Source organism: Alloacidobacterium dinghuense (assembly GCF_014274465.1).
Classification (GTDB): Bacteria; Acidobacteriota; Terriglobia; order Terriglobales; family Acidobacteriaceae; genus Alloacidobacterium; species Alloacidobacterium dinghuense.
In genome coordinates this window covers 3,685,969-3,801,311 of the sequence record NZ_CP060394.1, presented here as the reverse complement: position 1 = coordinate 3,801,311, position 115,343 = coordinate 3,685,969, and the positions used below count along the sequence as shown (strand labels likewise).

General features: G+C 55.9%; 83 protein-coding genes, 2 tRNA genes and 2 pseudogenes (2 of these 87 only partly in view). 50 read left to right on the top strand and 37 right to left on the bottom strand.

The features are described 5' to 3' along the window. From H7849_RS15615 to H7849_RS15590, 6 genes are all read right to left on the bottom strand, one after another. Positions 1–1,649 carry the 5' portion of an ArnT family glycosyltransferase gene (locus H7849_RS15615; protein WP_251106296.1) on the bottom strand. The gene continues 97 nt to the left of window position 1, outside the view, so 1,649 of the gene's 1,746 nt are visible here — the first part of the coding sequence; it begins with the start codon at positions 1,647–1,649; its stop codon lies beyond the left edge, outside the window. A gap of 47 nt (positions 1,650–1,696) precedes the next feature. Continuing rightward, entirely contained in the window at positions 1,697–2,683 is a 987-nt protein-coding gene (locus tag H7849_RS15610; RefSeq protein ID WP_186740527.1) for a DHH family phosphoesterase, read from the bottom strand. Positions 2,684–2,778: 95 nt separating this feature from the next. Further along, the gene (rbfA, locus tag H7849_RS15605; RefSeq protein ID WP_186740525.1) at positions 2,779–3,156 is read right to left on the bottom strand and encodes a 30S ribosome-binding factor RbfA; all 378 of its coding nucleotides are present in this window, start codon (positions 3,154–3,156) and stop codon (positions 2,779–2,781) included. Between the two features lie 490 nt (positions 3,157–3,646). After that, entirely contained in the window at positions 3,647–3,943 is a 297-nt protein-coding gene (locus H7849_RS15600; RefSeq protein WP_186740523.1) for a DUF503 domain-containing protein, read from the bottom strand. 371 nt (positions 3,944–4,314) lie between these two features. Further along, positions 4,315–5,757 (bottom strand): sodium:solute symporter family protein, encoded by a 1,443-nt coding sequence (locus tag H7849_RS15595; RefSeq protein WP_186740521.1) that lies wholly within the window; start codon positions 5,755–5,757, stop codon positions 4,315–4,317. Between the two features lie 461 nt (positions 5,758–6,218). Continuing rightward, positions 6,219–6,971 (bottom strand): YggS family pyridoxal phosphate-dependent enzyme, encoded by a 753-nt coding sequence (locus H7849_RS15590; protein WP_186740519.1) that lies wholly within the window; start codon positions 6,969–6,971, stop codon positions 6,219–6,221. A gap of 281 nt (positions 6,972–7,252) precedes the next feature. Here H7849_RS15590 and H7849_RS15585 point away from each other — a divergent pair, with 281 nt between their 5' ends. Both H7849_RS15585 and H7849_RS15580 read left to right on the top strand, forming a co-directional pair. Then, positions 7,253–10,786 (top strand): TonB-dependent receptor, encoded by a 3,534-nt coding sequence (locus H7849_RS15585; protein ID WP_186740517.1) that lies wholly within the window; start codon positions 7,253–7,255, stop codon positions 10,784–10,786. Between the two features lie 337 nt (positions 10,787–11,123). Then, positions 11,124–14,447 (top strand): TonB-dependent receptor, encoded by a 3,324-nt coding sequence (locus tag H7849_RS15580; RefSeq protein WP_186740515.1) that lies wholly within the window; start codon positions 11,124–11,126, stop codon positions 14,445–14,447. 120 nt (positions 14,448–14,567) lie between these two features. Here the strand turns inward: H7849_RS15580 and trxB are convergent, their stop codons facing one another. Then, positions 14,568–15,503, bottom strand: coding sequence for a thioredoxin-disulfide reductase (trxB, locus tag H7849_RS15575; protein ID WP_186740513.1), 936 nt, complete (start codon positions 15,501–15,503; stop codon positions 14,568–14,570). A 114-nt stretch (positions 15,504–15,617) separates the two neighbouring features. Between trxB and H7849_RS15570 the strand changes: the two genes are divergently transcribed. The 4 genes from H7849_RS15570 to H7849_RS15555 all read left to right on the top strand — a co-directional run bounded on the left by H7849_RS15570 (position 15,618) and on the right by H7849_RS15555 (position 21,543). Further along, a complete protein-coding gene (locus H7849_RS15570; protein ID WP_186740511.1) occupies positions 15,618–15,818 on the top strand; it encodes an allantoinase in 201 nt (66 codons plus the stop codon). Between the two features lie 147 nt (positions 15,819–15,965). Then, complete coding sequence (locus H7849_RS15565; protein ID WP_186740509.1) at positions 15,966–18,863, top strand: IPT/TIG domain-containing protein; 2,898 nt, start codon at positions 15,966–15,968, stop codon at positions 18,861–18,863. A 66-nt stretch (positions 18,864–18,929) separates the two neighbouring features. Further along, positions 18,930–20,003 carry a purine nucleoside permease gene (locus tag H7849_RS15560; RefSeq protein ID WP_186740507.1) on the top strand — a complete coding sequence of 358 codons (1,074 nt, stop codon included), beginning with the start codon at positions 18,930–18,932 and terminating at the stop codon, positions 20,001–20,003. A gap of 94 nt (positions 20,004–20,097) precedes the next feature. After that, positions 20,098–21,543, top strand: coding sequence for an NAD(P)/FAD-dependent oxidoreductase (locus H7849_RS15555; protein ID WP_186740505.1), 1,446 nt, complete (start codon positions 20,098–20,100; stop codon positions 21,541–21,543). 5 nt (positions 21,544–21,548) lie between these two features. Here the strand turns inward: H7849_RS15555 and H7849_RS15550 are convergent, their stop codons facing one another. Beyond that, positions 21,549–21,995 (bottom strand): nucleoside deaminase, encoded by a 447-nt coding sequence (locus H7849_RS15550; protein ID WP_186740503.1) that lies wholly within the window; start codon positions 21,993–21,995, stop codon positions 21,549–21,551. A gap of 102 nt (positions 21,996–22,097) precedes the next feature. On the opposite strand from H7849_RS15550, the gene H7849_RS15545 reads away from it, so the two are divergent. Then, positions 22,098–23,492 (top strand): APC family permease, encoded by a 1,395-nt coding sequence (locus H7849_RS15545; RefSeq protein WP_251106295.1) that lies wholly within the window; start codon positions 22,098–22,100, stop codon positions 23,490–23,492. A gap of 56 nt (positions 23,493–23,548) precedes the next feature. Here H7849_RS15545 and H7849_RS15540 read toward each other — a convergent pair whose 3' ends face one another. Next, positions 23,549–25,981 carry an ABC transporter permease gene (locus H7849_RS15540; protein WP_186740502.1) on the bottom strand — a complete coding sequence of 811 codons (2,433 nt, stop codon included), beginning with the start codon at positions 25,979–25,981 and terminating at the stop codon, positions 23,549–23,551. Positions 25,982–26,148: 167 nt separating this feature from the next. Next, entirely contained in the window at positions 26,149–27,633 is a 1,485-nt protein-coding gene (pdxR, locus tag H7849_RS15535; RefSeq protein WP_285288894.1) for a MocR-like pyridoxine biosynthesis transcription factor PdxR, read from the bottom strand. Between the two features lie 217 nt (positions 27,634–27,850). On the opposite strand from pdxR, the gene H7849_RS15530 reads away from it, so the two are divergent. From H7849_RS15530 to H7849_RS15495, 8 genes are all read left to right on the top strand, one after another. After that, positions 27,851–29,575, top strand: coding sequence for an amidohydrolase (locus H7849_RS15530; protein ID WP_251106294.1), 1,725 nt, complete (start codon positions 27,851–27,853; stop codon positions 29,573–29,575). 26 nt (positions 29,576–29,601) lie between these two features. Continuing rightward, positions 29,602–30,237, top strand: a complete 636-nt coding sequence (locus H7849_RS15525; protein WP_186740500.1) for an FMN-binding negative transcriptional regulator — start codon at positions 29,602–29,604, stop codon at positions 30,235–30,237. A 77-nt stretch (positions 30,238–30,314) separates the two neighbouring features. Next, positions 30,315–33,554, top strand: coding sequence for a TonB-dependent receptor (locus H7849_RS15520; RefSeq protein ID WP_186740499.1), 3,240 nt, complete (start codon positions 30,315–30,317; stop codon positions 33,552–33,554). 26 nt (positions 33,555–33,580) lie between these two features. After that, the gene (locus tag H7849_RS15515; protein WP_186740498.1) at positions 33,581–35,764 is read left to right on the top strand and encodes a prolyl oligopeptidase family serine peptidase; all 2,184 of its coding nucleotides are present in this window, start codon (positions 33,581–33,583) and stop codon (positions 35,762–35,764) included. 49 nt (positions 35,765–35,813) lie between these two features. Continuing rightward, a complete protein-coding gene (locus H7849_RS15510; RefSeq protein ID WP_186740497.1) occupies positions 35,814–37,028 on the top strand; it encodes a PepSY-associated TM helix domain-containing protein in 1,215 nt (404 codons plus the stop codon). 42 nt (positions 37,029–37,070) lie between these two features. Next, positions 37,071–39,125 (top strand): S9 family peptidase, encoded by a 2,055-nt coding sequence (locus tag H7849_RS15505; RefSeq protein ID WP_186740496.1) that lies wholly within the window; start codon positions 37,071–37,073, stop codon positions 39,123–39,125. A 150-nt stretch (positions 39,126–39,275) separates the two neighbouring features. Next, positions 39,276–40,238 (top strand): VTT domain-containing protein, encoded by a 963-nt coding sequence (locus H7849_RS15500; protein ID WP_186740495.1) that lies wholly within the window; start codon positions 39,276–39,278, stop codon positions 40,236–40,238. An 86-nt stretch (positions 40,239–40,324) separates the two neighbouring features. Continuing rightward, positions 40,325–40,570: a hypothetical protein gene (locus H7849_RS15495; RefSeq protein WP_186740493.1), complete on the top strand. Its 246-nt coding sequence runs from the start codon at positions 40,325–40,327 to the stop codon at positions 40,568–40,570. Here the strand turns inward: H7849_RS15495 and zwf are convergent. Continuing rightward, positions 40,567–41,934: a glucose-6-phosphate dehydrogenase gene (zwf, locus tag H7849_RS15490; RefSeq protein ID WP_186740492.1), complete on the bottom strand. Its 1,368-nt coding sequence runs from the start codon at positions 41,932–41,934 to the stop codon at positions 40,567–40,569. The two genes, H7849_RS15495 and zwf, sit on opposite strands and share 4 nt — an antisense overlap. Before the next feature lie 236 nt (positions 41,935–42,170). Here zwf and H7849_RS15485 point away from each other — a divergent pair, with 236 nt between their 5' ends. Then, a complete protein-coding gene (locus H7849_RS15485) occupies positions 42,171–42,569 on the top strand; it encodes a hypothetical protein (protein ID WP_186740491.1) in 399 nt (132 codons plus the stop codon). Positions 42,570–43,291: 722 nt separating this feature from the next. Continuing rightward, complete coding sequence (locus H7849_RS15480; protein WP_186740490.1) at positions 43,292–43,582, top strand: YciI family protein; 291 nt, start codon at positions 43,292–43,294, stop codon at positions 43,580–43,582. A gap of 277 nt (positions 43,583–43,859) precedes the next feature. Here H7849_RS15480 and H7849_RS15475 read toward each other — a convergent pair whose 3' ends face one another. Then, a complete protein-coding gene (locus H7849_RS15475; protein ID WP_186740489.1) occupies positions 43,860–44,357 on the bottom strand; it encodes a hypothetical protein in 498 nt (165 codons plus the stop codon). 172 nt (positions 44,358–44,529) lie between these two features. Between H7849_RS15475 and H7849_RS15470 the strand changes: the two genes are divergently transcribed. Continuing rightward, positions 44,530–44,877 (top strand): STAS domain-containing protein, encoded by a 348-nt coding sequence (locus H7849_RS15470; RefSeq protein WP_186740488.1) that lies wholly within the window; start codon positions 44,530–44,532, stop codon positions 44,875–44,877. 75 nt (positions 44,878–44,952) lie between these two features. On the opposite strand, the gene H7849_RS15465 is transcribed toward H7849_RS15470, so the two are convergent. Both H7849_RS15465 and H7849_RS15460 read right to left on the bottom strand, forming a co-directional pair. Then, a complete protein-coding gene (locus tag H7849_RS15465) occupies positions 44,953–45,522 on the bottom strand; it encodes a GNAT family N-acetyltransferase (RefSeq protein ID WP_186740487.1) in 570 nt (189 codons plus the stop codon). A 359-nt stretch (positions 45,523–45,881) separates the two neighbouring features. Then, on the bottom strand, positions 45,882–46,160 hold the full coding sequence (locus tag H7849_RS15460) for a hypothetical protein (protein WP_186740486.1): 279 nt from the start codon (positions 46,158–46,160) through the stop codon (positions 45,882–45,884). Between the two features lie 745 nt (positions 46,161–46,905). On the opposite strand from H7849_RS15460, the gene H7849_RS15455 reads away from it, so the two are divergent. The 3 genes from H7849_RS15455 (at position 46,906) to nuoI (ending at position 50,179) form a co-directional block, all read left to right on the top strand. After that, a complete protein-coding gene (locus H7849_RS15455) occupies positions 46,906–47,706 on the top strand; it encodes a hypothetical protein (protein ID WP_186740485.1) in 801 nt (266 codons plus the stop codon). Positions 47,707–48,000: 294 nt separating this feature from the next. Then, the gene (locus tag H7849_RS15450) at positions 48,001–49,563 is read left to right on the top strand and encodes a UbiD family decarboxylase (protein ID WP_186747567.1); all 1,563 of its coding nucleotides are present in this window, start codon (positions 48,001–48,003) and stop codon (positions 49,561–49,563) included. 91 nt (positions 49,564–49,654) lie between these two features. Then, positions 49,655–50,179: an NADH-quinone oxidoreductase subunit NuoI gene (gene nuoI, locus H7849_RS15445; protein ID WP_285288967.1), complete on the top strand. Its 525-nt coding sequence runs from the start codon at positions 49,655–49,657 to the stop codon at positions 50,177–50,179. 78 nt (positions 50,180–50,257) lie between these two features. Here nuoI and H7849_RS15440 read toward each other — a convergent pair whose 3' ends face one another. Next, entirely contained in the window at positions 50,258–50,455 is a 198-nt protein-coding gene (locus H7849_RS15440) for a hypothetical protein (protein WP_186740482.1), read from the bottom strand. 445 nt (positions 50,456–50,900) lie between these two features. Between H7849_RS15440 and H7849_RS15435 the strand changes: the two genes are divergently transcribed. Both H7849_RS15435 and H7849_RS15430 read left to right on the top strand, forming a co-directional pair. Beyond that, positions 50,901–54,119, top strand: coding sequence for a carboxypeptidase-like regulatory domain-containing protein (locus tag H7849_RS15435; protein WP_186740480.1), 3,219 nt, complete (start codon positions 50,901–50,903; stop codon positions 54,117–54,119). A 265-nt stretch (positions 54,120–54,384) separates the two neighbouring features. Beyond that, a complete protein-coding gene (locus H7849_RS15430; RefSeq protein WP_186740478.1) occupies positions 54,385–57,879 on the top strand; it encodes a TonB-dependent receptor in 3,495 nt (1,164 codons plus the stop codon). Between the two features lie 985 nt (positions 57,880–58,864). Here the strand turns inward: H7849_RS15430 and H7849_RS15425 are convergent. From H7849_RS15425 to H7849_RS15405, 5 genes are all read right to left on the bottom strand, one after another. Continuing rightward, positions 58,865–59,935, bottom strand: a complete 1,071-nt coding sequence (locus tag H7849_RS15425) for a tetratricopeptide repeat protein (RefSeq protein ID WP_186740476.1) — start codon at positions 59,933–59,935, stop codon at positions 58,865–58,867. Beyond that, positions 59,932–61,578 carry a CRTAC1 family protein gene (locus H7849_RS15420; protein ID WP_251106293.1) on the bottom strand — a complete coding sequence of 549 codons (1,647 nt, stop codon included), beginning with the start codon at positions 61,576–61,578 and terminating at the stop codon, positions 59,932–59,934. Before H7849_RS15420 ends, H7849_RS15425 begins: the two co-directional genes overlap by 4 nt. A 145-nt stretch (positions 61,579–61,723) precedes the next feature. Next, positions 61,724–65,296 (bottom strand): TonB-dependent receptor, encoded by a 3,573-nt coding sequence (locus tag H7849_RS15415; RefSeq protein ID WP_186740474.1) that lies wholly within the window; start codon positions 65,294–65,296, stop codon positions 61,724–61,726. Between the two features lie 958 nt (positions 65,297–66,254). After that, positions 66,255–66,974, bottom strand: coding sequence for a hypothetical protein (locus tag H7849_RS15410; protein ID WP_186740472.1), 720 nt, complete (start codon positions 66,972–66,974; stop codon positions 66,255–66,257). Between the two features lie 52 nt (positions 66,975–67,026). Beyond that, positions 67,027–67,344 carry a hypothetical protein gene (locus H7849_RS15405; protein WP_186740471.1) on the bottom strand — a complete coding sequence of 106 codons (318 nt, stop codon included), beginning with the start codon at positions 67,342–67,344 and terminating at the stop codon, positions 67,027–67,029. A 171-nt stretch (positions 67,345–67,515) separates the two neighbouring features. Here H7849_RS15405 and H7849_RS15400 point away from each other — a divergent pair, with 171 nt between their 5' ends. After that, positions 67,516–67,995, top strand: a complete 480-nt coding sequence (locus H7849_RS15400) for a hypothetical protein (RefSeq protein WP_186740469.1) — start codon at positions 67,516–67,518, stop codon at positions 67,993–67,995. A gap of 25 nt (positions 67,996–68,020) precedes the next feature. On the opposite strand, the gene H7849_RS15395 is transcribed toward H7849_RS15400, so the two are convergent. Both H7849_RS15395 and H7849_RS15390 read right to left on the bottom strand, forming a co-directional pair. Further along, positions 68,021–68,110, bottom strand: a tRNA-Ser gene (locus H7849_RS15395). A gap of 120 nt (positions 68,111–68,230) precedes the next feature. After that, positions 68,231–70,402, bottom strand: a complete 2,172-nt coding sequence (locus H7849_RS15390; RefSeq protein ID WP_186740467.1) for a S9 family peptidase — start codon at positions 70,400–70,402, stop codon at positions 68,231–68,233. Positions 70,403–70,533: 131 nt separating this feature from the next. On the opposite strand from H7849_RS15390, the gene H7849_RS15385 reads away from it, so the two are divergent. Continuing rightward, positions 70,534–71,859, top strand: a complete 1,326-nt coding sequence (locus H7849_RS15385; protein ID WP_186740466.1) for a DNA polymerase domain-containing protein — start codon at positions 70,534–70,536, stop codon at positions 71,857–71,859. A gap of 13 nt (positions 71,860–71,872) precedes the next feature. Here the strand turns inward: H7849_RS15385 and H7849_RS15380 are convergent, their stop codons facing one another. Then, positions 71,873–72,946, bottom strand: a complete 1,074-nt coding sequence (locus H7849_RS15380) for an ATP-dependent DNA ligase (RefSeq protein ID WP_186740465.1) — start codon at positions 72,944–72,946, stop codon at positions 71,873–71,875. 123 nt (positions 72,947–73,069) lie between these two features. Here H7849_RS15380 and H7849_RS15375 point away from each other — a divergent pair, with 123 nt between their 5' ends. After that, the gene (locus H7849_RS15375; protein ID WP_186740464.1) at positions 73,070–74,431 is read left to right on the top strand and encodes an MATE family efflux transporter; all 1,362 of its coding nucleotides are present in this window, start codon (positions 73,070–73,072) and stop codon (positions 74,429–74,431) included. Here the strand turns inward: H7849_RS15375 and H7849_RS15370 are convergent. Next, positions 74,428–75,669 carry a nucleoside permease gene (locus H7849_RS15370; protein ID WP_251106292.1) on the bottom strand — a complete coding sequence of 414 codons (1,242 nt, stop codon included), beginning with the start codon at positions 75,667–75,669 and terminating at the stop codon, positions 74,428–74,430. The genes H7849_RS15375 and H7849_RS15370 overlap by 4 nt on opposite strands. 339 nt (positions 75,670–76,008) lie before the next feature. Between H7849_RS15370 and H7849_RS15365 the strand changes: the two genes are divergently transcribed. Together H7849_RS15365 and H7849_RS15360 are read left to right on the top strand one after the other, a co-directional pair. Beyond that, the gene (locus tag H7849_RS15365) at positions 76,009–77,013 is read left to right on the top strand and encodes an SMP-30/gluconolactonase/LRE family protein (RefSeq protein WP_186740462.1); all 1,005 of its coding nucleotides are present in this window, start codon (positions 76,009–76,011) and stop codon (positions 77,011–77,013) included. A 15-nt stretch (positions 77,014–77,028) separates the two neighbouring features. Further along, entirely contained in the window at positions 77,029–78,315 is a 1,287-nt protein-coding gene (locus tag H7849_RS15360) for an MFS transporter (RefSeq protein WP_186740461.1), read from the top strand. Positions 78,316–78,359: 44 nt separating this feature from the next. Here H7849_RS15360 and H7849_RS15355 read toward each other — a convergent pair whose 3' ends face one another. Beyond that, positions 78,360–78,722 carry a hypothetical protein gene (locus H7849_RS15355; protein WP_186740460.1) on the bottom strand — a complete coding sequence of 121 codons (363 nt, stop codon included), beginning with the start codon at positions 78,720–78,722 and terminating at the stop codon, positions 78,360–78,362. Between the two features lie 21 nt (positions 78,723–78,743). Next, on the bottom strand, positions 78,744–79,721 hold the full coding sequence (locus H7849_RS15350) for a hypothetical protein (protein WP_186740459.1): 978 nt from the start codon (positions 79,719–79,721) through the stop codon (positions 78,744–78,746). Positions 79,722–79,926: 205 nt separating this feature from the next. Here H7849_RS15350 and H7849_RS15340 point away from each other — a divergent pair. Then, positions 79,927–80,727 (top strand): annotated as a pseudogene (locus H7849_RS15340) (phospholipase effector Tle1 domain-containing protein). A gap of 429 nt (positions 80,728–81,156) precedes the next feature. Then, a tRNA-Asp gene (locus H7849_RS15335) sits at positions 81,157–81,233 on the top strand. Positions 81,234–81,356: 123 nt separating this feature from the next. Here the strand turns inward: H7849_RS15335 and H7849_RS15330 are convergent. Next, a complete protein-coding gene (locus H7849_RS15330; RefSeq protein WP_186740456.1) occupies positions 81,357–82,511 on the bottom strand; it encodes a tyrosine-type recombinase/integrase in 1,155 nt (384 codons plus the stop codon). 584 nt (positions 82,512–83,095) lie between these two features. Between H7849_RS15330 and H7849_RS27515 the strand changes: the two genes are divergently transcribed. The 6 genes and pseudogenes from H7849_RS27515 (at position 83,096) to H7849_RS15305 (ending at position 89,158) form a co-directional block, all read left to right on the top strand. Beyond that, a complete protein-coding gene (locus H7849_RS27515) occupies positions 83,096–83,752 on the top strand; it encodes an RNA polymerase sigma factor (protein WP_186740454.1) in 657 nt (218 codons plus the stop codon). A 33-nt stretch (positions 83,753–83,785) separates the two neighbouring features. Next, positions 83,786–84,957: pseudogene (locus H7849_RS27510) on the top strand (aldehyde dehydrogenase family protein). Continuing rightward, entirely contained in the window at positions 84,942–85,325 is a 384-nt protein-coding gene (locus H7849_RS26505; protein ID WP_222439664.1) for an aldehyde dehydrogenase family protein, read from the top strand. The pseudogene H7849_RS27510 and the gene H7849_RS26505 overlap by 16 nt, the downstream one beginning before the upstream one ends. Before the next feature lie 157 nt (positions 85,326–85,482). Then, on the top strand, positions 85,483–87,768 hold the full coding sequence (locus H7849_RS15315) for a nitric-oxide reductase large subunit (protein ID WP_186740452.1): 2,286 nt from the start codon (positions 85,483–85,485) through the stop codon (positions 87,766–87,768). 50 nt (positions 87,769–87,818) lie between these two features. Beyond that, positions 87,819–88,346, top strand: a complete 528-nt coding sequence (locus tag H7849_RS15310; protein WP_186740451.1) for a hypothetical protein — start codon at positions 87,819–87,821, stop codon at positions 88,344–88,346. A 269-nt stretch (positions 88,347–88,615) separates the two neighbouring features. Next, complete coding sequence (locus tag H7849_RS15305) at positions 88,616–89,158, top strand: beta-class carbonic anhydrase (protein WP_186740449.1); 543 nt, start codon at positions 88,616–88,618, stop codon at positions 89,156–89,158. A 207-nt stretch (positions 89,159–89,365) separates the two neighbouring features. Here H7849_RS15305 and H7849_RS15300 read toward each other — a convergent pair whose 3' ends face one another. The 9 genes from H7849_RS15300 to H7849_RS15265 form a co-directional block, all read right to left on the bottom strand. Continuing rightward, positions 89,366–91,123, bottom strand: a complete 1,758-nt coding sequence (locus tag H7849_RS15300; protein WP_186740447.1) for an MOSC and FAD-binding oxidoreductase domain-containing protein — start codon at positions 91,121–91,123, stop codon at positions 89,366–89,368. Between the two features lie 30 nt (positions 91,124–91,153). Then, positions 91,154–91,573 carry a nuclear transport factor 2 family protein gene (locus H7849_RS15295; protein WP_186740446.1) on the bottom strand — a complete coding sequence of 140 codons (420 nt, stop codon included), beginning with the start codon at positions 91,571–91,573 and terminating at the stop codon, positions 91,154–91,156. Beyond that, the gene (locus H7849_RS26500) at positions 91,570–91,884 is read right to left on the bottom strand and encodes an SDR family oxidoreductase (protein WP_222439663.1); all 315 of its coding nucleotides are present in this window, start codon (positions 91,882–91,884) and stop codon (positions 91,570–91,572) included. The genes H7849_RS15295 and H7849_RS26500 overlap by 4 nt, the downstream gene beginning before the upstream one ends. Next, on the bottom strand, positions 91,881–92,360 hold the full coding sequence (locus tag H7849_RS26495; RefSeq protein WP_222439662.1) for an SDR family NAD(P)-dependent oxidoreductase: 480 nt from the start codon (positions 92,358–92,360) through the stop codon (positions 91,881–91,883). The genes H7849_RS26500 and H7849_RS26495 overlap by 4 nt, the downstream gene beginning before the upstream one ends. Positions 92,361–92,552: 192 nt before the next feature. Next, complete coding sequence (locus tag H7849_RS15285; RefSeq protein WP_186740444.1) at positions 92,553–93,017, bottom strand: ion channel; 465 nt, start codon at positions 93,015–93,017, stop codon at positions 92,553–92,555. Between the two features lie 268 nt (positions 93,018–93,285). Further along, positions 93,286–94,581: a carbohydrate porin gene (locus H7849_RS15280; RefSeq protein ID WP_251106291.1), complete on the bottom strand. Its 1,296-nt coding sequence runs from the start codon at positions 94,579–94,581 to the stop codon at positions 93,286–93,288. Between the two features lie 685 nt (positions 94,582–95,266). Next, on the bottom strand, positions 95,267–96,118 hold the full coding sequence (locus H7849_RS27505) for a universal stress protein (RefSeq protein ID WP_432756551.1): 852 nt from the start codon (positions 96,116–96,118) through the stop codon (positions 95,267–95,269). Between the two features lie 301 nt (positions 96,119–96,419). Continuing rightward, entirely contained in the window at positions 96,420–97,067 is a 648-nt protein-coding gene (locus H7849_RS15270) for a response regulator transcription factor (RefSeq protein WP_186740440.1), read from the bottom strand. A gap of 78 nt (positions 97,068–97,145) precedes the next feature. After that, positions 97,146–97,517 carry a response regulator gene (locus H7849_RS15265; RefSeq protein WP_186740438.1) on the bottom strand — a complete coding sequence of 124 codons (372 nt, stop codon included), beginning with the start codon at positions 97,515–97,517 and terminating at the stop codon, positions 97,146–97,148. Positions 97,518–97,812: 295 nt separating this feature from the next. Between H7849_RS15265 and H7849_RS15260 the strand changes: the two genes are divergently transcribed. From H7849_RS15260 to H7849_RS15245, 4 genes are all read left to right on the top strand, one after another. Then, positions 97,813–97,977 carry a hypothetical protein gene (locus H7849_RS15260; RefSeq protein WP_186740436.1) on the top strand — a complete coding sequence of 55 codons (165 nt, stop codon included), beginning with the start codon at positions 97,813–97,815 and terminating at the stop codon, positions 97,975–97,977. A 504-nt stretch (positions 97,978–98,481) separates the two neighbouring features. Beyond that, on the top strand, positions 98,482–98,700 hold the full coding sequence (locus tag H7849_RS15255) for a hypothetical protein (RefSeq protein ID WP_186740434.1): 219 nt from the start codon (positions 98,482–98,484) through the stop codon (positions 98,698–98,700). 125 nt (positions 98,701–98,825) lie between these two features. Then, on the top strand, positions 98,826–99,398 hold the full coding sequence (locus H7849_RS15250; protein ID WP_186740432.1) for an RNA polymerase sigma factor: 573 nt from the start codon (positions 98,826–98,828) through the stop codon (positions 99,396–99,398). 241 nt (positions 99,399–99,639) lie between these two features. Next, positions 99,640–100,263 carry a response regulator gene (locus H7849_RS15245; RefSeq protein ID WP_186740430.1) on the top strand — a complete coding sequence of 208 codons (624 nt, stop codon included), beginning with the start codon at positions 99,640–99,642 and terminating at the stop codon, positions 100,261–100,263. On the opposite strand, the gene H7849_RS15240 is transcribed toward H7849_RS15245, so the two are convergent. Then, a complete protein-coding gene (locus tag H7849_RS15240; RefSeq protein ID WP_186740428.1) occupies positions 100,237–100,551 on the bottom strand; it encodes a hypothetical protein in 315 nt (104 codons plus the stop codon). The genes H7849_RS15245 and H7849_RS15240 overlap by 27 nt on opposite strands. Before the next feature lie 106 nt (positions 100,552–100,657). Between H7849_RS15240 and H7849_RS15235 the strand changes: the two genes are divergently transcribed. The 10 genes from H7849_RS15235 to H7849_RS15190 form a co-directional block, all read left to right on the top strand. Continuing rightward, positions 100,658–100,837 carry a hypothetical protein gene (locus H7849_RS15235; RefSeq protein WP_186740427.1) on the top strand — a complete coding sequence of 60 codons (180 nt, stop codon included), beginning with the start codon at positions 100,658–100,660 and terminating at the stop codon, positions 100,835–100,837. 121 nt (positions 100,838–100,958) lie between these two features. Further along, positions 100,959–102,452, top strand: coding sequence for a TolC family protein (locus H7849_RS15230; protein WP_186740426.1), 1,494 nt, complete (start codon positions 100,959–100,961; stop codon positions 102,450–102,452). Further along, on the top strand, positions 102,449–103,753 hold the full coding sequence (locus H7849_RS15225) for an HlyD family secretion protein (protein WP_186740425.1): 1,305 nt from the start codon (positions 102,449–102,451) through the stop codon (positions 103,751–103,753). The genes H7849_RS15230 and H7849_RS15225 overlap by 4 nt, the downstream gene beginning before the upstream one ends. Continuing rightward, on the top strand, positions 103,750–105,351 hold the full coding sequence (locus tag H7849_RS15220; RefSeq protein WP_186740424.1) for a DHA2 family efflux MFS transporter permease subunit: 1,602 nt from the start codon (positions 103,750–103,752) through the stop codon (positions 105,349–105,351). The genes H7849_RS15225 and H7849_RS15220 overlap by 4 nt, the downstream gene beginning before the upstream one ends. Before the next feature lie 11 nt (positions 105,352–105,362). Beyond that, positions 105,363–105,992: a cytidylate kinase-like family protein gene (locus H7849_RS15215; protein WP_186740423.1), complete on the top strand. Its 630-nt coding sequence runs from the start codon at positions 105,363–105,365 to the stop codon at positions 105,990–105,992. Between the two features lie 697 nt (positions 105,993–106,689). Further along, a complete protein-coding gene (locus H7849_RS15210) occupies positions 106,690–108,168 on the top strand; it encodes a TolC family protein (RefSeq protein WP_186740422.1) in 1,479 nt (492 codons plus the stop codon). Next, positions 108,165–108,467, top strand: coding sequence for a YtcA family lipoprotein (locus tag H7849_RS27500; protein ID WP_432756496.1), 303 nt, complete (start codon positions 108,165–108,167; stop codon positions 108,465–108,467). The genes H7849_RS15210 and H7849_RS27500 overlap by 4 nt, the downstream gene beginning before the upstream one ends. A gap of 14 nt (positions 108,468–108,481) precedes the next feature. Further along, complete coding sequence (locus H7849_RS15200) at positions 108,482–109,696, top strand: HlyD family efflux transporter periplasmic adaptor subunit (RefSeq protein WP_186740420.1); 1,215 nt, start codon at positions 108,482–108,484, stop codon at positions 109,694–109,696. A gap of 17 nt (positions 109,697–109,713) precedes the next feature. Further along, a complete protein-coding gene (locus tag H7849_RS15195; protein ID WP_186740419.1) occupies positions 109,714–111,876 on the top strand; it encodes an FUSC family protein in 2,163 nt (720 codons plus the stop codon). Positions 111,877–112,357: 481 nt separating this feature from the next. Next, positions 112,358–115,343, top strand: the 5' portion of a protein-coding gene (locus tag H7849_RS15190) for a sigma 54-interacting transcriptional regulator (RefSeq protein ID WP_186740417.1). Its footprint extends 3,143 nt past the window's final position; 2,986 of the gene's 6,129 nt are visible here — the first part of the coding sequence; its start codon is at positions 112,358–112,360; its stop codon lies beyond the right edge, outside the window.

Sequence of the window (115,343 nt, the reverse complement as noted above, 5' to 3'; positions counted from 1 at the left end):
TCGACATAAGATTCGCGAGCTATGAGGATATGTTGCTCCTTCGGAATCCCCTCATGCTCGTAATTCACTACTTTCCGGTTGCGATAGAACGACAGGCCAAATTCCACATCGCGACGAACCCGGAACACCGCAACCGTACCGTCCGGGGGACTGATTTGTTGCAGAATCTTCGATAGCGGGCGCGCCGAATACGTCAGGTCGATCAGCTGCACCGTTCCCTTCGTCGAGGCAATCTGCCCGAAACCGAAGAACGGCCCGATTCCATAAAGAAACAGCAGCAGAATCACAATCGGAATCATGGTTGCAATCCGCAACCGATGAAGACCGAACCGCGCTACCGTGATGAGGATAAAGATGGTTGCGGCAAATCCCGTCGCGCCCGCGGCAATCAGCGCATTCGCAGGGGGCATCTGGTCGGAGTGTTGAATTAACCGCGGCAGCAGCAGGACCAGCGTCGTAAGGCCGCCCGCAAGCACGCCGTGCAGAATCAGCAGCCACGCCTTCAACCCTCGCCCGCGCATGCGGTTCAAATAGTCACCGCTCAAAATCATCAGCGGCGGAACGGAAGGCAACACATAGCCCGGCAGCTTGGACTCCGAGAAGGAAAAGAAGACCACCGGAATCACCGCCCAGAGCACCAGAAACTCAGGGAAGGCGTCGCCCGTCCGCTGAAAGCCCATGTAGTGATACTTCACCCGTCGCGCCCGCCACTCTGCCATCGACCCCTGCACCGCATTCACCAAGGCCGCGATCGCGATCACTGTCCACGGCATCATGCTCAACACAACCACGGGCAGGTAATACCAGAAATGCTGTTCGTGCTCGAAGCGGTTGGTGGCAAAGCGCTCCAGATTGTGTTCGAGAAAGAAGACCCGCAAAAAGTTAGGATTGCGCTTCTGTACCGCGATAAACCACGGCAGCACCATCGCGAAGTAGAGCGCAACCCCCGGCCACCAGATGCTTCGTCGCAGGATCGACCACTCTTTTCGCAACGCCGCAAACGCCGCTATGATGACCAGCGCAAGAAAGGGAGCTACCGGCCCCTTGGCCAGAGTCGCCGCGCCTACAAAGAAGTAAAGATCAAAGAGCCAGAACTTGCTGTTCGTCTCATACCAGGCATACCAGCCCAGCATGCCGATACAGAACGGCGCAGCCATCTGCATGTCCGTTGAAGCCCCGCGCGCAAAGCTCAATATCCCCGCGCAGGAAGCCGTCAGCAGCGCGGCGTCCAGCTGTCCGCCAGGGCGAAATCGCCGCATGTGCAGAAAGATGAGCGTAACCAGCACAAACGCAAAGCTTGCCGAAGGGATTCGCGCCGACCAGTCATGCACGCCGAATTCCCTGAAGGCAAACATCGCTCGCCAGTAATAGAGCGCTGGTTTTTCCAGCCACGGCTTGCCATACAGAATCGGCGTCACGTAATCGTGCCGATTGAGCATCTCTCGCGCTATCTGGGCATAGCGCGGTTCATCCGCCCCCACCAGCCCGATGCCGTCGCCGCCAAAGATAGGCACTAATCCGTAAAACAGGAAGAAGGCAGTAAAGAGAAACAGAGTCAGTGTTTCCAGTGTCGTTCCCAGAAAAGGGAAGCGCGCCATAGCAGTCGTAGGGTTTATGCGTAGCGCCTTGATGCTCTTAGGGATAGCCACGTTCTTTTCTGAAATCCCGGATGGAATTGCTTTCCGAGTCAAGGCTATCAGATTAAACTATGCGACTCATGAACCGCTGCGCTCAGGGTGCGCCGGGCCACCTCGAGAATCATGTCCGTCGCATCCGGTAGCGGCCCATCGATCGTGCAACCGCTGGCATGCTGGTGGCCGCCGCCGCCAAAACGCTCAGCAAGCCGAGCCACATTCACATCGCCCTTGCTGCGCAAAGAGAGCCGCACCCGGTGATTGCTGAGTTCGCGCAGGAAGATCGCCACATCGACTCCGGCAATCGCAATTGCATAATTTACGATTCCCTCGCAGTCTTCCTCCGCTGCGCTCGTGCGAACCATGTCGTCATGCGTCACCCACATCCAGGCAATGCGTCCTTCGCGCCGCAGGTTCGAAAGAGCCGCGCCCAGCAGGAGCATCTTCGAAGTCGGGTGCGAAAAGTAAACATCCTTGGCAATCGTCGCCGACTTCGCCCCGTGCCGCACCAGCTCTGCCGCCAGCTCAAAGGTATGAGCATCGGTTCCGTCGTAGCAGAACGATCCCGTATCCGTCAGCACCGCCGTGTAAAGGCATGTTGCCATCTCTGGCGTAATGCAAACGCCGGCAACCATGGCCAGCTTGTAGACCATCTCCGCGACGGCGCACGCCTCCGTATCGATCCAGTTGATGTTGCCAAAGGTGCGCCCGCTCACATGGTGATCGATATTGATCAGGAAACGTCCATCCAGACCGCGCAGCCGCGAGCGCTCGATCCCGTCGCATTCCAGCAGAATCACCGCGTCGTATTCGCCTTCTACGCGGCTCACCTGGCGTACCACAGAAGCGCAGGGAAGCGACCTGTAGATCAGCGGCACCCGGTCACAGGAAACCATCTCCACCTGCTTGCCCAGCTGCTCCAGAATCATTCCGCACGCCAGCATCGATCCCACGGCATCGCCATCCGGCCGCGCATGTGCGCTGACCAGAAACCGCTGTCCGCGCTCAATCGCGTCCAATACTGCGTGGATAGTGTGCCGATCTCCCATGGGCCCCTGTTGGTTTCATACAAACTCAGGAATTGTTGTCCTGAGTGCAGCGAAGGATCTGCTTTTGCCTTTCTTCACTTAAAAGTTTCCCAGCCTTACTCAGCCACGCTTTTCTGTCTCTTTTGCGCCCGGCCCAGCAGTTCATCAATCCGCGTCTTCATCTTTTCTGACCGGTCGATATGGAACGAAAGATCCGGAACATGCCGCACTCCCATACGCTCCAGCAGTTCATGTCGGATGTAACCCCGCGCCGCCATCAAGCCCTCGATCGTCTGCTTTTCTTCTTCGGGGCCGCCATCGACCGCGACATAAATCAGCGCCGACTTCCCCCCAGGATTCAGCACAACCTGGCTTACATAGGCAAAGCTGATTCGCGGATCCGATAATTCGCCTTCGATCATCGCTCCTATTTCTTCACGCAGCGTCTCCGCCACGCGGTCCTGGTGGTACTTGCGCGCCCGTTGCTCTGGCATCTCAAACTTCCTTTGGTTAAACGATTGAGAATATCAGACCAGACGGCCTGCGTTGCACAAAAGTAAGCAGGTAAATGTAAAAGTTGTGCTGTCGCAATGAATGACGGTTGAAAGGAAACCACTTACGTCGGCGCAACAGGACCCGCAGAGAAAAGAAAAATTACCGTTGCGAAAGGACGAAAAACGCAACGAGGATCGGATATCAAAGTGGCGCCACGGCCTTGCAAGCGCCAGGTTTGCGCCAAAATGTAAAACGCCTGTGGAAGTTATTCCACAGGCGCCACAATTCAGTAGCCCTCCCCCAAGTGCTACTCAATGTTTGAAATGTAAAGTCTCTCGGGGCCTAAGCCAATCCCATCTTAGTTTCACGATGCCAAACAGTCGTAATCAACGATCGGTTACCTAAGTCGACAATAAACTGCAACAGATTTGTTAATCGGACCGTCAATCGGAGCATTACCCAATCCGAGGCGTGCCCAGCCTGGCCAGATCAGTTCTCCAGGTACTCCCACCACGCATCTGCCACCTGCGCGCCCAGATCGTTGCTGATACGCACAGCCGCATCCTCAACCTGCTTCATCAACCCGGCCAGGTAATCCCGCGAGCCTGAGATCGCAGCGACGCCAATCGTCGCCGACTGCCAGGTAACTGCTTCATCCATCTCTGCCACCGAAATATTGAAGCCGTTTTGCAGCTTTTCCTTCAAACTGCGCACCACCTGCCGACGATCTTTGAGCGAATGAGCATTCTCGATACGAATCTCCAGCGTGAGCACCGCAACCGGCATGGGCCTAGCCTAGCAAATGCTCTCTACATCGCGAAGGAATCGGTTCATCGCAGACAGCCCACAGATAATCCCAATTCAGTCGGACACCAAAAAGAATTCCGATACGCTGCCTTCGGCAAGCCAGGAGCTCTAAGGCGAGAGCCGGTCTCCCAGCGAATTGCGTCATCCTGCCCCCGAGGCCGTGGGTGGACAAGGCAACATCAAGCCCATCGCAATGTGCAGCTTGATATCGCTCCTGAAAAAATTTCGGAGCGACATGGAACAAAAACCGGAGATCGCAGTTTTACACGGGTAGAAGCAACTCCGAAACCTGCTTCTCGACCCTGCGAAAGGCAGGCGGCTTAACCCAACCCCAGGCCGCCTGCCTATTTTTATGCCTTCTCGCCAAAGAAAATGGCAACCTGATCCTTGCGTGGCGGCTTGGTCAGCGCGCTCACCACAACCAGGCAAAGCACCGCGACAATCAGTGCGGGAAAAATCGCGTCCCGCTGCGCCAGTACGGCGGGCAAATGATTGTGCACGAAGCTCGAATCCCAGAAGACAGTAATAAATGTACCCGCGAAAATCGCAGTCACCGCGCCGGCCGCATTCACGCGCTTCGAATAAAAAGCCGCCAGAATCACCGGCGTCAGCGCCGCCGAATAAATGGTGTAAGCATACAGCGCCTTTTTCAGCACCGACCCGGTATGCAGCGCCTGATACAGCGCCCAGATCCCCAGCAGCACCACCATCAATCGCGAAACGATCAGAATCCGCTTATTCGAAGCCTCCGGCGCAATGTAGCGCACGAAAATGTCATTCACCAGGTTGGTCGCAGGCGAGAACAGAAAATTATTCGCCGTCGAAATAATCTTCGCGAAGATCGCGCCCATCAGCAGCGCACCCAGCAGTCCTGGCAAACTGTGCAGCGCTGTAAACGCCAGAATCTCCCGCGGAAACGGTGACGCGCCGCTCTTGATCGCCAGCACATGCCCTACCATCGCGAGCAGCACAATCACCGTTTCCAGAACTACCGTGCCGCAGATCCACCCCACTACCGCCACGCGCGCATCTTTCTCTGACTTGGCCGAGAAAAACTTCTGATACATCGCCTGATTCCCCAGCATCAGCAGGCACGTCGGCACAAACAACTCCAACGCCTGCATCAGAGTGTCATCCCCCAGCGGAGTGAAATGCGAAGCAGGCAGCTCCGCATGAAATCCGCTCCATCCGCCCACCGAATGCATCAGCACCGGCAGCGCAATCAGCATTGTTACCGTCGCCAGCAGCCCGATCACCACATCCATATACGCGACCGACGACATCCCGGCAATCGCCGTAAACACAATCACAAACGCCGCCATGATGTATTTGCCGAAATCCGGCGAGATCACCGTGGGAAAAATCAGGCTGAGAATATCTCCGCCGCCAATCAGCTGATAGCTCGTAATCGCCGTGTACGCAAACAGCACCGCAATCACGCCCAGCACGCGCGCCGTCTGGTTATAGCGAGACTCCAGCAAATCGGGAATCGTAAACTTCGCCGACCGCCGCGCCCTTGGCGCAATAAAGTAGATCAGCAGCAGCCCCGCCCATCCGCCGCCGCCCTGCCACAGGGCCACCAGCCCGTGGTTGTAAGCATTCTCCGCGCCGCCCAGCAGCGACCCCGACCCGATCCACGAAGAGAGCAGCGTAAACACCAGCACAAACGCTGGCAGCGACCGCCCCGCAACCAGATAATCAGCCTTGGTCTTGACCTTGCCCAGCCGTGTCAGCGACACCACAAGCAGAGTAAGAACGATAGCGCCGACCACCACGGCGTAGAGATGACTCATGTTCTTCCTTTAGGAGACGTAAACTGTCAGTCTACGGGGAAAGCCTCAAACTGGGAACAACGTTACAAGGTTGTCATCCTGAGCGGAGCGAAGGATCTGCTGTTATTTGAGGTGTAGCACGGAAATGGGTGCCCCACATCTCGGAGAGATGTGGGAAAGCAAGAACCCAAACTAGGGAATCAAACTCCCAATCGATCTCGCACTAACTCGGACGTCACCCCAGTCACCCGAACCACCTTATTCCGCGACGCCACCACCAACAATCTCCACCGAAGATCGCGAAACCGCAAGCAGCTCAGCAAAGAAGGGAATCAATGCCTCATTCGCTCTTACCCTCCACCGGAGGAGCAGCCACGGCAACCTTCAATGCATCGCCAAGCGTCCCGACAATCTCCGTACGCCTCGCCCGAGACTGCATCCGCAACGCAAAGCTCACCCTGCTTCCGATTCCCGTAGCCCCATCATGCCGGTTTAGGCCGAGCCCCAAAGATCGCCGTCCCGATCCGCACCAGCGTCGACCCTTCCTCAACGGCAATCTCAAAATCGCCCGACATCCCCATCGATAGCTCGCCGAAATCCAGTCGCTGGTGCCGTGCCGCCCGCTCATCCCGCAGCAACCGCAGCCGCCGAAAACAAGCCCGTGCTGTCTCCGGATTTTCATCAAGCGGCGCCACTGTCATCAGCCCGCGCATCTCAAGATTGCCAAGATCCGGCAGCCGCTCCAGCAACTCAGCCAGTTCCGGCGACTCAGCACCAAGTCCACTCTTCGCCGCCTCATCGCTCAGCTTGATCTCGACCAGCACCGGCAGCCTGCGCCCAAGTTTCTTTGCCGCCTCATCCAGCCTCTGCGCCAGTCGCAGTGAATCGACCGTGTCAACGCCAGAGAAAATCTCCGCCGCCCGCGCGCTCTTGTTCGACTGCAGATGTCCAATCAAATGAACCGCCGCACTCTCACCAGAAGCCGCCGCAAGTCCTTCGACGTCTAACCCTAAGCCCTTTAAATCGCTGGCCTTTTGCTGAAATTCCTGCACCCTGTTCTCGCCAAACAGCCGCAGCCCCGCCGCAAAGCCGGCCGCAATCGCCTCGGCCGGGTGCGTCTTCGAAACAGCCATCAACTTTACTTGGCTTTCCCTCCGCCCTGAGCGCGCACAGGCCGAATGGATTCTCTCCGCAATACGGACGACATTTTCTTGGATCGCTTCGCTCGTGAACATTTCCAGACGTGATTGTAGCGCCCAGGCCGTTCTACAGGCTCTGGAATTGAGTCTTCTAAAAAATGTATATTTATTAATTGATTAATAAATTAACATTTATATTTAATTTATTAACTAATTGTTAAATAAGCATTTTGCCTCATTTCCTCATATACCCTTCCCAATGGTTAACTAATTGCACAATAGTTACTCCGAGATTAATAGAGGCTCGCCCCAGATAGAAGGCGGCTGGACCCACTCGGAATTGCTAGGTCAGTTGAACGCGTATAGGTGGAGAGGAAATGACCGATAAATTATTGAAATCAAAATTATTGTATGGAACAGTCGCCTTGTTTCTGGTCCTTCTTGGACTCCAGAATCGGGCCTTGGCGCAGGTCACATACGCCACCGTTCACGGCACGGTAACTGATTCCAGTGGTGCTGTCGTTCCCAACGCGACAGTGACGGCAATCAATACCAGCACAGGTATTAAGACAACAGTAACGAGCGATAGCCAGGGCTACTACACCATGCCCCAATTGCAGATCGGTGGCCCCTACACCGTTACGGTCCACGCTGCCGGCTTCGAGGACTTTCAGACCTCCGGCCTCACCCTGCATCTGAATGACAATCGCGACGTTCCGGCCCAACTTCAGATCGGTGCCGCCTCGCAGACCGTCCAAGTGCAGGCTGCAGCCGTCCAGGTTGAAACTGCGGACACGCAGCTCAAGCAGGTCGTCACCAGCCAGCAGATTGAGACCATGCCGCTCCTTGGCCGCGACGCATCCGGTCTTCAGAAGCTCCAGCCGGGTAGTGTCGAATCCAGCGATCGCTTCGGAAACTATTCCGCCAACGGCAGCCAGACGCAGAGCAACTCCTTCCTGCTCGATGGCGCTGATATCAATGATGGCCCACTCCAGACCGAAGGCATCGCCGTCAATCCAGACGCGCTGGCCGAAGAGAACATCGTCACCAGCACCCTGAACCCGGAGTTCGCCCGCAATAGCGGAGCCATCGTCAACCAGACCATCAAGTCAGGCGCCAACCACTTCCACGGCAGCGCCTTCTACTTCTATCGCGATACGTTTCTGAACAATGGAAACTACTTCTCGCAGACACGTCCGCCCTATCACCAGAACCTCTACGGCGCCACAATTGGCGGCCCGGTCATTAAGGACAAGCTCTTCTTCTTCCTTGGCTATCAGGGATATCGCCGCAGAACCGGTTCAACTACGCTGGCTCCGGTCTTCAATACATCGCAGATTGGCGGAGACTTCAGCGGTGACAATAACCTCGCCAGCAGCGGTGCGAACAACGCCACAGGCCTGTCCACAAACCCGATACCTTTTGCGATCAACGGTTGCCCCGCGGGAACTCCCTGGAATACCTGCTTCCCGGGTGGAACGGTGCAGCTCGCGCAATCCCAATACAATTCCATCTCACAGAATCTGCTGAATAAATTTGTCCCCGCGCCCAATGAAGTTCGCAACGGTGTCTCGTACTACAACTTCAACTCTCCAAATACCGGCGCGGCAGATCAGGGTGTCATCCGTCTCGACTACCACCCCACGAACAACGATTCCATCTGGGGATCGAGCGTCTTCCAGTCCAATCCTGATACGAGAACACTGAGCTTTGGTGGATCCGACCTGCCCGGGTTTGGCATGAACAATGCCCGCCACTTCAAGCTCTTCATGGCTTCCTGGACCCATACATTTAGCTCGACAACACTGAATGAACTGCGTGCAGGCTACTTCCGCTTCAACTATGCCGACGTTGAGCCGGCAACGGTTGTCGATCCGGCAACCTACGGCTTCAACATCGTTCCCAACTCTGCGCAATCGAGCCTGCCTCTCATCAGCGTGGCAGGTCTCAACAACAACCCCTTGGGCCTGAGCTTCCTTGGTTTCAGCAATGAAGGTCCTCAGCCGCGCAAGGACACGAATCTTTCTGGGGCCGACAACTTCACCAAAATCGTTGGCAACCACAGCCTGAAGTTCGGTGTGTCGATCGAGCAGTTTGTGGTAAACAACCCTTACTCCGCCAACAACAACGGCAACTACACCTTCAACGGTGCCGGACCATATAGCTCAGGCGACCCGATCCTCGACTTCGTCCTTGGCGTGCCCGACCAATACGCGCAGACCTCTGGCAGTGCCATCGATGCCAGATCGTATGAGTACTATGCCTATGGGCAGGACAGCTGGAAGATCACCAACGATCTCACCCTTAACTACGGCTTGGCATGGGATGTAGAGACTCCGAACAGCAACCACCAGTTCGGTGGTCTTGGTATCAACTGCTGGACTCCGGGATCGGAAACCTCTCAGGCCTTCCCCGGTGGCCCTCCAGGCCTTACCTTCCCGACCGACCCGGGCTGCAACAAAGCAGGCGGCCCCACCACCAGGTGGGATCACTTCGGTCCGCGCCTCGGCTTTGCCTGGTCGCCGTCTTCCGGCCCCGAGAAGCTGATCGGTCCTCAGGGTTCGCATGAGTTCGCCCTGCGCGGCGGCTTCGGTCTCTACTACAACCGCGACGCCGAAGAAGGTCAGTTGCAGAACCTCAGCGATCCGCCGTGGCTCAAGAACTCCTTCGGTGCAGGCGATTTCGGCGGCAGCCCAGGCTTTGCAAATCCCTTCACAGACGTAGCCGGAAATGGTTCCGAGCCTAACCCGTTCCCCTATGTCCGCCCCAGCCCAGGTGCGACGCTGAACTGGCCGAACTATTCCGGACTGGATATCAGCACATATCCGAAAAACTATTCTGTACCGTACGTTTACAACTACAACTTGAACATTCAGCGCGCCATCTCCCCCACCATGGTCATGCAGATCGGCTATGTTGGCTCGATGGGCCGGAAGCTGGTCCGCGCGTATGAGGGCGATCCCATCACCGCGGCTGGCCATGCAGCCTGCCTCGCCGATGCGACATGCACTGCGGGCCGGGCTCGCCTCCACCAAGACTACCCGCAGTACTTTACGCAGCCTGCGACCGTCCCGGGCACGACCATACCTTGGTACTTGAGCGTCGGCCAGCAACACACTGACGGTGCCTCAAGCTACAATTCCCTGCAGGCCAGCCTCACCAAGGGTCCGAGCCATGGATTGGCCTTCACCCTCGCTTACACCTTCAGCCACGGACTGGACAACGGCTCAGGCCTCGAAAGCTCCGGCTTTAACGGCGCGACCGTCAATACATTTCCCGGCTTCCAGTACCTCGCCTATGGCGATTCGGACTACGATGCACGTCATCGTTTCGTAGCTTCTTACGACTACGAAATCCCGATCTTCGCAAGTTGGAAGAACAACCTGATCGCGCGCGAAGCGCTCAGTGGATGGCACTTGACCGGAGTCACAGCTCTGCAAACCGGATTCCCCGTCACCATCACCAACTCCGGCACGTTCAATTCGCTGTATTGCGATCAGTACACCTATTATTCGTGCCCGGATAACGTGGAAACCTCCACCTTCAGCGTCAAGTCGCTCGATGTCCGCAAGACGGGCAATTGGTTCGACAACTCAATCTTTTCCCAGGAGCCCGTAGGCGCCTTCGGCAATGCGAAGCGCAACTTCTTCCATGGCCCCGGCTTCAACTACACCAACCTGGAGCTGGCAAAGAACTTCCCGCTCGGTGCTGAAGGTCAGCGCTACATCCAGTTGCGTCTTGAATCCTTCAACGCCTTCAATCACGCCAACTTCTCCAACCCTGACGCAAACTTCACCGACGGCGCGCAGTTCGGTGCTGTCCAGTCCGTTGTTGGAGCCAGCACCGCTGACGTAAACGCCGATCCGCAACCTGGACGCGCCGTGCAGTTGGCCGCGAAATTCTACTTTTGATCCAATCAGAAATTTCTGGTATCGGGCACCCTTTCACGGGTGCCCATCTTTTTGGTGCAGCCTTCAATGACGAATCCTGCACAGCCAGCCGCATCTCCGCCCGATACGGCCGCGCGCTTCTGCCGTCTACCGAATTCCATAGGGATATTTGCTGATTGTTAAATATCCGACCTCAAATCATTGACTGGATGAATATGTAGTCTTTCGATAAATGTATGAATTCTATGTATTTACCACTTGACTATCAAAAGCCGTCCGTTCGGCACTCAAATTGCCTGTGATGGGTCTGGTTTCACACTTCAATTCTGCTGGATCGGTTTTATCGGGGAGGCTGAATATGCCAAGAGCGACCAAATCTTTGCCTTTGTTATTTCTTCTGCTGTTAATGGCGGGTACTTCCTTGATCGCGCAAACGAGCAAGGGAACACTTGCTGGCGTTGTCCGCGATGCAAGCGGCGCCGTCGTGGCGAACGCAACAGTTACCATCGAGAGCCAGTTGACGGGTGAAGTTCGCACCGCCCAAACAAATGGGGGCGGAGAATACCGGCTCGATGCAATCAATCCCAGCTTGTACACCATCAACACCTCTGCTCAGGGATTTGCCGCGAATCAAATTAAAGACGTAGAAGTGACCCCCTCAGTGGTAACCTCGCGCGACATCATGTTGAGTGTTGGCACGGTCACCGGGACTGTCACCGTTCAGGGCACGACGAACGGCATCAACCTTGAAAACGGACAGCTTTCAGGCACGATTGACACCAGCGATCTGAAAACGCTGCCGATCTTCTCCCTGAATCCAATTGAGCTCGCCACAACCATCCCCGGCGTTCAATATGTCAACCCCATGCTGAACCTCCAAGGCGCTGGCGGCAATTACGAGCAGATTGAAGTGAACGGTTCGCGTCCGCGCGCCAACAACTTCATGATGGACAGCCAGGACATCAATGACGTGAGTCTTGGCGGCCAGGCATTTCAGCCGCAGATTCCCGACATCTTTCAATCCGTCACGGTGCTGACGAATTCTCCGGCGGCTGAGTATGGACGCGCAGGTGGCGCCGTTGTCAACCTGGTGACGAAATCCGGCACCAATCAGTTCCATGGCTCAGCGTTTGAGCTGTATTCCGGATCGGGGCTCAATTCAGTCGATGGCCAGACCCGCCTGATCACGCCCAAGAGTTCTGCCAACAAGGCGCGGTATGACGAGCACCAGTTTGGATTCACCGGAGGTGGCCCCGTATGGAGAAACAAGCTGTTTCTCTTCGGAGCTTCGCAGTGGACCCGCTTCTATGGCAATTCAAACTCATCCCCGATTGAACTGCCCGACCAGAACGGCTACAACGTGCTGACTTCCATTGGCGGACCCAATGTAGCGCTTCTGCAGGGTCTGCTCAACAGCGGCACATACCTGAATCAGTACAACTTCGTCGGCGCGACAGCGCCAATCAATGTCGGCCAGCCCACCACCGGCGCTTCTGGCGCCTGCCCTGCAAGCGGCTGCGTCGTTACCACCGGCCTGTTCGAGCGTCCCCCCGTTCCTCAGCAGGAGCCTGATCTGCAATACATCATTCGCGGCGACTACACTCCGAATCAGAAGGATTCATTTGCCGTCCGCTTCCTGCGCGACAATGCAACCTTTACTCCGGATCTTGGTCTGAACACTTCCGGCTTGCCCGGCTTCGATGGAGAGGTCGGAGGGCCGTCATATCTCAGCTATGTGAACTGGACGCATGTTTTCAGCCCGCGTCTTCTCAACGAATTCCGCGCCTCTATGACGCGCATCGATTTTCTCTTCCAGGCCACGCCCGAGACGAACGCGAATCCGCTGGCAAAGAACTATTCTCTTGAGTTCCAGGACGCGTACAACGGTGGAAGCACTCCGTCCTTTCCAGTTCTAGGCATCTCCCAGAACATTCCTCAGGGTCGTCTGGAAAACTTCTATCAGTTTCAGGACACAGTAAGCTGGAACATCGGCAGACAGTCCATTCGCATGGGAGCCGACATCGGCCGCATCCTGGAAACCGATCTGGTGGCTCAGGAAGCGCTGGGGCAGTTGACAGTCACGAGCAGCGCGGGCTTCACGGGCATGGGCAATTACCTGAATGACAATCTGGGCAAGGGCGGCACAGCCACGCGGACGTTTGGCCCCACACGCTTCGATCCACATATCTGGCGTTCAGCCGGCTTTGTTCAGGATGACGTCAAAGTGATGCCCGATCTCACCCTGAATCTCGGCCTTCGCTATGACTACATCACAGATCCAAGCAACTCCTTGCCATATCCGGGAATTGATGTAGAGGATCCCTTCGCGCCAATTACGAACGTTTACAAGGTCAATACCGGCAACTTGAACTTTGGGCCGCGTTTCGGCTTTGCTTATGCTCCCAGCGGAGGTGGCTGGCTGGGCAGCGGCAAGACTGTCGTGCACGGCGGCGCCGGTATCTTCTACGATACGGACTTCAGCAACATTCCGGTCAATTCCGCTCAGTCTTCGCCCAACGCCGTATCGACAACCTTGATTTCGCAAGATCCGACTGGCTTGGGCAACGCTCTCAGCTTGGTTCCATCCATTACGCCCGCTCCGATCAGCCCGTTCTCAAGTGTGTTGAGCGTCGATAAGAACCTGGTCAATCCGCGCGTATACCAGTGGAACCTGGGAATTGAACGTGCCCTGCCGGCGGACCTGAAGTTTACCTTCAACTACGTCGGCACCCGCGGACGTAAGCTGTATGCCAATCAGCAATACAACTACTTCGACTTCAACACCGGCGAACGGCTGAACCCCGATCGTGGCGCCGTGAATGCACGCGGAAACACCGCCGCTTCGGAATACGACAGCCTCCAGGCAGAGTTGTCGCGGAGGTTCTCGCACGGCCTCACTTTCCGCGCCGCATATACCTACGGTAAGAACCTGGACAACGGTTCCGAAGTCTTCACCCTCTTCAACAGCAGCACTTCGTACAGCGCGAACCTCGCTCCAGGTGGTCGCCGTCAGGACTGGGGCGCTTCCGCCTTTGATTTTCCGCAGTTCTTTTCCGTCGCCTACACTTGGGCGCCGCTCGGCATCCGGTCTGACAACCATACAACAGACATGCTGTTAAGCGGCCTTACCCGGCATTGGTCATTCTCTGGAGTCACGCAACTGCAGGCCGGGCCGCCCAGCACCTTCACTCTTCCCGGCGTCGACACGAACGGCGATGGCAGTGCTACCAACGATCGGCCTATCATTGGAAGCGTTCATGCTCCCATCAACACCGCAGGGATTGACGGTTTCTACATTGGAGGAACTCCGGGTGTCTATTACGACTATGGACAATTCAATTCAACCGGCAATGTGGTTGTCGTAAGCCCAAGCCAGGTCCATTGGCTGATTCCATACGGGCCGCAATTCATGCCCCTTGAGGTCGGTCGCAACAGCTTCCGCAACCCCGGAACAACCATCTGGAACGTGGCTGCCGAGAAGGACATTCCGGCTCCATGGACCCACCTTGAGAGCGCAACATTCCAGCTTCGGGCAGAAGTGCAGAACATCGGCAATCACAACGATGTTGGAGTTCTTGACACCAGCCTGCTGGACATCGGAACCACGAGCTTCATGAATACTACGAATGCTCGCGCCACCACCAACCGGAACTTGCGCTTCTGGCTGAAGTTCAGCTTCTGATTCCCAGTTCAGCTTAATAGTTCAGTGGATTTAAAAAGGGCGCTCAGTGAGAGCGCCCTTTCTTTTTTGATATTCACTTTGCACCGGCACGACTGCGCCAAGGCTAGAAGAAGTACAGCCTCAGTGCCCGTGCTCTTCCAGATATTTCTCCACCTCAAGCGCCGCCATGCAGCCGGTTCCTGCAGCAGTAATCGCCTGGCGATAGCGCCGGTCCTGTACATCGCCGCAGGCATACACACCGGGAACACGGGTCAAGACGTTGTCATGCGTCTTAACATACCCATCCTCGTCGAGGTCGATCTGCCCGTCGAACATCTTCGCATTCGGAATGTGCCCGATGCCGAGAAAGAGCCCGCTGATATTCAGAACCGACTCTGCGCCGGTAACCGTGTCGCGAGTGCGCACCCCGCTCACTTCCTTCTGTTCGACGCCGAGAACTTCCTCGATCACCGTGTTCGCGCGGAACTCAATCTTCGGGTGAGCAATCGCGCGATCCAGCATAATTTTCGAAGCGCGGAACTGATTGCGCCGGTGCAGCAGGCTGACCTTGGTCGCAAACCGAGTGAGAAAGAGAGCCTCTTCCATCGCCGAATCGCCGCCGCCGACCACCGCAATTTCCTTGCCGCTAAAGAAGAAGCCGTCACAGGTCGCGCAGGAGCTGACGCCGTGCCCGATCAGAGCCTGCTCTGAAGGAAGCCCAAGCCACCGCGCCGAAGCGCCGCTGGCAATAATCAGCGTGCGCGTATGAATCGTCTCGTTGCCAACCTTCAGCGTAAACGGCCGCTTCAACAGATCGGCGGACGCCAGATGGCCCATGCGGAACTCCGCGCCAAAGCGCGCCGCCTGCAGCTTCATATTCTCGATCAACTGCGGTCCCTGAATGCCCTCCGGCCAGCCGGGAAAGTTTTCGACAAGAGTCGTAATCGAAAGCTGGCCGCCCGGTTCATGGCCTTCCAGCAGTAGAGGCTTCAGGTTGGCGCGTGCGGTGTAAATGGCGGCGGTAAGCCCGGCGCAGCCGGAGCCAAGAATAACGGTATCGCGTATCGAATCGGACATAATTACAGTGAAACCTTGATTGTACCTTTTGAGGCTGAATTGGTAGATGTTTCACCCCGCGAAAAGATGCGGACCACCCAGGACACGCATGCGGGCAGGCTCTAAGATAGCGTCATGGCAAATCTGACTTTGGTTTATGGCTTACGGCTCCTGCCCGCCGATGAAATCGCGGAAGTTGGCGAGGCGCCCATTCAACTCAAGAATGGAAATGCAGCGCGCGTCACCATGCACATCCTCGAAGGTTCGCGGGAGCAGATCGAGGCGCAGCTTCGGCAAAGCATCGACGCCTTCTTCGATTTCTTTCCCGAGATCTGACGCAGCATCCAGCTTTGTCAAGAGGCAATCACCGAGCGATTCCCATTTCCGAACGCTGTGATTGCGTCCGTTCCGAAGTAAAACCGGCAGCAACACAGAGCAGCGCTTTGACCCTAAAGTCTGCGGGTTCCGTGGCCGAATGGAGACATGTTCTCCCCCAGCCGCAAGTTCTCCGTCGTGGCCGCTACGCTGATCTTCACGCACCTCGCCTTCGCCGGTGGCCCGCGCTGGGTCGCCGGCTCCAGCTACTTCAATGCATCGGTCAAAGGCCAGCCCGTCCACTGGAAGAACGGAGCCATCTCCTACTATCTCGATCAGGGAGCGCTCACACCACTGGCTTTCCATTCGCTGATGACTTCCTTGGTCGCCCAGTCCGCCAGCGTGTGGAACAACGTGCCGACGGCAGCGGTAAGCATCACCAATGGAGGCAGTCTCAACGAAGACGTCAGCGGCGCCAACGTATCAGCCGGACCGAACGGCATCACCATGCCCGCCGACATTCAGCCGACCGCCACATCCAAGCCGCTCGGAATCGTCTACGATGCCGACGGATCGGTCATCAACGCCTTCTTCGGAGCTGGCGCCAGCGCCGCTGATGATTGCCGCGACAATGGCGTGATGACCATCATCGACAACGTCGCAACCGACGGCACAATCCAGCATGCGCTCATGATTCTGAATGGCCTCTGTGCAGGAAACAACGCTCAACTCTCCGTCATGCAATATCAAATGGTGCGCGCGTTTGGCCGCATCCTCGGCCTCGACTGGTCGCAGGCAAATGAGTCGATGTTCGTCGGCGACCAGATCACAGCCGACGGCCTCGCCGGATGGCCCATCATGCATCCCGTCGAATACGTCTGCAGCATCAACGGCATCCCCTGCACACCCAACGGCATGGCCTTGCGCTACGACGACATCGCAGCCGTCAATCGCATGTACCCAATCACGACGGCCAACCAGAGCAGCTTCCCGGGCAAGAAGCTGACCGCAGCAGCAACCATCTCGGTGAAGGGAACCATTCACTTCAGGAACGGCCAAGGCATGCAAGGTGTGAACGTAGTACTGCGCCCGCTGAAACAGGGAACAAACACGCCCGACATTCGCTACACCGTCGCAGCCGTGAGTGGCTCAATCTTTCAGGGAGCGCAGCCAAATCCGGTCAACGGTTCGAGTGACAACCAGGGCAATCCCTTCAACAAATACGGCAGCGACGATCAGGCCGAAGAAGGTTGGTTCGATCTGAGTGGCGTTCCACTGCCCATCGGCACAACTATTGCTGACTACCAACTCACCTTTGAGTCGTTGAATCCGCTGTATGCGCTGGGCTATTCCGTCGGCCCTTATACGCAAGGACAGGTGAGCCCGTCCGGCGCCATGCCCGTGATCACTCTGAACGGCATGACCGCGGGCCTCAGCATCACGCAGGACGTCGTGATTCAGGACTCCGCCGACGAGTCCTACAGTATCAACGACGGCAATCAATCGGAACCTGCTCCCACCCCGCCGAGCGGCGAGTGGACAGGAAGAATCACCGGCTACGGGCACACCGGATGGTTCACCTGGCCCGTGCGTCCGAATCGCGAACTCACCATCGAAACCGTAGCCCTCGACGAGAGCGGCCATCCCAGCTTAAACAAAGCCAGGCCCGTGCTCGGCGCGTGGAGCGGCACTGACGCCAACGGCACTCTGCCCGTCAGCAGCACCGCGCAACCCTTCAACGGTGACCAGGCAGGACTGACAACGCTATCTGTCGCCACCGTGGCGCGAGGTTCGCTCACTCTCGGCGTCGCCGACAGCCGTGGCGATGGGCGCCCCGACTATCTCTATCACGGTCGCTTGCTCTACGCCGACAGCGTCATGCCGACACGCATCTCCTTGAATGGCGGCCCGATTACGATTCGTGGCATCGGCTTCCGGCCCAATTCCGTTGTGACGGTGAATGGAATCTCAGCCGCCGTTACCAGCGTCACACCCACCGAGATCACCGCCATCGCTCCACCCGCGAATGGAGCTAAGGGAGTCGTGCTCCTGACCGTGAGCGACCCTGCAACACTCGGTGTCACCGCAATTCAGGATGGTCTCAGCTACGACGCCCTGGGAGGCGATGCACTCGGCATCGTAACCGCGCCGCTGGGAGCCGTTGCTACCGGAGTTCCAACGCCATTCACCGTCAAAGCTCTTTCTGCCGATGACAAGACTCCAGCCGCCGGAATTACTGTAACTTTCACGGTGACAGAAGGCACCGCAGCGCTTGGTTGCGGTCAATCAACCTGCTCCGTTCTCTCCGGCGGCGATGGTCTCGCGACCATGAATGTCTCCGCAAGCTCCACCACCCTTGCGCAGGTAACTGCATCCCTGAGCGACGGCGCCAGCGTGATTACGGAATTCACCGGAAGCACGCCGCCAGCAATCGCAGCCCTCACCCCAAACCTCTACATCGCCATCGGCGCAACCGCTAAATGGTCGCCCCAGGCAGAAGTCTTGAGTGGCGGTGTTCCTGTGGCCGGGCAAAGCATCAACTGGTCCGCGGCGACAGGTACATCTCCATCCACAGCAACAACAATCACGAGCGCCAATGGAGTCGTATCGCCATCACTCAACATCGGACCACTCCCGGAAGGCGCAGACGCAACCCTCTACGCCTGCCTGCCTGGAAACACGACCTGCGCAACATTCCAGATCTATAGCGTGCACCCGCAGGTAGCGCAGCTTGTTGCCGTGAGCGGTGCCGGGCAGGCACTCAGCGCAAGCGAAACACCCAACCCGGTTGTATTGCGCGTGACCGACGCCGTCGGCCATCCCATGGCAGGCGGTGTCGTCACCTTCTACGAAACACTCAGGCAGTGGACGCCGGATTGCCCCACGCAGGGAAGATGCCCATCGGCTCCCATTCTCGCCATGCAGACGGTGCAGGCAACATCCGGCGCAGATGGATCGGTAACACTCACACCACTCACCGGCAACGGAGTCCCGACACGCCTCGATGTCACCGCAGTGACCGGAAGTGTGGCCTCGCTGAACTTCGAGATCGAACAGCACCCGTAAATCTCCGCAGCGAAGTTGCGTTACCCTGAACGTGGCGCCCTCACTATTCCATTCTCAGGATTGCGTATGCGATTTTGCAGCTTTCGAAGCTGGTCCCTGTCGTGTCTTTTGTTGTGTTTGCTATTTTCATTCTGCGCCACTGCATCTGCGGAAACCCCCATCCTCGTCAAGGTTGTGGTCGTCGCAATGTACGAGCAGGGAGCCGATACCGGCGATGCTCCCGGCGAATTTCAGTTCTGGGTCGAGCGCGAGCACCTCGACAAAGTGATTCCATTTCCAGCTGGCAATCACGATCTGCGCATGAACAGCAACGGCGTTCTCGGCGTGCTCACCGGAGTCGGTACAGCCAAAGCCGCATCCACCATCATGGCCCTTGGCATCGATCCGCGATTCGATCTCACCCACGCGTACTGGATCGTCGCAGGCATCGCCGGAGGAAATCCCGCGAATACGTCGCTCGGCTCTGCAGTATGGGCGCACTGGGTCGTCGATGGCGATCTCGCCCACGAGATCGATGCGCGCGAAATTCCAGCCGATTGGCCCACAGGCTACGTTCCCCTGCGCAAGGCGACTCCATACGAGCAGCCCGTCAACACCGATCTCGGCGAGGTCTACGAATTGAACGCACCGCTGGTTGCGTGGGCCTATCAACTTACCAAAGATGTTCCGCTGCAAGACAATGCAGCAATGGCCGAAAGACGTTCCCACTTCAGTCAGCCGACAGCCAAAAAGCCTCCGTTTGTTTTCATCGGAGACGACCTCTCTTCATCCACCTTCTGGCACGGCGCAAAAATGGACGCATGGGCAAACGCCTGGGTCAGCTACTTCACCGAGGGAAAAGGAAATTTCGCGGTTACCGGCATGGAAGACACCGGCACTTTGCAGTCGCTCAAATTCCTGGCTCACGCAGGCAAAGCCGACTGGAACCGCATCCTGATTCTGCGCACCGTAAGCAACTACGATCAGCCGCCTCCTGGAATGACTGCATGGGAAAGCCTCGCAGGCGAGAAAGCCGGCAAGTATTCGGCATTTTTGCCTGCGCTTGAAAGTGCCTATGCTGTAGGTCACGTAGTAGTTGACAAACTCGTCGAAGATTGGCCGCGTGTGAAAGATCAGGTGCCCCGGAAAGAGAGCAAATAGGCCCAACTCGTAAATGGCCATCGAGGCTATCGTTTGTATCGCTTTACGCTTATGGAGCATCTTTCTTTGTAAGCTGCATTCCTGAGGAGGTGCCATGGGTACGCCCGTAAGGAACACACAAGTTAATATCCCAGCGATAGAGGCTGGACGCAGACCCCGGGTTCTGATCCTTGGCGGAGGCTTCGCCGGGCTCAACGCAGCGCTGGCGTTGGCAAAGCAACCGGTCGACGTCACCATCGTTGACCGTCGCAATCATCACACCTTCCAGCCATTGCTCTATCAGGTAGCCCTGGCCGTCCTGTCGCCCGCCGATATCGCAACACCCATCCGCAGCATTCTGCGTAAGTACAAGAATGTTGAGGTCATTATGGATGAAGTGGTCGGCTTCAACATCACCAGACGTCGCGTCTGCATGAAGAGCGGCGTCGAATTGGACTACGACTACCTCATCCTGGCGACAGGTGCGACGCACTCCTACTTCGGTAATGATGCCTGGGCGCAATACGCTCCCGGACTCAAGACCGTCGAAGACGCGACCGAGATTCGCCGCCGAGTCCTGCTGTCATTTGAACTCGCCGAACGCCAGATGCTGGAAACCGGTTCACATCCTCCGCTGAACTTCGTAGTCATCGGAGGAGGCCCCACCGGAGTCGAACTGGCAGGAGCCATTTGCGACATCGCAAAGCTCTATATGCGCCACGATTTCCGCCACATCGATCCCTCCAAGGCGCGTGTTCTGATTCTCGAAGGCGGCCCGCGCATTCTCTCTGCCTATCCTGAGGATCTTTCGCGCAAGGCAGTCGAGCAGCTCAACGACCTCGGCGTGGAAGTCCATACCGATGCGCAGGTCACAGATGTGAAGCCCGGATACGTGATCGCAGGCGGACAACGCCTCGACGCCGTGGTGACGTTGTGGGCGGCTGGCGTACAAGCATCGCCATTAGGCAAGCTTCTGGGAGTCGAAACCGACAAGCGAGGCTGTGTGCTCGTCAATAAAACGCTCAATCCTCTGGGGCACCCCGAGATCTTCGTCTGCGGCGACCTCGCCTACGTGGAGCAGGATGGCAAGCAGATCCCCGGCGTCGCTCAGCCTGCCATGCAGATGGGTACGCAAGCAGCACGCATGATTGCCGAGGACCTGAAGCATCAGCCGCGCAAGCCCTTCCACTATTTCGATAAGGGAGATATGGCCACCATTGGCCGTCTGGCCGCCATAGCCAAAGTCGAGTGGCCCTTCAAAGCGCATTTGAGCGGCTTCATGGCCTGGCTCACATGGCTCACGGTTCACATCTACTTCCTCATCGGCTTCCGCAATCGCGTTGCCGTGTTCTTTGAATGGGCGTGGACCTACTTCACCTTCACCCACGGCGCGCGCCTCATTACCGGAAGCCAGGTGTTGCCCGGCTGGAGTGAGCAGCCCGGAGTGAGTAGCATGCCCTTAGATCCGACATCACCCGGTTTTCTCGATCACCAGCGCGTCGCAGCCGCGTCGCAAAGCAAGCCCGCTCTCGAAGAAGAGAGGAAACAGGCGATTTCCTGACGTCGCTACTCTTCCCCAATATCTTCGTTCCAGATCTCCGGGTGCGCGCGAATATAGTCGCCAAGCAACGTAACGCAATCCATATTGTCGAGATCGACGATTTCAACTCCATTGGACCGCAACCATTCGACACCGCCCTGAAAGGTTCGGCTTTCGCCCACGACGACAGTTCGAAAACCGAATTGCCGGATCAACCCACTGCAATACCAGCACGGCGCAAGCGTCGTCACCATGATCAAATTGCGATACGACCGCTGACGCCCAGCGTTGCGAAAAGCATCCGTTTCCCCATGTGCCGACGGATCGCCATGCTGCACGCGCCGGTTGTGCCCGGCTCCAATTAATTTGCCGCTCTGATCAAAAATCGCCGCGCCAATAGGGATGCCGCCTTCCGCCAGTCCTTGCCGTGCTTCTTTAATCGCCGCTGCAAGCATCGCTTCGTATTCGCTCATTATTCTCGTCACACTCCGTTACAGAATCTCTTGACTTGCCGTCAGATGCCCCTCAGACTAAACGCTCCGGCTTGAAAATTTGGTGGAAACAGGAGCCTGTAGTTGGCCTCGGATACTGTTTTACCGCAACCCGCCAGCAAACAAACCTACGGCTTGCGGCACGGTGTGCTTTCACCCATGGAGGTGCTGGCGCAATCCGTCTCGACCATCGCTCCCACGACAACTCCGGCGATGACCATTCCACTTGTCTTCGCCCTGGCAGGCAACGGCACATGGCTGGTCTACCTGCTGGCCACAGCGGGCATCGGACTCGTCGCCTTGCTGATCGCCACCTTTGCGCGTCACTCCGCATCACCGGGATCGCTCTACAGCTACGCAACTACGTCCCTTCCAACTCCGCTCGCCAGCCTGGCTGCATGGGCCTTGCTGCTGGCCTATGTCGCCACCGGCTCTTCTGTAGCGGGCGGATTCATCAACTACGCGAACGTGCTCCTGCAAACATTTTCCGGAGACCAGTCTCCTGCGACGCTGCTCGTGGCCACGGCCGTCATCGTCGCCGCGTGGATGGCGTATCGCGATATCAAAGTCTCGGCACAAGCCATGCTCTGGATGGAAGGCGTCTCTGTAGCCTGCATCGCGCTCGTAATGGTGCTGATTCTTTTCCGCCACGGCCTACACGTAGACCGCGAACAGCTCTCACTCAGCGGCGCGCATCCAGCCGGCATTCGTCTCGGCCTCGTACTAGCGATGTTCAGCTTCGTCGGTTTCGAAAGCGCCACAACTCTTGGTGCAGAAGCCAGAGAACCTTTGCGCACGATTCCACGCGCAGTGATGCAATGCGCCGTTGGCGCAGGAATTTTCTTCATGGTTGCCGCCTATACCGAAGTCCTCGGCTTCCGCCCCACCGGCACGACGATCGATAAGAGCCCAGCTCCAATGCACGTCCTCTCCCAGCAGGCAGGCGTATCATTGCTCGGCTTGGTAATCGATGTGGGCGCAATGATCAGCATGTTTGCCTGTACGCTGGCCTGCATCACTGCAGCGGCGCGTCTAGTGCTTCTGATGTCGCACCATGGGCTGGTGCATGGTTCCCTGCGGCGCACTCACGCGCGCAACGAGACGCCACACATTGCCGTGATCATTTCTGCGATTGCCGTTCTCATTCCAGCGCTTGTCCTTGCCGCGCGTGGAGTTTCAAGCGCCGACATCTATGGATGGATGGGCTCGCTCGCAACCTATGGCTTCATCACCGTGTACGGCCTCGTCTGCATCGGATTGCCAATTCGCCTGAAGCGACAGCAATCGCTCACGCAGGGAACACTTTGGATTGCTATTGCAGGCGCCATTGCCATGCTGCTCGCCTTTGTGGGCAATCTGTATCCCATGCCGCAGGCGCCGTACTCGTGGCTTCCCTATATCTACCTCGCATACCTGCTGGTGACACTGGTCGCCAATCAGTTGATGGGAAGCCCGCGCCGTTTCGTCAATGAGCAATGAGGATCAAGCGCAAGGCGAATCTCGATCCACCCGAAAAAAGCCTCTCGAAACAACGGCTATTCCTGACGAAGCGCTCGCGCCGGATCGATCGACGCAGCGCGCAGCGTAGGCAGAGTGCAGGCGATGATCGCGACTACAAGGAGCACAAGAAAAGCCCCCAGCAGCATCCACGGATCGCGGGAACTGCCGGATGCCCACAGAACCATCACGCGATTCAGCGCCAGGCTCAGGCTGATGCCGACCGCAGCCCCGATGAATACCATCAACGCGGTAGTTCGGAAAGCAAGATGCATCACGTCTCCGCGCTGCGCTCCCATCGCCATGCGGATGCCGAATTCACGCGTCCTCTGTGCCACCGTGTAAGAGACCACGCTGTAGAGCCCAGTCGCAGCCAGTGCCAGTGCCAGCAGAGCAAAGCCCACAAAGAGCGACGCAATAAACCGCTCCTTACCCCACGCCTGCGTCCAAAGGAACCAGCTCAGATCATGCACGTCGTGAACCACAAGTTGCGAATTCACCGTGCGCATCTGCTGGCGTATCGCCTCATACGCATTGTCCGTGTTGGTCGAGGTGCGAACCACCAGAAACAGATTGGGAGGCAGCACGAAAGTATAGGGAAGAATGACTGCTGGAATCGTGGGGCGGTCAACGCCTTCATTAATCGCATCGCCAACCACTCCAACAATCTCCAGATAGCCATCCGGATTATTCGTCAGAAGGAGGCGCGGAATATTCAACTTCAGCGCCGCGCTGCGAACGCTCTTCCCGATGGGATTCTGCCCGCCGAAATACTGCCGCACCATTGCCTGGTTCACCACCGCCACGTGCGCGGCGCGAGCCGTCTCCGCATCTGTAAACATCCGTCCCGAGATAAGGCGCAGGCGCAGCACCTGAAGTTCCTGCGGGCTGACCAGCTCCAGCGATGCCATCCTCTGTTGCTCTGCAGGATCGCCAAGAACCTCAATGGGCGCGTCGAAGGCAGGAAACGGCGGCAGATACGTGGTGGATACGCTTGCCGAAACCACTCCGGGCGTGCGCTCAACCGCTTGCCGCACAAACTCCATCTCATTCGCGCGCCCTTGCCACGTCGGATTTTCTTCCTTGGGCAGATTGATATTCACCGCCATCGCGTGGTCGGGATCGTAACCAAGCGGCGAATGGTAAAGCGCAAGGAATGCACGAATCGCCGCGCCCGCGCATGTCAGCAGCAGCATCGTGAGAACCACCTGGCTAAGAATGAGCGCAGAGCGCGTACGCCCGCTGCCCGAACTCCCATCCAGCCGGTTCGAGCCCGACTGCGCCATCATCTGTCCAATCTGTGGACGAGAGAGTTGCAACGCCGGTGCGATGCCGAACAACACTCCAGTCAGAACCGACGTAATCGCAGTGAAGAGAAGCACCGGCAGGTTCACCCCAATCGCCGCTTCATGCGGAAACGATCGCGGAGGCAGCCACGCGCTGATGAGACTTACACCTCCATAAGCAAGGGCAATGCCCAGCCCGGCGCCAATCACCGACAGCAGCATAGACTCCGTCAGCAGTTGCCGAACGATGCGCCCACGCGTCGCGCCAATCGATGCGCGCACTGCGAACTCATGCTGGCGCGCAGTGCCGCGTGCAAGCAGCAGAATCGAGACATTCGCGCAGCCAATCAGCAACAGCAGCGCGACCGCGCTGAACAGCAGAATCAGCGTTCCCTGGAACTGCCCGAGGACCTCTTGGTTCAGGCTCACAACCCGTACGCGGGTATCTTTTGGGTAATAGAAGTTGTCGCTTGATGTCCACCGCCCCACCATGGTTTGCAATTCAGCGCCTGCCTGAGCATACGAAACACCCGGCTTCAGCCGGATGAAAGCAAGCCAGTGTTCCGCCGGATCAGCGCTCGGCACGCCGGGCAGATAAATATCGGAGTCAGTCCAGGTAAAGCGCCGCGGAACAACCCCAATCACGGTGTAGCTCTTCTGGTTTAACTGAATCGTCTTGCCCAGAATGTCCTTTCGTCCCCCGAACTGGCGCTGCCAGAAGAGGTAACTAAGCACAGCAACAGGTTGCGGCACATCGTTGGGAGCATCCGCCGCGGTAAACTCCCTGCCCAGCAACGCAGGCACGCCCATAAAAGTAAAAAGATTGGGAGTGTTATAAGTAGCATTCACGCTCACCGGCAAATCGCTCGTAGTCAGCGTCTGCGAAAAGTACAACACGCCAAACGCATCCTCAATCGACGAGGCTTGCAGCAATTCGCGCCATTCCGTTCGATTTACCTGAATCAGTGAAGTGCCGGTCCGCTCTTTGCTGGTCCTCTCCACATGCACCATGCGATCGGCGTTCTGGTACGGATAGGGATTGATCAGCACCGCATGAATCACGCTGAAGACAGAAGTTGTCGCTCCGATACCAAAGGCCAGTGAAAGCACGGCGACGACCGCATAAGTTGGATTCTTAAAAATCTGGCGGAGCGCAAAGAGTAAGTCCTGACGCAATGCAAGCATGCAAATGCCTCCTGCAAACCCCCGCTCCAGACAAATGACGCAGATAAGTAAAAGATACGCCTGGCCATGCGCTTAGGTTCCAACGGATGTCCTGAGAGTGACGAATGCCGGACTTTTGGTGACAGAACCGATCTTCGGGCCGCACCGTCAACTTCGTCAGATCAGGTTCATGCTTCGGCTCGGTTTCTAGTCGATGTCTTTGCACCTGCAGCCTTCCCAGACACAGGCCATCGTGTCTTGTCGAGCACTCTCGCAAGTTTCTCAACCCCGCGCCGTATCGTTCGCGGATCAAAGGCGGTAAAGCCGAAGAGCAATCCAGGCCGGACATGAAAGATGGCGTACTTGGACAAAGGAGGAATATCGAGTCCTTCGAAGCGAAGCTCATCCGAACACGTGAAGTCGTTCACTTCCGCTGGCAGCAATCCAGCGATATTCATGCCGCCATCCGTGATCGGAAAACGAAGTGGCAGGCTGTGTCGAGCCACCGCATCCAGAAAGCTCTGCTGTCGCTCCGCATAATGCCGTCGGCATCGCCGCAGATGCGTATGGAAAGCGCCGCTATCCATAAACGCAGAAAGCGCAGCCTGGTCGATCAGCGGACCATGATCCTCGGCGATGTGCTTCATGCTGGCAAAGCGATCCACCAGCTCAGGCGGCAGAACCGCATAACCGATGCGCAACGCCGGAAATAAAATCTTGCTGAAGGTGCCCACATAAATCACGCGCCGGTTTTCGTCGAGGTTCTGCAAACTCGGCAGTGGCGGATTCTTGTAGCGGAACTCCGAATCGTAATCATCCTCCACAATCCATGTCTGCAAGCGAATCGCAGTTTGTAACAGCATCAGCCTGCGCCCCAGCGACATGCAGGTTCCCAAAGGAAATTGTCGCGACGGCGTCACGTAGATCAATGACACGGGCTGCGCATCCGATAGAGGAAGGCAGATGCCCTCATCATCAATCGGCGCAGACAGAATTTGAGCCCCCGCTTGCTTCCATGCAAGACGCGCCCCCAGATAACCCGGATCCTCCATGCACACGCGATCCCCCGGTTTGATCAGCAAATGGGCAAGAAGAAAAAGCGCCTGCTGCGATCCGGACGTGATCGCAATCTCGCGCCAGTCGCAGCAAACACCCCGGCTGTCCCGCAGATACTCGGCAATATTATGTCGAAGACTATCCAGGCCAGACGAGAAGACTGACTGGTAATGGAGTATATTTGCGCCGCGCTTCAGCACGCGCGCCCGATGCCGGTTCCATATCTTGATGGGAAAAAGCCGAACATCCGGCTGCGCAGGCCGAAAGGGCAATGGCGCGCGAAATTGGGTATTCGGCTGCGCATTATATGCATTGGCCGCGTTGCTGCGTCCGCCGCGAGTCGTTGGCCGAAGCTGGAAAGCCTGCGCCGCTCTCCCAACGTACACGCCGCTGCGCTGCTCGCTTTCAAGATAGCCCTCGCTCATCAGCACGTCGTAAGCGCCAATCACCGTATTGCGCGAAATATGCAGTGTCGCAGCAAGTTCACGGCTCGAAGGAATCCGCTCCCCTGCGCGCAGTTCGCCACTCTGAACCATCTTCTTCAGTTGCATGGCCAACTCGGACTGCAGTGAAATGCCTCGGTCCTTCCGAAGCTCGATCGTCCCTAAGGTTTTCATCGCCTAAAATCTGGACCCAGTATATCGCCGTTTTCTGGACCTTTACTGGAACCACGATTCACTATACTTTCACACTCATCGAGGGCCCGATTTCTTAAGGGCCGTGCCGTCGCTGTTGTTTTTTCAGCGTTTCTAGGTGGTTACTCTTCAGGTACTACGTTGCCTCATGCAATGCTCGCAAGACATTGCAGGGTGAACTCTATAGAGCGGACAGGCCATGCAAAAACAGCTGCTGCTTCTATGCGGCGCCATTCTGATCTCTATCTCTCCCATCATGGGGGCACAATCGCGCGTGGACATAATTGCAGTCAACGGGAAGATATGGACGGAGAATCCCAGCCAGCCGGAAGCGGAGGCAATTGCCGTCCGCGATCACCGCATCGTGGCCGTCGGCGATTCAGCCGCGATCCGCAAGCTGGCCGACGAAGGAACCAGAGTGATCGATTTGCAAAGTCGCCGCGTCGTGCCCGGATTCAATGACGCGCATGTCCATTTCTTCTGGGGAGGTCAGGGGCTGGCCAGCGTTCAGCTACGCGACGCCACCAGCGAAACCGAGTTCCGCAAGCGCATCGCAGACTTCGCGCGAACCCAGCCGAGGGGCGAATGGATTGTCGTCGGCAACTGGGATGAGGAAAAATGGACACCCGCGCGTCTGCCCACGCACGAACTCATCGATGATGTAACTCCCGACAATCCCGTATGGGTCAATCGCTCCGACGGACACATGATGCTCGCCAACGCGCTCGCCATGAAGCTGGCAGGCATCACGAAGGATACGAAAGATGTTCCCGGCGGCGTCATCGTCCGCGATAAAGACGGCAATCCCACCGGCATTTTCAAGGACGCCGCCAAAGACCTGGTGGAACGCGTCATCCCGCCGCCTTCCGACCAGCAGGTCGATTCGGCCATTCTTGCTGCGCAACAGTACGCGCTCGAAAACGGCGTGACCAGCGTGCAGGACATGGGCTTCACCGGCTCCAAGGCGACTGACATGCAGGCGCTGGTAGTGCGGGGCTATCAGCGCCTGTTTGCGCAGAACAAATTAAAGGTGCGCGTTTCCGCCCGTTTTCCTTTGAGCAAGTATCAACGCCTCGCCGATCTTGGCGTGATGACAAACTTCGGCAATGACCATCTGGTCATCGGATCGGTGAAAGCCTTTGCCGACGGCTCTCTCGGCTCAACAACAGCATGGTTTTTTGAGCCCTTCACCGATGCGCCGGAAACCAGCGGCGGCCCCAGCGATGAGCTTCGCAATCCCGAGCAGATGTACGCCAACATGGTGGGAGCCGATCGCGCCGGGCTGCACATCGCAACCCACGCCATCGGAGACCGCGCCAATAAAACCATCCTTGATCTTTACGAGCGCCTCGAAAAAGAAGATGGCGACGCCGATCGCCGTTTGCGCATCGAGCACGCGCAGCACCTGCGGCCGGAAGACATCCCGCGCTTTGCCCGGCTTCACGTCATTGCTTCCGTCCAGCCCTATCACTGCATAGACGACGGCCGCTGGGCCGAGAAGCGCATCGGACATCAGCGCGCTCTCACAACCTATGCGTTCAAGTCTTTGCTTGACGCAGGAACCACCCTCGCCTTCGGTTCGGACTGGTTTGTCGCGCCCATCGATCCCATGGCTGGCATTTATGCGGCAACCACGCGCCGCACCCTCGATGGCAAGAACCCCGATGGCTGGATTCCGGAACAGAAAATCACGGTGCGCCAGGCGGTCCACGCCTACACCGTCGGCTCAGCTTATGCCGAAAGCCAGGAGAGCGAAAAAGGCTCAATCGAAAGGGGAAAACTGGCAGATTTCGTTGTCCTTTCAGGAGATATTTTCAATCTCGACCCCGTGAAGATCGAAGACGTGAAGGTTGACGTAACGATGTCCGGTGGCGAGATCGTCTACGAACGAGGCAAAGCAGCCACGTCCAAAACCGCTGAATAATTTTTGAGAAACGAGGAGAGACTCGGATGTTTGTTCGGCCATGCTGGAGGCCATCGTCAGAGCAGGACGCGGTCGACCTGATAGAGAAAAACCCCTGGGCACTCCTTGTAAGTAACGGAGCAGACGGACCCATGGCAACAAACCTCCCTTTATTGTTCGACCACAAGCGCTCCGACAAAACCGTGCTGATTGGCCACATCGCAAGAGCGAACGACCATGCAGCCCTGTTAAGTCAGACGAGCGAGCCCATGCTTGCCATTTTCGAAGGACCCTACACCTACGTGACCGCCAGCTGGTACCCAAAACGCGACATGCCGTCGACGTATTACTACACCGCCGTTCACTGCTACGGCAGAGTCGCGCTTCAGGATGAACCTCAGCTCGACGAGTCAGTCGAGCGGCTCACGCAGGTCATGGAAACACCGATCCCCGGTGGCTGGAAGACCAGCGAAATCGAGCGCGAAGCAATCACGCGCCGTTACAAATCGATTCTTGGCTTTGAACTGCACATCGAGCGCCTCGAAGCAAAATTCAAGCTCGGACAGGATGAGCCGCTGAAAGATGCTCTGGCGGTCGCTGACCAATTGGAGCGCCACTCTACCAAGAGCGATCTCGAACTGGCCGCGATGATTCGCAAGCAAAACGCCGGCCGCGAAGACTGAACAGATCGAACAGGAGTTTTTAGAAAGCAAACACCAGGTCATACAAATAACGCAATTATTCCTTGAGGAGGTTCGCCATGAGAAAACGTAACCTGCAACTCGCAATAGGAATATGGGTGATGTGTTTCTTCGCATCGCCATGGCTTCGCGCGCAGAGCGAAAGCGGAAGCATCACAGGTCAAGTCACAGATTCGCAGGGATCAGCCGTTGCAGGCGCCGACGTCACCGTAACCAACATTGGAACTGGCGCTTCCATCCAGGAAAGAACAAACGGCGAGGGCACCTTCGCTTTCTCAACGCTTCATCCCAGCCACTACAAGCTCACCGTCCAGAAAGATGGATTCAAGCTCGAAGTCAACCCAGACGTCGATCTGCACGTACAGGACAAGCTGGCCATCAACTTTACCCTCACCGTCGGTTCGTCGAACGAAACCGTGACAGTCAGCGCATCCTCCGGCGCAAACCTTGAGACCTCCGCCGCCGTCACGACAACAGTCGACCGGCAGTTTATCGAGAACATGCCGTTGAATGGACGCAGCTTCCAGGCGCTCATCGCCTTAACTCCCGGCAACGTGACAGCCAAAACCTACTACACAAATTCAGGCCAGTTCAGCGTCAACGGTCAGCGTACCGACGCAAATTACTTCTCGATCGACGGTGTGAGCGCCAATGTGGGCATCACGCAGGGAAGCAACGTCTATCTCGGTTCCGCAGGCGCTGGCGCATCGCAGGCAACAAGTAACAACGGTGGTTACAATAGCCTCGTCTCCGTCGATGCGATGCAGGAATACAAGATTCAGACGTCATCCTTCGACCCCGAGTACGGGCGCACTCCAGGCGCGCAACTCTCCATCGTCACGCGCTCCGGGACCAACCGCTTCCACGGCACGGCATTCGAGTATCTACGCAACGAAGTCTTCGACGCCAACAACTGGTTTAATAACAACGCCGGCCTTCCACGCGCCGCAGAAAAACAAAATGACTTCGGCGGCGTCATCGGCGGTCCCATCTGGCGTGACAAAGTCTTCTTCTTCTTCTCCTATGAGGGATTGCGTCTCCGCGTGCCCGAATCCCGGCAGGACATCGTGCCCTCGACCGCGCTGCGCGCACGCGCCGACGCAGTCGTTGGCCCGTTGCTTGACGCCTATCCCCTCCCCAGCCACGCACTTCCTGGTTATCCAAACAACGACGCGCCCGATGCCGACACCGCCATCTTTGCCACAACATTCTCCAATCCTTCAACCCTCAACGCAAGCAGCCTACGCCTCGACTACACGATCAGTCCCAAGCTGAATGTATTTGTGCGTGGCGATTACGCTCCTTCCAACGGCGCACAGTACGGAGCCTTTGACTTCTACACGCGGTCAACGCTCAGCCACACCATCGCCAACGTCGATACCGAGACCGCCGGTCTCACCTTCACGCCGACAGGTAGCCTGGTCAATGACTTTCGCTTCAACCTCAGTCATGCCAAAGGCGCCACCGTCGTGACACCTACAAACTTTGGTGGTGCAACCATTCCCACCGATGCATATCTGTTCCAGTCGAATCCGATCTACACGACAGCAACCTCAGTCTTCAGTCTCATTCTCAACGATGGCAGCACAGATTATTACGTCGGCAACGATGCGACCAATCACCAGCGTCAATTGAATTTCATCGACACTGTGAGCTGGGTAAAGGGTCGCCACAATATGAAGTTCGGCGTGGACTACCGCCGTCTGACTCCGAAGAACGGCTACCGCCCATGGGACATAGGCTACAATTTCAACACCTTTGCTGATGTCCTGACGCATGTTCCTATCTCCGCAAGCATAGATACGACAGACACATCAGAGCTGCGCCCAGTCTTTTACGACCTGTCTCTCTACGCCCAGGATTCCTGGCAGGTTTCTCCGCGGCTCACCCTCACCTACGGTGTCCGCTGGGACTATGACCCGCCACCCGGTGAAGACTCCGGCCATCCTTTCTACACCGCGCTCAATCTCAACGATCCGCCGAACGTAGCACTGGCCCCATTGGGAACACCCTTGTGGAACGCCAGCAAGCACAACTTTGCGCCGCGCCTCGGCGTAGCCTACGTGATCAAAACCACGCCCGGAAGAGAGCTTGTCTTCCGCGGCGCAGGCGGCATCTTTTATGGTCTCGGTAATCAGCAGGGAGCGCAGGGAACGCTTGGCTTCCCATATTCCCGCAGCAAGTTTCTGTATGGAACGGACGGCACATACCCTGTGAGCCAGGCTAATGCCGCTCCCGTCCCGTTCACGCTTGATCCGCCATACGGCTTCGTCTTCGCATTCGAGCCGAACCTCAGAGACCCAAAAGTCTACCAGTGGAATGCTTCGCTCGAGCAGGCCCTCGGAGAATCGCGCGCTTTTCAAATCGCCTACGTCGGCAATGTTGGCTCCGATTTGCTCCGGCGCGACATGCTGCAACCCGACATGGGTGGCAATCCTAACTTTCAGTATCTTGATGTCGTCACGAACCAGGCCTGGTCCAACTACAACTCATTGCAGGCGCAGTTCCGGCAACGCATGTGGCAACACCTCCAGATCCTCGCCTCTTACACCTGGGCGCATGCGCTCGACAATGGTTCGAGTGTCGCATTACCCAACCCCTATTACACCGTCTACAATCCTGACCTTGATCGCGGCAATTCTGACTACGACGTGCGCAATTCCTTCTCAGCGGCAATTAGCTACGAACTGCCCGGAACGCGCGGCGGCAATGCCGTCGTCAAGTACATAACCAACGGATGGGCAGCAGACAGCCTGTTGCGAACGAACTCCGCCCAGCCCATTAACATCACCACCGGCCAATACTCCTTCGGGCTGGTGTGGAACCCTGATGCCATCAACCAGCGCCCGAATGTGAATACCGGTGTACCGCTGTTCGTCTCCGGCGCAGAATGCGCTGCGGCAAATGGCGGAGCCAACTGCCCCGGCGGCAGGCGTCTCAATCCCGCGCACTTCTCCGCGCCAACCGGCCTCTTCACGCAAGGCAACCTCGGTCGCAATCAATTGCGCGGGTATGACGCCGTGCAGGAAGACCTCGCCATCAGAAGGTCATTCCCGATCCACGAGACCGTCTCGCTCGAATTCCGCGCCGAGGCCTTCAATATCTTCAACCACCCCATGTTTGGAGACATCGGCACCCAGTCCGACGGTCGCAACCTGCTGAACAACTCGTTGTTTGGCATCTCCGCGCACACTCTTGCAGATAGCCTCGGTTCCGGAGGCGCCGACGGCGGCTTCAGCAGCCTGTATCAAATCGGTTCACCGCGCTCCTTGCAGTTTGCCCTCAAGGTGAAGTTCTAGATCCTTTCCAGGAGGGAGCGCAGCCGATGGAATCTGCGCTCCTGTTTTATTTCGCAGCTGCCAATGGATGGGTGCTCATGCAAGGAATGACTGCAAAATCCAAAGCCTTTAGAACATTGACGCATATAACCGCATGCGTCACGGTACTGGCGACGCATGCCGCCACCGTGGCCTCGGCGCAGTCGGCTCACATTCCTCCGCCGCCGACAACCGCGTCCATCAACACCGTCGAAACAATCCACGGCATTTCCGTGAGCGATCCATATCAGTGGCTCGAAGACTCATCCAGTCCGCAAACGCAAGCCTGGATCAAATCGCAACAGGAGTACGCATCGTCTCTCCTGAGCCAGCGTCCGGAAATGGATGCGTTGCGCAAAGACATCTACGCCCTCACCGACATCGAAGAGGCGCAGCGTGTTATCTACCGTCAGGGACGCTACTTCATCCTGAAGAAACTTCCCAGCCATGAAATCGCCGCTCTCTACGTGCGCGATGCCGAATCGGGTCCGGAAAAACTATTGCTCGATCCCTCCATCTGGAGCAGCGACCACACCGAGACGCTTGATCTGCTGAATGTTTCAGAAGACGGAAAGCTCATCGCCTACGGTGTTCGACGTGGCGGACGAGACCAGCTGAGCATCCACTTCTACGACGTCCCCACAGGCAAAGACCTGCCGGATGTTTTGCCCGAAGCGCGCTACATCTATTGGTCGCTGCCGATGACGCCCGACCGCTCCCGCCTCTACTACGTCAAGTTCGAAGATCAGGGCCCGCGTCTCTACGAACACAAGCTCGGCACAAACCCGCAGCAGGACGCGCTCATTTTCGGGCAGGGAATCGGGCCGCAGATGATCCTCGTGGCCGGCATCTCGCACGACGGCAGCCTCTTGCTGATGCACGTCCTCCACGGCGCATCCGGTTCCACGGATATCTACTTCAAAGACCTGCGCAAGCAGGATGAAATCAAGACTCTGGTAAAAGACATCCCCGCCACCTTCACGGCCGAGGCCGCCGATGACAAGATCTTCATACAGACAAACTGGAAAGCCTCAAATGGAACCATCATGGTTGCCGACGCAGCGCATCCGGAACCCGAGCACTGGCGCACGCTGATCCCCGAAGACAGTTCAACCATTCAAATGTTCAGGCTCGCGGGCGGAAAGCTGCTGGTGAACTACATGAACACCGCGCACTCTGAACTGCGTCTCTTTGACGAAAATGGCAAAGCATCGGGAAACATCGCGCTCCCAGGCATGGGATCGGTCGCTACCATCGACAGCGATTGGAAGTCGCCCATCGTCTGCTTCTCCTACACTTCTTTCCAAACGCCAACAACCTTCTTCTCTTACTCCGTTGCCTCCGGAAAGACGATAGCCATCTCCGCGCCACAAACTCCGGCAGCGCTCGCCGATGTCGTAGTCGATCAAGTCTGGTACAAGTCGAAAGACGGCACGCGCGTTTCCATGTTCCTGGCCCACAAAAAGAATCTCGTGAAAGACGGCAACGCCGCCATCCTTCTCTACGGCTACGGCGGCTTCAACTGGGCGCAGTTGCCCACCTTCTCGCCAGAAACCGGTGTGTGGCTCGAACGCGGTGGCGTCTACGCAGTAGCGAACATCCGTGGCGGCAACGAGTTTGGCGAAGCATGGCACCGCGCCGGTGAACTCGACAAGAAGCAGAATTCCTTCGACGACTTCATCGCCGCAGGGCAATGGCTCGCCGACAACAACTACACAAAGCCCAGCCGCCTCGCGATCCAGGGACTGAGCAACGGCGGCCTGCTGGTGACCGCCTGCATCACCCAAAGGCCCGATCTCTTCGCAGCGGCAATCGGACGCTATCCGCTCATCGACATGGTGCGCTACGAGCGCTTCTCCATCGCCCGCTGGTGGGCAACAGAATACGGCTCCGCCAGCGATCCCGCGCAGTTCCGCAATCTCTACGCCTATTCGCCCTATCATCACGTGCAGAAGGGAACGAAATACCCTGCCGCGCTGCTGATCAGCGGTGAAGGCGACACGCGAGTGGATCCATCGCACGCAAGAAAAATGACAGCCGCGCTTCAGAACGCAACAACGTCCGATCGCCCCGTCCTGCTCCTGTACGATTCGAAATCAGGACATTCCAGTTCGCTTTCGACAGCGGCAGAAGTCGATCAGACCGCGAACGAGGTTGCGTTTCTGCTCTGGCAACTCGGATCACCCGAGTAAAAACATCAAGTCCGAATCGATCGCGAGCCATAACACCAACGGAGGAAGCGTGAGCCTGGCAGTGGATGAAAGAGCACAGAAAACCGAAGGTGCTTTTCCCTGGCTTTCGACCTTCTGGCATCATCCTCGTAAAAGCTGGATTCGCCGCGCGCTCTTTCAGGTTCACCTATGGAGCGGAATCAGCGTCGGCATCATCGCTACGCTCGTCGGCATCAGCGGAAGCGCCATTGTCTATAAGAACGCGCTCGACAAAATTCTGACGCCGAAGTTGTTTCAGACAGCTTCCGCAGAACAGCGCCTGTCCACCGATCAGCTTCTTGCCGCGGCTCACGCAGCCCATCCCGGATGGTCAATCAGCTACGCATCCATCCAGCAAAAATATAACGCGCAGCCACCAGAGCCATGGGTCTTCTATCTCGTTCCTCCCGAACGCAGAACCACTCGTCTCACGCTCGCCTACTTCGATCCCGCAACCGGAAAAGAACTCGGCACAATTGGGGAAGCCTCCGGCATCATGAACTGGCTCGCCGAATTGCACTTCCATCTCCTCGGTGGCCCCACCGGAACAATCGTCAACGGCATCGGCGCTGCGCTTCTATTGTTGCTCTGTATGACCGGCATCGTCCTCTGGTGGCCGGGCCGTCATCGCCTGCACAGTGGATTCAAAATTCAATGGAAGGCGCGCTGGCTTCGTCTCAATTGGGACATCCACAGTGTCTTCGGCTTCTGGTGCAGCATTCCGCTCGCAATCGAAGCCTTCACCGGCGTCTATTATTGCTTCTTTGTTCCCATGGCGGCCGCCATGGTCTTCATCCTCGGCGGGGACGTGCATCAGTGGCATGAAATGTCCATCCCACCCCGATCCACCGTCATAGCTGGACAGGCATCGGTGCCGCTTGAGCCGCTCGTGCAGGAGGCATTGCAGCGCCATCCTGACTGCATCCTGCGCGGACTCGCTCTTCCTCTTTCGCCATCCGATCCACTTTCCGTGCAACTGGATCCGCCGCACGCGGAAGATCGCGGACAGTACGCGCAAGTCGTCTTCGATCGCTACAGCGGCAAAGTGCTCAGCGATGTCGATTCCCGCAACCAATCCCTGGCCATTCGCCTTGTGCTCTTCATCCGGCCGCTGCATTTCGGCACCTTCGCCGGCCACTGGTCGCGCATCGCATGGATACTCGTCGGCCTCATGCCCGGCGTCTTGTTCTTCACCGGATTCGTCATGTGGTGGCGCCGCGTTCCCGCGCGCTTGCTCCGGTCGTGAATGCGAGAACAAATTGTTATCTTTTTTGAGAGGAATGCTGGAATGAAATCTGCCTCGCTGCTCGTTATTCTTTCCGTTGCGTGTACATCGTTCTCGCACGCTCAGACAAAAATCGTCGACCCATCCGACATCGCCAACTTGAAGCGCGTAAGCGATCCCCAAATTTCACCCGACGGAAAGCTGGTAGCCTATGTCGTCAACACGCCCGTCGCCGCTGGCGCGCACAAAGACGCGCACATCTGGATCACGTCATCCGATGAAGCAGGTCACGCGCAGCCTTTCATCATGAGCGCTGGCACCGATACCGACCCTGCATGGTCGCCCGATGGCGAATCCATCGCCTTTCTTTCCGATCGAAAGAACCCGCTTGCTGACCCCAGTCACGCGCCCTTTCAGTTTTCGCTCACAGGCGTCGAAGGCAGAGGCGATCTCGAATGGCCCGATAACAAAAAAGACGGTTCCGATCCCGGCATGCAACTTTGGCTCATCTCGCTCCATGGCGGCGAAGCAGCACCACTCACAAACATCGTCGGAGGAATCAAGACATTTAAATGGTCGAAGGACGGAAAATCCATAGCCTTCATCCGCACCGATCAGGACACTGCTCAGCAGCGCGAGCGCAAGAAGCAGAAAAACGATGAGACCGTTGTCGATCACGACTACAAATTCGATCGCTTGTGGCTTTACGATGTCGCGCAGCATCAAGCGCGGCCTCTCACCAAAGCCGATGTCAACATCGACGCCTTCGACTGGTCGCCCAACGGCTCGCAAATCGTCGCCCGCATCTCACCCACGCCCAGGATCGACGACTACTGGCGCGTCTCAAAAATCCAAATCCTGAACGCATCGACCGGACTCGCCGAGAAGACCATCGAAGAGCACGCAGGCTACATCGAACCACGTTGGTCTTCCGACGGTCACGCCATCGCCTTCTCACAGATGACGGCGAAACAGATCACAGATCAGCACGTGATTTACAACCTGAGCGACGGCAAGCAAATTCTCGTCGAGAATTCTTTCCCCGGCACCGTCGAGCAAATGGAATGGCTGCCCGACAGCAAAGGTCTCCTCGCACAGGCAACAGAACGCGCGCACACCATCGTTCTCAAAATTGACGCCGTCACCGGCAAATCCAGCCCAGTCGAAGGAGTGACCACGTCAGCAGGCGAGATCCATCTGAGCAACGACGGCAAAAAGTTCGCCTTCCTCGGACAGACACCTGTGCAACCTGACGAGGTCTGGGTCTATACCGACGGCCATGCATCTCTGCTCACCGAAACAAATCCGCAGGTAAAAGATTGGAAGCTTGGCGCCGAGCGCGAAATCAGCTGGAAAAGCTCGAAAGATGGCCGCGCCATTCACGGCGTTGTCGATCTGCCTCCCGGATACGAAGAAGGCAAGCATTACAAAACCATCGTCCACATTCATGGAGGCCCCGAAGAGGCTTGGACCATAGGCTGGCACGGCAACTGGTATAACTACGCGGCCATGCTCGCCTCGCACGGCTTCGTCGTGCTCCTGCCCGATCCGCGCGGCTCCGATGGCGCAGGCCCCGCATACACGGAAGCAAATTTTCAGGACTGGGGCGGCGCAGATTTTCAGGATGTGATGGATGGCGTAGACTTCCTCGTCGCCAAAGGCATCGCCGACCCCGATCAGTTAGCCGTCGGCGGCTGGAGCTTCGGCGGATTCATGACCGCATGGACCGTGACCCATACCAATCGCTTTAAAGCCGCAATGGTAGGCGCCGGCGTGACCGACCTCTTCAGCATGGCCACGACCACTGACATCTCTCCCAGCTTTGAAACCGGATACTTCGGCGATTTTCAAACCTACCGCAAGGTATACGACGAGCACTCGCCTGTCCGCTACCTGGACCAATGCCACACGCCCGTCTTGGTTCTGCACGGAGAAGCCGACCCGCGCGTGCCCATCTCGCAAGGCGAAGAGTTCTTCAACGGACTCCGTTTCCTCGGCCGCGACACCGTCATGGTGCGCTATCCCCGCGAACCGCACATTTTCACCGAGCGCGAGCATCAGATCGACTCGCTCTCGCGCATCCTCAACTGGTACGAATCCCGCCTGAACAAGCAATAAGGAGGGATTTTCATACCTTCAAAATAAGTAAGTGCCAACCCTTTCAAATCGTGACCATTACCCCCTTCAGGCGATGGACGCTGGATGGTTTTGCGCCCTCCATTGCCATTCGTGCATCTAAATGTCATCCTTAGTACCGCCGGGAAAACCATGCCAGTCGCGCTCGATTTCTTCATGCATTACGGTTACTTCATCCTCTTCTTCTGGGTGATGACCGAGCAGCTAGGCGTTCCCATTCCCAGCGCTCCGCTCCTGATCACCGCCGGTACACTTACCGCAACCCATCGACTCAGCCTGCCCTTGGTTCTGCTCGCAATCGTTCTCGGCTGCCTCACCAGCGACGTCACCTGGTACTTCATGGGCAAGCGATACGGGGGCGCAGTCGTCCGCCTGCTCTGCCGGCTGTCGATGGAGAGCAACACCTGCGTCAAAAAGACCGAAGGCTACTTCACGCGCAACGGTGAGCGCGCCCTGCTGCTGTCAAAATTCATCCCCGGACTCAACACCGTAGCCGCTCCCATCGCCGGGCAGACCAACATGCGGCTGCACCTCTTCATTGCCTACGACGCGGTCGGCTCGCTGCTCTACGCGCTTGCCTTCACGCTGGGCGGCCGCTTCTTTGGCGATTTCCTCAAGCACTCGAACCTCGTTTCCAGCGTCAGCCACACAGCCGGCGTTCTCTTTATATTGCTCCTCATAGGCTTCCTCATTTATCGCTTCACCCGCCAGCGAGCTTTTATCAAAGAGATGCGCACCGCTCGTCTCGAACCCGACGAGCTCAAAGGGATGATCGATCGCCATCAGGACATCTACATCGTCGACCTGCGCCACCCCCTCGACTACCTGCCCGACCCGCGCACGCTTCCCGGAGCCGTGCTGCTTACACCCGACAAGCTCGTCGCGCACACCGACGAGATCCCGCGTGATCGCGACGTCATTCTCTTCTGTACCTGTCCCAGCGAAGCCACGGCGGCCAAGATGGCCCTTACTCTGCGCAAGAACGGCGTCTATCGCGTGCGTCCGTTGCGCGGCGGCTTCGATGAATGGAAGCGCCTCGGCTATCCCCTCGAAGACATCCCCGAAGCCATTACAGCAGTGCAGGGAGCTTCCTGAAATCCCGATCACACGGCCGTGCGTTGTCGCCGGCCCACGCCTGTGCTACCTTGCTCTGAACAAATCTCAATCGGAGCAAGGAAAGAATGGCGTTTACTGAAACGTTCCGCTGCGAAGTCTGCGGCAAAGCCAAGAGTGGAGAATCGGAAGACTGGTGGCTGGCCTGGGCCGAGCAGTTCTCCCCCACGCCCGATGCGCAGCCGCTGCCGCAGCTCCGGTTCACGCCCTGGGACGTCTTGCTATCCCATCAACCTGACGTTCGCCATCTCTGCGGCGCGCGCTGCGCTCAAACGGTTATGGACCGCTGGATGACCAGCAGCAACGGCGTCTAGGCCGGATTCGACCAGCCGCCAACGTCCTTCGTCAGCTCGTCCGCTGCCGCAGGTCCCCACGATCCCGGCTCATACACATTCACCGAAGGCTTGTCGGCCAGCAGTGGATCAAGAAGGTGCCACGCCATCTCGACATAGTCTTTGCGCGCAAACCACGTCTGGTTGCCGCGCATGGCGTCCTCCAGCAGCTCCTCATAAGGAAGCAGCTCGTCCGTACCGCATTTCTGCTCGGCTTCCAGTTCCACCATGCAGCCCCGCAGGCGTTCTCCCGCTTCCTTCACAGATCCGCCAAAAGCGATCGCCGGCGTCGGGCTCAGCCGGAAGCGCACATAGTTCTGCGGCGGCAGATGTTCTGAAAATACCGGCGGCGTCTGCCGCAATTTGGCGATCACCTCCGTTGCCGTGACCGGCAGCGACTTGCCCGTGCGGATAAAGAAGGGAACATCTCGCCAGCGCCACGAGTTAATATGCAGCTTCAGCGCCGCATAGGTCTCCGTGGGTGAGTCCGGCTTCACTCCCGCTTCCTCGTGATATCCCTTGAACTGCCCCAGCACTACATCTTTTTTCTGGATGACCTGGACGCTCTTGAGGACTTTGAGGCGTTCATCACGCAGGCACTCGCGGGCTGGATTTGGCGGCGGCTCCATAGCGATATTGCTCACCACCTGCAGCAGGTGGTTCTGCACCACATCCCGAATCGCGCCCACTGGATCATAGAAAGCGCCGCGCCCCTGAATGCCGAACTTCTCCGCCATCGTAATCTGCACGGTTTCCACATACTGGCGGTTCCAGATCGGCTCCAGAAACGAATTCGCAAAGCGAAAGAAGATCACGTTCTGAACGGAATTTTTCCCCAGGTAGTGATCGATGCGGAAGATATGATTTTCGTCAAATACGCGGTCAATCTCCGCCGTCAGCGCCCGCGCCGACACCTCATCGTGTCCAAAGGGCTTCTCGATCACCACACTGGCGCCATCCGCCGAGCCCGATGCCTTCAACTGATCAATGACCTTCCCGAACAAAGACGGAGGAATCGCCAGGTAGTGCAGCGGATGCTGCGCCGCCCCAAGCAGTTGGCGGACTTGCTTGAAAGTCTCCGGATCGTTGTAGTCGCCATCCACATAGCGCAGGCTATTGAGCAGCTTCGGCAGTCCTTCCGGATCGGCCCCGCCATGCTTCTCTACGCTGTCTTTCGCGCGCGCCTTGAATTGGTCGAGATTCCAGCCCGCCTTCGCCACTCCAATCACTGGCCCGGGCAGCTTGTCGCGCTTCGCCAGCCGCTGCAGCGAGGGAAAAATCTGTTTGTAGGCAAGATCGCCGGTAGCCCCAAAAAACACTAATGCATCCGATTGTGTCTGATCCATATCACCTCTTTACATACTGGATGTTCCAAACAGGTCCCAGGTAACAGAACAAGTCAGTCTATCGCGGAATGAATAGAGACGAATGAAAGGGCCGTTTCATCTCGCCGTGCAAACCTCCGCGATTCCGGAGAGAAATGACAGACTAAGCCATTTGGCAATAGTGTGCGCTTTGGTTTGGAAGGTAGAATTGCCCGCCCGGGGAACCGCAGCTTGAGCCCCGGCGAAAGGCGAACGAAATGTTAGGAGACAAGATTGGTGAAACCAAAGGTAAGAGACTCGTAAGGCGTGTTCTCTCCGTCGAACCTCCAACGGCGGAGGTGTCCTTTGAAGACAGCGGCACGATGTTGGGTGTTCCCGTCACCGGCATCGGCACCTATCGGTCGGAAGTGCGCGGCGACGGCTCCATTTATGGCACAGGCCAGGGAATAAGTACGACGGAAGAGGGCGAAGCCGTGACCTGGACCGGGACGGGCTTAGGCCATTTCGGAGCTGGCGGCTCAATAAGCTATCGAGGCATGCTGTTTATGCGGACGACCTCACAGAAGCTGGGCCGCCTGAACAACGCCTGCGCAGCCTTCGAATATGAAGTAGATGGCAACGGCAACACTGTTGCACAGACGTGGGAGTGGAAATAGAGCCGAGTCGTCAAGCCTCCCCACTTGACTCCTCAATGTGCGCCCGGCCATACGAGTTTGGCAGTCAGCGAGCGAATCGCTCGAATGCTACGATCGCGACAACAATGCCGAGGCCAATCATCAAAATGATTCCTCGAGCCCTCAAGAGTTTGTCCTGCATGTACATGTAGGGCCTCCTGCTCGGTAAGATTATCGTCACCCTGAAAGGAACCTGTCAAAGATCGAAGTCGGCGGAGAGCCGAGACTGAGCAGTCAGTCTCCGTGTTCGAACGATCCGACAAATGAAGGTTAGCCTGTCAAAGGCCCCGCAATGATAAAAATTAAAAGGTGGCGTCCTCACGGTCCGCCACTGGACGGCAGGGCGACAGTCCACCTGAAGGAGGCTTATGTCATCGCTTAGGGAGTTCCGCTGTGAAATTTGTGGTCGTGTGACCACCAACCCGCAGCGTTGGTTTTTGATCGAGTGCGGCGCGTCCCGGTTAACGGTCGTGCGGTGGGAACCAGACTCGGCCAGTATTCCTGGTACGCGCCATCTCTGCGGAGAAGCAGACGCCCAGGTTTACATCAGCCGCTGGTTCCAGTCACTTTGCTCGCCGCCCCGCCCCGATTACTCGACCATGCCCAGCGGGAATTCGGATGGCTCCGGCGTCTGATTTGGTTCACAGTTGTACTGCGGGCCGCCGGTTCTACCGCGTCGCAAGCGTCAATGAAGGAGACTACTCATGAAAGTTATGGCTATCGGAACACTCGATGCTCCACTGACCCCGGAACAGCGGCAGCAGATTTTGCCGAAGGAAGTATCTCACACGCTCAAGCTATATCTCGATGGCAAGATCGAGCAGTTCTGGTTCCGCCAGGGCACCGGGCCGATCTTCCTTATGAGTGCTGATTCGGTCGAAGAAGCCAAAGCGACAGTCGATGACATGCCGCTCGTAGCCGGCGGCCTGGCGAAATATCAATTCTGGCCAGTCGGCCCTCTCGCTCCGTTGGGCCTATTGATCCAGGGCCAGTAGATGAGGGAAGGTGCCGGCGCCTTCTAGTTTGTGGCGGAAACGAGGTCTCACTTCCGGAAGACCTGCCCATCCTATTTCTTAGGGCTAGTCGGCGGGCCAAACCGCATGCTCGCATTGGGTCGGAGTGAGCTCGCGTCAACTCGCTCACCATTGCGTCGGATAAGCCCCTATAAACGCCCTTCACTCTGCTGATTTCTGGTTGTCGGCAACACGGAGGTAATCAGGTAACATTCCGTATTCCCGGGGACTCCTCAGAAACGAATTCGCCCCCGATCCATTAGGGCAGCCGATTGAGCTTCTTGAGAATCTGTTTGCGGAACGGTGCAAATGGCAGCAGCGGCGGCTTGGTGGCCAGTGACACAAATCCTGTACCTTGCTCGATGACTTCCCGTGTTGAGCTGCTCCACAATGTGAAGCGCAGACTGTCGAAACGAGCACCCCGGGGTAGGGCTTGCCCGGATACATCCTCGTCGGCATTTCGCAGGTACCACAACTGAAGCACCCAGGCGCAATTAAGGCGGTGGACCTCCGGCTCGATCTCCTGTTGCATCAGGGCGGGTAAAACCGTGATCTGGAGTGTGGCGCCGTTTTGCAGTCTTCGCCCAGCAAGTTCTTGGTACATCGCAATCGCGTCGGGTCCGGCAGCGGGTTCGTATTGATCCGAGCTGTGTGACTTCGTATGAACAATACAAAGCGAAAGACTACCCGGCTGAGACCAAGCTGAACAGCCTGTCATGACGATGAAACCGAGCGCTACTGGGACTCGGAGCTTCACGTTGCTCTTCAAGCATAGTTGATGCTGATGGTGAGTCAGCAATACGGACATTTCGGTCGACCAGCCCAAACCCGCCAATGCACAAATTGGTTCCTGCACTTAGGTTCCATATGCGAAAATTCCCAGGTCGACACTAAGCCGAACGGTTCGCCATCTTCCCAGGAGCAACCATATGCCTGAAGAATCCCAAAAGGTTCTGGCCTTTGAAATCGAACGTGACGGGGACACCGCCGTTGTGAAATGTCACGGCCGATTGGTAGCAGGCACCACCGAAGAACTCTACGAGGCAGTGAAAGATTTGCTGCCTCAGACAAAAGTGGTCATTGTTGACTTAGCAGAACTCAGCTATGTGGACAGCATGGGGCTTGGCGCGTTGGTGCGACTGCATGTATCTGCCCGGCGACTGGGATGCGAGTTCAAGTTGCTTCACCTCGGTAAGCAGCTTCGCAATGTGCTGAAGATGACCAACCTTCTTTCGGTTTTCGGCCAGTTGGAGGAGCACGGCATCAATATTCATTGATTTCCGCGATCGGTGCGCCCCCCCTTTGCCGAAGGAAGCCAAGCCTGACCGATATTGCATGATCTCCCGACTTCCCTACCACTGCACGTGAAGATCTGGAAGACTACCGGCGTCTAATAGCGCATAACAATACCTGTCTGCACGCTTTCCGCCGGGTAGAATATTTGCTTCCCGTTGTATGCCCTCGAACTTGAAACCAAGCTTCTCCGCAATACGTCGGCTGATTTCATTGCCATCGGAGTGCGTGAGACCGACACGCCTCATTCCAAGACAGCCGAAGGCATAACGTACCATCGCGTTGGCTGCCTCGGTTGCGATTCCACGCCCCTGTGCACTCTTGCGAACCCAGAATCCGGTGTCGCATTGACGCCCCTGCCAATCGATGTCATGGAGTCCGCACCAGACGACAGCCGTGTTTGTTCCCTTTTCGACGCCGATCAGTTCGATACTCTCACGCAGGATAAAGCTCGCCATCGATTGTCTGTTCCTGACCTCCAACAACTCGGCGGTCAATGCAGCAGGGTGCTCGGCCCAGCGCATCCATTTGTGCAAGTCCTCCCATGTTTCGCTGACCGCAACAGATGCGACTGCACCATCACCGACTTCCTTTGGACGGATGAGCAAGCGCGGCGTGCGAATCGGCATTGGAACATCAATGAGGACAGGACTCCAAGGGACCATAGCTCATCATTTTAGAAAACGCTCGCGTAATTGAATGCTGCTAGTGGACACTGTTCATCGAAAATGAACACCGATTACGATAGCGATGGCTAACAGCTCAGTCCTTGGGATGCGAAGTACTGAACCTTGACCAAGCAATAAACCACCTTCCCTCGTCCGGATCCAACTGGTCGAGTTGAAGAACGAATCCGGTACTGATCCCGACCATGCGAGTCCTGAAATAATAAGTCCCGCCCGGCTCTGCCTTCAATGAGTGCACCGAAACTCTAGGGCCTCCAATCATCTCGTGAGTAAAGGATTGCAGCATCGCGCATACGTGGTGTTCACCGGGGTCGATTGGCACGAAGAAGTACCTTCCACCATTGACGGCGCCCACCCACTTTTTCGTCAAATCCAAAAATTGTCGTGAGGTGGCCGTCCGCGACGACATAGATCAGCGCCTTGCTATCTTCCGGCGCGGGCGTCGGATGTTGCGATTCATCGGACTTCACTTCGTATTTCGCATCCTGCGGTCCGCAGCCTGCTTCCGCTTTAGATATCGCCCTCTTATCTTGGGCGAGCGCACAGCACGACAGTAGAACGATCGCGGCGATAGTCTTCATTGCGTCCAATCAATTGCAGGATCTTACTGTCCACGCCACAAGGCAATCGCGAAACAATTCTATCCTCACGTCAGAGTTGCGTAACATCGCTAGTACACTCACGGCCCAAAGTCCATGGTCGGTGAGTCAGCAATATGGACATTTCGGTCAACCTGGTCCAAACCCTGTGCGTCTCATTGACTGCCATGAGCCGATGAAGGGTCTCGCAGAGAGATGGGATCGCCAAGAAACCTGTCAAGCCCCCCGCGCGAAAGAAATCTTCTAACCGACACATTCCAAAGCGCAAAAACGCGCGCCAAATTGGCGTACTATTACCCTCAAAATTGCTAAACTGGATATAGAGAGAAAAAAGCCCGCCAAAGATGGCGGGCTTTTCGTGTTTAGGGGAAATGGCTTTTTTCAAAGGCGCGAAGCGCAGGGTAGAAGCACCGGGCTTTAGCCCGGTGAAACAAAACTTGCAGTCAAAGGGGCTTTAGCCCCGGGTTTTCCACCGCCTCACGCGAGCCCTAACCCAAACCATCTGAAGAATTTAGCGAAAACATACGGGGGAAGCCACAAGCCACAACCAGGCAAGAACCGGGTGCCCCATCCTGTCTCCTCGCGATGTTCGAGGAGACAGAGCCTGCCCTGAGCGGAGCCGAAGGGGTGGGTCTAAAAAGACCGCGCATAGCGCGCACCGTATATATAAGCCTCTAACCACCAGCAAAAAGAAGAATTTACAAAAAATATAGGGGGACCAAACCCAATGTACAACGAGTGCCGACACATCTTCACCAGCGGGAAAAAGTGCCAGTCACCCGCCCTCAAGGCCGAGGACTTCTGCTACTTCCACCACAAGTCCCGCCGCCGCCCATCACCCCAGAACCAACCCTATGAGCCCTACACCGAACCCAAAGAAACCGCCCTCAACCTCTCGCCACTCGAAGACGCCGACGCCATCCAACTCGCCATATCTGACGTGGTCCTGGCCTTAGCCGCCAACCGCATCGACTCACGCCGCGCCCGCATCCTCATCTACGGACTGCAGGTAGCCTCGCAGAACAACCGCCACCGCGCCGCCATGGCCGTGAAGGAAGCAACTATCGAGCAAACGGTCCGCGAAGCCCATGAGCACGCAGACGGCACCCTGATCGGCCCGGAAAAGCAGAGCCCCGAACCGGAAGAAGCCGCCGCCAGAAAACGCCCACCCAGCCTCGGCGAAATCCTTCTCCGTCAAGCCGAAGAACTGAGCGCCCGCAAAGCAGAAGAGGCCAGGCTCAAAGCGGAACGAGAACGAGCCGGACAACAAGAAGCAGGAGCTGAATCAGCCAACAACAACCTACCGCAAGCCGGGAACTCCGACGCGCTGTCTTCGCAAAGAGGAATCACAATCCACGCCGTCGCCGAAATGCCTTCGGCAAGACCGACCTCACGTTGCCGAAGAGACTGTCATGCATTCAGCCACCTCACTGTGAAAGCAGAGAGGTTTAGCCTGAATAAAAACCGCTGCCACGCGATGACGCGCCTTACTGACGCAGGCCCATGGCTGCCAAGCCCACAGCTCTAGTTGAGCCGTCATTCTGACGACCAACGGGAGGAAGAATCTCAACGATGTTTCGTGAGGCAATACCAGCGATATAGACAGAGAGCCACAGCTCAAAAAACCAGAGCAGAAGAAAACAGAAAGAGGTGCAAAGCACCTCAAGGTAGAAGCAGAGGGCTTTAGCCCTCTGAATAGGCAGCCGTCGAGAGACGGCGTACCTTGCTGCCGCAGGCAAGCATGTCAGACGCGCCCGAATCCCGACTCGCATTTGCATCCACAGCATTCGAGTAACATAGGAGGTTGCCGAAGGGAGACAACGTGGCCTACGACGACCTGCGTGACTGGATCAAAGCGCTCGACAAAGCCGGAGAACTGAAGCGCATCCGCGAGGAGATCGACCCGATCCTCGAAATCGCCGCGATTACCGACCGCGCCTCGAAATCAGTCACCAAAAGCGGCGTAAAAGGCGGCCCCGCGCTCCTCTTTGAGAACGTAAAAGGTCATCCCGGCGCAAAGGTCTTGATCAACCAGTTCGGCAGCGACCGCCGTATGAAGCTGGCGCTCGAAGTCGACTCGCTCGACGAAGTCGCCGGACGCATCCGCGCCCTGCTCGACGTGAAGTCTCCCGAAGGCTTCCTCGAAAAGCTGAAGATGCTGCCCATGCTCGCCGACATCGGCAAATTCTTCCCCAAAACCATCGCCGCAAAAGACGCAGCCTGCAAGGAAGTCATCCTCAGAGAGAACTTCAACGTCCTCGACTTTCCCATCCTCCAATGCTGGCCGCAAGACGGAGGCCGCTTCATCACCCTCCCATGCGTCGTCACCCGCGACCCGAAAACAGGGAAGCGCAACGTCGGCATGTACCGCATGCAGGTCTACGACGGCCAGACCACCGGCATGCACTGGCAGCGCCAGAAGAACGCAGCCGAACATCTGCGTGAACGCCTGCGCGCCGCAGTGGGAGAAACACCTTCATCCCACGTCAGCGCGATGGCCGAAACCGCAGGAGGAACGCAGAACATCACGCTCACCCGGGAAGGGAACGACCGCCTCGAAGTAGCCGTAGCCATCGGGACCGACCCGGCAACGACCTTTGCCGCCATCGTCCCCGCGCCGCCCGAAGTCGAAGAGTTCATGATCGCCGGCTTCCTGCGCCAGAAGCCAGTCGAACTGGTCAAATGCGAAACCGTCGACCTCGAAGTTCCGGCCCACGCCGAGATCGTCCTCGAAGGCTACGTCAAACTCGACGAGCTGCGCCGCGAAGGCCCCTTCGGCGATCACACCGGCTTCTACACCATGGAAGAGGAATACCCCGTCTTCCACATCACATGCATCACCCACCGCAAGAACCCAATCTATGCATCGACCATCGTCGGCAAGCCACCCATGGAAGATGCCTGGATGGGCAAGGCAGTCGAGCGCATCTTCCTCCCGCTCATGCGCCTCACGCTGCCCGAAATCGTCGACGTCAACCTGCCCGTAGAAGCCGTCTTCCACAACCTGATGATCCTCTCGATCCGCAAAAGCTACGCCGGACAAGCGCGCAAAGTCATGAACGGCATCTGGGCGATGGGCCAGGCCATGTTCACCAAGTGCATCATCGTAGTCGACGAAGACTGCGACGTGCAGAATCTCACCGAAGTGACCCTCAGAGTAGCGAACAACATCGACCCCGAGCGCGACATCCAGTTCACGCTAGGCCCCATCGACTCACTCGACCACGCCTCGCGGATGCCGAACTACGGCAGCAAGATGGGCATCGACGCTACGCGCAAATGGGCCGCCGAAGGCTTCACCCGCCTCTGGCCCCCCATGATTGAAATGGGCGCCACGACGAAATCCCGTATCGACGCAGTCTGGAAAAAACTAGCCATCGAGTGAATCGTCAAGAAGTGGAATCACCGAAGAAAAGGCTGTCATCCTGAGCGGAGCGAAGGATCTGCAATACAAAGGCGCCGAAAGGCGCGTTTCGCTGGACGCGAAGTCCTCGTATACTAAAGGCATGTCGATCGTGCGCAACATCGCGGCCATCAGCAAGGGCATGAGCATCACCTTCCGGGAGATCTTTCAGCCGACCGAGGTCGAGAACTACCCTGACGGCCCCGGCCCGACGCGCGGCGCTGTGCTCCAGGAGCGCTTCCGCGGCGCGCACGTTCTACAGCGCGATGAGAACGGACTCGAGAAATGCGTCGCCTGTTTCTTGTGCGCGGCAGCCTGCCCATCGAACTGCATCTATATCGAAGCCGCCGAGAACACCGCCGAGCAGCGGATCTCCAGCTCCGAGCGCTACGCTAAGGTCTACAACATCGATTACAACCGCTGCATCTTCTGCGGATACTGCGTCGAAGCCTGCCCCACCGACGCCATCACCCACGGACACGGCTTCGAACTTGCCACGCTGAACGCGACTAACCTGGTGATGCGCAAGGAAGACATGCTGACGCCAGCCGTCGGTACGCCCGGCGCGGTGGCTACCCAGTCCGACTCAGTGAAGTAACGCACCCGTCAGAGGGGTCGTATCGCGCTCGCCACCTTGTAGGCGAGGTGTCATGTCAGCAGTCGGCACGTGGGTAGTTCAAGACAAATGCCACAGTGCCCATGCAGCAATGATGCCAATCCCGACTACGAGATAGACAGCAAGCACCACAATGAAGGCAAGAGCCGCGCTTCCGTCCGGTTCTTCTTTCTGAATTGTTGACCGAGAAACAATGCTGAGGGGATACGACACACCGAGTACCAAGGCAGGGGAAGAGCTTTCAATCGTGTGAGCCATAGGTTTTTTGATTTGTTGGTTTACAACCTACAAGCCCAGTTACTCGCTTGGCCAGCCATTTTGAATGACGACCAGACATATCTGCCGCACTTTCGTAACATAAAACCGCATCGTCGGTCGCAGGCACATATAGTTTTTAGCTTGACACCGTAAACAAATGGCACAACAGTATGCCGGCCATGGACGCTCGTGGATCCCCTACGTACCCCTTTCGAATCCTCCGTATCGACTAAATGCGATTTATAATAGCGATTTGAATAAATGAAATTCGGTTAGGCTCAGGATTTATGGGCCTGCGATCTCTTCGGCTTGATCAACGTTATCCATCGCGAACTGCGACCGGATGACTGAACAAAACAGGGCCGAATGTTCGTTCCGATTGCGCTGCGACCACGAGCTTAGGTGCGTGGATCTATGAATTCTCCGAATTATTTATGAGGGCGAAATGTCACGACTCGGTTCCCGCTTGTCGGTGTTGATGCTGTGCACATTGAGTATCTTTTTTGCTTCGGCCGGGGCACAAGTGTCAGCGAGCTTGTCAGGAAGAGTTACTGATCCCGCGGGTGCAGCCGTTCCCGGCGCGTCGGTGACAGCAATCGATCTCGACACGGGAAATTCGCGCGTTTCTCTCACCGATCAGGCGGGGCAATATCAGCTGTTCGAACTTCCAGTCGGACGCTATGAGCTTCACGCCAGAAAAGACGGTTTTGCTGAGAAGGTGCGCACCGGCATTCTTCTCGTTGTAGGCCAGGCGGCAATAGCGGACGTAACTCTGCAGGTTGGTGAGGTAAAGCAGCAGGTCACGGTGACGGAAAACGTCCCGATCGTGAATGGATCGACACAGGACATTTCGGGACTCGTTGGCGAGCAGCAAGTGAGAGACCTTCCACTGAACGGCCGCAGTTACGATCTTCTGCTCACGCTCAATCCCGGCATCGTCAATTTCACGTCGCAGAAAACGGGAGGCATCGGAGTCTCGAACTCAACCACAGGTAACAATTTCGCGGTTTCAGGGAATCGCCCTCAGCAGAATCTGTTCCTGCTGAATGGCGTTGAATTTACCGGTGCTGCAGAGAACAATATGCAGCCTGGAGGCCCCAGCCAGCAATTGCTTGGCGTCGACTCAATCAGGGAGTTCAATGTGCTGCGGGATTCCTACGGCGCCGAATACGGCAAGCGTCCGGGTGCACAGGTGATCATCGTTACCCAGTCAGGAACCAACAAAATTCACGGCTCGGCTTATGAATTTCTCCGCAACAACGTGCTGGATGCGCCTAACTATTTTGATCAGGGATCGGCTCCGCCGTTTCAGCGCAATCAGTTTGGAGCCTCGCTGGGCGGGCCTCTTAAAAAGGATAAGGCGTTTCTCTTCGGCAACTACGAAGGCTACCGGCAACATCTGCATCAAACATCAGCCGCATTCGTTCCCGACCTGGCTTCGCGCGCTGCCGCAGTACCCAGCGTGCAGCCTTTGCTGAACCTGTGGCCGACGCCACCAGGCGATGCGCCTGACTTCAACGGAATCGCCCAGGTCTTTAGCAGCCCCCTGCAAACCATCCGGGAGGATTTCGGCACAGTGCGCTTCGACCTGAACATCTCGCCGAAAGACACATTTTCGACTGTCTACACCATTGACGATGGGGCCGATTACACGGAGACGATTGCGAACCCCTACAGTGCAGACATTCTCACTCTGCGCGAGCAGGTCCTGAGCCTTGACGAGACCCATGTTTTCTCACCAGCGCTGCTGAATGTAGCCCGCTTCGGATATTCGCGCGCCGGATACTTCTTCACCGGCGAGCCTACTCCCGGCACGCCGGCTGTCAACGTCCCCGGATTTATTAGTGGACGTCCAGTTGGCGCGGTGGTGGTGGGCGGAAGTGCGGCATCCAATCCGCAGGCCCAGGTTGGTCTAGCAGGAAGCAACAACGGGAGTAGCCTGCCTCTTGCGAGGAATCTATACACCTATGAAGATCGAGTGACGTGGTCGCACGGGCGCAATCAGTGGAGCTTCGGTGCATGGTTTCAAAACTTCCAGTCAAACGAAATCCTGAACCTTAGCCAGTATGGACAGGCCACGTTCGCAAGCCTTCAGACCTTTCTTGCCGGAACAACAAGCAGCTTCCTCTACAGCCCCGCACCAACCAAGATGAACTGGCGCTCGTTTTTCGGTGCGGTTCACGCCCAGGACGTGATTCGGTTGAATCCGAAATTGACCGTCAGCCTGGGATTCCGCGGAGAGTTTTCAACCGGCTGGAACGAAGCCCATGGACGCGCCGCCAATTACACATTCACCGGCTATACAATTTCGAGCCAGCCACGCATTGGCGACCACGCCTTTACCGAAAACAATGCAAAATTCCTGCCTCAGCCACGCATCGGTCTTGCCTGGAACGTGCGGCCCGGCAAGACTGTCGTGCGTGCAGGCTTCGGTATATACAACGAGCTGCTGGACGACCTCGGCTATCGCATGGACCAAAATGCGCCGTTCAATCCCACGTACAGCATCGCTTCATTGCCCGTTTCAAGTCTGCCGCTCGACCCAACGGCTCACAAGCCAGCAAAGGCGCTCCTCGTACCCGGTGGTGTTCAACCAGACGTGAAGATGCCCACCCTGATTTCCTACTCATTGCGAGTAGAGCAGGAGCTGACACCGAACACTTCGTTCACCGTGGGGTATGTCGGTTCTCACGGCTACCATCAACTCATCGGCGTGGATGGCAACCAGCCAGTTCCGACGGTATGTCCTGCATCTCCCTGTCCCGCTGCCTATCCGGCCAATTTCCCGGCGCCGCTCGCCAACTCGGCCGTTCCCGCGGGTAGCTTTTATATTCCTGCCGGAACTCCAAAAGCCAACCCCACACTAGCCAACACCTGGACGTGGTTCTCATGGGGCACGGCCAACTACGACTCGCTGCAGGTCGACGTAAATCATCGCTTCAGTCACGATCTCGCATTACGCGGCGTCTATACCTGGTCCAAGGTGCTCGACAACGGAGATTCGCTCAATGCAACCACTGCGGGAAACGCGCCTGGCCTTGTCTCCAACCCTTATGACATCCATGCTGACTATGGTCCGGGAACCTACGATGTGAGAAACATCGGTGTCGTGAGTGCGGTTTACATGTTGCCATTTGGATCCGGTAAGGCCATCGGTAAAGATCTGCATGGCTTCGCTAATGCTGCGGTCAGTGGGTGGTCCGTGGACAGCATCGTCACCATCCAGTCCGGGTTCCCCATCACGCCCCAGCTCAGTTACAACCCCTCCAACAATGGAGATACCCGGAATCCCGTGAGACCGTTTGTGAACCCGAATTTTCACGCGTCGCCAGCGATCATCGGCACTCCTCAGCAGTGGTTCAATCCGAGCGCGTTTCTTCCGCCTCCAGCGAACAGCGGCTTTTACGGCAATCTTGGCAGAGATACATTAACCGGACCCGGACTGGGAACCTGGGACTTCTCCGGGCGAAAGGACACTACCATTCGTGAAGGGCTTACGCTGCAGTTTCGAGGTGAGATCTTTAATCTGCTGAACCGGGCTAATTTCAATACCCCCAACCTTATTGTCTTCACACCCTCGGGTGTTTCAGGCACGGCGGGAGCAATCACAAGCACATCGACGACCTCGCGACAGGTTCAATTCGCTCTGAAGCTTCTTTGGTAGGGCTGGGCTCACTATCCAAAATTCAGATTCATGATGTCCACTTTTGGAATGTTGTGCGCCATCGCAGACAAAACTTTGCGTTGACGTTCGGTCTGTAATTTCTTACAGTTACTCAAATCTGCGAATAGAACCTCCTTAACTGTTCATGGAAAGAGGTCTGTTTATGAATTGCCCGACGATTGGGGCGGTATCTCCGGAATATTTCCGGTGTTTGACTTCGAGGCTGGCACGCAAAGTATTCTTCTTAATCATCTTCAGCATGAGTGTGGCAGCAGTCTGTCCGCTTCTGTACGGTCAGGCCACGGGAAGCTTCTCCGGCACAGTTACCGATAAAACCGGGTCGAGCGTTCCTGAAGCGACCGTTACGGCTACCTCTCAGGCAACCGGTCTTGAACGCACGGGTAAGACTGACGAGGCAGGCCACTATTCGATCCCGTTACTCCCCGTGGGTATATACACGGTACGCGTGGATTCGACCGGCTTCCAAAGCAGCGAATCCAAAGATCTCAATCTCCAGGTCGATCAAGCTCGCGAACTTGACTTCAACCTTGCTCCTGCGAGCGTATCCACTACCGTCACCGTTGCCGGCGAGGCAGTCGCTGTCGAGACAGCCAATCCCTCTCTCGGTCAGGTCATCACGTCGCAGCAAGTCGCGCAACTGCCCTTAAACGGCCGCGATTTTGTGCAACTCGCCACACTCACGGCAGGCGCCACAGCGGAGACGAATCCCGGCAGCTTCTTTACCTCTGCAGCAAGCAGTGAGGTAGCAGCACGCGGCCCCTTCTCATTGTCGGTCGGCGGCTCCCGCCCAAACAGCACCGATTGGTTGCTCGATGGAGTTGACAATAATGAATTGACCGCAGGCGGCATCGCCATCTTGACCTCCATCGACGACATTCAGGAGTTCAAGGTTCTCACCTACACCTACTCCGCCGAATACGGAACGCGCGCCGGTCCCACCGTACTTCTGACGACGAAGTCAGGAACGAACGACTTCCATGGAACGCTGTACGAGTTTTTCCGTAACACGGCGCTTGATGCCAAGAGCTATTTTGCGACCTCTGCCGAGAAATTCAACCTGAACCAGTTCGGAGGCGCAATCGGCGGTCCCATTCGAAAAAATAAGACGTTCTTCTTTGTCGATGGCGAACAGAAATATCAGCGCCACGGCATCACCTTCACGGGCCTGGTTCCATCACTGGCAATGCGCACAGGCGACTTCTCCGCCGATCCTTTCGGCAATGCCATCAGCGGTCTCGCCATCGTAAACCCGAATATGATTGGGGCCTCAACCAATCCCAACGTTTATCCGAATGTCTATTTCCAGTGCAATGGAGCAGGACAACCTATAGCTGCCAACCCTGACGGACGCCAGCCACAGGGAACCCCATGCAGCAAGATCCCATCCAACCTGATCAACAACATTGGGCAGGCGATGATAAACCTATATCCCACGCCAAACGCCAGCAATGCCGCAGCGGGATATAACTACGTCAACATTCCCGTACGCGAGCTCGACGAGACGAAGTTTGATGGCCGTCTGGACCATACACTCTCCACGGCCGATTCGCTCTTCGGCCGTTTCAGCTACGATCAGGCGTTCTCCTACGTGCCGGGCGGCTCGAATCCGCCATCCTTTGCTTCAGCTAACGCCTTCGGCACCAATCAGCGCATCATCAATCACGCTCGCAATGCCGCCATCGGAGAAACGCACGTCTTCTCCGCCAGGATGGTCAATCAGGCCACCTTCGGCTACAACCGCATCTTCGATTACATCTCTTCGCAAGGTACGGGAACCTGCGCCTCTGCCACCATCGTGCCCGGCGGAATTCCCAACGCTAACCTCGGATGTCCCCCTGGCGCCACCCCATGCGCACCGGGCGCCTATAGCTGCGGGCTGGTCTCAACACTCGTCCAAGGCGGCTATTGGGCTCTCGGAGATCGCGGGTATTCCCCCTTCCAGGGTGGAACGAATATCTTCTCCTTCCGCGACTCGCTCGATCTTATCGTCCGCAAGCATGACATTCACGTCGGGCTCGACTTCCGGGCCAATCAGATGAACGTCGGTACAGAGGCCTTTCAGGATGGCTTCTGGCTCATTGGCAATGGCGGCAACTTCACCGGTCTCAGCAGCGCGAATGTTGGGGGCAATCCAGAGGCCGATTTCCTTCTCGGCATTACCGGAGGGGCAATTCACGACCAGACGTTCAACGGTCCTGTTACCGGCCGTCGATGGAAGATCTATCGTCCTTTTGGTGAGGATGATTGGAGAATCACGAATTCTCTCACGCTCAATCTTGGCCTTGCCTGGGACATGACTACACCAATCTCTGAAGCTCACGGACGCCTCGCAAACTATATTCCCAGCACCGGACAGCTTCTTGTTGCCAACCAAAACGGTGTCAGTTCGTCTGCCGGAGTGACCATGGATTGGACTGCTCTAGAACCGCGCATCGGTGCGGCGTGGAAGTTCTTCGGCAGCGATAAGACCGTATTTCGAGCTGGCTTCGCCATCTTTCACGACTCAGCGTGGAGTCAGGGGGCGCAGGGTCTTTGGCAAAACCCGCCTTTCCTTGGTGAATCCGACGCCTTCCCCCCATCTATCGGCTGCGCCTTCGCAACCTCATACTGCTCCACTGTACTTGGACAGACACCGAACGCCATCAGTCTCTCCGACGGATTTCAAGCCATTCCAGCACCGCCCACCGTTGGAACATTTACCGGCTCGTTTTATACGCAACCCACAGACTTCAAGTTGGGCAGGGTGCGGCAATACAACCTGAACGTCGAACAGGCACTGCCGGGCAATATCGTGCTCACGATGGGGTATGCAGGTTCGCGCAGCAACCACATCCTGGTCGCGGGGAATGACATCAATGTCGGAAGCCCGTCTGCCTGTGTCGGATCACCTTCCTACACAATTGGCTGTGCGCCCGGAGGACAACCTTTTTCACCACCCTATGGGCCATTCACTACGATCTTCCTCTTCGGCGATGTGGGCAAAACAAACTACGACTCGCTGCAAGTCAAAGCAGAAACCAAGACATCGAAGGGGCTTTATGCTCTGATCGCCTACTCCTATTCCCATACGATGGACAATGGCCTGTCCGATGGTCTGGGGTCCCTGCTGAGTGCGCCATATTTCCCGCTCCCCAACTGGCAGAAGCTGGATTACGCCCTGTCGCAGATCAATCTTTATAACAGCTTTACTGGCAGCGTGATCTACGATCTTCCCTTCGGCAGGGGCAAGCAGTTCGGCAGCAATTGGAGCGGCCTGACCAATACGCTTCTTGGCAACTACCAGCTAACCGTCATCGAAAGGATTTCTTCCGGTTTTCCGGATCCCTTGATCGACAGTACCAACCATTCTGGCGCCTCTTTCCAGAACGGTGGCAACAGCAACAACTGGAATCGCCCCGATCAGGTTCCAGGATGCAACGCATACGCGGCGCATCACAGCCAGAGCCAGTACATTAATCAGGCATGTTTCGTTGCCCCTCCCATCGGACAACTCGGCAACGCATCTCGCGTCCCGGTCTTAGGTCCCGACTTCGTCAACACGGACTTCTCTGTCATCAAACAGTTTGTGCTGCCGAAGGAAAAAATGGGCGTAACCTTCCGAGCTGAGTTTTTCAATCTCTTCAATCACGCGCAGTTTGGTCTGCCGGTCAACGACATAAGTGCAGTCGGCTTCGGCTCCGTAAACTCAACCGTGAACAATCCGCGCCTGGTGCAATTCGCACTCAAGCTCACTTTCTGAGCCCTTCGCCCCAGAGGGCTGTTCCTTACTGTGGGATCAAAGTGGAGGGTTTGTTTCTGCGGGAGCCGCTGGCAAGGTGAAGTGGAACGTCGCGCCACGCCTGCTGGCGCCGTTTGCCCAGATTCTACCGATCAGTCGCGTTACCTGATGTCTTGATGCTTACGCGCTCTTAGTAGATTCCACCCCGCACATTGACGGTACTACCCGCATGCACAGTATCTGCGGCATGTTGAATGGTGCGCCAAGGTGCCCTTTGCGTGCTGGGATTCGAATCATCCCCTATCTTCGACACGTAGAAGGAGGAGATGGACTGGCCAAAGGCCGCCACAAGTCTCCCACATTGGATCAAAGCGAGGGTCATCCACCTTGACCAGGCTGCCCGTGGTGGTTTGCTCGCGCAAATATAGGCCAAGTGTCTTCAAAATCTTCAGGCCACGAGCACCTGCTTGATGTGCGCCAACAATAGCGTCCGCTTGCAGCTGGGCGTAATTCGGCTCTTGAAATAGGTTATAGGATGGTTCGGTGAAGGTATAAAAGCGTGTCGGAAAGGTCTTGTCGTATTGAGAGACTGCGCCTTGCAGCCCAGCGCCGAAACCGCCGGTGAGGTTAGTTTAGCGGGCGTAAGCTTCGGCAGCCGCCTCGTAAGCAAGCCGTCGCACAGCATCCTTCGCACGCCTCCTCTGTGGCGGATTATAAGATTAAATGAGTCATTGAGCATTGTGTCTGCTGTACTGCTCTTGATAGGCGACTATAGTCGGTTGACCGTCAACAATGCAGATCACACTTACCGCATATCAGAAGACATCGGACAAACTCATCGCTGCAATCCCTAGATGGTAAAGAAAGTTATAACGTAAACGATCGAGGTTCTCTCACAATCATCTATTCGGTTGCACTGCGAAACCCTAAACGGAATCCTGGCAATCCCTCTAGGAGATCTCTCATTCACGGGTGATTCCCTTGCCTGCTTGTTGTCTAATATTGGCTAATTCGGCGAAACGTCCGTGTGACCCGGCTTGCTCTGCAATTTACGGAATTCTTGCATTTCGCGATCGGCATCCGCGGGCTTTCCCAGTTTGCGATAAATGCCAGAAAGACCAAAGTGCGCTTGGGCGGCAAGCGGAGTATTTTTCTCCAAGGTTAGAAGATGCTGCCAGTACTTCTCCGCCATCGTATCGTCTCCATCCATAGCCGCCGCCTTTCCTAGCTGGTAGAGGGTTTCCGGCATGTCCTCTCTCAGCTGGTCGGACTGGACGAGTGCCTCGCGCGCTTCGTGGAATTTGCCCAACTGCAGCCGAGCTTCACCGAGACGATAAAATGCTTCGGCGCTCCCTGGTTGAGCTTCAGTTTCTAACCGGAATTGTTCTTCGGCTTTGTCCCATTGCTGTGCGCGGGCGTAGAGTTCGCCCAGCTGCAGGTGCAAACCCGCTGTTTGTGGGCGCAGACGCAATGCTTCGAAAAATTCCCGTTCGGCGTTAGGGACATCTCGCAGCACTGCGTAGTCCTGCGCCATCATCTCATGGGCACGAGCGGAATCCGGAAAGCGAGCTTCGAGTTCGTCAAAAACCTGCTTGGAGAGCAGGCCGGAGGCTCGGCCATAGTAATAGAGCAGCTCCGGGTCATTCGGACTTTGAGCCAGAGCTTTTTGAAGAACTGCCACGGCCTCCGGCAATTTGCCTGCGTCGAGCAGAGCGATACCGAGCGCGTCCTCGGCCTGCGCCTTCTCAAGATGTGGAATCGCTTCGGTGGCATACCCTTGAGCCAAAAGTGCGTAACCCAACAATCGGTGGGCCGCTTCGAGGTCGGGGCTGAGCTCAATGGCCCGCTTCAAAGGCGGAATAGCGGCCGCATAATCGCGTTTCTCGATGTATACCCCACCGAGATCGGCGAACGCGACTCCCAGTTTGGGATCGAGCTCAGTTGCCTTTTGAAACTCGGCCAACGCTGCGTCCAGTTGTCCGCGCTTTTCTGCGTCCACTCCTACATGCACATGCTCGATGGCCGGCGACGCGGAAGCCTGTATCATGAGTAAGACCGACAGGAAAGCACCAATCATGATTTCTCCGGCTCGCGGACTTCAAGAAACTGATTGGCTCTGACACCCTCAAGGATTTGATGGCAGCCAGAGGGCCAGTGAATTTCCACTTTGGCCAACTGAGCCGCGCCGAGGCCAAAGTGGAGACGCTTGTCGCTCGCCGAAATGTAGCTGCCAGCCGTGGTTGCGAATCGCTTCTGACCGTTGACCTGCACGGACGCACCTAGCCCATCGCGGTTACTGCGCGTTCCGCGCAAGGAGATCGAGAGCCAATTTCCAGATCCGCCGTGATTCAAAAGCATCAGCGGCTCTCCGCCCAGCGAAGTGACGACAACGTCCATCCAGCCATCGTTATTCAGATCGCCGAACGCCGCGCCGCGGCCGGCAATCGCCTCGGTGGTTCCTGCATCAGCTCGCTCAAAGCGCCCGTTGTGATTGAGCGCCATTAACGGCGCCTGCTTGTAATGAAGCATAGGGTCGATCGCTTCTACGTTGTCCAGCACATGGCTCTGGGCGACGAACAAGTCCTTCCAGCCATCGTTGTCGAAGTCCTCCAAGCCTATACCCCACCCCGAGCTTGCCGCGGAGAGCAAGCCCAGGCCTGCCTGCAGACTGCGGTAGCTGAATAACCCATTGCCATCATTATGAAAGAGTGCGTAAACCTCGCGGGGCAGCACCGTCACCAGGATGTCGGGCCTCCCGTCGTTGTCGTAATCCTGGAAGACAGTGCCCATGCCCGATAAAGGCTTGCCATCGGCGGTTAGCGCCGTGCCCGCTTCCAGAGCGCATTCTGTGAATGTCCCGTCGCCGTTATTGTGGAAAAGAAACTGGCGCATGCCGTCGTTAGAAACAAAGATGTCGGTGAATCCATCGTCATCGTAGTCCGCGAACGACACGCCAAGCGAGCGCCCCTTGACCGACGCAATCCCGGAGCGTTGGCTGACATCTTCAAATGTGCCATCCCCGCGATTGCGATAGAGGATATTTGTGGTTGCTGGGAACTCAGCTGGCGGGCAATATGTCTGCCACTCGCCTCCGCAGATCTTACTGTGTTGCGTATCCCATATCATGTAGCGCGTAACGAGCAAATCCAGGTGACCGTCATTGTCGTAATCAAAAAAGCCTGCGGAGCAGCTCCAACCGCCAGCCTCCACGCCTGCCTTGGTGGTGACGTCTGTAAACGTTCCATCCTTATTGTTGTGGTAGAGGGTGTTTTTCCCGTAATTCGTGACGTACAGGTCGGGAAAGCCATCATTGTCGTAATCGCCGACCGCCACACCCATGCCGTAATTGCCGTCACCCGCGTTCGCCAGACCCGCTTCCTTTGTTACGTCCGTGAAGCTTCCATCCGGATTCTGCCGGTAGAGGCGATTCCAATTCCGAGGATTTTGCCGGTCGAAGGTCTCGGGTGGGTGCATCGGATTCGCGAGCCGGCCGCTATTGACCAGAAAAATGTCGAGCAACCCGTCGTTGTTGTAATCGAAGAGCGCCACACCGCCGCCCATCGTTTCGATCAGGTACTTCTGCGGCGTGGGCGAATTCACGTGGTTGAAATCCAGGCCACGCGGATGCTTCGTGTCAAACAAGGACATGGGCCCGGGCAAAGCCAGGCCCATGGCGGCAAACGCTTCGAGGAAATCGCGTCGTGTGATCCGCCGGTTCATCCGATTTTGCGCGTGCTCCCGTCAGGCAATCGCAAGGTTAGCAGAAGTCACACGCGCGCGCATCGCAGTTGCAAGGCCCGTGGAATACAGCGTTGACGGTCATCGTTAGCCGCGATGCAGCATCCACCTTCGCTCCGCTCACCTGTTAGAACTGAAACTTCAGAGCGAACTGAATGAGCCTCGGATTACCCAATTGGCTGCTAGTAATTCCGAAACTCGTGTTATTCGATGTACAGCAAGCGGTATTCGGTGGGCCAAACTGGACGCGATTAAATGCATTGAAGAACTCCGTTCGGAACTGCACACCGAACTTTTCCGCTGGCCCGAAGCTCGTCGTCTTGAATATCGCGAGATCCCAGTTATTGATCCCTGCGCCCCGAAGCGTTGGATCCACGCGCGACTCGTTCCCGAAACCAAAGTCGCTGGGAGCTGTGAAGCATTCTGGGTTAAACCAGGCGACTCCCCCCACCGAATGGACGTGCGAGGTACCCTTGCTGCATCCCGCCGCAATATTCGGGCGCAAAACCCCGATTCCCAGACTCGCCTTTGACAGCGCTGTCGAGCCCCCATAGCTTATCGGCAAGGGGAAGCCCTTCTGAAACGTCGTGATGCCATCGAGGCCCCAGCCGGAAACCACTTTCCCGGTGACGCCGGACGCATCGGCCATGTACTTTTGACCGTGACCAAAGGGCAGGTCATAAACGTAACTGAGCACTACGCGCTGAGACACGTCCTGGGAAGAGAGCGACCACTCTGCCCTGAGGTTGTTCCAGTCCTGCACCTCTCCAACACCGGTCTCCAGCCAGGTGGTCAGGGTGTCTGAATTGGTCATGAGTTTTGCGTTTGTGTAGGCAGCCAGGAACGATCCGCCTCCGGTGAAGCGCTTGGTGACTGAAAGTTGAAACGAGCTATATTCACTGTCGCAGCAACCATCTCCGGCAAGGCTGACGCCACCATACTGCGGGTAAGGACGGAGCAGCTGACCGGCGATCACCGTAGGGTTTGTCGTCGGGTTCAACGAGCTTACCGTGTTAATCCCCTGGAACGGGTTGGGAACGTTCACTAGCAAGGCGCTTCCCATAGCCAGGTCCGCGTCGGGAAGCTGGTCAATTTGAGTCGCAGTCGGATTTGGCAAATGCACGCCCCGCGAGCCTGCGTACGCGGCATCGACGAAGATTCCTCCCGGCAGCTCTCTTTGAATGTCCAGGTTGAACTGCTGGACGTACGCCGGCTTATATGTGGTGTAGGGAGCTACTGTGATGTTTTGCCCGGCATCAAAGGCCGAAACGTTGCCTCTGCCAAGGGGAGTCACGACATTTGGACCGAAGGGTCCGTTTGTCGCGCAATTCAGCGTTCCCGAAGGAGCTCCCGCGCTGAATGCGCAGTTGCTCGCTGTCAGTGTGCTGGCGGGGGTGATGCCGCCGTTCGTGGTTGCAACCCACAGCGTCGAAGCCAGGTTGATGGCATCATTGCTGGGGTTCAGGTTGAAAAATATCCAGTTGGGGATGAAGAATATTCCATAGCCCGCGCGAATGGCTGTCTTCTGATCCACGGTATAAGCAAGTCCAAGACGGGGCATGAACTCATACTTCTTCAGCGGTATGTTGCCTCGGGTGTCATTTACTCCGTTACGAACGAGGAAGACGTCGCCTCGGCATGGCCCTCCGTTACAGCCCGTAACGGAGGCATTGGTCGCCGCCGGATCCCAATAGCTTATAAAGTCATGGCGCTCGGTCCAGGGTCCCTGCAAATCGTAGCGCAGACCTAAGCTGAGCGTTACTTTCGATTGGACTCTCCAAGTATCACCGAAAAAGAAGGCTCGATAGGCTTCCTTTTGCGCCACCAGGGCGGGAATCTGCGTCTCACCGAAATTGTGGTTGAACACGCTCGATTGGTTCAGGCCATATCCCAGCAGAAAATCGGCGAAGGAGATACCGCCTGTTCCGCCGGCAACAGGATTGCTCTGCGTCCAGCTGCCGTTGAAAGCAAAGGCGCCGCTGGCGATGTTCGTCTGGGCGTAGTTGTCAAAGGTCTCAATCAGTTGACCGCCAAACAACATGGTGTGACGTCCCTTGATCCAGGTAAGGTTGGGAGAGAGAGCCCATTGCGTGTCGTGATCCGTGATGAAGCTCTGGCCCTGCGAGCAGGTAACGCCGGGGTCTTGTGGCGTGAAGCAGGGCGTGAACGGCGACCGGCCAGCAGCCGGAATTGCCGTATTGTAAGACGACGGCCAGCCATACTGAGTCAAGTCAAAACTCGAGTTCTTCGGTGAACGCAAGTAGTGGAACCGGCTGCCGCTGAGGTTCACACTTAGCAACAGATTGGGCCGGATGGAGTTGGAGTAGTCTATGACGGCGGCGTTGGTCTGATACGTTTCCGCGCAACGATCCGCGCAGAGTCCTGTGCCGAAGGGATCGGTGGGCAAATCCAGAAGGTTAAAGAAGTTGTAACGGACAAAAATATTCTGCGTCGAAGTCAACTTTTGATCAACACGAGCTACGTATTGATTGGTGTTTCCACCCGAAGGCGCGGCCGCGGTGAAGTTCAGGTTTTCGGCGCCGTTTGTGGGCATCGGAAGATATTTAAGTTCAACCAATGCCGCCGGGCTAATTGATCCGCCAGGGATTGTGTTATTGGCGAATTGCGTACGGCCGCAATTCGCTGCCGTGGAGTTTCCGACACACGCCGCGCTGATGCTCAACGGATCATAAATCGGAGTGTCAGCGGGAAATACGCCGCTCCTCTCACCAACCGTGGGCACAGTGGTCGTAAAAATCGAGGATGCCCGCTGACGGTAACCGTCATAGGCAAAGAAGAAGAACGTCCTGTCTTTGATAACCGGGCCGCCAAACGTGCCGCCGAACTGATTCTGCACGTAGGGGGGATTCGTCGTCGCAAAATACGGCCGGGAATTCAAGACCTTATTGCGCAGATATTCATACGCTACCCCGTGGAAGGTGTTCGTCCCTCCCTTCGTGCTCAAATTGACAATGCCGCCGGAGAATCTGCCCCACTCCGGTCCGAGGTTGTTGTACTGCACCTTGAACTCGGATATGGCGTCCTGATCAGGAATCAGAATGGGCAGATTGATGTAACCAATGTTCACCGGTTGCCCGTCGATGTACTCGGCGCTCTCGTTGCCGAACGAGCCACCCACCTGGTAGTTGCCCCAGCTGAACGGATTCTGGCCCACCTGCGAACCGCCCGCGCCACCTTGCGCGATCGCAGCTGGAGAAAGAGTGATGAGGTTGAAAACGTTGCGGCCATTCAAAGGAGTTTCGTTGGTCTTGCGTTCGTCAATGACTTGGCCCAGGGACGCGTTATCGGTCTGCAGCAGCGGAGCCTCCGCGGTCACTTCCACCGTCTGGGTGTCGGCGCCGACCTCCATGGTGGCGTCAATGCGGACACTCTGTTGCACCTGCAAGTCAAAGGTGGCACGCTTAAAGCGCTTGAACCCGGTCTTATCCACATCAATTGTGTACTCACCTGGATTCACATTGACGAAGGAATAGAGTCCGTTTTGATCTGTGTTAAATGTTTCCTTGGCGCCCGTGGCGATGCTGGTCAGCGTGACCTGCGCGCCTGAGACAGCGGCGCCCGTGGCGTCCTTGACTGTTCCTGAAATTGAACCGAAGGTGGACTGCCCGCGGGCAGTAAAGCAACAGCCGAGGAAAAGCACCGTTGCGAAGACAGGAATCCATAATTTGTGTGAAATCACTGCGCCTCCTAAAAGTTCTGCAAACCAGCGGGCCCTATCAGACCGCATCTAGTCGGTGCGACTTAGACAGTGACCTTGGCGTATCTTTCGCCTGTTTTGTATACAGAGTCATCAACCCTGGCAAACTCTGCGGTTGCGGAGTCTACCGGGATGAAATCCAGGAAGGAAATGCAGGACAACATACATGAGACCTCAGCTCTTTCCATGCAAGGTACTAGTCTCAGAATGCTTGCGGGGGAATGTAACCATAGGGCTGTGACGGCTGTCAAGATTGCGGTTCTAGAAACCCTGTCGCGATCAGCAACGGCTATGAATTACTTTTTTAGACATTCGTCTGACTGAGAAAGCGGCCATTTTGCGAGAAGAAATATTTTTTTCTCATCCACCACGCCACAAACCGGATTATCCCGTACTTTGGTGGACGATAAGTAGCGACCTAGATCAGGAGATCGATTTTGCGCTAGTGATGCACGCGAGCAACTCAACGCATCTTGATTCGAGTCAACTCAGATGTCGTGGACAAATGGCAATTGAGGAAATGCGTCTCGTCGAATCGGCCCGACAGTTGATCGAGATTGAGGATGAGGCCACCAAAACTACCTCACGCCCAAGAGCGAAAAGAACCAACCACGAAAAGCGAGCGTTATCATTTGAAAGGGCTAGGCCATAACGAAAGAAAAGGCCCAGATAATCATGACCAAGAATGGCAAGTTTTAGATAAATAATGATTCTAAACGCTTTAGTTGTGGCGGAGAGAGTGGGATTCAATTAGGGTAAATTCCTCAAAATCAATGGTTTGAAGTATTTACCGTAACCGCTTTTCTGACAAAGATCTTTGAGTAGCACGCTCTTGCATATGGTGCTGTTTCTTATATGCAATATCGCGGATTTTCTCGAAAAACGGTATCAGTGGTATCAGTTCATTCTTGGTCAAGAAAGCAATGCTCTACACCTTCATTCAAAACAGCAGTCGAAGCGAGAGCACGGTAAAAAGGCAGAGCATAATAACGGCCAACATGGTGCAGTTCAGAGCTAATTTAGCCCAGACACCTTCTCTGGATGCTTTCCTTATTTCTGCTGCATACTCGGTCGCACGTTTCGCGGAATCCTCGCCCTCTTGTTTTACAAGCTCAGCAAGACCAGCAAACAGTTTTGACACATCAATCTTGTCTTCCCCGATTAGAATCTCCCCTTTGAGAAGACCGCTGAGTCCGGAGATGCTGACGTGAGCACGTTGGTGGTTATGAGCTGAACAATCAGCGGAAACCCGGGCCAAAACGGAATATACCGAAGAGTGCCTGTCGAGGATCACCCGGTAGCTGAAATAGATGGACAGAATCAAGAGAAGCCACGAAAAAGCCACCATCCATAAATGCGGATGTCCGCTCAGATGAGCGGCGCCCAGCCGTGACGACAGTGAACCCAAGAAAGTAACCGACAGAGCGATCGTTGCACCGTCCAATAAGATCAGCTTTTCGTAAAGGTTCGTTCCGATTCCTATTTGGCTGGATAACTTGTCGTATAGCTGCAAGCTAGTCTGCAAATGAAATCGTCGATGATCGTCAAATTCCTTGAACAACTCCTTAGCTGCGTTCAAGTTCGTGATGTGCAGCGGTATCGGCTCACTGGATGGCGTGTGGTCGGAAGGAGCGGTTGGTAGCTCAGAAATATCGGACAAAACCCTATTCCTTTTGTGTTTCGTTTATGGTCGGCGCTTACTACGACCCCGGTCATTGCATCGATTTGTACTCGTCTATTGCAGCATCCCACTCGGCGAGTTCTTCCGGAGACAGCAACTTCCGGTTTTGTTCCGTGACGATGCGCCCCGTCTTCTTCATCGCGTAGATAAGCGCCGGTCGGATATTCGCTTCCTTGGCGACATTCATCATTTCATCGAATATCTCTGACGCTTTGGCTTCAGAGAACGGCTGTGGGGTATCGGCGTCCGGGTCGAAAAAGATCGGATCGCCGGGGCCGGGATCGCGGTGAAACTTCTTGCGAAATGCCTTCAGTTGCTTCTTCATTGCCTGTGCTACTTCAGGCGACATTGGAATCTTCTTCTGCACTAAGGTTCCCCCTTTCGATGAATGATATATCGCATAGCCAAAACCGCATGAGACAAGAATTGAGCGTATCAGAGACGCCCGTGACTCTGGTAACGCAAGACTTGAAAGCGCGATGAGGTACAGTGCTTAGCTGGGCGGGAGGCGAATGCAGGCATGTTGAAGAGCGAGAGTTTGAGAAATCTTCTTTACCTTGCGGATCAGGCGTCAGCGAATTACATCATCGAAGTCAAAAGGCTTCAGGAAGCTGAACGGCGAATCACGATGCATGAGCGGCAAGACACGCATATGTGTCTGGAAGCCGGTTGCGGAAAGCCGGTGGTGGGCAAGCTGATGTTCGCACACTGCGAAGCGCATCTTGATTCATATGAGAAGCGATGGTTCAAGGAAGACATCGAATCAAGTCCCGCCCCGCTTCCAGAAACCAAGAGTCGATTCGATCAGATTTTCGAGGAGTTAGAGAAAGAACACGCGGGAAAGCTCGTCCAATTGCGAGAGCAGGCTTTGGCTGAAGCATATAAAACTGTCAGTACATTTTGGAGTGCACGGAGGGAACGGCGCCGTTTACTCCCGGAAGCACTGTGCAACAGGCTGGTGGCTCACGAAGCGTTGCTGATAGATATCGATGCCGTATAGTGTAAGCTATTGATTATAAATATTATGGCGGAGAGAGTGGGATTCGAACCCACGTTAGAGTTTCCCCTAAACACGCTTTCCAAGCGTGCGCCTTCAGCCACTCGGCCATCTCTCCAGCGACGGGAAGCTCTTTTCAAGTTAACACATTTGACCCCTTGGCATCTGTCTGTCTAAAGGAGATCTGAGAGGCGAAATTTGTGCTTGAAAGAGCCATTTAAGCGCCAAAAATTGGCATTTAGCGGTCCAATTCGTGCTCTTTTGGCGTCACGACATCATATTCGGGTTCGCTCTTGTCCATCAGGTATTTGCCGAACCATCCGGTGATGTGATCGAGCCGTTCGATGCGGTGCGCGGGCACTCCGGAGCGTGAGAGTTCATGCGACTCGCCGGGGAAGCGGACCATGACGGTATTGACGTGGCGATATTTCAGCATGCGAAAGAGCTGTTCGCCGCCGCTGGTGGGAGGGGTTCGGTAATCGGCTTCGCCAAGGATGAACATCATCGGAGTTTGGATTTTCTTGGCGTTGGTGATCGGCGAGCGGGCGCGAAAATCTTCGGGGGTCTCAAATGGCGGGCCTTTGAACCAGGTTGGCTGGAAGAGTGTGAAATCGGCGGTGTACCACCATGAAGTCCAGTCGGAAATATCGCGTTGCGAAACGGCCGCGACGAAGCGGGTGGTCTGCGTTACGGTCCAGTCGGTGAGCAGGCCGCCGCCGCTGCCTCCGGTGACGCCGAGTTTCTTGTCGTCGATGTATCCGCGGCGGATCAGCTCATCGACGCCGGCCATGAGGTCTTTGTAGTCGTCGCCGGGATAGTGATACTGAATGATGTTGCCGAATTCCTGACCGTAGGAAGTGCTGCCGCGCGGGTTGGGATAGAGCACGACGTATCCTTTGGCCGCCATGTAGAGAAATTCGTGATCGAAGACGTAGCCGTACGCGGTGTGCGGGCCTCCGTGAATGTTGAGGATGAGCGGATATTTTTTGTGCGGGTCGAAATCGCATGGCTTCTGTACCCAGGCTTGAATGCGCTTGCCGTCGAAGCTCTTGTAGGTGATCTCCTCGGGCGGGGCGAGATTGAGCTGGGCGAATAGCTCGTCGTTGATATGTGTCAGCTGATTCTCTTTGCCATCGGCGGTGATGGAGAAGAGATCGCCGATCATGAGTGGCGTTGAGACGAGGCCGACCGCTTTTGCGTGATCGGCTGAAAGAGAAAACAACTGGATTGTCTGATTGCCGGAAGTGAAGTCGGAAACCTTGCCGTTTGTCAGGTCAATCTTTACGAGATTGGCGCGGCCTTCTTTTGTGGCCACGTCGAGCAGAGTGTGATCATCGAGCCAAACGGGATGCGCGTTTCCTGCGGCGCGAGGCGCGCGATTGTCTCCGCCGATTGAGTCGCCGATGTCGTAGTCGTAGTCGGGTGCGACGTTTCTGGCTTCAGCGCCGGGCTTTAAGGCAATCGTCCAGAGATGCGGCTCGGAGTAAGAGCGCACGGGCACGGTCGTTGCTCCGCGAAACGCGACCTCGGTGCCGTCTGGACTGATGACCATGTCTTGCGCGCCGAAGGGTATTGCGGCAACGAGGCTTGCGTCTCCGCCGGAAGCAGGGACGGAATAGATGGCACTCTTTGGCGGCTCGTAGTAGGGTTCGTCGGAGGTTTCGCGGAAGAAGTAGATGCGGCTTCCATCCGGCGACCAGACTGGATCAGAGTCGCCAAGCCTGCCGTGAGTGATCTCCTTTGGTTTTCCAGATTTCCCGTCAGAGGCGATATCGATCATCCAGAAATGATCCGGATGATCGAAGTCGAGATACCCTTCGCCATTCATGCGATAGACGGCGCGCGTAATGACGCGCACGTCGCTCTCGGGCGTCTCCTCTTTTGTCTTTGCTGCGTCGGGTTTGGACTCGTGCTTCTTCCATTCTTCCGGCGTTGTGCCGCTTGTGAGGAGAAGATGCTTTCCATCCGGAGACCAGAGCGGGGCGGAAGCGCCCTCGGGGAGATCGGAGACGCTTTCGGCTTCGCCGCCGGCGAGATTCAGCAGATAAATTTGCGGCTTGCCCGTCTTGCCGTCTTTTTCTGTGGCGCGCGCAAATGCGATGGTTTTGCTATCCGGAGACCAGCGAGGGTGGCCGTCATGCGTGCCGGCGGTTAGTCTTCGCGGTGCTTCCACTGCATTGTTCAGGTCAAGCAGCCATAAGGATGTCGCGTAACCTTTGTGGTCGGGCGTCACGTCCACGCGGACGAAGACGACGCGTGAGCCATCGGGAGCAATCTGCGTATCGCCGATCCAGTGGAACTGATAGAGATCTGTTTCGGTGATGCTTCGTTTTGTCTGCGCCTGAAGTGGTGTGTTAGCGGCAAAAAACAAAATGCAGACAGCACTCAGTAACGATTTCGCGATACGCATCGTTTGGCTCCGGTTTGTTTCGAAAAGAGCAGTGGTTAGAGTTTTACCATTCGGGAGCGATTTTTCCGGTACTGATTTTCTGGAGAGGCGATGAACGCCTCGAATGTGACCGGAAGCGGTAAGCTGTTTTGATGAGTAAAGACGAAGCCGTCGAAATACTCTCGATTGAAGGCAGGGAAGTTCGGGTTACGCATCCGGATAAGCTCTATTTTTCAAAGCAGGTCAGACTTACGAAGCTGGACATCGTGCAGTACTACCTTGCGGTGGCTGCGGGTGCGCTTGCCGGGATTCGCGATCGGCCGGTGGTTCTTAAACGGTTTGTGACTGGCGCCGAGAGCGAGGCTTTTTATCAGAAGCGGGCGCCGAGCGATCGCCCCTCCTGGCTGAGGACGGCGACTCTTTCCTTTCCCTCGGGCCGGACTGCTGAAGAGATTGTGGTGGACGATGCGGCAGGGTTGGCATGGATCGTGAACTTGGGTTGCATTGAGCTTCATCCTCACCCTGTCCGCTCCAGTGATCTGGATCATCCCGATGAGTTGCGGATTGATCTGGATCCGGGGCCGGGAGTGGGTTGGACGGATGTGCGCCGCGTAGCCATGACGGTGAAGAGCGTTCTTGAGGAAATGGATCTGCATGGCTGGCCTAAGACGAGCGGTTCGCGCGGCATGCATATTAATGTCCGGATCGAACCTCGCTGGACATTTACTGAAGTTCGGCGCGCGGCGTTGGCATTGTCGCGTGAGGTGGAGCGTCGTGCGCCGGATCTGGCGAGTTCGAAATGGTGGAAGGAAGAGCGGCATGGAGTCTTTCTTGACTACAACCAGAACGCAAAGGACAGAACGACAGCTTCTGCTTATTCGGTGCGGCCTTTGCCGGACGCTCGCGTTTCTGCGCCGCTGAGCTGGAATGAGCTTCCTGATTGCGACCCTCAAGAGTTTACTGTCTTGACGATGCCGAAGCGCTTCGCCGAGATTGGCGATCCTTTCGCAGAGATGGAGGCTGCGAGAGGATCGCTGGAAGGTTTGCTGCAGCTTGCAGCGAAAGATGAGGCGTCGGGCCTGGGGGATGCGCCTTGGCCGCCGCATTTTCGCAAGATGGAGGGCGAAGCGAAGCGCGTTGCTCCTTCGCGGGCGAAGGCTGAGTCGAGCGGTGTGAGTGCCAGGAAGTCTTCATCACGAACGTCGCGGGCGAAGGCGCCTCTTCTCACCATTGCAAATTCGCAGAGCGAAGAAGCTGCCATGGCGGGTCTGGAGCGATGGAAGGAAAAACATAAAGAGGCAGCAGCTTTATTAGCTGTTGACGATGTTCTTATTGATCGGATGCGGGGCCGGTATTCTCTTTGGACACGAATCCGAATCAACCTGCGGCATGTTCCGGAGGAAATGCGACCTGCTCAAGAGACTCCTGATCCGGACGACGATCCGACCCGCGAATGGCGAAGGCGAAGATTAACTTAGCGAGACTCTCGTGTCAGCGGCCGAGGGAAAAGATCTCGGTGAGTTCCTGGGCGGGGACGACTTCCAGTTGCGCGTACGTGCAGTCTTCGGGTCTCTTGTCCGTCCGCCATCTCTTGAAATGCGACATGTGGCGGAATCGCCTGCCCTGCATGTGCTCGTAAGAAACTTCGACAACTAATTCGGGACGTAGCGGTTGCCAGGACAGATCCTTACCCTGACTCCAACGGCTTTGACCGCCCGGCATCCGTTGGTCGGGTTCATATTCAGCCCAAGCCCGCCATGGATGATTGTCGAGCGCATTCGCGCGATAGGGTGTGAGGAAGTCCAGGAGTTCGCGGCGTTTCTCTTTTGCGAAGCTGGCGCAGACGCCGACATGCTGCAGAGCCCCGGAATCATCAAAGAGTCCAAGCAACAATGAGCCTATGGCCACGCCCTCGCTTTCCTTGTACCAGCGAAAGCCAGCGACGACGCAATCGCAATCGCGTTCGTGCTTCACTTTGAACATGACTCGCTTGTCGGGTTCGTAGATACCGTCTATTGGTTTTGCAACTACACCATCCAGGCCGGCTCCTTCGAAGCGACGAAACCAGTCTGAAGCCACGCTGGTTTCGCGCGTTGCAGGCGTGATATGCAGCGGGGGTACGGCTGAAGAAAGCAGGGCTTCCAATTTGTTGCGACGTGTCTCGAACGGCTGGCTTTGCAGATCTTCGTCTCCTTCGGATAGAAGATCGAAGAAAACCATTGAAGCCGGAATCTGTTCGGAGAGGCTCTTGACCCGCGATGCCGCGGGATGAATGCGGAGTTGAAGAGCCTCGAAATCGAGCGCGCCGTTTTGAGCGATGACGATTTCCCCGTCGAGTACGCAACGACTAGGCAGTTGCTTTTGCAAGGTCTCGATCAATTCGGGGAAATAGCGGTTCAGAGATTTCTGGTCGCGACTTTGAATGAGGAGATCAGCTGCATCTTGAAAGACAATTGCGCGGAAGCCATCCCACTTTGGTTCGTAGATCCATCCATCACCTTCCGGCAGGCCAGTGACTCGTTTGGCGAGCATCGGCAGGATCGGTGGGTTGACCGGCAGATTCATCCTTCTTGTTATATCGCAAGAGGAGGGTAGGTTATTGGTGCGCGTCTTCACAATTTCGAGAATTGAAGTTCGCTGAAGTTTGTGTGCGGACTATTTGGGGAGAGTTTTATGTAGAGTTGTAGCATGCAGGTGCAATCGACGCAGATTGATGTGAAAAGGGAATTGCGCTCCCTGTTGGCGCTCGCCATTCCTGTCATTCTGTCGGAACTTGGATGGATGTCCATGTCGATTGTGGACACGATCATGGTGGGCAGACTGAGCGCTGAGGCGATTGGCGCCGTCGGCATGGGAAATGCCATCTATTATGCGCCTGCATTGTTTGGAATCGGGATACTTCTCGGGCTCGATACGCTAGTGTCGCAGGCATATGGACGCGGCGATTTCGACGAGTGTCACCGCTGGCTCTCTCAAGGTGTGTACATCGCAGTTGCCTTCACACCCTTGCTGATGATCGTTCTCTGGGCTGCACCTTTGTCATTTCCGTATCTGGGAGTCAATGCTGCAGTAAGCCAGCAGACTTCAGATTATTTGCGGATGCTCAACTGGGGCACACTACCACTTCTGCTCTATGCATCGTTTCGCCGTTATCTGCAGGGAGTAAAGCGCGTTGGTCCAGTCACGTTCGCACTGATCTCTGCGAACCTTATCAATTGGGCAGGGAACTGGGCACTGATTTACGGTCACCTCGGATTTCCGGCGATGGGTGTGCGCGGATCGGCACTGTCTACTTGCCTGGCCAGAGTCTACATGGCCGCAGTTCTGATATTTGCTGCGTGGAGAAATGAAGCAGGCAGGGGTCATCCGCTGTTTGCAGATTGGCCGGGAGTTGTCTTTGCCCGCATTTTGAGCCTGTTGAAGCTTGGAGTTCCAGCGGCTGGACAGATCGTGATGGAGGTTGGAGCCTTCGGCGCTGCAACAGTGATGGCGGGTCGACTAACGCCAGTCGCTCTGGCTGCACATCAGATTGCGCTTAACTGCGCAGCATTTTCTTATATGGTTCCATTGGGAACCTCGGCTGCCGCGGCAGTTGCGGTGGGGCATGCCATAGGCGCCGGAGACGGCCCACGCGCACGCCGTGCAGGCTGGCTGGCGATGATGGTCGGTGTCAGCTTTATGGCATTGGCCGCTGTGGTTTTCCTCCTCGTGCCGCATGCAGTTCTCGTCATCTACACAAATCAGGAGGCGGTGGTAAGTATGGGCGTGCCACTGCTCGCGCTGGCAGCGGCATTTCAGATCTTCGATGGGATTCAAACAATATCGACTGGTGCACTGCGAGGGCTGGGTGAAACACGTGTGCCAATGCTAGCCAACTTTGCGGGTTACTGGATCTTCGGGCTGCCCCTTGGTTATGTACTCTGCTTCTGGCGCGGAAAGGGAATTATCGGTTTGTGGACTGGCCTCACTCTGGCCCTAATTTTGATCGCGTTAGTGCTGCTGCTTCAGTGGTGGCGTGATTCGTCCCGGCATACCCTTAAAGCCTGCTAGACCGTACCTACGGGTTCGGATTCTGGTTGCCTTGTAGTGGTCGACATTCGGTCTGAGTCCTTGAAGGTGAAGAAGAATAGCACCAGAACGACTGCGGAACAGGTGGCAGAAACAATCCAGATCGATCGCCATGCATGCGAAATTGAACCGTTCGCCCCTGTAATCGTATATTGGTCGACCACGTATCCGGAAAGCCATGATCCGACGAGCATTCCAGCGCCATAGGTAATGAGCGTGATCATTCCCTGGGCGGCGGCGCGCAGGGCGATGGGTGCCTTTCTGTCGACGTAAATTTGCCCAGTCACAAAGAAGAAATCGTAGCAGATGCCATGCAGGAGAATGCCGAGCCACAGCATCCACATTGCGCTTCCACTATTGCCGTAGGCGAAGAGAACATATCGCAGCGCCCAGGCTGACATGCCTGCGATGAGCATGTATTTCACGCCCAGTCGCCGAAAAAACCAGGGGATCAGCAGCATGCAGAACAACTCTGACATCTGCCCGCCGGTCATCTTTCCGGCTGCATTTTTTACGCCTGCCTCGTTCAGATAAAGATTGGTGAACGCGTAGTAAAACTGCAAAGGAATGCAGATAAGAAAAGATGCCAATGCGAAGATTGCGAAGCTGGGCTCGCGGAACAGGCGCCGCACTTCAACGGGGAAAAGATCGCTGACACGAAACTTGACGGACTGCATCAGTGGCGGCGTGTGCGGGAGTGAGAGGGAATAGAGAGCCAGGAAAAACGACGCGCCTGCCGCGACGCGCAAGGGTACCGATGTAGCCTCCAGTCGCAACGTGCCGATCAGCAAGCCGGCAACGATCCAGCCTCCGGTGCCCAGAACTCGAATCGGGCCAAACTCGGTCTTCGGGTCGGTCATCTGGCGAAAGGCAAGGGAGTTGGTGAGAGCCAATGTTGGCATGTAGCAAAGCGCGTATAGGAGAACGAGGATATAGAGAGGTCCGAATGAGGATCTGAAAGAGGCAACTACTAGAAGTATGCCGCCAAGGAAATGGACTGCTGCGAGCACCTTTTCTGTCGCGAAGAGTCGATCGGCAATAATGCCGACGAGAAAAGGAGATACGATGGCGCCTACGGCGGTCGTTCCAGCTACCAGTCCAATCTGAGCACCGGAAAATCGCAGGGACTCGCCTAACCATGTCCCCAGCGTTACATACCACGCGCCCCAGACGAAGTACTCCAGGAACATCATCGAGGCGAGACGAGCCTTCAGCAGCATTTTCATTCGCAATTAAGCGTATACGAACATGTGGGTGTTGGGGAACAAGTGTGGGCTCGGCTCCGAAGGACTAATGCGCTGATGTAAAATCACCGTGCTCAGATCCCATTGCGAAATCATTGCTCCAATCTGACTTTGTATTTCGAGACGGTAGAGTAGGGTCCTGGGAGGCCGTCATTCTAAAGCAGCGTAATGTCATCTGCATTATCAGGAGAAGATGGAGTGATCCTCAAAAGGTCAATTCGAATCGCTGTTCCTGTGGTCGTCGCAGCTATAGCGGGCTGCCTGTTGGCTCTGCTCGCCCAGACTCGGTCCAATTTCTTAAGGGCGGAGTTTCGGATGGGTTCTGCTGAAATGTCGCAAACGATAACGCCGACCATTGAGCGCTTTGATCCAGCTTTGGACCGAATCATTCCGGCTAAACCCACCTTGGAAAAGGTAGCCACAGGTTTTACCTGGACTGAAGGGCCGGTGTGGATTGCGGCAGGGTATCTTCTCTTTGCAGATATTCCCAGCAACAGTATTCGCAAATGGGCCCCTGGGGCCGGGGCGAGTATCTTTTTGCAGCCGAGTGGATATAAAGGAACGGCTCCCTATGGTGGTCCAGAGTCTGGCTCGAATGGCATGACCCTTGATGGCCACGGCCGACTTACTGTTGCCGGCCATGCGCAGCGGAATGTTTGGAGATTGGAGAAAGTTGACCCCAAGGCGCAGGTTACCGTGCTTGTCGATAGTTATGAAGGCAAGTCCCTCAACAGCCCGAATGACCTTGTGTATAAGTCCGACGGATCGCTTTACTTTACCGATCCACCGTACGGACTACGCACGCAGAAGGACAATGATCCAGACAAGCAGTTGCCCTTCAATGGCGTTTATCGCCTTCCCGGCGCGACCGCTCAGAAACCAGGTGCTCCTCCAGCCAACGGGCAGTTGCAGCTTCTTATCAAAGATTTGCCTCGACCAAATGGGATTGCTTTTTCTCCAGATGAGAAGTATCTCTACGTGAACAATTCGGAACCAAAGAAGATCTGGATGCGCTATACGGTCAAGCCTGACGGAACGCTCGCGGATGCGAAGCTGTTCTTCGATGCGAGTTCGGATACTCGTCCGGGGTCCCCTGATGGTATGAAGGTCGATCAGCAAGGAAATCTGTATAGCGCAGGGCCGGGCGGCGTCTGGATCTTTTCTCCTGATGGAAAACATCTGGGCACGATTGATATTCCCGAGAAGGTTGGAAATCTGGCGTGGGGAGACGCTGAACACAAGACGCTGTATATCACGGCGAGTTCGAGCGTCTACCGCAGTTCCTTACAAGTTCCCGGAATCTATCCGTCGATCCACTGAAGCACATAATTGATTGTGAGCAAATCAAGCGCGGTCGCAGGTTCAACAGGCCCATCGTTTGCGCGTCGACGTCGCTGGATTCCAATTAGTTTGCTGTCACTGGCGGCGCTCATCAACTATCTCGATCGTGGTAGCCTCAGCGTCGCGCTTCCGTTCGTTGCTCGCGATATGCAGCTTGATCCGTTGCAGCAGGGATGGGCTCTTGCTGCATTTTCGATCACATATACGCTTTTCCAACTTCCAGCGGGATGGATGGCTGATCGTTGGCGGCTGAAGTGGCTTTATGCAGGGGCGTTTGCTCTGTGGTGCCTGGCGTCGGCAGCCACAGGATTAGCCGGCGATCTGGCAATGTTGATTTTCTTTCGATTGCTGCTGGGCATTGGAGAGTCCATTAATCTCCCCGGCGGCCTCAGGTTCATCAGCGAACAGTTTGATTCGCATGAGCGCGCCGTTCCTTCGGCGATTTTCGATGTTGGTTGCAAGGCCGGACTGGCGATCGGCCTTGTAGTAGAAGCCTGGATCCTTCGCAATTTTGGTTGGAGCTGGATGTTTCTCTCTACGGGTCTGATCGGCTTGCTCTGGTTATTGCCGTGGCTTCTGCTCTATCCTGCTCCTTCGATTGCTGCAGCCTCACGACGTGCTGCTCCACCGTTGAGTGCGTTGATTGGAATCGTTCGCAGTCGCAACACGTGGGGAATGGCCGCAGGATTCTTCTGCTGGAATTACTTCTGGTATTTGCTCATAAGCTGGGGACCTTCATATCTCTATACCGTGCGACGTATTTCGCTGAGCCATCTTGGGTGGGTTGCCGGGGGGATCTACCTCGTCATCGCGTGCAGTGAGATCACGGGTGGTTGGCTTACTGGGGTCCTTATGAGACGCGGGTGGTCTGTCACCCGTTCAATCAAGACAATCATCGTCGTTGGCTTTTCACTTGGGCTATTCGTAATGCCGGCCTGTCTGGCAACAGGCCGAAATCTGGCGCTGCTGTTCCTTTATATCTCTGCACTTTCTGGAGTTTTGATCTCCGCAATACTGGTCGTTCCGCAGCAGTGTGCCCCGCCAAATGAGGTGGGATCTTACGTGAGTTTTCAGAACTTTATCGGGAATCTACCTGGAATCATTGGTCCGGTAATTACGGGCTGGATCGTGAGGCGCTCTGGTTCTTTTGTCCCCGCGTTCTCAATCGGCGCGGTAGCGTGCGTTGGGGGGATTGCATGTTACGTCTGGTGGATGAAGACATTCAAGAGTGAGAATACATCGCGCAATGTGAACGCGGCGGATCAAGCTATCTTCGAGTGAAATGCTTGGGGGATCGTTAGTTTGTTCGCCTAAAAAGTAAGGCTTCAAACCCCGGGCACGAGGGTGAGAACCTTATTGATGGCAGCCAGTATCTCGCCTGCGGTCGCGATGTGAGATGCTATAGCGGCAATCTCATTCTTCAACTTCTTAAGGTCATTATTCGTGTCGTTGATCTGGCTGAGAAGTGCCTCAAAAAGAGCTGTGTTTGCGTGAAGGCGATACATTGAGTCCTTCGTCAAAATGTTATCAACACTGCTTTGAGAGTCATTTAGCGCTTGCAGAATACCGGGGTCTGTCGTGTTCTCAATTGCAGTTTCGTACTTGTCGTAAAGATCCTGATAAGCTGCGCGCGCCTCGGGTGTGAGTGGAATGGTCGGTTGACTTGGCGGGTTTACAGGTATGCTCAAGGGTCAGGTCTCCGGTCCTTCTTACTGGCTTGGCAAGGATGAATAGAACTTACCGAGATTATCGCCGGCAGCTTCGAGATCCGCTAATTTGCCTTTGAGCGATTCTGAATTGTTGCCTTGGGCATCCGCTGCCAAAGCATGATGCGTAAGAGCCAAACGGACAAGCGAAGCACGAAGGTCAGTCAGTTGCTCGTCAGATGCCCGTTGCTGCCGGACGGTCCTGGGTAGTTTCATGATCTGTGCGCGGCGTTGTTGTGGATCGAGTGTGGTGGTTTCGCGAATGAAGAGGGTCTGTTGGTTGATAATCCTGTTGTAGTCCCGCTGTTCCTGACTCTGAAGAGTGTTGATATCCTGCTCGAGAAGCTTACATAAGGTCTCAACGTGAGGATCCATATCTTTCACCTTTCCAGGCAGCTCCTTTTTGATTTTCCTGCTAACCAGAAACTGTCCAAGAGCATTGACGGCAACACTGACACTATTTCGAATTTCCGGCGTAATCGGTGGAGCGGGTGAAGACGAGGTAGAAGATGTTGTTGATGTGGTGTTGCCGGTAGTTGTTGTGATTGTCGTTTCAGTCGTAGAGGCTGCAGCAGTAGCGACTCCGAGCGTGCTTTCAATGGCTGGCGCCAAAGAATTTCCGAGATCGCTCAGCGAATCCCCAACAGACTTTGAGGCCGCATCGAGTTCCTTTGAGTCGGTACCATTGGTGATGGCAACAATGGACTGTACATAGCATTTGAAGGCCTCAAGTACGGCGAGCCGGACCTGAATATCTTTGTCTGACATAAGTGGTTGAATGTTGCGCGGGTTGTAGACCGGTTGCGCAGCCTCGAACTCAGGGATTGCGTCATAGTCGACTCGGAGATCATGCAGTGCCTGGGCTGTACGATAAGCAGTCGCTGCTTGGTCGACGACCGGTGCCGTCGCAGTTGAGAGTGCAGCACTGTGCTTCGAGAGAGAGGACGTGCATCCAATCGTTGCCAGGCATAACGAAAGCATCAGCGCGAACGCGCGACAACGAGCAGACCATCCAAAAGCTCTGAGAGAAAGACTTTCCAGCTTGCCTTGCATTTCGGCAATGGGAAATTGGGATTGGGTGTATGTCAAGGCAAAAATTGGCCAATCTCGGAGGGTCCAGGCATGGTGAAAGAGTTGCAATTTGCCGGAGGTCCCTCAATGTCAAAACGGATTGTGTTATGTGCGAATGGAACTTTGGCAGTCTCCGGGGAACAACGCCAACGTGTACCGGTTCTATAAGGCTTTGACCGTCACTTCAGACCAAGTCACATACTACGACGATGGAGTGGGTGCCGATGCCTCAGGCTTGAATCGCATCCTCGAAGGAGCCTTTGATCAGGGACTGCTGCAGAAGATCATGGATTGCTACACAAAGATTGTCCCATGTGTATGAGTCAGGCGACAAAATTTTCTGTTTGGATTCAGTCGAGGCGCTTACACCGTCAGAAGCCTCGCTGGAATGATCGCGACATGCGGCCTGCCAACCGGAGCGTTCACCGACGATTGCGTAACGCAGGCATTCGCCGCATACCTTGATCCAATGAAGCGTACCTCCATCCTTGCCGGTTTGGGAGCATGCGGATTACGCGATGTAACGATCAAAATGCTGGGCGTATGGGACACAGTTGGGTCGCTCAGCATTCCAACAATCTTTAGTGGAGTGGAAGAGAACAAGTACGGCTTTCTCGATACCAGTCTTCATCCGGACATAAAGAATGCCTACCAATCGATGAAACAAGCACAGTTCCCGGCGACGCTCTGGACGTCGAAACCGGTAGGTGGTCAGACAATCGAACACGTGTGGTTTTCGGGGTGTCACGGTGACATGGGTGGAGGGACAGCGTTGGCAGGAGGTGTAGATGCAGGAACCTGTCTATGCGATATCACAATGGGGCGGATGGTGGCAAAATCGCAGGCGCTGGGCCTGACGTTTGATCCAGCCGCCGCGGCACAGTGCGGAACTCTGCCTGCAAAAGTTCGCTCTTGATGCGATTCGCAAAACATGGTCCCGGCCTGTGGTCCACCACATCCCCCGATGCGATGATCGCGAACAGCGTTGCTGTACGAGTACAATATTGCCTCACCTATACTCCAGAAAACTTGACGCTGAACGATGGTGTGCTGGGGCATGGGTTTTTCGAGAGTGACGGTTGTCAACGAGTTAACTCTCTAAAGCTACTTCGTAGGTGGGGCGACTGTGCCTCCCTGCTAGAGAGGATCTCGCGGCTATGCCCTGGCGACTTCATCGTGAGATTATCCCACTTCATTTTGTTCACTTGAAATCGTCAACGTCTGTCTAATGTCCGTACTCCCAATAGCTGCGTTGGAGAATTGTCTGCTACAATTCAGTTACGGAATTGTTGTTGCGATTCTTCAGTCGCTTTAATTGCTCGGTAGCAAGTCCAAAGTTAGTTTGGGGGACGTAGTTCAGTTGGTTAGAATGCTGCCCTGTCACGGCAGAGGTCGCGGGTTCGAGCCCCGTCGTCCCCGCCATACATTCCAAAAGAGTTAACTCGGAATGGCGGAAATCAATTGGGGTGCAAAAGAGCTACGGAAACGTGCCCCTTTTGCACCCCAATTTCAGTGCCCATATATAAGGTCGCTGATCCAAAGCCGTCAGAACGCACGCGTTTCAGACTCGGGTTGCGGAGAAAAGACAAGCGCCATAACTGCTGCCTGGGCAGCGTGCTTTGCCGGCGTGATCGCCTGGGTATAGACATCAAGAGTGGATCGTAGTGAAGAGTGTCGAAGCAATTCCTGCATAACCTTGAACTCAGTGCCCACGCTCCTCAACAGCGTCGAGTAAGTGTGTCGGAAGGTGTGCCAGCCAAACCTCTTTTCGATTCCGAGTGCTTGCGCCTTTGGCAGGATGTACTTCCGCAGGATCGCCTGACCCCAGTACGGCTTGCGGCCGCTGCGACGGCCACTAGCGAAAATCCAGTCGTCGGGCTTGCGGTAGTGCTGATGCTCCTTCCATTTGACGAGCGCCTCGATAATCAGCGGATGAATCGGGACCGGCTTCTGCGATGATTCGGTCTTGCACGGCCCGACAATGCCGCAAACGATCGAGCGTGTCACGTTCATCGTTCCCTCCGTGAAATTGATGTCGCCCCATTTCAGACCGAATAACTCGCTCTGACGTAAGCCAGTGGATGCGGCGAGCAACACCAATGTTCGTTCTCGATCGGCGAGACTATCTGCCAATAGCTTTATTTCGGACGGGGCTAAAACGCAGGGCGTTCCTTTGCGTTTTGCGCCCTGACGGACCAGATGAATCGGATTGTGATCGAAGAGCTCATATCGGCAGGCATGGTTGAACAAAACCGACATGACGCCTCGGATCTTCGCGCAACTGCTCTTTGCAAGCGGTAAGCGGCGAAGCCAGGACTCAACTTCTATTGTTTTGATTTCTCGCAGTTCATACTTTCCCCATTGGGGGACGACCCACCGTTTCAGGTATCCTGCGTAGCACTTCTTCGTGGAATAGCTGCGCCAAGTGTTGCTCTGCGCCAATTCGCATCGTTCGAAGTGATTGCACAGCGTAGAAAGTGTAATCGACCGAAGGCCTATTCGAGGATTGTCGGCGTTGATCCGCTCGATCAGTGATGAGACTGCTTGACGCGCTGATTGAGCGTCGGAATATTCATCCACTGTCCCTATGACTCTCTTGCGATAGATGCGCTTTCCCGAAATGGACTTGTCGGACCAACGGAGAAGCCATACATCGGAACCCCGCTTCCGGTTCTTCTTAATCAAGCTGCAGCGCTGCATTTTCGTCCTCCTGACCGCGATAGCGGTGCAGGGAAGATGATTACTTATGTTGGCCGCCGATGGCATTTAAGCGACCACCATCGAAGAACACTGCCTTGCGGCGGCAGAGTCCTGAGGATCTGAATCTTCTTCCTGAGCCTGGGCCAATCAAACGATCTGCTGCGCAAATATAAGACCCGGCATCCGAGGGGCGACGCTGCGTCTTGAAGGAAATGTGCCTAGTGGGCAGGACCTTGCGTTCGACCGAGGAGGGATCGACACTGGATTCACGCGTCCGCCTTCAGCTGATCGCAGCTCGTTCTATGAATCGCGTGTGCCATTCCGCGAGCCACTAGTCGTAGCCGTCTCAAGACCCGTAAGGCAAAGACGAAGCGCATCCGTATCGCTGACCTCCCAGGCGTGGCGCATCGTCACCTTTTTTAAACAATAATGAGTTAGGACGTGCAGGACTTCCATCATACGAAAGTATCGACCGATACCTTCGTCCAATTGTTACAAATCTGTTCCTCTGGCGTAATGACCACATCAACTGAAGCTTCAGTTTCGCATTCAGTCGAAGCTGGCAAAGACGAAGGAGGTCGGGCATGAATTCTCCGGAGCGGTGTTCGGCGATTTCGTCAAACATGGGATATGAGGCCATGTCACGTGATGAGGAGCTCATACTTGCAGCTAGGCGTGGTTCCCATGCAGCCTTTGCCGAACTGCAGAGAACTCATTCTCATCGCGTTTATCAGCGGATTCTGTCCATAACGCGGAATCGGGAGGATGCTGAGGACGCCTTGCAGGATACCTTTCTGAAAGCTTATCTAGCGCTCCCCTCATTTGAAGGTAGATCCAAGTTGTCCAGCTGGTTAACGCGAATTGGCATCAACACGGCACTGATGATCCTTCGCAGACGTCACTGCCGCCCAGAGATGTCATTCGAACAGCAGCAAGACTTTGAAGGTGCTTGCGCACACCTCGAGATTCCTGACGGCGCTCCCAACCCGGAACAACTCTACGATCAGCAACAGCGATGCCACGCAATCCGCCGCGCACTCCAACGGCTTGATCCCAAGTCTCGAGCAGTAATGGACATTCGGTTGTCGGAAGAGCATTCCACTAAGGAAATAGCACAGGATCTCGGAGTATCAGTGGCATCTGTGAAAAGCAGGCTTCACCGAGCACGAAAACGACTACTCCAATCTCCGGCCCTCGGAACCGGAGGGCCGGTCAATTCCACCAGGAAAACAGAGCAATGATTTTGACCCTTCATCCTCTCTAAAGCTTGGACAATGGGCTGCCGAGTCCGTAAAGGGGTTGCTTATTTCGAAGTCGATAGTGAGGAGGAGAAAAAGCCTATGCGCACGATCAGCCATTTCATCAACGGCCAGAGCGTCACGCGCCCTGGCGCACTCACCAGCCCTGTCTACGATCCCAGCACCGGGCAGGTGCAGGCCCTTCTGGAGCACGGTGACGCCGCAATCCTTGGTGAGGCTGTCGCGGCCGCCAAGGCGGCGCAACCCGCCTGGGCCGCGATTGACCCCCTGCACCGGGCGCGTGTGATTTTCAGGTTCAAGGCATTGATCGAAGAGCACAGGCAGGAGCTTATCTACCTGATGTCCTCCGAACACGGCAAATTGCTCGGCGACTCCAATGGCGAGTTGCAGCGCGGCCTCGACGTGGTGGAGTTTATGTGCGGTGTCCCGCATCTGCAGAAGGGCGAGTTCACCCAGGGCGCGGGACCTGGCGTGAATGTCTATTCCATCCGCGAACCACTGGGAGTCGTTGCCGGAATTCCGCCCTTCAACTTCCCGGCATGATCCCGCTCTGGATGCTGACCCCGGCCATCGCCGTGGGCAACGCCTTCATCCTGAAGCCATCGGAGCGCGTACCCTCCGCGGCCCTCCGGATCGTCGAGCTCGCCCACGAAGCCGGCGTGCCGCCGGGCATCGTCAATGTCGTGCAGGGTGTCCAGGAGGTCGGCGAAGCGATCGGGGATCATCCGGACATCAAGGCCGTAACCTTTATCGGCTCGACGGCCGTGGCGAAGTCCGTCTACGCGCGCGGCGCGGGCAACGGCAAGCGCGTGCTATGCCTGGGCGGAGCGAAGAACCACGGCGTCATTCTGCCCGACGCTGATCTCGACTCGGCTGTCGTGGATATCCTCGCCGGGGCCTTCGGGTCTGCAGGCGAGCGCTGCATGGCCATGCCGGTGATCGTGCCCGTTGGCAAGGAGACGGCCGAGGCGGTTCGCGAGCGCCTGCTCGAGGAGATCCCAAAGCTGAGGATTGGCGTCTCCACTGATCCCAATGCGCAAATGGGTCCGGTCGTCACCCCCGAAAACAAGAAGAAGATCGAGAGCTATATTCAACTGGCTGTCGACGAGGGCGCCGAGCTGGTCATCGACGGGCGGGGCGAAGCCTGCCGGGGCACGAAGAGGGGTTCTTCTTGTGGCCGACCCTGATCGATCACGCCACGCAGTCAATGCAGAGCTACCAGGACGAGATCTTCGGCCCCACGCTGCAGATTGTTCGCGCGGAGACGTTCGAGGAGGCGCTAAGCTACCCGAACGTCCACCACCAGGGCAACGCAGTTACGGTCTTTACGCGCAGTGGAGACTGGGCCCAGCGTTTCGTTGCCGGGGTCGAGGTGGGTATGGTGGGCGTTAATTTTCCCCTGCCAACGCCTGTCGGCTACTACAGCCATGGCGGCTGGAAGAACTCAGCTTTCGGCGACCTGAACCAATATGGCGAGGACAGCATCCGCTTCTTCACGCGCACCAAGAACGTGACACAACGCTGGCCGCACGGCGGACCAGCCACCGAACTTTGACAACAGACTGCGGAGTCCGTGCGAGAGGAAACGATGCGATCGGACGCTGTCACGACACGGGTAATTGAGTTAGACGATCTTATGACTGCACAACCGCGTCAAGAACTCTTCGAGCAGGCCCCTCGAGGCACCATCTCTAGCTGGTAAGGAGTGAACTATGTCCGCGCTTGAAAAGCGTCCGCTGATGATCTCTCGTGGTTGGATCCAGGCAGCAGGCATCGTCCTGATGATTGGATTCTTGATCATGGGTGTGCTCACCTACTACACCTACAATGATGAACCTCCCATTCCCCAGAACGTTAAAAACACACACGGCGCAGTCCTGTTCACTCGCGGCGACATCATGACGGGCCAACAGATTTTTCTCGGCAACGGCCTGATGGAATACGGATCGATCTTCGGCCATGGTGCGTATCTTGGACCGGACTTCACAACCGAGTATCTGCATCGCGCAGCGCTCTCCAGTATCGATTTTTATGGTGGCCAAAACTCCGACACCGCGCGCAGCCACACCATAAAAGACTTCAAGTCCAACCAATATGACGAAAGTACGGGCACGCTCGTATATACAGATGCTCAGGTACAGGCCCTCAAAGACTGCCGGTCCTACTACGCGACGTTCTTTGGAGAGCCGACAACCAAGTTCGGCCTGAGACCATCCGCCATTCGCGACCCGGAAGAGATTCGCAAGCTGACAGCATTCTTCAGCTGGACTGCCTGGGCAGCCTCTACCGCCCGGCCCCGCCATCCCTACTCCTACACCAACAACTGGCCGCCCGAACCACTTGTCGACAATCATGCAACCGCCGACTCAATCGTGTGGAGTGTGCTTTCCTTCGTTGTGTTATTGGGGGGAACGGGATTGCTACTAGCAGCCTTTGGCCGCTGGAATCTGATGGGATGGCATGGCCGCGAACAACAGACTATGTCTTTCCGCGCTCCGGATGAAGTTCAGCTCACGCCGGCTCAAAGGGCGTGCGCATGGTTTTTCTTCGTCATGGCAGCGCTTTTCGTCATTCAAACTCTGTTGGGCGCCGCTACCGAGCACTATCGCGCGGACCTGCAGACCTTCTTCGGCATCGATCTTGGACGGGTTCTTCCCTTCAATGTGGTCCGCACATGGCACCTACAGCTATCCATCTTCTGGGTCTCCACTTCGTATCTTGCTTCGGGCATCTTCCTGGCACCCATGATTGCAGGGCGAGAGCCGCAAGGACAAAAGCTCCTTGCATATGGTTTATTGGGTGCACTCGTCGTTGTCGTGGTGGGAAGTCTGCTCGGCGAATTTGCTGGTATCCAGGGCCTGGTTCGTAACGCATGGTTCGGCAATCAGGGATTTGAATATCTCGATCTTGGTCGCATCTGGCAAATTTTGTTGACCGTCGGCTTGTCTTTCTGGGTCGTGATTCTCTATCGAGGGCTTCGCGGCAGGCTCTCTGCTGAGCATGCAGGAAACATGCCCTGGCTCTTTTTCTTTTCTGCGCTTTCCATCCCCGCCTTCTATGGCATTGGCCTGCTGGCGAATCCTGGAGAGCATTTTACAACCACGGATTTCTGGCGCTTCTGGGTCGTGCATCTCTGGGTTGAAGACTTTCTGGAGCTGTTCACCACTGTCCTGGTCGCATACATCTTTGTTCTCTTAGGCGTGGTTGACGAGCGCATTGGATTGCGCATGATCTACCTCGACGTTGTTTTGTATTCTGCAGGTGGAATCGTCGGCACTATGCATCACGTGTACTTCTCGGGCGAGCCCGCTATGCACATGGCGCTTGGCGCGTTTTTCTCCGCGGGCGAGGTTATACCGCTGACGATCCTTACGCTTGAGGCGTGGAGCTTCCTGCAGTTGGGAACAGTGCAGAGCGCGGGATCGAGAACGCCATTTCCGCATTACTGGGCCGTGATGTTCCTCGCTGCAGTCGGTTTCTGGAACTTTCTTGGAGCCGGGGTCTTCGGCTTTCTCATCAACCTGCCTATCGTTTCTTACTACGAGATCGGCACCGCCCTGACTGCGAATCATGCACATGCGTCGATGATGGGCGTATACGGAATGCTGTCGATAGGTCTCGCTCTCTTCTGCCTACGCTATGTCATCCCGCAAAAATACTGGTCGGATAGGGCGGCCAGGATCAGTTTTTGGTCGCTCAATCTCGGGCTGGCGTGGATGGTTTTCGCAACCCTTTTCCCTCTGGGTATACTGCAGCTCTATCACTCGATCAGCGTGAGCTACTATGATGCCCGCACGCTGAACTACATCGGCAGTCGTGCCAACTCCGTGCTGGAGTGGCTACGCATGCCGGGCGACATTGTTTTCATCCTGGGTGGAACGCTTCCGATGCTCTACCTGTCTTTCCTCGGCATTCGTCATATGGGGAAGAGTTCGACCATGGAGGAGCCAAAAGACATCCTCTTCACCGACGTCGTGGCTCAGGTCGAGGAACGGTAGCTTAGATTTAGGAGCGATGAACCATGGTTCACGCATCTCTCGAATTCACATTGATTTTGGCATACGCTGTTTCCCTTGCGTTCATCGCCTTTCTATTGGAATGCGCCGCGCGTCATGCCCACCGGCGATCTCTGGGCGCCAGTACCGCCGGCTTCACTTATCATCCGGACCGGGACGTCTGGAGGTGCCCGCAGGACCAACACCTGTTCCCGATTTTCTCGGACTCAGCAAAGGGGGTTGTCGTCTACCGTGCGCCTGCTGCTGCCTGCAATTCCTGCAAGAGCAAAGTGGCTTGCACCGATTCCGACAAAGGCCGCGAGATTGAGCGAAGGGACCTGAACGGGCTGGAATACGGGATGCAACGATTCCATCGTGCCATGTCCCTGACGCTGCTGGTGCTGGCCAGTCTGATCCTCCTTGTAGAGCTCTTTCGTGTGAGCGGCCTTTATCAGCGGTTGATGCTTACATCGGTCTTAGCGCTGCTGTGCCTGATACTTGAACGCCTCGCTGTAAATCTTTCTCATGGCATCTCCAAATCGGAGTCAGACAGCCCCGCCGCGATGAGCTGCAAGAGGTGACTGACCAGTCTGAATAGATATGTCCAGAGATCACAGCACATGGCAGTGTGGGATGCCTTTGGCAGTCGAGGATGACGCAACGAATCGAATAGAGATCCTGATTCCACTAGCGATAACACAGCGCTGGCCGCACGGCGGACCTGGCGCCGACCTTTGACAACGGACTGCGGAGCCGATCCGAGAGGGTTGAATCCGTATAAAAACAACGCCAAACCACGCGTTGTCGCAAACCAAATGTGGGACGCGCAACGCGATTTAGGAGAATCCAAATGAGCTTGATCGAGAGCGCGATTGCGGCAAACCGTAAGAATGCAGAGCACCACGATCCTTCGCTGGCAAACAAACCAGCTCCGAAGATTGCAATCCTCACGTGTATGGACCCTCGCCTCAACCAACTGCTCGAGTGGCTGGACATCAAGCCCGCCGATGCGGACGTGATTCGGAACGTGGGAACTGCTGCAACGGAAGACGTTGTGCGGTCCCTAATGTTTTCAATTCACGTTCTGGGTGTTCGAGAACTCATGATAGTCGGGCACACTGGCTGCGGAATGGAAATGTTTTCGGAAGAAGAGTTCGAGCAGCACCTTCACACGCAGTGTGGCGCGTGGGCAGTAGCTCCCGATAAATTCCACTGCTACTCCGACGTGAATTGGCAGACACAAAAGCAGGTGCTGAAACTCAGGTCGCACCCCTGGATTCCTTCGAGCGTTATAATTCGTGGATTTGTTCTTGATTTGTCAACGGGAAAACTGAGCGAAGTAACGCCGGGGGACGAGAGCGTCCTCGACCTTGCGCACAAGAAAGCAAGCTAACCCGCAACACCAGCAAAAGGAAAACGGCCCGATTTGGGGCCGTTTTCGCGTATTCCCGCGCAAAAAAAACATAGGAAAGCCGGGTCGTGTTCGGAAATTCAGCACGATTTCCGTATCGATACCTTGCTCTTCACCGTGAAAATCTGCTGGCGAGTGCTGCTCCTGCCGGGACGACAACGCTCGTCTCCCCTCTGTATTTCCATTTCATCAAAGATCAAGAATTACATTTGCTTCCGGCTGTGAGCAGCACACCAGCACATTTCCAGTCGCCGGCCTTTCCAGCGGTTCCGGCTTGTAACGAATCGATCCGCCAATCAGACCCGTCATGCAGGTATGGCACACTCCCGTCCGGCAGGACCATCTGACCGGAATGTCGCACGCTTCCGCCAGTTCCAACAAACTCTGATCTTTGGGATCCCACGCAGCCGTGATCCCGCTGCGCGCAAATGAGACTGACGGGCCGGATCCCTGGGGGCCGTGGGGCAGGTGCGGTGTATGACCAACACTCGCCATACCGGGTGTCATGCCCTCAAGGGCACCGAAAATTTCCGTATGCACATTCTCTGCGCGCGCACCCCAGTTTCGCAGCCCACCCCGCATATTCTCTAAAAACGAAGATGGGCCACACACATAGAATTCGCTATCCCGCGACACGCCAATCTTCTCCACCAACGCTGCGTCGATATGACCTGACGCATCAAAGTCCAACCCGGGTTGATCGGTTGCTGCGGGTCTGCTGTACACGATGTAGCTTCGCCCGCGAGAAAGCTGTCGCAGTAGAGAACGTGACTCTCGCGCGAATGGATGGTCGAGACTATTGCGCGCTCCATAGATCCACCAGATCTCTCGTTCAGATTTTTCTGCGGCGAGTGCGTGCAGCATCGACATCACCGGCGTCGCGCCAACTCCGGCGCTCAGCAAAACCACGGGGTCCGCGCCGGAATGCAGGGTAAAACTTCCCCTGGGTGCGCTCACATCCAATGCATCGCCTTCTCGCACGTGGTTGCACAGAAACGAACTTCCAACTCCATTTGATTCGTTCTTGACGGTGATGCGGAAATGATCGGCTACTGGCAGATCGGACAAGGAATAGCTGCGAAGAATCGGAGGCTTCCCCGGATCGACCTGCAACCGCAAGACAACGAATTGACCTGCGTGGAAGGCGGGAAGAGGCTGACCATCGATCGGCGCGAGAACAAAGGAAGTCACGCTGTCACTCTCCTTACTCATCTGCGTGACTCGCATTTGCTTAAATCCGGGCCATGCCGGAGCTTGCTCCTCATGTGCGAGCCCCGGATTCCCTGCCGCAGTTTCGGAACTCGATTCTCGCCCGAGCATTGCCTGGAACGAACTCTGCCAACCCTTGCTAAGCGCAGGAATCCGCAGCGCGCGTTGCAGTCGATCATGGGAATGCCCCGGCAAATATAGGAGGGCGTCAGTCTCCGCCACGGTGATCCGCTCTGGACCGTCAGCAACTTTTACAATGTCATCGGCCGCGCCAACTTCTCCCTCTTGCAACACGCGAAAGTAAAATCCTGGTCTGTGATGTGCTACGAGTAGGGCTGCCATCCGAGGTTCGTTCATGCGGATGCCGACGCGATAGCACGTCACGCGTGGCTGCGTCACTTCAAATAGCGCGTCGCCGATGCGGTATCGATCACCAATGCAAACTTCGTCATCCGCAAGCCCGTCGACCGTAAAATTTTCACCGAACTGCCCAAAAGTAAAATCATTGCGGCCCAGAAAGCGCTCCCAGTAATGATACGAGCCCATCTGGTAGACAAAGACGGCGCGATGCTCGCCTCCATGACCGGCAAGATCACCTTGCCCGTCGCCATCGATATTGAGCTTGCGCACCATGTGCCGCTCCGCAACAGGAAATTTCCAAACTGCGGTTCGGACAGTTTTGCCGTTCCATGTCACGTCGCGCGGAAGACCGACATTTACAGAGAGCAATCGGGGCATTCCTACCTCCTTGAAGTCCAGACAGCGAGATTATGTGTCCATCCGCTCGACCCATTGAGCGCGCGATGCGGGAGCCACGAATGGATCCGCAAAGTACTGTGTTTCCCGCGCCACCTTGTCGCCCCTGAACTCCATGATGCTCACGGTGTAGGAGGGCTTGCCGTCATATGTCAGGATGAATTCGGTGATCCAAAGATCACCGCCGCTAATGATTCGTCGGACAGCGAACCGCTTTTTGCTTGGCTGACTAGCGCGTTGATTCTGTATGTTGCGTCGACCGCGGGTTCGCTCGCCTGACTGCGGGTATTCAAGCACCGCGTCCTCGTGATAGATGCGGTGCTCCGTTTCAAAATCGTTGGCATCGGATGCCGCCCAGTGCTGATCCAGTACCGCACGAATCTCTTGATCCCGTACTCCAGGATACTGCTCCTTCTTTTGTTGATCGTTCATCTTGAGCCTTCCGCGCACCGTTTCCCGGCTAGGCGTCGGCGAACTGCTGCCCCCCCATCGACGTCGGAGGTTGCGCCCGTAAGGGCAGTGTTGGTCATGATGTGTACGGCCAGTGCGGAGACATCTGTTGGTTGAACGACCCGCCGGATGGGCAGTCTGGCTCGAAGCTGGCTGCGGCGGTTTTCGAGTTCATCGCCCAAGAGCGATGCAGACAGCTGCGTGTCGACGAATCCGGCGGCGATCAGGTTCACGCGAACGGGTGCCAGCTCAAGCGCCAGATTGGCCGTAAGGGCAGGAAGTGCGGCGGTCATGGTCGACAAGATTCCGAGGCCAATGCTCGGGCGGCGCCGGTGTCCCCCATAAATATCAAACTCCCGCCGGCTTTTACCTTGCCAGCTGCGTCCCGGGCGACTTCGATGAAGAGTGAAAAATGCTCGTCCAGCACACGGCGCGCGTGGGCGAGATCAAGGTCGATGAGGCGGCCGAAATAGGGCCGGCCAGCTGTCACCATGGTGTGATCGATTGAGGTCGGCAAATTGCGGAAGAACTGCGCGAGCAGCGCAGGATCCGTGGCGTCAAAAGCGTTAGTGGTCAGCGCATCGACCTCGCTTGCCGCCCGCTGGAGGCGTTCAGGACTGCGACCAGTAAGGATTAGCTTCGCGCCCTCCGCGCTTGCTCTTCGGGCTGTCTCGAGGCCGATGCCGCCGCTTCCGCCGATCACGATGACTGTTTGACCCAAAAGTTCCGGGTTTCGCTGGGTGTGAGAAGCGGTAATTGCAGTGCTCATAATCGCTCCGATTGGCTGCAGCTTGATTAAGCCTGAAGCGCGGCAGACGATCTATTGGACTAACGTATCGATCAATACCAAAGTATTGGTTGGACGTCTGAGAAATGCGGGATAGCCCTAATTTCGGCTCCAGTTTGCTGCGATTTCGCAGGAAAGATCACTCTGTGACGTTTGATTAGAGGCAATGACACATCATTGGGTCCTGAGATCGGCGAATCTTGTGAGAATCAATCGCTGAATGACGGCAAAAATCATTGCGGTCGAAACACCAAACATGAGTGCACCATCGGCTGCTTCCAGCGGCCCCAGCAGCTTCCACGACGGCGACATAATCACATCCCCGTAGCCCAGGGTTGAGTAGTTAACCGCTGAATGATAATAGGCGAATGCAAAGTCTTTGAATTCTCCGCAGATTACAAATAGAACCGCCCACAAGGCGATCTCGATCAAGTGCGCCACGAAGGCTATTACTATCGTCAGCATAAGAATTGGAAAATCGACAAGCAAGCCTGCGCCGGTCCGGCCACGTTTTCTCTCGTAACGGAAAAAACGCACAGTTACGACTATAGCAAACACATGAATAAAGATTGTGGACAGGACGGCGACTGAGCCGACCGCCAACGGCCTTGAGATCGCGACTCCATGAATTTGCGTCATCTTATTGCCAGCGTCGAGCCGGCTGGACCGGACCCAGGCTTTCAACTCGCTGGGTACGACAATCGCTCCGAAACTCGGGGGTTTGCTGATCCTGAGCGCAGCGCCGCTGGCGATCGAGCGACTAACCGAGCTCCCATCTTTCTTCGCCTCAAATTTTCCGCGTGTGACAGAAGCTGCCAGGGACAGACAAAGTGAATCTTCCACATCAGCTTCGGAATTAGTGTGCTCTTCATCGAGGAAACGACCTCAGGTCAGTGGATCTCGGTGCTTAGAAGATGATTCGTATTCTTGCGCCGAGAAGAGTTGTCGTGTAAGCCTTAGTTGCGTAGGTCGGATGAATTGAAACCTCTAAATCCGGGCCAATCTCGACACTTTGAGTCAGACGAAGGCGATAAAACGACTCAAACACGCTCTCATGGTGCTTACCAGGGAAATTCGGCTGTGTGTAATTGAATGCAGCGCCGAACATGTCTCCCCGACGTCCGAATGGATGAACCTGAGCCAAACCGATCCCGTACTGGTCTTTAATGGCCGTTCCCTTATTGGTACCGAAAACGACCCTTCCAAATGGCGTCCAGCCGTTGGATAATTCATGGTCGAACTCAAAGCCGCCGCCATACCCACTCCCCATGTTCTTAGTATCGTCTCGCCACATGCCGATGCGATAAAGCCGATACTTTTCACCGACTGAGCCTGAGGACCAGCCCAGTTCCACGCCTTCCATGTATTTTCGATCGACGAGCGTTTCGATATTTCTCTGCTGTGCGCCCTCCGTGTCTACGGCGACGGCGTGGATGTAAACATGCCGTGTAGCCTGGAATTCAACCGCAGCGCCTCCGGCGTATGTCCCGTCGTCGGCGACAGCATCATTACCGTCGTTTGCCCCATTTAAGAATTGTGAGCGTTCGTCGTTATTGAACATGCTGAGAGTTATGTATTCGTTAGGATGGATCTTGCCCACATAAAACGAAAGTCTCTTCGCGAAGAAATCCTGCCGCCAGTAGAGGACGTTCAAGGTGATTGGCTCCTGCGGACCTCCGCCCTGTAAGCAGTTCAAGTAGAGCCCTGAGCCGAGTCGATCGTTAAGGTTCCACTGCTGGCTGTAGCCGATATTGGTGCCGGAACGAACAAGCAGGCTGATGGATCCCGCAGTGCTTTCGTGATCGTACACAGACCAGGCGCCGGTGAAATCGAGACGCCCGCTGGTCTGGTTGTGCCGGACACCGTCCGGCGTAATTGTTGCGTACTGGTTCAGAAAGGTATAAGTCGCGCCAAACTTCAACCGTAGAGAGTCAATGCTGCTATCTACAAGCCTGTCGACTGGGCGCAAGATCGGAGCTACAGGATCCGGTTTTATGAGTGGGTCGGCGGGTATCTTCGACAAGGCAATTACGTCCGCATCGAGCTCCTGCTTGAGTTCGTCAGGCTGCGCGTTCTTGATTGTCGACGGCCGGCCTTGAGTGGGCGGGCTCGATTGATCGGCTAGTGCAACGCCTACATGATTGCTTTGGCCGAAAGCCAAAAGGCTGGATCCAAGGAAAAACAGGAGCAAATGCGCTCTCACGTGTCTTCCCCCCCGACCCTGGCTACGTTTGTTAACGACGTCCTTCGTGGTTCCAGCAGTCCCAGTGGGCCGAGCGGTAGAAGGCGGGAGCTCGAAAACACTGATCGGAATGGGCAAGAACCAGCTAGCTTGAGATTTCCCGTCCATCAGTGAGAGGGGAATACACCGGCGATCGTTCTCGTGCGGCACGTGACTAGAGATGCAATTCGCGCAGCAATGTCTGCGTGCAGAGTATGAGACGAAGGTATTGGTCGATACCTTGGTACATAGAGTTCATATGTGCACGCGTGGTTGAAGAGGACGCTCATGATGTTCCTGATCTTTGCGCAGGAACCGCGAGCCAAAGGAAGCTGACGCAACCATAACTCAACCTCGATTGGTTTTATCCTGCTGAGTGAATAAGCGGCCCACCTCCGAGCGATCCACGCGGTAGGGACGACCATGCTGATCGCCCCCGCACAGATCCGCGCGAGGGCTCACCGGCGCATGCGGCTCTTATCTCGGATGAGTGGGGACGAAGCGGTCAAGGGGCCAGGGATGGAGCACGCGAGGAGTCGGAAGCCATTGTGCGGCTAGCTTCAGGCAGCGCACCCAGGCGCACCGCCGCGTCTGACTACGGCGCTTGAGCGTGTGCCCCCCAGTAACGAAGCACCCGTTCCCGAAATAGCCCTAAGCTGTCGAGGTTTTACCACACGCTAAGGACTGGGCAGCACAAGGCATGATCAATCTTTAATAACCGACTCTGTCGTCCAAGACTCACGGCTCCAGGGCGCATGCGGCCAACGACAACCAGGTCAGCCCTCACCTTCTTTGCGGTCTCTCTGATCGCAGCGATGACCCTGCCTGACGTTCTAAGGAGCTTTACGGGACTCCCGAATAAGCAGTGTGCTTGCTCCAGCCACAACATGAATCCAGTCTTCGTTCGTTGCTCGGAGGAGGGCTTGCTCGTGTCTTCGTTACCGGTGACGTGCAGAAATGTCACGTCAGAGCCGAAATTGGATACAAGGTCTCGGATCGTGTAAAGAATTCGGTGATTGTGCGCATCGAGTGTTGGATCGTCTCCCAAGTGCACAGCACAAAGAACGTTGCTCGGGATCGAAGGCGTCGTATCTTCAAAATGTTCTGTCATCCAAATAGACGCCCTGCATCGGTCGAGGAGTTGTGCCGTTAAAGAGTCATGGAAAAAGCGGGATATGAGGCTCTGATGATCTCGACACAACATGATCAGGTCGACTTGTTCACGGTCCGCAAAGTGTCGAATCAGATTGGCTCTGTCGCCAGTTAGAACGGCGGGGCGAGCCACGTCCTTACCGAAATACTGATCGGAGAAGTATTCTAGATCAGCAGTACGCCTTTCTCTAAGACGGGACTGTTCCTCGTAGAATGAAGGATCGTATGGGGGGCCAGGTGTATTGTTGTCGACAATGTGCAGTGTATCCAGGGCGGCTCGAAAGTGTTCGACCCAGACCCTCACGTGCTGGATGGCTAACGTGGAGCGCTTTGAAAAGTCGACCGGATAGAGAATCTTATATTGCATCGATGACATACGGCCTACCTTCATCTATATCAATCTCAATGATCCGACCGCACGTTCGTACGGAGTCGGCCAGAACACGATCTTCGGCTCAGGTCAGTATGCCCCTCATCCGCGCCGAGCCCCGGGAACCCATCCACTTACCATCTGGTTCGGACATGCAACATAGAGATGCCGGAGAAGGATCGAGATCTGCGAAGGCTACATGATACGAAAGTATTATTGGATACCTTGGTATAGCTGGGGCGATTGAGTTGTAAGGGAGAGAAGCAAGGAGTAGTGCTGGGCTGAGCCGGAGGACGACTTATTTGGCCGCAGCCACAACATTGGGAGCAGCTCGCATCAGGCGAAGGCGCGCTGCCATGCTCACCAGTGCTGGGAGAGATTCCGCCTTCATCTTTCGCATCAGACGGCCGCGATGTGCTTTGACGGTAATCTCGGTGATGCCTAGTTCGCTACCAACTTGCTTGTTTGGCACGCCAGCAACAACAAGTGCCATCACCTCGCGCTCACGCGAGGTGAGACGGGCATATCTGGCTCTCAATTCCCGAATCTCAGCCTCACGGCCAAGCAAGACTCTGCTGCGCTCGATCGCATTGCGAATGGCGTTCAACAGAACTGCGTCGTCGAAGGGTTTGGTGAGAAACTCGACGGCGCCCGCCTTCATCGCCTGCACTGTCATCGGTATATCCCCATGGCCGGTGATGAAAATAATGGGCATGTCGTGGCGTTCCTGCGCAATTCTCTTCTGCAAATCGAGGCCATTCAGGTCCGGAAGAGAGACGTCCAGCACCAAGCAACTTGGCACTGAAGTGTGGGGGCGTGCAAGGAAATCCTGCGCCGAGGTGAAGGTCTCCACTGCAAGGCCTTCATGGCGAATCAGAAGTTCGAGCGATTCGCGAACGGATACATCGTCATCGACGACGAAGACGATCGGTGAGGTTTGCGACATGGGGAAGGGCCTCCCTTCGTAGCCATGTGTACTCGCAGGCACCATTGTATATCCGCAACAAGAAGGTAGATAGATCACTCATTGCGCCTTGAAGGCAGCATTCAGGGCAACGATCAGGGCCGTATCGCTGAAAGGCTTGAACAAGCAATCAACCGCGCCTTCTTCGATCGCGCGCGACCGCACAGCTTCGTCTCTCTGCGCAGTGATAAAAATGATCGGGATCTTCGCCCGCCGGCGCTTCAACTCGCCGTGCAGATTGGGCCCAGTCATCCCCGGCATGGCAATGTCCAAGATAAGGCATTTCGTCTCCGAGAGACTATCCGATGCTAGAAACTCCTCCGCAGAAGAGAATGCCCGAGGCGCATATCCGAGCTCCATCAAGAGATCAGGTAATGACTCGCGTACCGATTCGTCATCATCAACTACCGACACAACTGAACGTATATTCATTCTCGATTTCTTACCCATCGAAGAACTATATTTATCAATACTGAGACCGACCATTCCGACGGCGTCGTTTTATAGCCTTCCGAGTTTGCCGTTCAAGCTAATCTTCGCTGCGCATCCACAATCCCACTGAGTTCCTTCTTGGAGCACCCTAGAAGCCATAATCCGCTGATGGCTTCGTAACGTCTAGTGTACTTTGGTATCCACTGATCTATGAGAGGGCCCGACACCCATGCCATCGTCTTTGGTTGTGTAGAACGATTCGAAGAGCCGATCGACGACATCAGGGGCGAAGCCAATGCGCCAGCATCCTGCACCGCCGGCCGTCACAATTCGCGACGAAAATCGAGCCTCCGACGTGATTACACGCCTGCGGGCTCCCTTCAAGAGGAAGACTGTCGTTGCCGAGCCCTGTGACCTGAATGAAGCCACGCGCGAAGTGGATCGTTTTGTCGTTGACTGACCTGCAGAGAAGCAGGGTCATTCTGCGTCATGAACTCGCCGACAACCTTCCACTGTCAAGTGAACGGTCAGGCCATCGTTGGACTCCGTCTTGATCATCAACTGCCTTGAACGATCCTCGATAGTGATCATCGCGTCTACGGCGTTCCACACAAGATTCATGATGACCTGCTGAAGCTGAACTTGCTCACCCGCCACCAGGCTGATGAATTGGGCCAGCAACAGAGCGCAGGAGAGATCGAAGAGTTTAGTTGTTTGGGAGTGTCGGAATAAACCCGGTGCGAAGCACCGGGCCGGCTCACTCCATACCGTTTCTCTACCCTTAGTGGGAGCCTATTCCCAAGGCTGAAGGCACAGAAGTCAAGGATACGCGCGACCGGCGCCGATCGATACGAAAGTATCCATAAATACCTTAGTCCAATCGACTCGACGTTGAACATCTGGCTTAATGACTGAAGTTGATTCGAGACCGAATCAGCTACGCAAGTCACGCGGAGGAACGGCGATGAGAGGATCAATAACATTCAAATTCAGCAGTGACATCGACGACTATCGTGTTCGCACCCTTAGAGAGGGCGATCTGGAGAGCAGCGATCTGGAAGCCATAATTGCCGTACTTGACGAAGAAATCAGGCTCAAGCGGCTGATCGCATCGGGTGAAATCGTACCCACCGCCGCAGATCCCACGGGCATTGGGCAGTTCCACGTTTGTTGGAGTAACTGAAGTAGACAGGCTATCGACAAAGCTTTTAAGTCTCAACCTTTCTCTACGTTGGCCCGAGATACACAAGTTGAAGGAGCTTGGTGATGCATTCTGCAGGATTTTACTCAACATCAGGAATAGCCGAAATGGAGCACATAGGCCGTCGAGATGGGGAACTTGTCGCTGCGGCGCGAGCCGGATCAGGCGCTGCTTTCGACGAGCTCCAGAGACTTTACTCGTATCGCCTTTATAAGCGAATTCTTTCGATCACTAGAAACCGTGAAGACGCGGAAGATGCGTTGCAGAATACCTTCCTTCGCGCCTTCGTGGCAATCGATTCCTTTGAAGGAAAGTCACAATTCTTTACTTGGTTATCCAGGATCGCCATTAACTCTGCACTCATGACCATACGTAGACGCCGTACCCGCGTTGAGGTGCGGCTCCAACAATCGCCCGAATCGGGAGCGGACGTTCACACCTTCGATATCTACGATACGGCTCCGAATCCCGAAGAGATCTGCGATCTGAAACAGCGACGCAACCGGATGTTCAGCGCAATAGAACGACTAGATCCGAAATCACGCAATGCAATCTGGATTTGGGTTTCGCAGGAGTGTTCGATGAAGCAAATGGCCCACACACTCGATGTCTCGTCCGCAGCCGCGAAGTCGAGGCTTCTTCGGGCGCGAAAGAAGCTTATTCAGCGTTCAGCGGTTTGAATCCCATCGGTGCCGCCAAGTTGAGTGAAGAACTTATATTCGGTTTTGGCGGAACTTCGTGGCTGTAGATTAGGCACGATTCTTGCGACGAATGGAATAATCCAGCCTATTCAACTGCAAAGGAGGATGAACATGAACGACAAACCCATTGAACCGATGAGTGCTGAGAACGTCGAGGAGGTCTAGGCATAAGGTTTGCTTTTTAGAGAGTCGAGTCGAGGACATCGAAAGTGGAGGAAGTATGAGCGACAAGATCAGGGTTTTGAATCTTGATGACCACCCCGTGTGGCGTCTCGGAGTGGCCAGCGTTATCAATGCTCAACAAGATATGGAGTTGGTGGCCCAACTTTCCACGGGACGCGAGACGATTGACTATTTTCGTAATCACGGGGCTGACGTCATTCTTATGGATCTCAGGCTTCCAGACATAAGCGGCATCGAGTTCATGATCGCCATACGCACCGAGTTTCCTGGCGCACGTTTTGTGATCCTCACTGCTTTCGCGCGCGAGAACGAGATTCGGCGAGCCTTGGCAGAAGGGGCGCAAGCTTACCTGCTCAAGAGTATGCCTTCCAGCGAACTGGTCGATGTCATCCGCCAAGTTCATGCGGGCAAGAGGAAAATTCCGGCCCCCATCATGGCCCAGTTGGCGGAACATTACAGCGACGAGCTGCTTACCGATCGTGAGGTGGAGGTTCTTCGTCACTTAGTCGACGGACATCGCAACCGTGAAATCGCGGAGAGGCTTTTCATCGCCGAGGAGACGGTAAAGGCTCACATGAGGCACATTTTGGACAAGCTGGGCGCCAATGATCGAACCCAGGCACTCGCTATCGCCTTACGTCGCGGGGTAATTCAGTTGTAGGTTTTGCTTTTCCGTTAACGAACCGGCCGGATTCACAAGCAGATGGAGCCGCTCGGGGAGAACGGCGAGAAACGCAAAGGGTGCGAAGGTAAAGCTACAACGAACTGCAGAATCGACCGGCTTGTCATCAGAGAGGATCTCGTCGTCCTGGGCATCAACGAACGGATTGCTGAACAGGATGTGAGCACGCTTCGGACCTTTCTGGAAGAGGAAAGAAGCGTAGTGGCCATTGACCTCGAAGACTTTTTTATCGTCGACCGCGAGGCCGTACAGCTCCTGGCGGTCCATGAAGCGAACGGAGACGAACTCAGAACGGCCGCGCCTACATTCGTGAATGGGTCAAGATGGAGCGGACACCAATGCGGCGGAGTAACGAATAAGAGGAACGATATTGATGTTTGATGAACGCCTGACCGATGCCGAGATTATGCGGGCGATTCGTTACCTCGATCCGGATGTATGCGCTGAAAGGGCCCGAGAAAACGCCGGTACGATTCTCGGGATTTGCATCACCTTAGTCACCGTCTTAACAGGCGCGCTCGCGTATGTCTGGCTTTACACGCGAACGCTTTGAGGAGGCTCCCGGTCGGACACCCTTCGCATGAGACCGGGGCGGGTCCGAATACGGAATGGTTGCGAAACTGTTTCTGTCTGGACGACAAGGGAAGCGAAATATCTCTACCAAGGATTACGACATGCGGTGCCTATCCTGGAACAAGCTACTACTGCTCAGTCCTGCACTTCTCGGCGGAGTGGGGGCCCTTGCGCAATACAGCCCGCCTGCTACGCCGGCGCCATACAATCCGATTGCTCTGGCCGAAGTAACAGGAACGCCACGGGCAGCCGTTCAAACCGGGCAGAATAACTATCAGAGCCTGTCGCAGAATCCGTACCTCGGAGGGGTTCCTGCAGGAAAGCTCAGCGCAACCCCAGTGGCGCTTTCGCTCGACGACGCTGTCGCCCTCGGGCTGAAGCAAAATCTCGGTGGAGTGCTGGCCACGGATACCGTCACCGACGCGCTGGGACAACGCTGGCAAGCGTTGAGCGAGTTGCTTCCGCATGTAATCACTGATACGGGTTTCGGAGTTCATCAGATCAATGTAAAGGCGGCCTTCGGTCTGACCATTCCCGGAGAACCTCCGATCATTGGCCCATTTGGTTATTTCGACTCGCGGGCTTATTTCACGCAATCCGCTTTTGATTGGACATCCATCGAGCGGGCGCGATCTTCAAGGGCGCAGCTGAAGTCCGCAGAGTTCAGCTCCAAAGATGCTCGCGAGCTTATCGTTCTTGTCATTGTCTCCAACTATTTGCAGGTCATCGCCGATCAATCGGAAGTTGAGTCTGCCACATCGCAACGAGATACCGCCAAAGCACTGTTTCAACAGGCATCCGACCAGAAGACTGCAGGCCTTGCTTCGGCCGTGGATGTTCTGCGATCAGAGGTTCAACTGCAATCACGCGAACAAAAACTGATTGTCGCGCGAAATAATTTAGCGAAGCAGAAATTGGTTTTGGCCCGAGCCATCGGTCTCCCTCCGGGCCAAACGTTCGAGATAACCACCCAGGTCCCTTACCAGGAGCTGACGGCCTCGAGTCTCGATGAAGCGATCCAAAGCGCCTACAAAGCTCGCGCCGATTTTCAGAGTCAGATGAATCAGGTCCGATCGGCTGAGCTCGTGAGAAAAGCCGCGTCTGCTGAGCGTTATCCATCGGTAGGCGTGGAAACCGACTATGGTCTCTCAGGAGTTAACCCGGGCTCGTCGCACGGCACTGTTGATGCGGCTGCCACGCTCCGCATTCCTATTTTTCAGGGTGGAAGAGTACACGGGGATATTCTCCGGGCCGACGCTTCGCTCACAAGGGAAAGACAGCGGTTGGAGGACCTGCGAGCCAGGATCGATCAAGAAATTCGCGACGCTTATCTCGACCTGGACGCAACTGCGCAAGAAGTGTCTGTCGAGAAAAGCGCGGTAATGCTGGCCACTCAGAACCTGGAACAATCTCGCGATCGATTCACTTCGGGAGTTACAGACAACATTGAAGTCGTTCAAGCGCAAGATGCGCTGGCAATCGCTAGTGACGCCTATATTGCCAGTCTTTATAGCTACAACGTTGCAAAAATATCTCTGGCAAGGTCGACCGGCGTCGCGGAATCACGCTTTGCTGAATACGTGGAGGGTAAATGAGTACGGCTGAGCAAAATCCGGCAACGAATCCGCCACAAGCGAATCCGCCACAAGCGAATCCGCCACAAGCGAATCCGCCAGGGCGAAACGCACCAGCGGCCAACGCCGGCGCAGCCGACTCGTTAACTTCGGCTTATCCGAGGAGGCGATCCCACAAGCGTTGGATATTTTTTGCCGCGTTCGTTGTTCTGGCCGTTGCTGGTGCGCTCTTTTGGCACTATCTTTCCGGCTTCGAATCCACCGACGATGCGCAGGTGGACGTCCATCTTTACCCTGTCAGTGCTCGCATCTCCGGATATGTCCAGAAGGTCAACGTTGAGGACAATCAATGGGTCGATCAAGGTTTCACACTCGTGGAAATCGATCCAAAAGACTATGAAGTGGCATTGGCAAGAGCTCAGGCAACACTCGACACTTCAGAGGCCTCCGCGAAAGGTTCGAATATCGATGTGCCCATATCTTCCGTCGATACCTCAAGCCAATTGAAATTCACGTCCTCGGATATTAAGAACGCGGAAGCAGCGATCCGGGCAGCGGAAAAACAAGAAGCCGCCGCGCACGCCCGCGTTTTGGAAGCGCAAGCGGAAAATGTAAAAGCTCAAGATGACGTCACCCGCTATCGCTTACTGCTCGCGAAGGAGGAGGTACCGAAGCAAGTCTACGACCATGCTTATGCCGCAGCAGCGACCGATGTCGCCGCCGTAGCCGCGGCAGAAGCAGACGAGGCCGCCGCTCAACAAGCCGTTCAAGAAGCGCGCAGCCGCCTCACTGAGGCTGAGGCACGCTACGAAGATGCCCAGGCCGGGCCGCAACGCGTTGCCTCAACGCGCGCCAAAGCCCTTTCGGCCACGGCAGACGTAAACCAGAAAAGGGCCGCTGTCGAGCAAGCGCAGTTGAATCTGGGATACACCAAGATATTCGCACCTGTAACCGGGGAGGTCACGAAAAAGGTTGTCGTCGGATTGAATGTCGACCCCGGCGAGCAACTGCTCACGGTCGTTCCCCTGGATCAGGTGTGGATCACCGCGAATTTCAAAGAGACCCAACTCAAACACATGCGCGTGGGCCAGAAAGCAGATATCGAACTCGACTCGAATGGCCGCACATATCACGGTCATGTGGACAGCATCGAGGGAGCGACGGGACCAACCTTTAGCCTGCTGCCACCGGAAAACGCAACAGGCAACTACGTGAAAATCGTTCAGCGTGTTCCCGTGAAGATCGTTCTCGATCCCGGCGAAAATGGTGACCGCCAGCTTCGGCCGGGTGAGAATGTCGAAGCCAAGGTGTACTTACGATGAGCGCCACAGCATTGGCTCTTCCGTCGGAGCACGTGGTCTGGCGTCCCAAAGTGAATCCCTGGGCGATCGCAGCCACTGTGTCGCTGGCGGCGTTTATCGAAGTCCTGGACACGAGCGTTGCCAACGTTGCCTTGCCTTATATCGCCGGAGGCCTGGGAGCCAGCTACGACGACAGCACCTGGGTACTCACCTCGTACCTTGCTGCGAACGCGATCGTCTTACCCATCAGCGGATGGCTCGCGGAGTTGATCGGTCGCAAGCGGTACTTCATGATATCGCTTACTATTTTCACCGTGTGTTCGCTGCTTTGCGGCTTAGCACCCAACCTGCCGCTATTGCTCTTGTTTCGAGCTGTGCAAGGCATCGGTGGCGGCGGACTACAACCGATGGCGCAGGCCATTCTCAACGACTCGTTTCCCCCGGAGCAGCGTGGCTCGGCGTTTGCCGTTTATGGCATTACTGCAGTTCTCGCCCCTACAGTCGGGCCGATGCTGGGCGGCTGGATTACTGACAGCTATTCATGGCGCTGGATATTTTTCATCACGCTGCCCCCGGTGCTCCTCGCTCTTTTTTTGACGCACATGCTGGTCGACGATCCGCCGTTCCTCCAACGCTTAAAGAGAGGGGGCATCCGGGTGGACTACATCGGAATATCCTTGCTGACGTTGGGAGTGGGTTCGCTGCAGATACTTCTGGACAAGGGACAGGAAGACGATTGGTTCGGCTCGCACTTCATCACGACTCTGGTAATAACGGCAAGCGTCTGCCTTGTCTCACTGGTCATCTGGGAGTGGGTCCACAAGGAGCCGATTATCGACGTCCGCATGTTCAAGAGCTTCAACTTCGCCGCTGCTAACTTGATGATGTTCATGATGGGCTTCATGCTCTTCAGCACCCTGGTCTTGATCCCGGCATTCCTGCAGTCGCTGATGGGTTACACAGCAGAGCTTGCCGGCCTCGTCCTGTCCGGTGGCGGAATTGTTCTGCTGGTGATGATGCCCATTGTCGGCCGGCTCACATCCAAGATTCAAGCCAGGTGGCTGATCGCGACGGGATGGCTGTGCCTTGCCATTGGACTGTTCTATTGCGCGAACCAGATTGACTTGTTCGTGAGCTTCAAGTTTGCGATGTGGCTCCGCACCGCGCAAGTCATAGGAATTGGATTCCTGTTTGTTCCCATCACCGCAGCGGGTTATATCGGGGTTCCTCCAGAGAAAGGCAATAGCGTCTCCGGCATGATCAATTTCATGCGCAATATAGGCGGCAGTATCGGAACTTCCGTTGTGACCACGATGATTACCCGACGAGCTCAATATCACCAGCAAATTCTCGTCGGCCACCTCACTCCCGATTCCCCCGCGTACCGTTTAGCACTTGCTGCTGTGGGCTCAAAAATCGCCCACTCTGGGCTGCAGACGAAGGACGCTCGCGACCAGGCAATTGCGAGGTTCTACCAATTGGTGCAGCGACAAGTTGGCGCACTGTGCTATATGGACGTCTTCTGGATCTTGGGCGCGCTCTGCTCCATCATGTTCGTTCTCGCATTTTTCTTGAAGAAGAATGATCCAGGAGCGGGCGGACAGGTCGCGGCGGGTTGAGGATAAACGCAATGATTCAAGCCATAACAATTGAGCGCGAGTTCGGCTGCGGAGCATCCGAGATTGCCAGTTTGGTCGCCAGCCGCCTTGGATGGAGTCTGTGGGACGACCGACTGACACAGGAAATCGCGCGGCTGACCGAGAGTACGCGGGAAGCAGTCGAGCGGAGAGAATGGCGAACCGATCCTGCCGTATACAGGATATTCAAAGATTTCCTTCGGGGCGGATTTGAGGGAGGCTTGCCGCCCACCAACCGGCTGCACTTGCTCGATGCGCGCCGGATCGCCGAAGTCTCGGAAATAGCCGTCAAGACCGCCCTTTCCAGCGGACCCTCGGTGATCGTCGGGCGAGGTTCACAGTTTTTCCTGCGTAGTCGCAAGGATGTCTTCCGTGTCTTTCTCTATTCATCTCGCGATCACAAGATCCGCAGACTGATCTCCAGGGGCGCATCTCAGGACGAGGCAATCGAACAGATCGACACAACGGATAAGGCGCGAGTTGCGTTCGTCCGGCAGTATCTCGGGCTGAAATGGCCGGAACCCCACCTGTACCACACAATGTTCAATACCGAGATGGGGGAGTCTTGTACGGCTACCATGCTCGTTGAGTGTGTCCGACAGTTTGAGCGCGACACTGAGTGATCTCTCTTTCGCTGTCACCAAGCCGGCATTCGCTGCCACTTTCGAAAGTGATGAATCGCGATGAAGGATACACCTGGCTTACGAGACATCCTCGCACCGAATCTGCGCGTCGCGTTCTGCGGTATCAATCGGCACTGAGCAAAGTCCAGGAAGAACTGTCCGCACAATAGTCTCGATAAGTAAGCCAGTCCTATCGCGTACCAGCAATAGTCTCAGATTCTACCTAACGCGCCCGACACAAGGTGTCGTCGATGCCATTGTGGAATTGTTCGCTTCTCCCCCTTCTCGTCAGATGTCATGCATGCTACCAAGGTATCAATGAATACCTTTGTTCAATAGATTTGCCTCCACTCTTCTGGCTTAATGGCAACTATGTATTTTGGTCTGGACAACGCGCGTTAGTCGGTCGTGGGTATCGGTGCTCTATCACCCAGAAGCTTACTTATCTCGTGAAATAGGAGATGCGCTATGCCACACGTTGCAGTCAGGGCTGGTCATGGGGTCAACTGCACGAGCGCTGCCTACCTTTACGAATCAGTGACAGTGGTCTGAATCCCGAATATCACAGCTACGGCTCAGTTGCCTCGTTTGGCACTGCCTGCATGCACGTCTTACTGAAGTTTTCGACGAAATGCGAAGTATAGAACAGCAACCTTGTGCAAGACCCGCGGCGAACGAATGAAGGAAAGTACTTGATATGAGATCGGGTCATCAAGCCAAGAATACTTCGTCGGGCGCAATCGTCATAAGGCTGCTTGCGGCTGCCGTGACGATGACATCGTTTCTATCGTCTGCAGCATGGGGCCAAAAGGCTCCGACTACGCCGAATGAGCCTTGGCTCCCCGACCACCGGACACTGGAGCGCCACACAATTGCTGTACCTCCTCACGAAGTGCAAATAGATGGCGAGCACGTTTACAGCCTGGGTGAGTTGATTGACATTGCAGAATCAAATAGCCCCGCAACACAAGCAGCTTGGAATCGAGCTAAGATGAATGCCGCCTCGGTCGGAATCGCGAAGAGCGAATTGTATCCGACGATCATCGCAGCGGTGTCCGGAACAAATTATCTCAACCCACAACTCTTTTATCGAACCTTTGTCCTGCAGGACTGGGCCATTTTTGATATAGATGTCCATCTGGCTTATACGCTTGTAGACTTCGGTGCGCGGCATACGGAGATTAGCGCAGCTCAAGCACGACTTGTTGCCGCAAACCTGTCGTTCAACAATGAGCATCTGGAACTTATCCGACAAGTTAGCCAAGCATACTTCAGCCTGCTCAGAGCAAGAGGATTGCGGGAAGCAGCAGAGGTCTCCCTTAAGGACGCCCAGACGTCCGAGGCAGCAGCGCAGGAGCGACGTAATAACGGACTTGCTACCGTGCCGGAAGTGCTGGAGGCTAAGGCTGCGACAGCAAAAGCACTCTATGATTTGAAGAGTGCGATCGGGGCTGAGCAAGTCGAAATCGGAAATCTCGCCAGGGCTATTACCGCGAATCCGGTGAAGCCGTTGAAAGTGGAACCGCTCGATCAACTGAGAATTCCGGACAAACTGGATCAATCAGTCGAGGATGCCATAAACACGGCATTCAAAGATCGCCCCGACCTGCAGGCCGACCAGGCTCGTGTGAGCGCGGCGCAGGCCGAAGTAAAACATGCGCACACCTCCTATTACCCATCGCTGACATTTGAAGGTTCGAAAGGCTGGATCCGCGGCTTCGGAGAGCAATATGGCTACCCTGGCACTTACGCACACACTCCAACCTACGCTGCCACACTCGCTCTGAAATGGACGGTTTTCGACGGATTTCGGCGCGAAAACAGCATTCGTCAGGCGAAGGCTGGGGAGAAAACAGCGATGGAAGAGATTCGCGATCGTCAAGACGAGATTACAAATCAGGTCTGGAACGACTACTCGGATGCGGCAACAGCGCTGGAGCAAAGACAGGCGGCGGCAGCCCTATTGAGTGCTTCGTCCGAAGCATACTCGGCGGCGCTGGAGTCGTACAAAGACGGCGTTCGCAATTTCCTGGATGTGCTGGCTGCTGAAGATGCCTTGGCACAAGCCCGCGCCATCGACGTCACTGCCCGCACTCAGGTACTCCAGACCTTCAGTGATCTTGAATTCCGAACGGGCGACCTGCTGGCAAATCATCCGAAAGGCAAAAATCCATGAGCTCGAATCATCAGTTGTTTGAGCGCTGCGCGAACCGACGCCGGAGGTGGATGAGGTTCGCGATAAGCCTGTTGGCACCGGCAACTGTCGGATGCTCCAGATCCCCAGAGTTCAACATCCTTGGATCGTATTTCCCGTCATGGCTTGTATGTCTTGCAATTGCGATTCCGTTGACGTTCCTGGTTCACACGTATGTCACAAAGAAAAAGCTTACGGAGCAACTTTGGCCATTACCAATTGTCTACTCTGCCCTTCTGTGTCTCTTCAGTTGCTCGCTTTGGCTGATCTTGTTCGGGTAGAGAGGAAAAAGGCCATGCAGATAACAAACTCAGGATCGCCGATACGACGCAAAGGATCAATCATCAGCGCGTGCATCGTCGTTGGCGCACTAATCTCGGCTGGTTTAGTACTTCGCGAGGTCGTGTTGTATCCGCGAACGGATGATGCGGAAGTTACCGCGAATTTCATCGGGATTGCTCCCGTGGTTGAAGGTCCGGTCGTGCAGTTACCAATTCACGATAACGAGTTCGTCAAGAAAGGCAGCTTGCTCTACAAAATTGACGATCGACCATACCTGTATGCGTTGCAGAACGCGGTCGCTGCTCAGGCAGAACTGGAGGGCGAGATCGAAAACGAATCCCGTCGAATTTCTTCCGAAGTGAACCGAGTGGATGTGGCGCATGCGGGCGAGCAAAATGCCCTAGCTAACGAGATTAGGGCGACTGACGAAATCGAGATCGCTAAAGCTGCGATTGCGCGATCGGAAGCTGCGCTCACCCAAGCACAGGCTGATGAGAGCTACGCGATGGGTAATTTTCATCGCGTCGAGCCGCTTCTTGCGAAGGGATTCGTAACCGTGGATGATGTTCACAAAGCTCGCACCACAGCCGACGCGAAGGTTGCGGCAGTGGATCAAGCGAAGTCTCAATTACAACTTGCGAAGGCGAGTTTGTTAGCCGCTTCGGCTCAGAAGGAGCAAGCTGAAGCGCAGATTTCACAAAGCCGGGCCGAAGTGAAGGAATCGGCACACTCGGTTTTGGTGCTGGCGCCTTTACTCGCACAGCGCGAGCAAAGAGCTGCGGCAGTTCGATTAGCGCGATACAACTATGAGCAATGCAGCGTGCTCGCGCCATTCGATGCCCGTGTTACTAACTTCACCACATCAGAGGGACAATACGTAAAGGTGGGCACGCAACTGTTCACACTCATTGACAACAGGACCTGGTGGGTTCTCGCGAATTTTAGAGAAAGTCAAATTTCTCATACCCGGGCTGGAACCCCCGTCGATGTCTTCCTCATGTCCGATACGAACGCAAAATATCGTGGCGTCGTCGAGAGTGTGAGCTTTGGCGTCACACCCGATCCGGACGTAGTCGGAAAGCTTTCAGAGGGATTGCCGGATGCACAGCGCACGCTGAATTGGGTGCGTCTCGCGTCGCGATACCCGGTACGCATCAGGATCATCGATCCGCCTCCGGCGACGCTTCGCGTCGGTCAGGTCGCAATCGTCAAGATGCGATCCAACTGAGATCACGGAAGTTCGCGATGACAACATATAGCGGGTCCAACTCGTCTGTTCGGAATCTCATCGAGGTGCTGCGCGCCGAACTCACGTGGTACCCGGGACGGCCCGCCTTGGTAGCGAGAATGGTGCTCGCTTGTACGAGCGTAGTCTTGCTGGCCGAGATTTTTCGCATTCCCGGCGCAGTATTGGGCGCTAGCTTCCCGATATTGATTTCACGCGACAATCTGAAAGCCACACGGAAAACTGCATTTCAGATTGCCTTGGCTTGTTCAATCGGAACTGCTGAAGTCATCGTCGGTGGCATGTTGACGGCCGGCTCACCATTTCTTCATGTGATGTGGGTGATCGTAAGCCTCTTCGCCGCATTCTACGTAATCAGCAGCTTGAACTTTACGAGTGCGTCTCTCACTCTCAGCGCGATACTCGCGATTGCAATCCGGTTATGGGACTATCCAATCCGTGCTGAAACACGCGTGGAATCTTCGCTCTACACCTTGCTCTCGATTCTTATAGGGTGTGTTGTTAGCGTCCTGATTGAGACTGTATTCTCGAAGAAGAGCCCGCCGGACATAGTGCTCGACGGAATTTCTCGCCGCTTGAGTCTGGTAGAAACCCTCTTAAATCGACCCTCCTTTGCAGACTTTCCTTCCTCGGCGTTGAGGATTCAGCTCGGTCGCGCTGCTTCCAGAGGTGTGGACGATTTGCGGCAGCACCTCGCAAATCCGAGCTATGACACGGGCTTTCGCGACTTGCTCGCAACGGTGATCGCTCTCACAAGGCAGCTCATAGAGCTGGGTTCGAATCTTGCCGAATCGGCTCCCGACTTGTCTGTCGAGGACCAGGAGCGTTGTCGAGCGATTGCGCGAAATCTGGCTTCGGTTCGTTCCAGCCTCGGGCGCATGGAGTGTCCGGAATGGATCGATCTTCCTTTTACAAGTCATTCATCAAATCCGATATTGATAGAAATTGAACGCACGACGGGTTTAATCACTCAGAGCTTCTGTAGTGAGAGTTTTCGCATCCACTGGAGCTCCCCCGCAGCAGCCCCAACGACGTCGATCAGTGAGTTTGTTACTGACGCCCTTCAAAATCCGGAGCATATCAAATTTGCGGTGCGCGGCACGCTCTCTGCTTTTCTTTGCTATCTCTTCTACATGAGCACGGGTTGGATGGGGCTTGTTTCGTCCACCCTAACATGTACCCTTACTGCTCGTCGATTGACAGGCGGAGGCCGGCAGAGACAGACTCTCCGATTTGCCGGATTCGTCCTGGGGGCAGGCGTTATCAGCTTAGGAACCGAGGTCTTCATTCTCCCTCAGCTAAACACTATCGCGGAATTCGCTCTGTTATCCGCGTCGGTCGTTTGGGTTGGTTCTTGGATAGCCACCTCTGGACCGCGAATAGCATTCGCTGGGTTTCAGATTATCCTGTCCTACAATCTGGTGAACCTTAACAGGTTCACCATCAATACCTCACTTGTGCCGTCTCGTGACGCAGTTCTGGGTATCGTGTTAGGCATTGTGGCGATGTGGCTTGTGTTCGATCATCTCTGGGCAGAGACCTCCGGTTCATCTGTCCGTAGCTTGCTCCTGGGCACGCTGCGGAACCTGGCGGACTTCAAGGCGGTCGCGGCGGAGACTCCTCAAGAGGCGAATCAACGGCTGGCCGCGACGAGTTCCAGGATTAACCGTGATTTCGACAAATTGCGAGATTTGGCTGATTTGTACGCTTTTGAATCTTTCCCCAAAATGCGGCGCGAAAGCCTTGTGAACCGTAGCATTCGGACGCTCTCGCCAGAGTTGCGCGCCTTCCTGTTGGTGAAGACTGGACTTCTACAGCACATGAAGCTGGCAGCGGCGGAACCAGACGCGATTGTTCGAGAAGTGGAAGAGCAAGCCTCTAGTGTGCTTCATGGGATAGCGAACGCAATCGAAAGCGAAGCACCTGAACAACTCTCGCGGCGGAATGTGGACGCTCAGGAACTCCGCGCCAGAGTATTCATCGAAGAAGAGAAATCAAGGGACTGGAAAGATCGATGGAAACAAATCGAGATGCGGTTGTGTGCGTCTCTATTGGAGATAGCGTCGCATCTGGCATGGCGAGCTCGATTGAATTTAGCACTGGAAGTTGGAGATGAGGAGGCGGTTGGAGATTGGCCTATCGGGAAGATCGTCGAGACATGATACAGTCTCACGCATTAGCTGAAGCCCTTGGGAAAACGAATTTGTAACGGCGAGAACGACATTGGGAATTTTGGGAACGTGTCTGCATGAGAGGCCATATCCGAAGTATCGGCCTTATAGAATCGTCCAATTTTGCGATTCTTGCCACGAGAACTGCTTGTCATGCCGTGTTTGATGCGCTACGAGGACTGGATCTTCCCAATTGACTAGCCGTGACCGCTCATTGCTAGAATCATCAACGTATTCTGTAGGGAATCGAGCGGGCGGTCAGAGCCTCCAAGAGAGGGCGTGCGTCTCAAAGAATCGAAACCAAATCTCGTCCACGCGGCTGTCAAGCTCGCAACCTACATGACCAGAAATGGGCTCAACGCAATGAGCGTAATTCTCGTATCGTACAACACCGGTTGAGTTGGAGTTTAATCGTGTGATAGATCTTTCGCAGTACAGACTGGAAACGCTCCATCAGGATGGAGAGTTCATTTTGTACCGCGGTCTCCGCCAGACCAACGCCGAGACAAGTCCGCCATCTATTCTTACTTTGTCGCCGCTGATGGAGCGTCCCGCTCCTGCAACCATCAAGCGGATAGAGCACGAATTTTCTTTGAGAGACGAGTTGGATCCAGCATGGGCGATTCCGCCGATCGCGCTCACACAACAACATGGCCGGGCCATGCTACTTTTCGAGGATCCCAAGGGAGAGCCACTCGATCGACTTCCTAGACGGCCTATGGAATTGAAACAGTTTCTTCGCTGTGGGAATGCTCTCGCTGCAGCACTCGGCCAGGTTCACAGACATGGTCTCATCCACAAAGACATCAAACCATCCAACGTGATTGCGAATGCTGCTATGGATCAGGCGTGGCTGATGGGTTTCGGTATTGCCTCTCGACTTCCGCGCGAGCGGCAGGCGCCCCTGCCTCCGGAGACCATCGCCGGCACGCTCGCCTACATGGCGCCCGAACAGACGGGACGGATGAACCGCTCGATCGACGCGCGCAGCGACCTCTACGCGCTGGGCGTCACGCTGTACGAGATGCTCACGGGCTCGCTGCCATTCGCTGCAGCCGACCCTATGGAGTGGGTGCACTGTCACATCGCCCGGCAGGCGATGCCGCCCGGCGAGCGGGTGCAGCATGTTCCGGCGACGGTGTCGAAGATCATCATGAAGCTGCTCGCGAAGACTGCTGAGGAACGCTATCAGACCGCGGCCGGTCTGGAACACGATCTTCGTCGCTGCCAGGCGGAATTCGAGGCTGTGGGACGCATCGATGACTTTGCGCTCGGCGAACACGACACCCCCGACCGGCTGCTGATCCCGGAGAAGTTGTACGGACGGGAGCGCGAGAGTGAGATACTGCTCACCGCCTTCGACGGCATCGTCAAGGGCGGCGCGCCGGAGTTGGTACTCGTCTCCGGTTATTCCGGGATCGGCAAGTCCTCCATCGTGAACGAGCTACACAAGGTACTGGTGCCACCGCGCGGACTGTTTGCGGCAGGCAAGTTCGACCAATACAAGCGCGACATTCCATATTCCACCTTGGCGCAGGCCTTTCAAAGCCTCGTCCGCCCGCTCTTGGCGAAGAGCGATGTCGAACTCGGCTACTGGCGCGAGGCGCTCCGTGAAGCGCTAGGCCCGAATGGGCAACTCATGGTGGACCTAGTCCCGGAGTTGAGACTGATCATCGGCGAGCAAACGCCGGTCCCTGAGTTGCCCCCCCAGGACGCACAGCGACGCTTCCAAATCGTCTTCCGGCGCTTCCTGGCTGTGTTCGCCCGACCGGAGCATCCCCTGGCTTTGTTCCTCGACGATCTGCAATGGCTCGATGCGGCCACTCTTGATCTGCTCGAAGACCTGTTGACCCAGACGGATGTCCGGCACCTCCTGCTAATCGGCGCGTATCGCGACAATGAAGTCACGTCCAGCCATCCGCTCATGCGTACGCTCGATGCGATCAGAAATGCCGGATCGCGTGTGCACAAGATCGTGCTTGCGCCCCTTGCCCGCGAGGACGTGGGTCGCCTGGTTGCCGATTCCGTTTACTGCGACTGCGAACGGGCCGTCCCGCTGGCGCAACTCGTGCATGAGAAGACGGCCGGGAATCCATTCTTCGTCATTCAGTTTCTCTCCGCACTGATCGAAGAAGGATTGCTCACGTTCGATCACGAAGCGGCGCGGTGGTCCTGGGACCTGGCTCGCATTCATGCAAAGGGATACACGGACAACGTGGCTGACCTCATGGTCAGCAATCTGATCCGCCTGCCGATCAATACTCAAAGCGCCCTGCAGCGACTCGCCTGCCTTGGCAACAGTGCACATATTGCGCTACTGACAATGGGCCGCGAGGATTCGACCGACGACGTGCACCGCGATTTGCAGCAGGCGTTGAAAATCGGTCTCGTGCTTTTTTCGGAAGGTTCCTATAGCTTCCTCCACGACCGCGTTCAGGAATCCGCCTATTCCCTGATCCCGGAAACGCAGCGCGCTGCGGCGCACCTCCGAATCGGGAGGCTGATGCTGAGTCACACTCCCCCTGAGAAGTTGGAGGAGGCGATTTTCGAGATCGTCAGTCAGTTAAACCGCGGAGCCGAGCTCGTTACATCCGAAGACGAGCGCTTCCAGTTGGCTGAGCTCAACCTCGTCGCAGGCAAGCGGGCCAAAGCCTCTGCCGCCAACGCCTCAGCTCTTCAGTATTTCATCGCTGGCGATGCGCTTTTGACGAATGAATGTTGGCAGCGCCGCCACGATCTTATCTTCCAAATGGAATTGCAGCGGGCCGAATGCGAGTTCCTGACTGGCCTGGCGACGACCGCAGCAGCACGTGCGGAAATACTTCGATCACGTGCCTCAAATACCGTCGAACTGGCGATGGCCACGTGCCTGGGTATGGATGTTTACATCACGCTCGGTCAGGCTGACCGTGCATTCGCCTCCAGCCTCGACTACCTGCGCCATATCGGTATCGAATGGCCGCTCTATCCGACGGAGGAACAAGTACGAAGCGAATACGAGCGGATCTGGTCACAACTAGGAAGTCGCGCGATCGAGGAGGTCATTGACTTCCCCCTGATGAGCAACCCCACGTCTATGGCGACTCTGGATGTTTTGACCAAGGCACAGCCTGCGGCATTATTGACGGATCGGAACCGTGTTGCCCTGGTCGTCTGCAGGGCGATCAGTCTCAGTATCGAGTGCGGCAACAGCGACGCTTCATGCACAAGCTATGTGTGGCTTGGCAACATAGCGGGACCAAGGTTCGGTGACTATAAAGCCGGATTTCGATTCGGTGAGCTCGGCAATGAACTAGTTGAAAAGCGCGGCCTGAAACGCTTTCAGGCTAGGACTTCTGTCACCTTCGCAACCGTCATCATGCCATGGATGAAACATCTTCCAGTTTGCTGTGACGCGATGCGTCAAGCCTTTGAGGTTGCAAACAAAATCGGCGACCTTACATACGCAGCATACAGCC

What these genes read in the sequence shown, in the direction of transcription:
- H7849_RS15235 (WP_186740427.1), top strand. Translation starts at nt 100,658, where the DNA reads ATGTTTGATGAACGCCTGACCGATGCCGAGATTATGCGGGCGATTCGT.
- H7849_RS15385 (WP_186740466.1), top strand. Translation starts at nt 70,534, where the DNA reads ATGAGTAAAGACGAAGCCGTCGAAATACTCTCGATTGAAGGCAGGGAA.
- H7849_RS15365 (WP_186740462.1), top strand. Translation starts at nt 76,009, where the DNA reads ATGGGTTCTGCTGAAATGTCGCAAACGATAACGCCGACCATTGAGCGC.
- H7849_RS15225 (WP_186740425.1), top strand. Translation starts at nt 102,449, where the DNA reads ATGAGTACGGCTGAGCAAAATCCGGCAACGAATCCGCCACAAGCGAAT.
- H7849_RS15520 (WP_186740499.1), top strand. Translation starts at nt 30,315, where the DNA reads ATGAGAAAACGTAACCTGCAACTCGCAATAGGAATATGGGTGATGTGT.
- pdxR (WP_285288894.1), bottom strand. Translation starts at nt 27,633, where the DNA reads ATGAAAACCTTAGGGACGATCGAGCTTCGGAAGGACCGAGGCATTTCA.
- H7849_RS15480 (WP_186740490.1), top strand. Translation starts at nt 43,292, where the DNA reads ATGAAAGTTATGGCTATCGGAACACTCGATGCTCCACTGACCCCGGAA.
- H7849_RS15555 (WP_186740505.1), top strand. Translation starts at nt 20,098, where the DNA reads ATGGGTACGCCCGTAAGGAACACACAAGTTAATATCCCAGCGATAGAG.
- H7849_RS15250 (WP_186740432.1), top strand. Translation starts at nt 98,826, where the DNA reads ATGGAGCACATAGGCCGTCGAGATGGGGAACTTGTCGCTGCGGCGCGA.
- H7849_RS15210 (WP_186740422.1), top strand. Translation starts at nt 106,690, where the DNA reads ATGAGATCGGGTCATCAAGCCAAGAATACTTCGTCGGGCGCAATCGTC.
- H7849_RS15540 (WP_186740502.1), bottom strand. Translation starts at nt 25,981, where the DNA reads ATGCTTGCATTGCGTCAGGACTTACTCTTTGCGCTCCGCCAGATTTTT.
- H7849_RS15375 (WP_186740464.1), top strand. Translation starts at nt 73,070, where the DNA reads ATGCAGGTGCAATCGACGCAGATTGATGTGAAAAGGGAATTGCGCTCC.
- H7849_RS15580 (WP_186740515.1), top strand. Translation starts at nt 11,124, where the DNA reads ATGCCAAGAGCGACCAAATCTTTGCCTTTGTTATTTCTTCTGCTGTTA.
- H7849_RS15300 (WP_186740447.1), bottom strand. Translation starts at nt 91,123, where the DNA reads ATGCCCCGATTGCTCTCTGTAAATGTCGGTCTTCCGCGCGACGTGACA.
- H7849_RS15370 (WP_251106292.1), bottom strand. Translation starts at nt 75,669, where the DNA reads ATGCTGCTGAAGGCTCGTCTCGCCTCGATGATGTTCCTGGAGTACTTC.
- H7849_RS15560 (WP_186740507.1), top strand. Translation starts at nt 18,930, where the DNA reads ATGCGATTTTGCAGCTTTCGAAGCTGGTCCCTGTCGTGTCTTTTGTTG.
- H7849_RS26495 (WP_222439662.1), bottom strand. Translation starts at nt 92,360, where the DNA reads ATGAGCACTGCAATTACCGCTTCTCACACCCAGCGAAACCCGGAACTT.
- H7849_RS15590 (WP_186740519.1), bottom strand. Translation starts at nt 6,971, where the DNA reads ATGTTCACGAGCGAAGCGATCCAAGAAAATGTCGTCCGTATTGCGGAG.
- H7849_RS15330 (WP_186740456.1), bottom strand. Translation starts at nt 82,511, where the DNA reads ATGCAGCGCTGCAGCTTGATTAAGAAGAACCGGAAGCGGGGTTCCGAT.
- H7849_RS15460 (WP_186740486.1), bottom strand. Translation starts at nt 46,160, where the DNA reads ATGAAGACTATCGCCGCGATCGTTCTACTGTCGTGCTGTGCGCTCGCC.
- H7849_RS15390 (WP_186740467.1), bottom strand. Translation starts at nt 70,402, where the DNA reads ATGCGTATCGCGAAATCGTTACTGAGTGCTGTCTGCATTTTGTTTTTT.
- H7849_RS15285 (WP_186740444.1), bottom strand. Translation starts at nt 93,017, where the DNA reads ATGACGCAAATTCATGGAGTCGCGATCTCAAGGCCGTTGGCGGTCGGC.
- H7849_RS15595 (WP_186740521.1), bottom strand. Translation starts at nt 5,757, where the DNA reads ATGAGTCATCTCTACGCCGTGGTGGTCGGCGCTATCGTTCTTACTCTG.
- H7849_RS15425 (WP_186740476.1), bottom strand. Translation starts at nt 59,935, where the DNA reads ATGATTGGTGCTTTCCTGTCGGTCTTACTCATGATACAGGCTTCCGCG.
- H7849_RS15200 (WP_186740420.1), top strand. Translation starts at nt 108,482, where the DNA reads ATGCAGATAACAAACTCAGGATCGCCGATACGACGCAAAGGATCAATC.
- H7849_RS15455 (WP_186740485.1), top strand. Translation starts at nt 46,906, where the DNA reads ATGTACAACGAGTGCCGACACATCTTCACCAGCGGGAAAAAGTGCCAG.
- H7849_RS15530 (WP_251106294.1), top strand. Translation starts at nt 27,851, where the DNA reads ATGCAAAAACAGCTGCTGCTTCTATGCGGCGCCATTCTGATCTCTATC.
- H7849_RS15515 (WP_186740498.1), top strand. Translation starts at nt 33,581, where the DNA reads ATGGAATCTGCGCTCCTGTTTTATTTCGCAGCTGCCAATGGATGGGTG.
- zwf (WP_186740492.1), bottom strand. Translation starts at nt 41,934, where the DNA reads ATGGATCAGACACAATCGGATGCATTAGTGTTTTTTGGGGCTACCGGC.
- H7849_RS15525 (WP_186740500.1), top strand. Translation starts at nt 29,602, where the DNA reads ATGTTTGTTCGGCCATGCTGGAGGCCATCGTCAGAGCAGGACGCGGTC.
- H7849_RS15230 (WP_186740426.1), top strand. Translation starts at nt 100,959, where the DNA reads ATGCGGTGCCTATCCTGGAACAAGCTACTACTGCTCAGTCCTGCACTT.
- rbfA (WP_186740525.1), bottom strand. Translation starts at nt 3,156, where the DNA reads ATGCCAGAGCAACGGGCGCGCAAGTACCACCAGGACCGCGTGGCGGAG.
- H7849_RS15315 (WP_186740452.1), top strand. Translation starts at nt 85,483, where the DNA reads ATGTCCGCGCTTGAAAAGCGTCCGCTGATGATCTCTCGTGGTTGGATC.
- H7849_RS27505 (WP_432756551.1), bottom strand. Translation starts at nt 96,118, where the DNA reads ATGCAATATAAGATTCTCTATCCGGTCGACTTTTCAAAGCGCTCCACG.
- H7849_RS15550 (WP_186740503.1), bottom strand. Translation starts at nt 21,995, where the DNA reads ATGAGCGAATACGAAGCGATGCTTGCAGCGGCGATTAAAGAAGCACGG.
- H7849_RS15265 (WP_186740438.1), bottom strand. Translation starts at nt 97,517, where the DNA reads ATGAATATACGTTCAGTTGTGTCGGTAGTTGATGATGACGAATCGGTA.
- H7849_RS15565 (WP_186740509.1), top strand. Translation starts at nt 15,966, where the DNA reads ATGTTCTCCCCCAGCCGCAAGTTCTCCGTCGTGGCCGCTACGCTGATC.
- H7849_RS15435 (WP_186740480.1), top strand. Translation starts at nt 50,901, where the DNA reads ATGTCACGACTCGGTTCCCGCTTGTCGGTGTTGATGCTGTGCACATTG.
- H7849_RS15245 (WP_186740430.1), top strand. Translation starts at nt 99,640, where the DNA reads ATGAGCGACAAGATCAGGGTTTTGAATCTTGATGACCACCCCGTGTGG.
- H7849_RS15470 (WP_186740488.1), top strand. Translation starts at nt 44,530, where the DNA reads ATGCCTGAAGAATCCCAAAAGGTTCTGGCCTTTGAAATCGAACGTGAC.
- H7849_RS15220 (WP_186740424.1), top strand. Translation starts at nt 103,750, where the DNA reads ATGAGCGCCACAGCATTGGCTCTTCCGTCGGAGCACGTGGTCTGGCGT.
- H7849_RS15570 (WP_186740511.1), top strand. Translation starts at nt 15,618, where the DNA reads ATGGCAAATCTGACTTTGGTTTATGGCTTACGGCTCCTGCCCGCCGAT.
- H7849_RS27515 (WP_186740454.1), top strand. Translation starts at nt 83,096, where the DNA reads ATGAATTCTCCGGAGCGGTGTTCGGCGATTTCGTCAAACATGGGATAT.
- H7849_RS27500 (WP_432756496.1), top strand. Translation starts at nt 108,165, where the DNA reads ATGAGCTCGAATCATCAGTTGTTTGAGCGCTGCGCGAACCGACGCCGG.
- H7849_RS15465 (WP_186740487.1), bottom strand. Translation starts at nt 45,522, where the DNA reads ATGCCGATTCGCACGCCGCGCTTGCTCATCCGTCCAAAGGAAGTCGGT.
- H7849_RS15505 (WP_186740496.1), top strand. Translation starts at nt 37,071, where the DNA reads ATGAAATCTGCCTCGCTGCTCGTTATTCTTTCCGTTGCGTGTACATCG.
- H7849_RS15440 (WP_186740482.1), bottom strand. Translation starts at nt 50,455, where the DNA reads ATGGCTCACACGATTGAAAGCTCTTCCCCTGCCTTGGTACTCGGTGTG.
- H7849_RS15500 (WP_186740495.1), top strand. Translation starts at nt 39,276, where the DNA reads ATGCCAGTCGCGCTCGATTTCTTCATGCATTACGGTTACTTCATCCTC.
- H7849_RS15600 (WP_186740523.1), bottom strand. Translation starts at nt 3,943, where the DNA reads ATGCCGGTTGCGGTGCTCACGCTGGAGATTCGTATCGAGAATGCTCAT.
- H7849_RS15495 (WP_186740493.1), top strand. Translation starts at nt 40,325, where the DNA reads ATGGCGTTTACTGAAACGTTCCGCTGCGAAGTCTGCGGCAAAGCCAAG.
- H7849_RS15350 (WP_186740459.1), bottom strand. Translation starts at nt 79,721, where the DNA reads ATGCTTTCGTTATGCCTGGCAACGATTGGATGCACGTCCTCTCTCTCG.
- H7849_RS15295 (WP_186740446.1), bottom strand. Translation starts at nt 91,573, where the DNA reads ATGAACGATCAACAAAAGAAGGAGCAGTATCCTGGAGTACGGGATCAA.
- H7849_RS26500 (WP_222439663.1), bottom strand. Translation starts at nt 91,884, where the DNA reads ATGACCGCCGCACTTCCTGCCCTTACGGCCAATCTGGCGCTTGAGCTG.
- H7849_RS15260 (WP_186740436.1), top strand. Translation starts at nt 97,813, where the DNA reads ATGCGCCAGCATCCTGCACCGCCGGCCGTCACAATTCGCGACGAAAAT.
- H7849_RS15405 (WP_186740471.1), bottom strand. Translation starts at nt 67,344, where the DNA reads ATGTCGCCTGAAGTAGCACAGGCAATGAAGAAGCAACTGAAGGCATTT.
- trxB (WP_186740513.1), bottom strand. Translation starts at nt 15,503, where the DNA reads ATGTCCGATTCGATACGCGATACCGTTATTCTTGGCTCCGGCTGCGCC.
- H7849_RS15195 (WP_186740419.1), top strand. Translation starts at nt 109,714, where the DNA reads ATGACAACATATAGCGGGTCCAACTCGTCTGTTCGGAATCTCATCGAG.
- H7849_RS15585 (WP_186740517.1), top strand. Translation starts at nt 7,253, where the DNA reads ATGACCGATAAATTATTGAAATCAAAATTATTGTATGGAACAGTCGCC.
- H7849_RS15380 (WP_186740465.1), bottom strand. Translation starts at nt 72,946, where the DNA reads ATGAATCTGCCGGTCAACCCACCGATCCTGCCGATGCTCGCCAAACGA.
- H7849_RS15240 (WP_186740428.1), bottom strand. Translation starts at nt 100,551, where the DNA reads ATGGACCGCCAGGAGCTGTACGGCCTCGCGGTCGACGATAAAAAAGTC.
- H7849_RS15400 (WP_186740469.1), top strand. Translation starts at nt 67,516, where the DNA reads ATGTTGAAGAGCGAGAGTTTGAGAAATCTTCTTTACCTTGCGGATCAG.
- H7849_RS15215 (WP_186740423.1), top strand. Translation starts at nt 105,363, where the DNA reads ATGATTCAAGCCATAACAATTGAGCGCGAGTTCGGCTGCGGAGCATCC.
- H7849_RS15610 (WP_186740527.1), bottom strand. Translation starts at nt 2,683, where the DNA reads ATGGGAGATCGGCACACTATCCACGCAGTATTGGACGCGATTGAGCGC.
- H7849_RS15420 (WP_251106293.1), bottom strand. Translation starts at nt 61,578, where the DNA reads ATGAACCGGCGGATCACACGACGCGATTTCCTCGAAGCGTTTGCCGCC.
- H7849_RS15255 (WP_186740434.1), top strand. Translation starts at nt 98,482, where the DNA reads ATGAGAGGATCAATAACATTCAAATTCAGCAGTGACATCGACGACTAT.
- H7849_RS15485 (WP_186740491.1), top strand. Translation starts at nt 42,171, where the DNA reads ATGTTAGGAGACAAGATTGGTGAAACCAAAGGTAAGAGACTCGTAAGG.
- H7849_RS15305 (WP_186740449.1), top strand. Translation starts at nt 88,616, where the DNA reads ATGAGCTTGATCGAGAGCGCGATTGCGGCAAACCGTAAGAATGCAGAG.
- H7849_RS15270 (WP_186740440.1), bottom strand. Translation starts at nt 97,067, where the DNA reads ATGTCGCAAACCTCACCGATCGTCTTCGTCGTCGATGACGATGTATCC.